The sequence below is a fragment of the Aurantimonas litoralis genome (genome assembly GCF_026153195.1).
In the GTDB taxonomy this organism is placed as follows: Bacteria; Pseudomonadota; Alphaproteobacteria; order Rhizobiales; family Rhizobiaceae; genus Aurantimonas; species Aurantimonas coralicida.
Window position 1 is genome coordinate 226,425 of record NZ_JAPFBM010000002.1, and the last position, 115,343, is coordinate 341,767.

97 protein-coding genes, 1 tRNA gene and 1 pseudogene (1 of these 99 only partly in view) are annotated in these 115,343 nt (G+C 65.7%); 48 read left to right on the top strand and 51 right to left on the bottom strand.

What is annotated here, in order from left to right:
* Positions 1 to 28: 28 nt before the first annotated feature.
* Positions 29 to 2,221, bottom strand: coding sequence for a TonB-dependent siderophore receptor (locus N7I30_RS05965; protein WP_498637418.1), 2,193 nt, complete (start codon positions 2,219 to 2,221; stop codon positions 29 to 31).
* Between the two features lie 286 nt (positions 2,222 to 2,507).
* On the opposite strand from N7I30_RS05965, the gene N7I30_RS05970 reads away from it, so the two are divergent.
* The 7 genes from N7I30_RS05970 to N7I30_RS06000 all read left to right on the top strand — a co-directional run bounded on the left by N7I30_RS05970 (position 2,508) and on the right by N7I30_RS06000 (position 10,852).
* Positions 2,508 to 3,416 (top strand): ABC transporter substrate-binding protein, encoded by a 909-nt coding sequence (locus tag N7I30_RS05970; protein ID WP_187390442.1) that lies wholly within the window; start codon positions 2,508 to 2,510, stop codon positions 3,414 to 3,416.
* Positions 3,413 to 5,398: a Fe(3+)-hydroxamate ABC transporter permease FhuB gene (gene fhuB / locus N7I30_RS05975; protein WP_498637419.1), complete on the top strand. Its 1,986-nt coding sequence runs from the start codon at positions 3,413 to 3,415 to the stop codon at positions 5,396 to 5,398. Before N7I30_RS05970 ends, fhuB begins: the two co-directional genes overlap by 4 nt.
* Positions 5,395 to 6,171 (top strand): ATP-binding cassette domain-containing protein, encoded by a 777-nt coding sequence (locus N7I30_RS05980; protein WP_187390444.1) that lies wholly within the window; start codon positions 5,395 to 5,397, stop codon positions 6,169 to 6,171. Before fhuB ends, N7I30_RS05980 begins: the two co-directional genes overlap by 4 nt.
* A gap of 163 nt (positions 6,172 to 6,334) precedes the next feature.
* Positions 6,335 to 7,561 carry a tonB-system energizer ExbB gene (gene exbB / locus N7I30_RS05985; protein ID WP_498637422.1) on the top strand — a complete coding sequence of 409 codons (1,227 nt, stop codon included), beginning with the start codon at positions 6,335 to 6,337 and terminating at the stop codon, positions 7,559 to 7,561.
* Between the two features lie 4 nt (positions 7,562 to 7,565).
* Entirely contained in the window at positions 7,566 to 8,033 is a 468-nt protein-coding gene (exbD, locus tag N7I30_RS05990; protein ID WP_187390445.1) for a TonB system transport protein ExbD, read from the top strand.
* A 4-nt stretch (positions 8,034 to 8,037) separates the two neighbouring features.
* Positions 8,038 to 8,985 (top strand): TonB family protein, encoded by a 948-nt coding sequence (locus N7I30_RS05995; protein ID WP_498637424.1) that lies wholly within the window; start codon positions 8,038 to 8,040, stop codon positions 8,983 to 8,985.
* 121 nt (positions 8,986 to 9,106) lie between these two features.
* Positions 9,107 to 10,852 carry an ABC transporter ATP-binding protein gene (locus N7I30_RS06000; RefSeq protein ID WP_498637426.1) on the top strand — a complete coding sequence of 582 codons (1,746 nt, stop codon included), beginning with the start codon at positions 9,107 to 9,109 and terminating at the stop codon, positions 10,850 to 10,852.
* A 57-nt stretch (positions 10,853 to 10,909) separates the two neighbouring features.
* Here N7I30_RS06000 and N7I30_RS06005 read toward each other — a convergent pair whose 3' ends face one another.
* A complete protein-coding gene (locus N7I30_RS06005; RefSeq protein ID WP_498637428.1) occupies positions 10,910 to 12,037 on the bottom strand; it encodes a siderophore-interacting protein in 1,128 nt (375 codons plus the stop codon).
* 237 nt (positions 12,038 to 12,274) lie between these two features.
* On the opposite strand from N7I30_RS06005, the gene N7I30_RS06010 reads away from it, so the two are divergent.
* Together N7I30_RS06010 and N7I30_RS06015 are read left to right on the top strand one after the other, a co-directional pair.
* Positions 12,275 to 13,123 carry an SDR family oxidoreductase gene (locus N7I30_RS06010; RefSeq protein ID WP_498637430.1) on the top strand — a complete coding sequence of 283 codons (849 nt, stop codon included), beginning with the start codon at positions 12,275 to 12,277 and terminating at the stop codon, positions 13,121 to 13,123.
* Between the two features lie 64 nt (positions 13,124 to 13,187).
* Positions 13,188 to 14,153 carry a glycosyltransferase family protein gene (locus N7I30_RS06015; protein ID WP_498637432.1) on the top strand — a complete coding sequence of 322 codons (966 nt, stop codon included), beginning with the start codon at positions 13,188 to 13,190 and terminating at the stop codon, positions 14,151 to 14,153.
* Here the strand turns inward: N7I30_RS06015 and N7I30_RS06020 are convergent.
* The gene (locus N7I30_RS06020; RefSeq protein WP_498637434.1) at positions 14,141 to 15,334 is read right to left on the bottom strand and encodes a glycosyltransferase family 4 protein; all 1,194 of its coding nucleotides are present in this window, start codon (positions 15,332 to 15,334) and stop codon (positions 14,141 to 14,143) included. The two genes, N7I30_RS06015 and N7I30_RS06020, sit on opposite strands and share 13 nt — an antisense overlap.
* Positions 15,331 to 16,377 (bottom strand): glycosyltransferase family 4 protein, encoded by a 1,047-nt coding sequence (locus N7I30_RS06025; protein WP_498637436.1) that lies wholly within the window; start codon positions 16,375 to 16,377, stop codon positions 15,331 to 15,333. Before N7I30_RS06025 ends, N7I30_RS06020 begins: the two co-directional genes overlap by 4 nt.
* A 60-nt stretch (positions 16,378 to 16,437) precedes the next feature.
* On the opposite strand from N7I30_RS06025, the gene N7I30_RS06030 reads away from it, so the two are divergent.
* Both N7I30_RS06030 and N7I30_RS06035 read left to right on the top strand, forming a co-directional pair.
* Positions 16,438 to 18,519 carry an HAD-IIB family hydrolase gene (locus N7I30_RS06030; protein WP_498637438.1) on the top strand — a complete coding sequence of 694 codons (2,082 nt, stop codon included), beginning with the start codon at positions 16,438 to 16,440 and terminating at the stop codon, positions 18,517 to 18,519.
* Positions 18,516 to 19,379: a glycosyltransferase family 2 protein gene (locus tag N7I30_RS06035; RefSeq protein WP_498637440.1), complete on the top strand. Its 864-nt coding sequence runs from the start codon at positions 18,516 to 18,518 to the stop codon at positions 19,377 to 19,379. The genes N7I30_RS06030 and N7I30_RS06035 overlap by 4 nt, the downstream gene beginning before the upstream one ends.
* 35 nt (positions 19,380 to 19,414) lie before the next feature.
* Here N7I30_RS06035 and N7I30_RS06040 read toward each other — a convergent pair whose 3' ends face one another.
* The 3 genes from N7I30_RS06040 to N7I30_RS06050 form a co-directional block, all read right to left on the bottom strand.
* On the bottom strand, positions 19,415 to 20,539 hold the full coding sequence (locus tag N7I30_RS06040; protein ID WP_498637442.1) for a glycosyltransferase: 1,125 nt from the start codon (positions 20,537 to 20,539) through the stop codon (positions 19,415 to 19,417).
* A 241-nt stretch (positions 20,540 to 20,780) separates the two neighbouring features.
* Positions 20,781 to 21,395 (bottom strand): glycosyltransferase family 29 protein, encoded by a 615-nt coding sequence (locus N7I30_RS06045; protein ID WP_498637444.1) that lies wholly within the window; start codon positions 21,393 to 21,395, stop codon positions 20,781 to 20,783.
* Between the two features lie 101 nt (positions 21,396 to 21,496).
* Positions 21,497 to 21,793: an HNH endonuclease gene (locus N7I30_RS06050; protein WP_498637446.1), complete on the bottom strand. Its 297-nt coding sequence runs from the start codon at positions 21,791 to 21,793 to the stop codon at positions 21,497 to 21,499.
* Between the two features lie 268 nt (positions 21,794 to 22,061).
* Here N7I30_RS06050 and dinB point away from each other — a divergent pair, with 268 nt between their 5' ends.
* The gene (gene dinB / locus N7I30_RS06055) at positions 22,062 to 23,183 is read left to right on the top strand and encodes a DNA polymerase IV (RefSeq protein ID WP_498637448.1); all 1,122 of its coding nucleotides are present in this window, start codon (positions 22,062 to 22,064) and stop codon (positions 23,181 to 23,183) included.
* 121 nt (positions 23,184 to 23,304) lie between these two features.
* Here dinB and N7I30_RS06060 read toward each other — a convergent pair whose 3' ends face one another.
* From N7I30_RS06060 to N7I30_RS06110, 11 genes are all read right to left on the bottom strand, one after another.
* The gene (locus N7I30_RS06060; RefSeq protein WP_009208421.1) at positions 23,305 to 24,129 is read right to left on the bottom strand and encodes a manganese catalase family protein; all 825 of its coding nucleotides are present in this window, start codon (positions 24,127 to 24,129) and stop codon (positions 23,305 to 23,307) included.
* A gap of 66 nt (positions 24,130 to 24,195) precedes the next feature.
* Entirely contained in the window at positions 24,196 to 24,645 is a 450-nt protein-coding gene (locus N7I30_RS06065) for a DUF2383 domain-containing protein (RefSeq protein ID WP_009208420.1), read from the bottom strand.
* 567 nt (positions 24,646 to 25,212) lie between these two features.
* Positions 25,213 to 26,685, bottom strand: coding sequence for a mannitol dehydrogenase family protein (locus N7I30_RS06070; RefSeq protein ID WP_498637450.1), 1,473 nt, complete (start codon positions 26,683 to 26,685; stop codon positions 25,213 to 25,215).
* Positions 26,686 to 26,807: 122 nt separating this feature from the next.
* Positions 26,808 to 27,812 (bottom strand): ABC transporter ATP-binding protein, encoded by a 1,005-nt coding sequence (locus tag N7I30_RS06075; protein WP_498637452.1) that lies wholly within the window; start codon positions 27,810 to 27,812, stop codon positions 26,808 to 26,810.
* 12 nt (positions 27,813 to 27,824) lie between these two features.
* A complete protein-coding gene (locus N7I30_RS06080; RefSeq protein ID WP_187392642.1) occupies positions 27,825 to 28,655 on the bottom strand; it encodes a carbohydrate ABC transporter permease in 831 nt (276 codons plus the stop codon).
* 13 nt (positions 28,656 to 28,668) lie between these two features.
* Entirely contained in the window at positions 28,669 to 29,541 is an 873-nt protein-coding gene (locus N7I30_RS06085; protein WP_498637455.1) for a carbohydrate ABC transporter permease, read from the bottom strand.
* Between the two features lie 286 nt (positions 29,542 to 29,827).
* A complete protein-coding gene (locus N7I30_RS06090) occupies positions 29,828 to 31,162 on the bottom strand; it encodes an ABC transporter substrate-binding protein (RefSeq protein ID WP_498637457.1) in 1,335 nt (444 codons plus the stop codon).
* Between the two features lie 256 nt (positions 31,163 to 31,418).
* The gene (locus N7I30_RS06095) at positions 31,419 to 31,928 is read right to left on the bottom strand and encodes a 2'-5' RNA ligase family protein (RefSeq protein WP_498637828.1); all 510 of its coding nucleotides are present in this window, start codon (positions 31,926 to 31,928) and stop codon (positions 31,419 to 31,421) included.
* 86 nt (positions 31,929 to 32,014) lie between these two features.
* The gene (locus tag N7I30_RS06100) at positions 32,015 to 32,365 is read right to left on the bottom strand and encodes a hypothetical protein (protein WP_498637459.1); all 351 of its coding nucleotides are present in this window, start codon (positions 32,363 to 32,365) and stop codon (positions 32,015 to 32,017) included.
* Positions 32,366 to 32,449: 84 nt separating this feature from the next.
* Complete coding sequence (locus N7I30_RS06105; RefSeq protein ID WP_024349178.1) at positions 32,450 to 32,992, bottom strand: sterol desaturase family protein; 543 nt, start codon at positions 32,990 to 32,992, stop codon at positions 32,450 to 32,452.
* 128 nt (positions 32,993 to 33,120) lie between these two features.
* On the bottom strand, positions 33,121 to 33,726 hold the full coding sequence (locus N7I30_RS06110) for a DUF2585 family protein (protein ID WP_498637461.1): 606 nt from the start codon (positions 33,724 to 33,726) through the stop codon (positions 33,121 to 33,123).
* 193 nt (positions 33,727 to 33,919) lie between these two features.
* Between N7I30_RS06110 and N7I30_RS06115 the strand changes: the two genes are divergently transcribed.
* On the top strand, positions 33,920 to 34,723 hold the full coding sequence (locus N7I30_RS06115) for a fatty acid desaturase (RefSeq protein ID WP_498637463.1): 804 nt from the start codon (positions 33,920 to 33,922) through the stop codon (positions 34,721 to 34,723).
* Positions 34,724 to 34,781: 58 nt separating this feature from the next.
* Here N7I30_RS06115 and N7I30_RS06120 read toward each other — a convergent pair whose 3' ends face one another.
* The 7 genes from N7I30_RS06120 to N7I30_RS06150 form a co-directional block, all read right to left on the bottom strand.
* A complete protein-coding gene (locus N7I30_RS06120) occupies positions 34,782 to 36,005 on the bottom strand; it encodes an MFS transporter (protein ID WP_498637465.1) in 1,224 nt (407 codons plus the stop codon).
* A 115-nt stretch (positions 36,006 to 36,120) separates the two neighbouring features.
* Positions 36,121 to 39,480 (bottom strand): DEAD/DEAH box helicase, encoded by a 3,360-nt coding sequence (locus N7I30_RS06125; RefSeq protein WP_498637467.1) that lies wholly within the window; start codon positions 39,478 to 39,480, stop codon positions 36,121 to 36,123.
* Between the two features lie 159 nt (positions 39,481 to 39,639).
* Positions 39,640 to 40,686, bottom strand: coding sequence for an Ldh family oxidoreductase (locus N7I30_RS06130; protein WP_498637469.1), 1,047 nt, complete (start codon positions 40,684 to 40,686; stop codon positions 39,640 to 39,642).
* A 3-nt stretch (positions 40,687 to 40,689) separates the two neighbouring features.
* Positions 40,690 to 41,559, bottom strand: coding sequence for an ABC transporter permease (locus N7I30_RS06135; RefSeq protein ID WP_498637471.1), 870 nt, complete (start codon positions 41,557 to 41,559; stop codon positions 40,690 to 40,692).
* On the bottom strand, positions 41,556 to 42,365 hold the full coding sequence (locus N7I30_RS06140) for an ABC transporter ATP-binding protein (protein WP_024349185.1): 810 nt from the start codon (positions 42,363 to 42,365) through the stop codon (positions 41,556 to 41,558). Before N7I30_RS06140 ends, N7I30_RS06135 begins: the two co-directional genes overlap by 4 nt.
* Positions 42,365 to 43,393 (bottom strand): ABC transporter substrate-binding protein, encoded by a 1,029-nt coding sequence (locus N7I30_RS06145; RefSeq protein WP_277025047.1) that lies wholly within the window; start codon positions 43,391 to 43,393, stop codon positions 42,365 to 42,367. The genes N7I30_RS06140 and N7I30_RS06145 overlap by 1 nt, the downstream gene beginning before the upstream one ends.
* A gap of 62 nt (positions 43,394 to 43,455) precedes the next feature.
* Positions 43,456 to 44,388: a fumarylacetoacetate hydrolase family protein gene (locus tag N7I30_RS06150; RefSeq protein ID WP_498637474.1), complete on the bottom strand. Its 933-nt coding sequence runs from the start codon at positions 44,386 to 44,388 to the stop codon at positions 43,456 to 43,458.
* 238 nt (positions 44,389 to 44,626) lie between these two features.
* On the opposite strand from N7I30_RS06150, the gene N7I30_RS06155 reads away from it, so the two are divergent.
* The gene (locus N7I30_RS06155; protein WP_024349188.1) at positions 44,627 to 45,307 is read left to right on the top strand and encodes a FadR/GntR family transcriptional regulator; all 681 of its coding nucleotides are present in this window, start codon (positions 44,627 to 44,629) and stop codon (positions 45,305 to 45,307) included.
* A 7-nt stretch (positions 45,308 to 45,314) separates the two neighbouring features.
* On the opposite strand, the gene N7I30_RS06160 is transcribed toward N7I30_RS06155, so the two are convergent.
* On the bottom strand, positions 45,315 to 46,001 hold the full coding sequence (locus tag N7I30_RS06160) for a fumarylacetoacetate hydrolase family protein (protein ID WP_187392630.1): 687 nt from the start codon (positions 45,999 to 46,001) through the stop codon (positions 45,315 to 45,317).
* Between the two features lie 107 nt (positions 46,002 to 46,108).
* On the opposite strand from N7I30_RS06160, the gene N7I30_RS06165 reads away from it, so the two are divergent.
* Positions 46,109 to 46,825, top strand: coding sequence for a FadR/GntR family transcriptional regulator (locus N7I30_RS06165; RefSeq protein ID WP_188074988.1), 717 nt, complete (start codon positions 46,109 to 46,111; stop codon positions 46,823 to 46,825).
* A gap of 28 nt (positions 46,826 to 46,853) precedes the next feature.
* Here N7I30_RS06165 and N7I30_RS06170 read toward each other — a convergent pair whose 3' ends face one another.
* Positions 46,854 to 47,837 carry an ABC transporter substrate-binding protein gene (locus N7I30_RS06170; RefSeq protein ID WP_498637477.1) on the bottom strand — a complete coding sequence of 328 codons (984 nt, stop codon included), beginning with the start codon at positions 47,835 to 47,837 and terminating at the stop codon, positions 46,854 to 46,856.
* A 116-nt stretch (positions 47,838 to 47,953) separates the two neighbouring features.
* Between N7I30_RS06170 and N7I30_RS06175 the strand changes: the two genes are divergently transcribed.
* Positions 47,954 to 48,655, top strand: a complete 702-nt coding sequence (locus tag N7I30_RS06175; protein ID WP_498637479.1) for a class II aldolase/adducin family protein — start codon at positions 47,954 to 47,956, stop codon at positions 48,653 to 48,655.
* 4 nt (positions 48,656 to 48,659) lie between these two features.
* On the opposite strand, the gene N7I30_RS06180 is transcribed toward N7I30_RS06175, so the two are convergent.
* Positions 48,660 to 49,886, bottom strand: a complete 1,227-nt coding sequence (locus N7I30_RS06180) for a LysR family transcriptional regulator (protein WP_498637480.1) — start codon at positions 49,884 to 49,886, stop codon at positions 48,660 to 48,662.
* Between the two features lie 252 nt (positions 49,887 to 50,138).
* On the opposite strand from N7I30_RS06180, the gene N7I30_RS06185 reads away from it, so the two are divergent.
* The 6 genes from N7I30_RS06185 (at position 50,139) to N7I30_RS06210 (ending at position 57,720) form a co-directional block, all read left to right on the top strand.
* A complete protein-coding gene (locus N7I30_RS06185) occupies positions 50,139 to 51,965 on the top strand; it encodes a thiamine pyrophosphate-binding protein (protein ID WP_498637482.1) in 1,827 nt (608 codons plus the stop codon).
* Between the two features lie 114 nt (positions 51,966 to 52,079).
* Positions 52,080 to 53,066, top strand: a complete 987-nt coding sequence (locus N7I30_RS06190) for a tripartite tricarboxylate transporter substrate binding protein (RefSeq protein ID WP_498637484.1) — start codon at positions 52,080 to 52,082, stop codon at positions 53,064 to 53,066.
* A 40-nt stretch (positions 53,067 to 53,106) separates the two neighbouring features.
* Positions 53,107 to 53,571 (top strand): tripartite tricarboxylate transporter TctB family protein, encoded by a 465-nt coding sequence (locus tag N7I30_RS06195; protein ID WP_498637486.1) that lies wholly within the window; start codon positions 53,107 to 53,109, stop codon positions 53,569 to 53,571.
* A gap of 18 nt (positions 53,572 to 53,589) precedes the next feature.
* Complete coding sequence (locus tag N7I30_RS06200; protein WP_491390749.1) at positions 53,590 to 55,131, top strand: tripartite tricarboxylate transporter permease; 1,542 nt, start codon at positions 53,590 to 53,592, stop codon at positions 55,129 to 55,131.
* Positions 55,132 to 55,160: 29 nt separating this feature from the next.
* The gene (locus N7I30_RS06205) at positions 55,161 to 56,606 is read left to right on the top strand and encodes an aldehyde dehydrogenase family protein (RefSeq protein ID WP_498637488.1); all 1,446 of its coding nucleotides are present in this window, start codon (positions 55,161 to 55,163) and stop codon (positions 56,604 to 56,606) included.
* On the top strand, positions 56,593 to 57,720 hold the full coding sequence (locus N7I30_RS06210) for an AbrB family transcriptional regulator (protein WP_498637490.1): 1,128 nt from the start codon (positions 56,593 to 56,595) through the stop codon (positions 57,718 to 57,720). The genes N7I30_RS06205 and N7I30_RS06210 overlap by 14 nt, the downstream gene beginning before the upstream one ends.
* A gap of 385 nt (positions 57,721 to 58,105) precedes the next feature.
* Here the strand turns inward: N7I30_RS06210 and N7I30_RS06215 are convergent, their stop codons facing one another.
* Complete coding sequence (locus N7I30_RS06215; protein WP_498637492.1) at positions 58,106 to 58,399, bottom strand: FCD domain-containing protein; 294 nt, start codon at positions 58,397 to 58,399, stop codon at positions 58,106 to 58,108.
* 714 nt (positions 58,400 to 59,113) lie between these two features.
* Here N7I30_RS06215 and N7I30_RS06220 point away from each other — a divergent pair.
* The 13 genes from N7I30_RS06220 to N7I30_RS06280 all read left to right on the top strand — a co-directional run bounded on the left by N7I30_RS06220 (position 59,114) and on the right by N7I30_RS06280 (position 72,188).
* Positions 59,114 to 59,863: an SDR family NAD(P)-dependent oxidoreductase gene (locus tag N7I30_RS06220; RefSeq protein WP_475362435.1), complete on the top strand. Its 750-nt coding sequence runs from the start codon at positions 59,114 to 59,116 to the stop codon at positions 59,861 to 59,863.
* Positions 59,864 to 59,932: 69 nt separating this feature from the next.
* Positions 59,933 to 60,784, top strand: a complete 852-nt coding sequence (locus N7I30_RS06225; protein ID WP_498637495.1) for a transketolase — start codon at positions 59,933 to 59,935, stop codon at positions 60,782 to 60,784.
* Positions 60,781 to 61,806, top strand: coding sequence for a transketolase family protein (locus N7I30_RS06230; protein ID WP_475362437.1), 1,026 nt, complete (start codon positions 60,781 to 60,783; stop codon positions 61,804 to 61,806). The genes N7I30_RS06225 and N7I30_RS06230 overlap by 4 nt, the downstream gene beginning before the upstream one ends.
* Positions 61,807 to 61,891: 85 nt before the next feature.
* A complete protein-coding gene (locus N7I30_RS06235) occupies positions 61,892 to 62,860 on the top strand; it encodes a TRAP transporter substrate-binding protein (protein ID WP_475362438.1) in 969 nt (322 codons plus the stop codon).
* The gene (locus N7I30_RS06240) at positions 62,860 to 63,423 is read left to right on the top strand and encodes a TRAP transporter small permease (RefSeq protein WP_498637497.1); all 564 of its coding nucleotides are present in this window, start codon (positions 62,860 to 62,862) and stop codon (positions 63,421 to 63,423) included. The genes N7I30_RS06235 and N7I30_RS06240 overlap by 1 nt, the downstream gene beginning before the upstream one ends.
* On the top strand, positions 63,420 to 64,679 hold the full coding sequence (locus tag N7I30_RS06245; RefSeq protein ID WP_498637499.1) for a TRAP transporter large permease: 1,260 nt from the start codon (positions 63,420 to 63,422) through the stop codon (positions 64,677 to 64,679). Before N7I30_RS06240 ends, N7I30_RS06245 begins: the two co-directional genes overlap by 4 nt.
* 15 nt (positions 64,680 to 64,694) lie before the next feature.
* A complete protein-coding gene (locus N7I30_RS06250) occupies positions 64,695 to 65,579 on the top strand; it encodes an NAD(P)-dependent oxidoreductase (RefSeq protein ID WP_498637832.1) in 885 nt (294 codons plus the stop codon).
* A gap of 73 nt (positions 65,580 to 65,652) precedes the next feature.
* Positions 65,653 to 66,312 carry a GntR family transcriptional regulator gene (locus N7I30_RS06255; RefSeq protein ID WP_475362441.1) on the top strand — a complete coding sequence of 220 codons (660 nt, stop codon included), beginning with the start codon at positions 65,653 to 65,655 and terminating at the stop codon, positions 66,310 to 66,312.
* A complete protein-coding gene (locus N7I30_RS06260) occupies positions 66,309 to 67,517 on the top strand; it encodes a CaiB/BaiF CoA transferase family protein (RefSeq protein ID WP_498637501.1) in 1,209 nt (402 codons plus the stop codon). Before N7I30_RS06255 ends, N7I30_RS06260 begins: the two co-directional genes overlap by 4 nt.
* Positions 67,518 to 67,539: 22 nt before the next feature.
* Positions 67,540 to 68,703 (top strand): iron-containing alcohol dehydrogenase, encoded by a 1,164-nt coding sequence (locus tag N7I30_RS06265; protein WP_498637503.1) that lies wholly within the window; start codon positions 67,540 to 67,542, stop codon positions 68,701 to 68,703.
* A complete protein-coding gene (locus N7I30_RS06270; RefSeq protein ID WP_498637505.1) occupies positions 68,700 to 69,653 on the top strand; it encodes a hydroxymethylglutaryl-CoA lyase in 954 nt (317 codons plus the stop codon). Before N7I30_RS06265 ends, N7I30_RS06270 begins: the two co-directional genes overlap by 4 nt.
* The gene (locus N7I30_RS06275) at positions 69,650 to 71,134 is read left to right on the top strand and encodes an aldehyde dehydrogenase (RefSeq protein ID WP_475362445.1); all 1,485 of its coding nucleotides are present in this window, start codon (positions 69,650 to 69,652) and stop codon (positions 71,132 to 71,134) included. The genes N7I30_RS06270 and N7I30_RS06275 overlap by 4 nt, the downstream gene beginning before the upstream one ends.
* A gap of 259 nt (positions 71,135 to 71,393) precedes the next feature.
* Positions 71,394 to 72,188, top strand: a complete 795-nt coding sequence (locus tag N7I30_RS06280; protein WP_498637507.1) for a sugar phosphate isomerase/epimerase family protein — start codon at positions 71,394 to 71,396, stop codon at positions 72,186 to 72,188.
* 16 nt (positions 72,189 to 72,204) lie between these two features.
* Here N7I30_RS06280 and gcvA read toward each other — a convergent pair whose 3' ends face one another.
* The 4 genes from gcvA to N7I30_RS06300 form a co-directional block, all read right to left on the bottom strand.
* Positions 72,205 to 73,110, bottom strand: coding sequence for a transcriptional regulator GcvA (gene gcvA, locus N7I30_RS06285; RefSeq protein WP_498637509.1), 906 nt, complete (start codon positions 73,108 to 73,110; stop codon positions 72,205 to 72,207).
* A 235-nt stretch (positions 73,111 to 73,345) separates the two neighbouring features.
* Complete coding sequence (locus tag N7I30_RS06290; protein ID WP_498637511.1) at positions 73,346 to 74,122, bottom strand: alpha/beta fold hydrolase; 777 nt, start codon at positions 74,120 to 74,122, stop codon at positions 73,346 to 73,348.
* Complete coding sequence (locus N7I30_RS06295; protein ID WP_498637513.1) at positions 74,077 to 75,009, bottom strand: tyrosine-type recombinase/integrase; 933 nt, start codon at positions 75,007 to 75,009, stop codon at positions 74,077 to 74,079. The genes N7I30_RS06290 and N7I30_RS06295 overlap by 46 nt, the downstream gene beginning before the upstream one ends.
* A gap of 594 nt (positions 75,010 to 75,603) precedes the next feature.
* Positions 75,604 to 79,239, bottom strand: a complete 3,636-nt coding sequence (locus tag N7I30_RS06300) for a YobI family P-loop NTPase (RefSeq protein WP_498637833.1) — start codon at positions 79,237 to 79,239, stop codon at positions 75,604 to 75,606.
* 684 nt (positions 79,240 to 79,923) lie between these two features.
* Here N7I30_RS06300 and N7I30_RS06305 point away from each other — a divergent pair.
* Entirely contained in the window at positions 79,924 to 80,415 is a 492-nt protein-coding gene (locus N7I30_RS06305; RefSeq protein ID WP_498637515.1) for a TIGR02444 family protein, read from the top strand.
* 6 nt (positions 80,416 to 80,421) lie between these two features.
* On the opposite strand, the gene N7I30_RS06310 is transcribed toward N7I30_RS06305, so the two are convergent.
* A complete protein-coding gene (locus tag N7I30_RS06310; RefSeq protein WP_187392697.1) occupies positions 80,422 to 81,012 on the bottom strand; it encodes a UbiX family flavin prenyltransferase in 591 nt (196 codons plus the stop codon).
* 90 nt (positions 81,013 to 81,102) lie between these two features.
* Entirely contained in the window at positions 81,103 to 82,011 is a 909-nt protein-coding gene (locus N7I30_RS06315) for a LysR family transcriptional regulator (protein ID WP_210315459.1), read from the bottom strand.
* A gap of 123 nt (positions 82,012 to 82,134) precedes the next feature.
* On the opposite strand from N7I30_RS06315, the gene N7I30_RS06320 reads away from it, so the two are divergent.
* From N7I30_RS06320 to N7I30_RS06355, 8 genes are all read left to right on the top strand, one after another.
* Entirely contained in the window at positions 82,135 to 83,553 is a 1,419-nt protein-coding gene (locus tag N7I30_RS06320; protein WP_348646344.1) for a UbiD family decarboxylase, read from the top strand.
* A 120-nt stretch (positions 83,554 to 83,673) separates the two neighbouring features.
* The gene (locus tag N7I30_RS06325; protein WP_498637518.1) at positions 83,674 to 85,155 is read left to right on the top strand and encodes an aldehyde dehydrogenase family protein; all 1,482 of its coding nucleotides are present in this window, start codon (positions 83,674 to 83,676) and stop codon (positions 85,153 to 85,155) included.
* A complete protein-coding gene (locus N7I30_RS06330) occupies positions 85,152 to 85,913 on the top strand; it encodes an SDR family NAD(P)-dependent oxidoreductase (RefSeq protein WP_187392701.1) in 762 nt (253 codons plus the stop codon). The genes N7I30_RS06325 and N7I30_RS06330 overlap by 4 nt, the downstream gene beginning before the upstream one ends.
* Before the next feature lie 62 nt (positions 85,914 to 85,975).
* Positions 85,976 to 86,959, top strand: a complete 984-nt coding sequence (locus N7I30_RS06335) for a TRAP transporter substrate-binding protein (protein ID WP_187392702.1) — start codon at positions 85,976 to 85,978, stop codon at positions 86,957 to 86,959.
* 155 nt (positions 86,960 to 87,114) lie between these two features.
* Complete coding sequence (locus N7I30_RS06340) at positions 87,115 to 87,666, top strand: TRAP transporter small permease (RefSeq protein WP_187392703.1); 552 nt, start codon at positions 87,115 to 87,117, stop codon at positions 87,664 to 87,666.
* 15 nt (positions 87,667 to 87,681) lie between these two features.
* Entirely contained in the window at positions 87,682 to 88,944 is a 1,263-nt protein-coding gene (locus N7I30_RS06345; RefSeq protein ID WP_498637521.1) for a TRAP transporter large permease, read from the top strand.
* A 290-nt stretch (positions 88,945 to 89,234) separates the two neighbouring features.
* Entirely contained in the window at positions 89,235 to 90,254 is a 1,020-nt protein-coding gene (locus N7I30_RS06350) for a TAXI family TRAP transporter solute-binding subunit (protein WP_498637523.1), read from the top strand.
* A gap of 21 nt (positions 90,255 to 90,275) precedes the next feature.
* On the top strand, positions 90,276 to 92,183 hold the full coding sequence (locus N7I30_RS06355) for a TRAP transporter permease (protein ID WP_498637525.1): 1,908 nt from the start codon (positions 90,276 to 90,278) through the stop codon (positions 92,181 to 92,183).
* A gap of 38 nt (positions 92,184 to 92,221) precedes the next feature.
* Here N7I30_RS06355 and N7I30_RS06360 read toward each other — a convergent pair whose 3' ends face one another.
* From N7I30_RS06360 to N7I30_RS06395, 8 genes are all read right to left on the bottom strand, one after another.
* Positions 92,222 to 92,710 carry a MaoC family dehydratase gene (locus tag N7I30_RS06360; protein WP_498637526.1) on the bottom strand — a complete coding sequence of 163 codons (489 nt, stop codon included), beginning with the start codon at positions 92,708 to 92,710 and terminating at the stop codon, positions 92,222 to 92,224.
* Positions 92,711 to 92,882: 172 nt separating this feature from the next.
* The gene (locus tag N7I30_RS06365) at positions 92,883 to 94,151 is read right to left on the bottom strand and encodes a benzoate/H(+) symporter BenE family transporter (protein WP_187392708.1); all 1,269 of its coding nucleotides are present in this window, start codon (positions 94,149 to 94,151) and stop codon (positions 92,883 to 92,885) included.
* 43 nt (positions 94,152 to 94,194) lie between these two features.
* Positions 94,195 to 95,001: an enoyl-CoA hydratase/isomerase family protein gene (locus N7I30_RS06370; RefSeq protein WP_498637529.1), complete on the bottom strand. Its 807-nt coding sequence runs from the start codon at positions 94,999 to 95,001 to the stop codon at positions 94,195 to 94,197.
* Positions 95,002 to 95,019: 18 nt separating this feature from the next.
* Positions 95,020 to 96,576 carry an AMP-binding protein gene (locus N7I30_RS06375; protein ID WP_277024379.1) on the bottom strand — a complete coding sequence of 519 codons (1,557 nt, stop codon included), beginning with the start codon at positions 96,574 to 96,576 and terminating at the stop codon, positions 95,020 to 95,022.
* Positions 96,569 to 97,081 (bottom strand): (2Fe-2S)-binding protein, encoded by a 513-nt coding sequence (locus tag N7I30_RS06380; protein WP_187392711.1) that lies wholly within the window; start codon positions 97,079 to 97,081, stop codon positions 96,569 to 96,571. The genes N7I30_RS06375 and N7I30_RS06380 overlap by 8 nt, the downstream gene beginning before the upstream one ends.
* Entirely contained in the window at positions 97,069 to 97,899 is an 831-nt protein-coding gene (locus N7I30_RS06385) for an FAD binding domain-containing protein (protein WP_277024383.1), read from the bottom strand. The genes N7I30_RS06380 and N7I30_RS06385 overlap by 13 nt, the downstream gene beginning before the upstream one ends.
* Positions 97,896 to 100,865, bottom strand: coding sequence for a molybdopterin cofactor-binding domain-containing protein (locus N7I30_RS06390; RefSeq protein WP_187392713.1), 2,970 nt, complete (start codon positions 100,863 to 100,865; stop codon positions 97,896 to 97,898). The genes N7I30_RS06385 and N7I30_RS06390 overlap by 4 nt, the downstream gene beginning before the upstream one ends.
* 88 nt (positions 100,866 to 100,953) lie before the next feature.
* Positions 100,954 to 101,832 (bottom strand): helix-turn-helix transcriptional regulator, encoded by an 879-nt coding sequence (locus N7I30_RS06395; RefSeq protein ID WP_498637532.1) that lies wholly within the window; start codon positions 101,830 to 101,832, stop codon positions 100,954 to 100,956.
* Between the two features lie 381 nt (positions 101,833 to 102,213).
* Here N7I30_RS06395 and N7I30_RS06400 point away from each other — a divergent pair, with 381 nt between their 5' ends.
* Together N7I30_RS06400 and N7I30_RS06405 are read left to right on the top strand one after the other, a co-directional pair.
* A complete protein-coding gene (locus tag N7I30_RS06400) occupies positions 102,214 to 102,390 on the top strand; it encodes a hypothetical protein (protein ID WP_187392715.1) in 177 nt (58 codons plus the stop codon).
* Between the two features lie 24 nt (positions 102,391 to 102,414).
* Positions 102,415 to 102,815, top strand: a pseudogene (locus tag N7I30_RS06405) (ATP-binding protein); the annotation flags it as partial.
* A 128-nt stretch (positions 102,816 to 102,943) separates the two neighbouring features.
* Here N7I30_RS06405 and N7I30_RS06410 read toward each other — a convergent pair.
* The 6 genes from N7I30_RS06410 to N7I30_RS06435 all read right to left on the bottom strand — a co-directional run bounded on the left by N7I30_RS06410 (position 102,944) and on the right by N7I30_RS06435 (position 110,405).
* Complete coding sequence (locus N7I30_RS06410) at positions 102,944 to 104,002, bottom strand: hypothetical protein (RefSeq protein ID WP_498637534.1); 1,059 nt, start codon at positions 104,000 to 104,002, stop codon at positions 102,944 to 102,946.
* A gap of 607 nt (positions 104,003 to 104,609) precedes the next feature.
* Positions 104,610 to 106,583: an AAA family ATPase gene (locus N7I30_RS06415; protein ID WP_498637536.1), complete on the bottom strand. Its 1,974-nt coding sequence runs from the start codon at positions 106,581 to 106,583 to the stop codon at positions 104,610 to 104,612.
* Between the two features lie 374 nt (positions 106,584 to 106,957).
* A complete protein-coding gene (locus N7I30_RS06420; RefSeq protein ID WP_498637538.1) occupies positions 106,958 to 108,046 on the bottom strand; it encodes a hypothetical protein in 1,089 nt (362 codons plus the stop codon).
* 132 nt (positions 108,047 to 108,178) lie between these two features.
* On the bottom strand, positions 108,179 to 108,799 hold the full coding sequence (locus tag N7I30_RS06425) for a hypothetical protein (protein ID WP_498637540.1): 621 nt from the start codon (positions 108,797 to 108,799) through the stop codon (positions 108,179 to 108,181).
* 520 nt (positions 108,800 to 109,319) lie between these two features.
* Positions 109,320 to 109,676: a hypothetical protein gene (locus N7I30_RS06430; RefSeq protein ID WP_498637542.1), complete on the bottom strand. Its 357-nt coding sequence runs from the start codon at positions 109,674 to 109,676 to the stop codon at positions 109,320 to 109,322.
* Positions 109,677 to 109,685: 9 nt separating this feature from the next.
* On the bottom strand, positions 109,686 to 110,405 hold the full coding sequence (locus N7I30_RS06435; RefSeq protein WP_498637544.1) for a ParA family protein: 720 nt from the start codon (positions 110,403 to 110,405) through the stop codon (positions 109,686 to 109,688).
* A 544-nt stretch (positions 110,406 to 110,949) separates the two neighbouring features.
* On the opposite strand from N7I30_RS06435, the gene N7I30_RS06440 reads away from it, so the two are divergent.
* A complete protein-coding gene (locus tag N7I30_RS06440) occupies positions 110,950 to 111,213 on the top strand; it encodes a hypothetical protein (protein ID WP_498637546.1) in 264 nt (87 codons plus the stop codon).
* A 209-nt stretch (positions 111,214 to 111,422) separates the two neighbouring features.
* Here the strand turns inward: N7I30_RS06440 and N7I30_RS06445 are convergent, their stop codons facing one another.
* Positions 111,423 to 113,372 carry a DUF6538 domain-containing protein gene (locus N7I30_RS06445; protein WP_498637548.1) on the bottom strand — a complete coding sequence of 650 codons (1,950 nt, stop codon included), beginning with the start codon at positions 113,370 to 113,372 and terminating at the stop codon, positions 111,423 to 111,425.
* A 142-nt stretch (positions 113,373 to 113,514) separates the two neighbouring features.
* Positions 113,515 to 113,588, bottom strand: a tRNA-Gln gene (locus N7I30_RS06450).
* An 809-nt stretch (positions 113,589 to 114,397) separates the two neighbouring features.
* Here N7I30_RS06450 and N7I30_RS06455 point away from each other — a divergent pair.
* Positions 114,398 to 115,343, top strand: the 5' portion of a protein-coding gene (locus N7I30_RS06455) for a Ppx/GppA phosphatase family protein (RefSeq protein WP_498637835.1). Its footprint extends 380 nt past the window's final position; only the first 946 of its 1,326 coding nucleotides appear in the window; its start codon is at positions 114,398 to 114,400; the stop codon falls past the right edge of the window.

Below are 115,343 nucleotides of genomic sequence, written 5' to 3' on the forward strand. Positions count from 1 at the left end.
CCATATCGTGCTGCGTTTGCCGGAGTTCTCAGAACCGGTAGCGCACGCTGCCGATGACCTGGCGCTCCTGCTCGGCATAGCAGAAGCCTTCGGTGCAGAGCGCCGCATCCTCGTCGAAGATGTTGGTGGCATTGACCTGCACGCGCAGCCCCTCGACCGCCTGCACGTCGTAGTGCAGCGCCGCGTCGACATAGGCCCGGGCATCGTTCTTGAAGCTGTTGCGGTCGTTGCCGAAGCTCTCGCCGACGAAGCGCACGCCGCCGCCGATGCCGAAGCCTTTCGCGAAGCCGTTCTGCACCGTGTAGTCGAGCCAGGCCGCGGCGGTGTGCTGCGGGCGCGAGGACAGCGTGTTGCCCTCGGTGCCGGGCACGCCCTCGATGATCTCCATGTCGAGATAGGCATAGGACAGGGTCAGGTTCAGCCCGTCGGCGAGGCCCGCCGCCGCTTCGATTTCGAAGCCGCGGCTGCGCAGCTTGTCGAGCTGCACCTGCACGCTGGTCGAGAAATCGGCGCTCGGCTGCAGGAAGACGCCCTTCTCCTGCTCGATCTGGTAGATCGCGGCCGACACCAGCAGATTGACGTCCGGCACCTGATACTTGACGCCCAGCTCGTACTGCTCGGCCGTCGTCGGCACGAAGGCAGAGCCGTCCGGGTTCAGGCCGATATTGGGCGAGAAGGACGTCGAGTAGCTGGCATAGGGCGCAATGCCGTTGTCGAAGAGGTAGCTGACGCCGACGCGGCCGGTGAAGGCATCGTCGCTCTGGTCCTCCGCATCGCCGAGATTGCCGGGGGCGCCGGTCGCCGTCTCGGTCTTCACCCAGTCGTGGCGAGCGCCGAGCGCGACGGTCAGGCGGTCGATCTCGATGATGTCCTGCAGATACAGGCCGAGCTGGCGCTGGGTCTGCTCCTCGGCAACCGTGTAGTCCGGGCGGTCGATGCCGCGGCTGTAGTCGAGGCTGGCAAGATTCAGGGACGGCGCGGTGCCGTAGCCTTCCTTGTTGGTGAACTCGGTGTAGTAGCCGTCGATACCGCCGGTCATGGTGTGCCGCAGGATGCCGGTATCGAACTTGGCCTCGAGCTGGGTGTCGGCGACGCCGCCATGCAGCGTCTGCGCCACGACGCCCGAGCCGCGGGCAAGCACCCCGTTCACCGCCGCCCCATGCGGGTAGAGATACTCGCCGTAGATATCCATGCCCTGGTAGCGGGCCTTCTGGCGGAAGGTGAAGATGTCGGACAGGCGCTGCTCGAACTCATAGCCGATGCGGCCCTGGGTCTGGTCGAGATCGTTGAAGTTCGGATCGGCATAGGGCACGTCGGTCACGTCCCGGTTGCCCTGGACATAGGCGGCGGTGCCGCCGGTGTGGACCCGCTGCAACTCGCTGAGAACCGTGAAGCTGGTGTCGGCATCCGGCGCGTAGGTGATCGCCGGTGCGATCAGCAGCTCGTCGTCCGACACGAACGGGTTGTCGGTATCCGAATCGCGGGCGACACCGGTCATCCGGTAGAAGGTCGAGCCGGACCCGCCGAGCGGCCCCGAGGCGTCGAAGGTCGCCTGGTAGCGGTTGTTGGTGCCGTATTCGGCGCCGATCTCGCGGAAGCTCTCCGTGGTCGGCCGCTTCGACGTCAAGTCGATGATGCCGCCGGCATTGGCCGAGCCGTAGAGGCCCGATGAGGGACCCTTGAGAACCGACAGCGACTGCAGGCCGTAAGGCTCGACCTGGCTCAGGAGGAAGCTGTTGGAGAAGTCCCGCAGCCCGTCGCGGAAGACGCCCGTATAGGTCGCGTCGAAGCCGCGAATGTAGAAGGAATCGAAGCGGGGATCGAGGCCGAAGGCGCCCGCCCGCGCCGACGCCGAATAGGTCAGCGCCTCGGTCAGCGACTGGACGTTGCGATCGTCGAGCTGCTCTTCGGTGATCACCGCGACCATCTGCGGCACCCTGACGATCGGCAGGTCGGTCTTGGTGGCCGATGCGGTGGTGCCGGCGACGTAGCCGTCCACGGCGTAGTCGGCGCCTGCCGCCCCGGCAACGGCGCCGCCCAACATGCCGTCCGCCTCACCGCCGGCCGCCTCGATCGTCACCGTGTCCAGCACCACCGGCGCGTCTTGCGCCTGCGCCAGCCCCGGGACGAGGGCGAGACCGGCCGCCGACAGGGACAGGAACCGCGCCAGCCGGCGGGTTGCGTTCGATGAAAAGCCTCGGTCGGCCGGTGAGTTACGCATGTCGCACATCCATTCTGTCGAGGACCCCTTGCCCTCGGAACGGACCGAGCGATAGATAAACATGAATTGAAGAGTCAACATTAGCGAATGCAGGCTCGAACGGGCCGAAACCGCCGTCGCAGGCACGAATGGACTGCGCATCAGGCGGTTGGACGAAGCCGGAAACAGACATGCCGAAGGGCCGGGTCGGCGAACTGTGTCGCGGCTGTGGCGAAAAAGACACTGAATTTGGAATGATTAAAATCTCTGAGGCCAATCAATACGATACACCGAAGGCTGCGGCGCGATGGTGATCGACAGACGTGCGCTTCTGGGTGGAATCGCCGCAACGGCCGCCACCATTCGCACCGCCCGGGCGACGATGCTGCCGGCTGCCGGTCCCCGCATCGCCTCCCTCGATTACGCGCTGACGGAGACCCTGCTGGCGCTCGGCCACCCGCCGATCGCCCAGACCGCCGCAAGCGACTGGGACGAGTGGGTCGTCGAACCGGCGCTGCCGGCGGGGGTCGCCGATCTCGGCTCCAGCCTGCAGGTGAATTTCGAGCGCCTTGCGCTGCTCGAGCCGGACCTGATCCTCACCACCGACTATGTCGCGCGCCAGGAGACGGCGCTTTCCCGCATCGCGCCGGTCGAGCGCCTGACCATCTATCAGGAGGGCACCGATCCCCTGCAGCGCGCCCGCGACGTGACCCGCACCCTCGCCGATCGCACCGGCCGCCAGGACGCGGCCGACGCGTTCCTGGAAGAGATCGACGCGACGTTTGCGACCTGCGCGCGCCGCCTGGCCGGGCTGTCCCTGCCGCCGGTCTATCTCGTCGCCTTCATGGACACGCGTCACGCGCGGATCTTCGGCCGGCATGGCCTCTACCAGTCCGTCCTCGACCGCCTGGGCGTGACCAACGCCTATGAAGGCGAGACCAATTACTGGGGATTTGCAACAGTCGGTGTCGAGACGCTGGCCACCGCCCGCGACGTGCGGCTCTTCGCCTTCGAGCCGCTGCCGCCGACCTTGATGCAGACGCTCGGCGCCAGCCCGCTCTGGCGGCAGCTTCCTTTCGTGAAGGCCGGACAGGTCACCGTGCTGCCGCCCACGCTGATGTTCGGCGCACTGCCCTCGGCGCTGCGCTTCGCCGAACTTCTTACCGAGGCGCTCGCCGGTCCGGCGGGCCAGGCCGGGGATGGCGCCCCCGCATGATCCTGTCGCAGAGCCTGACCGGCCCGGCCCGCTTCGGCGCAGCGCTGGCCCTCGTTGCCGCCGTGCTGACGGTCGCCGTCGTCGCCGCCCCGATCGCGGATTTGTGGGCGGGCGCACCGACCGGCGGCTACGACCCCGCCCGCATCCTGTTCCTTCATGCCGAATTGCCGCGGCTTGCGATGGCGGTGCTGTGCGGCGGCGCCCTGTCGGCATCCGGCGCGATCCTGCAGCAGGTGCTGCGCAATCCCCTCGCCGCCCCGACGACGCTCGGCATCGATGCCGGTGCCCGGCTGGCGCTGGCCCTCGCGACACTGTTCGCGCCGGCCCTCTTCGGCTTTGGACGCGACCTCGTGGCGATCACCGGGAGTGCCGCCTCGACGCTGATCGTCTTCATGTTGGTGCGGCGCAATTTCTCGGCGGTCTCGCTGATTCTCGCCGGCCTGGTCGTCAGCCTGTATTGCGGCGCGCTGTCGGCGATCCTGATCATGATCAAGGACCGCTATCTGGTCAGCCTGTTCATCTGGGGCGCCGGCTCGCTGGCGCAGCAGAGCTGGCAGCCGACCATCGACCTGGCGATGCGGCTCGCCGTTCTCGTCGTCCCGGCGTGGCTGCTGGTGCGGCCGCTGTCGCTTCTGGAACTCGGTGATGCCAGCGTCGCCTCGCTCGGCCTGAACGTCACCCGGATCAGGATCGGCGCGATCGGCCTCGCCGTACTCCTCGCCGGCTTCGTGACCAGCGCCGTCGGCGTCATCGGCTTCATCGGCCTCGTCGCGCCGATCCTGGCGCGGCTGGCCGGCGCCCGGCAGTTCGGCGAGCGACTCGTCTGGTCGAGCATCATCGGCGCACTGCTTCTGCTGGCGACCGACTGCGCGGTCACGCTGCTGTCGGGCGTCTCGGCGGAATTCCTGCCGACCGGCGCGGTGACCGCGATCTTCGGCTCGCCGCTGCTGCTCTTCCTCCTGCCGCGCCTGCGCGCCAGCGTCCGCCCGCCCTTCGAAGCCTCCGTCCCGCAGGCGACCGCCCGCTTCTCCCCGGCCCTCAGGCTCGCCCTCTGCGTGACCCTCGCCCTTTCTCTCGTCGCAGTCCTCTTTCTCGGACGCGATGCGACCGGTGCCTGGCAGATCCTGCCCGCGGACGCCTGGGCGGAGATCCTGCCCTGGCGCGCGCCGCGCCTCATCGCCGCCGCCGCCGCCGGTGCCATGGTCGCGGTCGCGGGCTTCATCCTGCAGCGGCTGACCGGCAACGAGATGGCGAGCCCCGAGGTTCTGGGCGTCAGCGCCGGCGCCGCCTTCGCCTTCGCGCTGTCGCTGTTCGTCTTCGATGATCTCGGCCTTCTCGGCGAAAGCCTGGTAACCAGCCTCGGCGGCCTCGCCGTCCTCGTCGCGATCATATTCTATGCCCGGCGGACCGGTTTTTCGCCGGAGACAATCCTTCTCGCCGGCATCGCGCTCAATGCCCTTCTCGACGCCTTTGTCGGGGTGCTGGCGGCGGGCGGCGACCCGCGCGCCTTCATCCTCGTGGACTGGATGGGCGGCTCGACGCAGGGCCTGACCATGGCCGACGCGATTCCCGTCGCCATCGCCGCGCTCGTTCTTGTGGCAGCAAGTCTGCCGGTGCTGCGCTGGCTGGCGATTCTCCCCCTCGGCGACCGGCAGGCGGCCGCGCTCGGCGTGCCGCTGACTTATGCCCGGCCCTGCCTTCTGGTGCTGGCCGCGCTGCTGACCGCCGCCGCCACGCCGATCATCGGACCGTTGACCTTCGTCGGCCTGATGGCCCCGCATGTCGTCCGCATGCTGGGGATTCGCCGCCCCCTGCCGACGCTGCTCGTCGCGGCGCTGGCCGGTGCCGCGATCATGGCGATCGCCGACTTCCTCGGGCGCACCATCGCCTTTCCCTACCAATTGCCGACCGGGCTGGTCGCCGCCCTGGTCGGCGCCCCCGTCCTGCTGATCCTTCTCGGCCGAAGAGGTTCGACATCATGACCGCCGCCTTCACCCTGGATGCTGCCAGCCTCAGCGTGCCGGCGCGCACGCTGCTGGCGCCACTGTCGCTCGAACTCGGCCAGGGCACCGTGACCGGGCTCGTCGGTCACAACGGCTCGGGTAAGTCGACGCTCCTGAAACTTCTCGCCCGCCAGCTTCGGCCTACGACCGGCGGCATCGGCTTCGACGGCCGCCCGCTCGACGCATGGGGCGACCGCGAACTTGCCCGCCGGATCGCCTATCTGCCGCAACACACGCCGCTCGCGCCGGGCATGCTGGCGCGCGAACTCGTCGCGCTCGGCCGCTACCCCTGGCACGGCGCCCTCGGCCGATTCGGCCCCGCCGACCGGGACAAGGTCGAAGAGGCGATGGCGCTGACCGACACAACGGCCTTCGCCGACCGCTTCGTGGAGAGCCTGTCCGGCGGCGAGCGCCAGCGCGTCTGGCTGGCCATGCTGGTCGCCCAGGATGCCGGCTATCTGCTCCTCGACGAGCCCATCTCGGCCCTCGACGTCGCCCACCAGATCGAGGTCCTGTCGCTGGTGCGCGACCTCTGCGATCGCCGCGGCGTCGGCGTCATCGTCGTCCTGCACGAGATCAACATGGCGGCGCGCTTCTGCGACGAGATCATCGCGCTGAAGCAGGGGCATCTCGTTGCCCGCGGCGACCCGGCCCAGATCATGACGCCGGCCTGCCTCGAGGCGATCTACGGCATCCCGATGGACGTCCTGCCGGAGCCTTCGGGCACGCGCAAACTGGCCTTCGCACGGTGAGTGGGAGACCCGTGGACAACCACCGGGCGCAAAGTTGACTATTACTATCAGATTATATTAAGCGCTGCGCAACGCGCCCATTTCCGTGCCCGGCAGCCGACCGCGTCCGGCCGGTCCTGGCGGGACAGTGACCGGGCAATGCCCGAAAGACGAACGGCCGATCATGACCCATCTTTCTGCCCGCAGGTCTGCCCTGCCCCGGCTTTCCCTCGCAATCGCCTTGGCCCTCGCCGTCGTGGCGACGCCGCAAGTGGCGGATCGGGCCATGGCGCAGGACGCCCTCGACAAGTCGCCCGCGGCGGCCGAGCCGACCCAGCCGGCGCCGACCGCAACGCCTGAAGCAGCACCCGGGGCCGCGTCCGAAGCCACCTCCGAAGCCGAAGCCCCGACCCGCGTCCCGGCGGCGGAGACAGAGGCCACCCAAACCGTACCGGCAGCCCCGGCGACACCCGCAACGCCGGCAGACCCCGCAGAAGCACAGCCGGCCGCCCCCGCCGCTGCCGAACCGGACACCACGGTGACCGACGAGGCCACGACGCCTGCCCCGTCCACCGCCACCGCGCCGTCAGTTCCCGCCGCCGGCACGGAGCCGGTCGTGCTGGACGAGCCGGCCGCAGACGCCACGGCGGCGGAGCCGGCCCTCGCCCCCGCCTCGCCGGTCGCTCCCGACGAACGCAACGCGGCGCTGCCCCACGATCTGTCGCCCATGGGCATGTTCATGGCCGCCGACTGGGTGGTGAAGGCCGTGATGATCGGCCTCGCCTTCGCCTCGCTGGTCACCTGGACCATCGGCCTGTCCAAGGCGATGGAACTGGCGCTGGCCAAGCGCCGCGCACGGGTCGGCGTGCGCCGTCTCGCCCGCGCCGAGACGCTGACGGAGGCCCTGACCGCGAACCGCCGCCGCTGGCGCGGCCCGGTGGCAGCCCTTGCCCAGAGTGCGGAGGCCGAACGGGCGCGGTCCGCCGACCTCTCCGACGAGGGCATCAAGGAGCGCGTCTCGGTCGCGCTGTCGCGCATCGAGGCCGGTGCCGGCCGCTCGATCTCCCGTGGCACCGGCATTCTCGCCACCATCGGCTCGACCGCCCCCTTCGTCGGCCTGTTCGGGACCGTCTGGGGCATCATGAATTCCTTCATCGGCATCAGTCAGGCCAACACCACCAATCTCGCCGTCGTCGCGCCGGGCATCGCCGAGGCCCTCCTGGCCACCGCCATCGGCCTCGTCGCCGCCATTCCGGCGGTCATCGTCTACAACGTCTTCGCCCGCTCCATCGCCGGCTATCGCGCCGTCCTGTCCGACGGCTCGGCGCTGGTCCTGCAGCACCTGTCGCGCGACCTCGACCGTCGCCACACGACCCGGGAGGCGGCGCCGTTGATGGCCGCCGCGGAGTAGGCCGATGGGGATCAACCTCAACCAGGGGGGCGGCGACGATCTGGGCGGCGCCGGCGAAGTCTCCGAGATCAACGTCACGCCCTTCATCGACGTGGTGCTGGTGCTGCTGATCATCTTCATGGTCGCCGCGCCGCTCTCCACGGTCGATGCGCCCGTCGACCTGCCGCTGTCCAACGCCGAGCCGCAGGACCGGCCGGACGAGCCGATCTATCTGACGGTCCAGGCCGACAACACGCTGCTGATCGGCGACGACGAGGTCGATCCCGCAGCGCTGGCCGAAGGGCTGGATGCCGCCACGGGCGGCAATCGCGACGAGCGCATTCTCCTGCGCGCCGACGGCGCCATCGCCTATGGCGACCTGATGGAGGTGATGAACCAGCTGCGGACCGCCGGCTATCTGAAGATCGGTCTCGTCGGCCTCGAGGATGCAGGCGCCGGCGCCGCCGGGGCGGCAGCCGCGGGACGGACCTGAGCCCATGGCCCGCCACGGCGATCGCATCCCCTTCGGCGACGGCACCCGGCCACTGCGCGCCGGCCTCGTGCGCTGGCCGCTGGCGGCGCTGCTCGTGGTCGCGGCCCATGGCGCCGTCGCCTATGCGGTGCTCGCACGGGTTCCCGACGAGCCGCCGGCCGGCAACGAGCAGGCGCCGATCCTGATCGAGCTCGCCGCGCCCGCGGCAACGCCCGACATCGCCTCCACCGAAGCCGTCGCCGAGCCGGAAGCCACCGAGCCGCCGCCCGAGGTCGAGACGCCCGAGCCGGAGCCGGAGCCCGAAATCGAGCCTGAGCCTGAGCCTGAGCCGGTCCCCGAACCGGAGCCGGAAGAGCAGGTCGAGCCCGAGCCGACCCCCGACCCTGTCCCTCCCGAAGTCGAGGAACCGGAGCCCGAGCCTGAGCCGACGCCTGAGCCTGCGCCCGAACCGGAGCCCGTCGTCGAGGCGGCGCCCGATGTCGTGCCGGTGCCCACCTTCCGCCCGACACCGCCGCCCAAGGTCCGGCAGGCCGTGCGCGAGAAGAAGCAGGAGATCAAGCCGCGCAAGCCACGCCAGAAGGTCGAGCGCAAGAAGCAGCGCCGGCAGGTGAAGAAGGCCGCGCCGCCGCCCTCGACCGCCACCAAGGGGCGCAAGCAGCGGCAGGTCTCGCAAGGGGCGACGGTCTCGCGCTCGGCCCTGACAAGCTGGCGCAACGCGGTGCAGGCCCGGCTCAACCGCTACAAGCGCAGTCCGCGCGGCGGCGGGTCCGGCACCGTGACGGTTTCCTTCCGCATGGATGGCAATGGTCGCGTCACCTCGGTGCGGGTCGCCCGTTCGGCCGGCCGTATCCTCGACGATGCGGCGGTCTCGCTGCTGCGACGGGCCAGCCCGTTCCCCGCGCCGCCCGGCGGCAAGGGGGTTTCGCTGACGGTGCCGATCCGCTTCCGGTAAGCTCGCTTGGCCACGCGGACCGGCGTGCCCGCCCCAATCGAAGAAACGCGCGACCGGACGGGCGCCGCGGCATAAGCCGTGTCGTCCGTCACGGCGCTCCAGAGATGAAGACGAGGCCCCGATGCTTGCGCGGTTCTTTTCCTATTATGCCCCGTGGCGCGGCCTGTTCGTTCTCGATTTCGGCTGCGCGGTGCTGGCCGGCCTCCTGGAGCTCGCCTTCCCCATCGCGGTGAAGGTGTTCATCGACACGCTGCTGCCCAGCGGCGAATGGAACCTGATCATCGCCGCGGCGGTCGGGCTCCTGGCGATCTACCTGCTCAATACGGGCCTGATGGCGGTGGTCACCTATTGGGGCCACATGCTCGGCATCAATATCGAGACGGAGATGCGCCGCCGCGCCTTCGACCATCTCCAGAAGCTCTCCTTCGGCTATTTCGACAACCAGAAGACCGGACATCTCGTCGGCCGCCTGACCAAGGATCTGGAGGAGATCGGCGAGATCGCCCATCACGGGCCCGAGGATCTGTTCATCGCGGTGATGACCTTCCTGGGCGCCTTCGTCCTGATGCTGTTCGTCCATGTCGAGCTGGCGCTGATCACCGCCATCGTCGTGCCGGTCGGCACCATCCTGACCGTGCGCTACGGCGCCCGCATGACCGACACCTGGCGGGCGATCTACAGCAGCGTCGGCGCCTTCAACGCCCGTATCGAGGAGAATGTCGGCGGCATCCGCGTCGTCCAGGCCTTCGCCAACGAGGACCACGAGCGCGCGCTGTTTGCCCGCGACAACGCGCAATATCGCGGCCGCAAGCTCGACGCCTATCGCATCATGTCGGTCAGCCAGTCGCTGAACTATCTGTCGATGCGGCTGACCCAGGTGATCGTCATGGTCGCCGGCACCTATTACGTCATCGAGGGCGACCTGACGAATGGCGGCTTCGTCGGCTTCCTGCTCCTGGTCGGCGTGTTCTTCCGCCCCGTCGAGAAGATCGCCGCCGTGCTGGAGAGCTATCCGAAGGGCATTGCCGGCTTCCGCCGCTATTGCGACTTTCTCGACACCGAGCCCGACATCGTCGACCGGCCCGGCGCCCGCGCCGTCGACAGGCTCGCCGGCGACATCCGCTTCTCGAACGTCCACTTCACCTATTCGACGGGCCACCCGGTGCTGAACGGCATCGACCTGTCGGTGAAGGCCGGCGAGACGATCGCCTTCGTCGGCCCCTCCGGCGCCGGCAAGACGACGATCTGCGCGCTGGTGCCGCGCTTCTACGATCTGGTCGAGGGCGCCATCACCATCGACGGCATCGACATTCGCGACATGCGGCTTGCCGCGCTGCGCAGCCATATCGGCGTCGTGCAGCAGGACGTCTTCCTGTTCGGCGGCACCATCCGCGACAACGTCGCCTATGGGCGGCTCGATGCCGGCGACGCCCAGATCTGGGAAGCGCTGGAACGCGCCCATCTCGCCGACACCGTGAAGCGCCTGCCGGACGGCCTCGACACCATCGTCGGCGAGCGCGGCCTGAAGCTGTCGGGCGGCCAGAAGCAGCGGCTGTCCATCGCCCGCATGTTCCTCAAGGATCCGGCGATCCTGATCCTCGACGAGGCGACCTCGGCGCTCGACACCGCGACGGAGCGCGCCATCCAGACGGCGCTGGCCGAGCTCGCCAGGGGCCGCACCACGCTGGTCGTCGCCCACCGCCTGTCGACCATCCGCCACGCCGATCGCATCGTCGTCGTCGAGGCCGGCCGGATCGTCGAGGAGGGCGCGCATGCCGCCTTGCTGCAAAAAGACGGAGCGTATCGCCGGCTGGTGCTGGCGCAGGAACAGGACGTCGTGCGTCCGGCGATCCTCGCGGCGGAATGACAGTTCAGGGCGGGCTCCGGCCCGCCCAGTCAGGCAGTTCTTGGAAGGCTATTGCGGCTAGCGATGCACGCCGCCTGCCGCCGGTTCGGCCTCGCCGCGCCAGTAGGCGACGACCAGATGGTCGCGCGCCTTCAGCCCCCAATGGCGGCGGCAATGGTGGCGCAGCCGCTTGAATGCCTTGAACTCGCAGCCGATCCACACCGACGTGCCGGCCTCCGACGGCCAGTCGAGCGCCACGACGGCCTCTTCCAGGAGCGTCGTCGTTCCGGCAGCCCGGCCTTCGCGGTTCAGCCAGACCAGTTCGAAGCCCGCCGGATGGGCGAGCGACTGGATCTCGCCGGCATCCTCGACCTCGATGATGGCCGTACCGACGGCATCGGCCGGCATTTCTTCCAGCATCCGGGCGATCGCCGGCAGGGCGGTCTCGTCGCCGGCCAGCAGCATGCGCCGGGCCGGGACAACGCCGCCGCCGCCCGGACCGATCATCCCCACCGGATCGCCGGGCCGGACGGTGCGGGCCCAGTCCGAGCCCGGGCTTTCGCCGTCATGCAGCACGATATCGATGTCGACAAAGCCGGCACCGGGGTCGATGTGCCGGATCGTGTAGGTCCGCAGCACCAGCTTGTCCTCGCCTTCCGGCCAGGCTGGAATGCCCGACGGCACGGCACTCGGCCACACCGGCTTGCGCCCCTTCGGCGGAATCAGGATCTGGATGTGCAGCCCGCCGCTTTGGAACCGGGCCAGATCATGGCCGGTCAGGCGCACCCGGCGCAGCTTCGGCGTCACCTGCCACGCATCGACCACCCGCATCTCGCGGAACTGCGGCAGCTCGGACGTGCCCTCGCCGTCGCCCGACCATGCGATCTCGACATCGGGGCCGAAGAATTCGCGCATGTTCCAGGCGATGAGATATTTCATGTTGGCAAGCGCGCCGCGGTCGCTGGCATCGGCGCAGGCGGCCAGCGCCTCGCCGCGGCCCTCGATCCGCGCCCGCGCGCCATAGAGGTCGAGCGCTAGGCCGTCGCCGGGCTTGCGGGACGGCGGCATGTGATCGGCGAGAATGCCGGCGAGATGATCGAGGAAGCCGGCGGGGGTCTGGGTGGCGATCTCCACGGCGGCGCAGAACTTCGTTTCCGCGTCGCGTGCGGGATCGTCGTCACCGTCGGGCGCGCAGGACGTCACCATGTGTCGCCCCGAAACCGGACCGCCGCACAGGACCGGACGCGGATGCTGCAAGGCCGTTTCGGCCAGCCGATGCCGCTCCGATGAATGTCGGTCATGTCCGTTCCCCGTGTTTGCCCCCGTCAGGGCGGGTATAATAACATGACTTTCATAGTCAAGTTCGAGCGTCCGGCGAGGGAACGGACCGCCGGCCTTCTGCGTCTTTCCCCAAAAGCGGACGTCGAACAGAAGGATAGCCAGATGACGAGTTCCATTCCCGCCCAGCACCAGGACGCGACGCCGGGCCGCGAGAGCGAGATGACGCCGGCGCCGGACTACATGCCCCGCTACCCAGGCTCCGGGCGGCTCGACGGCAAGGTGGCCCTGATCACCGGCGGCGACAGCGGCATCGGGCGCGCCTCGGCGGTGCTGTTTGCCCGCGAGAAGGCCAAGGTCGCGATCCTCTATCTCGAGGAGGACGAGGATGCCGAGGAGACGAAGAACGCCATCGAGGCGGAGGGCGCCGAGTGCCTGCTGATCCGCGGCGACGTGCGTGACAAGGCGTTCTGCACCGACGCCGTGAAGCGGACGCTCGAGGCGTTCGGCGGGCTGGACGTGCTGGTCAACAACGCCGCCCACCAGATGGAGGAGAACGACCTGCAGAACCTCTCGCAGGCCGAACTCGCCAAGCATTTCGAGACCAATGTCTACGGCTATGTCTACATGATGCAGGCGGCGCTGGATCACCTGCCGGACGGCGCGGCCATCGTGAACGTGACCTCGGTGAACAGCTACAAGGGGAACGATACCCTGATCGCCTATTCCTCCACCAAGGGTGCGATCACCGCCCTCACCCGTTCGATGGCCAGCAACCTCCTCGACCGCAAGATCCGCGTGAACGGTGTTGCGCCGGGACCGGTCTGGACGCCGTTCATTCCCATGTCGATGCCGGCCGACAAGGTCGAGGGGTTCGGCGAGCAGGCCCCGATGAAGCGGGCCGGGCAGCCCAACGAGATCGCCCCGTCCGTGCTGTTCCTCGCCTGCCAGGACTCCTCCTACATGACCGGCCAGGTCCTTCACCCGAATGGTGGCTACATCGTCGGGGCCTGACGGCGTGACGCTCCCGGACGGGACACGAGGCACGGTTCCGATGGCCGCTGCGCCAGAGAAACGGTTGCCGCGTTGTCCCGTCTGCCGCGCCCGCGACATGCGGGTCACCGAACGCGCCGCCCGCCATGATGCGGCCTGGCGCGAATGCGGCCATTGCGGTCTTCTCGCAGACGTGGACGCCCTCGCATCGGGGCGGTTGCCGGCCCTGATCGATTCCCGCCTGGGCGGCGAGCGCTTCATCCTTGCGCCGAACGATCCGTTCTTCGTCGAAAGCTACAGCGCACGGACACTGGCGCTGTCACGTGGGTTCGTCGCCAGTCCCGTAGGCGACGAACAGCGGGCGGCCCTGCGCAATCCCTATACGGACTGCCCGGCCGTCGCCGACCTCCGTCCGCTCGTCGCGTCTCCGGCGGTCCCGGTGTCGCTCGTGGTCATCTGCCGCCCCGGCGACTTGAGCAATCTTCGCGATCGGCTCGGCCCGGTCGCCAGCGTCCTCGACGATCTCTGCCTCGTCGTCGACGAACCGGCCGCGGCCGACCTCATGCCGCCGGTCGGCTGGCCTGAGACGATCCGCATCCTGCAACGACCCCTCGCCGGCGATTTCGCGGCCCAGCGCAATGCCGGACAGGAGATGGCCCGGCACGACTGGGTGTTGCAGCTCGACGCCGACGAAACCGTCGATGCGGAAACCCTCGCCGCCCTCGGTCATGTCGCGGCCCTTGCCGACGCAGGCGGCAGTCTCTCCGTCGGGCTGGCGCGCCGCAACCGCGTGAACGGGGTCCTCTCCGATCTCTTCCCCGACATCCAGTACCGCCTGAACCGTCGTTCCGTGCGCTATGCGGGCAAGGTGCATGAACGACCGGCCCTCGCCCGCGGCTGGCGCGACAGCTTCATCGCCCCGAACCTCGTCATCGAGCACCATCTGTCCCGGGCCCATGTCGAACGACGCTCCGAGCGCTACGAGGCATTGCAGCCCGGCAAGGGCCGCCTGTTCGAGCGCGACGCGCTGCTGACGCCCTATGCCGACTGACGCCGGAACGCCCTCGCCGCTTCGTAGAGCGCCAGCGTCTCCTTGCCGAGCGTCTGGCGGGTAAAGCGCCCTGCCGCCGCCACGGCCCGGCGATGGAGTTGCAGGCGCAGATCGGCATCGCCCAGCGCCGGGCGCAAGACATCGGCAAGGGCCGCGCCTGAGGCGTCGGCGGCCAGAAGACCGGCCCCACTGTCGCCGACGACCTGACGGGCGGACGGGTCCACGGACAGGCCGATCACCGGTCGCCCGAAGGCCAGCGCCTCCTGGTAGACGAGGCCGAAGGATTCGTAGCGCGATGGCGCGACGACCAGATCGGCCTCCCGGTAGGCGGCATCGAGCGCCGCGTCGTCGAGCCGGCCGTGCAGCATGAGGCAGGACCGGGCGCGATCACCGAGCGGCGGCAGGTCTTCCGCACCGATCCCCACGAGATCGAGCCGGAAGCGCGGCAACGCTCCCCTGGCCATCTCGTCGGCAAGGATCGCCAGCGCCCCCATCAGGCAATCGAAGCCCTTGCGCGCCTCGGCGCGGCCGACAAAGAGCAGACGCAGCTCCTCTCCCGCCGGCGGATAGGACGCCCCGGCCGCGCGCGCCAGACGCTCCGGCGGCAGCGACAGGCCGATGACCGCCTGCGGAGCCGCCTCGTCGAGCCCGTAGAGGGCCCGCACCTTCTCGCCATGGCTCTGCGTGTTGAAGATATGGCCGGCCGAGCGCCGCGCCGTCGTCGCCTCCAGACGGCAGGCATAGCGCCCGTCGAGCCGGTCGCGCAGGCCGCCGGAGATGGCGCCGGTCGAGATCGCCGGGGTGGAATGGCGGGTGACGAAGGGCAGGTCCGGGATCCGGCTGGCGAACGCCGCCGGCGCGTACCAGTTCGTCGCTTCCAGACAGTCGAAGGGCCTTCGCCGATGATCCGCCGCGATGCGCGCCGAAAACCAGCGCGGCGCCACCAGATGGCCGATCGCCGCTCGTCGCCGCAGCCAGGGGCCGGCCCCGCCTTCGGGCGGCTGGCAGCCGATCACCCGCACGCCCTCGATCACGTCGCTGCCCTGCCGATCCAGCGTGTAGACATGGGCCTCGGCGCCGGCCGCCGCGAGGCTTTCGGCGATCTCGCGGGCGGCGACGGCAAGGCCGCTGGCACTTGGCGGATAGTCCCAGGCGATCAGCGCAGTGCGAAGCCGGCTCATCGGGCCAGAAGCTCGCGATAGAGCCGCAGGTAATCCTCAGCCATCCGTCTGGCGGTGAACCGCGCCTCGAAGCGCGCACGGATCGCATCGCGGTCGAGAGTGCCGATTTTCGGCAGCGCCGCCACCGCCTCCGCCTCGTCGCGCACCACGAAGCCGGTGACGCCGTCCTCGACGATCTCGGGCACCGAGCCCCGGTCGAAGGCGATCACCGGCGTGCCGCAGGCCATCGCCTCGATCATCACGAGGCCGAAGGGTTCAGGCCAGTCGATGGGAAACAGCAGCGCCGTCGCCGCGCCGAGCAAGGCCTGCTTGCCCGCATCGTCCACCGGACCGACGAACCGGGCGTCCTCGCCGAGCAGCGGCGCGACCTTCTCGTCGAAATAGGTGGGATTGCCGACATCGACGGCCCCGGCCAGCCGGATCGGCATGCCCGCAGCCTGTGCGATGCGGATGGCGGCATCCGGCTGTTTCTGGTCGGTCATCCGGCCGACGAAGGCGGCATAGCCCCCGTTGCCGGGCCCTACGCGGTAGCGGCTCTCGTCGAGGCCGTGATGCACGACCCCCGCCCGGTTGGCGGCCGGAATCTGGTCGAGCTGGCTTTGCGAGATGCCGGCCACCGGCAGGTCGGGGAAGGCCGCAAAGAACAGCTCCCGGTCGAGTTCGTCGACGCGCCAGTGGATGGTGGTCAGCGAATGCCGCCGCCGCTCGCCCAGCAGCGCCGCATGGAAGAACTCGCCATGGCAGTGGACGATATCGAAATCGCTTAGCCGTCTGCGCAATTCTTCCATCTGGACCGCTTCGAGAACCTGCGGGATCGAGGGCGGCACCGACCCATGGCGCTCTTCCAGCCCCTTCAGGCTCGGCAACGTGCCGATGCGCGGAATGTCGCACCTGCTGTCGGAGGGGGCGAAGAGGGTGACGGAGACCCCCAGTGAATCCAACGCCTTGGACAGATCGTGAACGATCCGTTCCGTCCCGCCGGACAGATCCGGGGGCGTAGGAAAAATGTTAGGGGCGACCTGAGCGACTCGAAGCGGTTTCATCGCCGGCCATATGGGCGGTCAGACCAATTCGTCAGTATCCAAACGGAAGAGGTAGGCGCCTTGTTCGTCGTACACGTCGCTCTTCAGGGCTGCCTCCGGGCAACCGATGTCAGCTATGGCCTGACCCCCGACACGGGCGGCCACATCAAATATCTGCTCGAGCTGGTGGCGGCCCAGGCCAGGACGCCCGGCATCGACCGTATCGTCATCGCCACGCGCGGCTTCGACAGCGAGTATGGCGACGAGTACCGGCCGGGCTGGGAGCGGATCGACGACAAGGTCGAGATCCTCCGGCTGCCGACCGATCGTCCTGAATATCTGGCGAAGGAAGAACTCTTCACCGAGACCGCCAGCTTCGCCGAGCATCTGCTGGAATGGCTCGGCGACCAGCCCGAGGCGCCGACCTGCCTGCACGCCCATTACGCCGATGCCGGGACCGTCGCCGAACTGGTGCGCACGAAGACCGGCATTCCGTTCCTGTTCACCGGCCATTCGCTCGGCCGCGTCAAGCGCGCGGCCATGAGCACCGGCACGATCCCGGCGGAAACCGCTGCCGTCCTCGACCGGCGCATCGCCATCGAGGAACGGACCTTCGCCGCCGCCGACCTCGTCATCGCCTCGTCGCGCGACGAGGCCGAGGTCCAGTACGCCGCCTATGACAGCTACGAGCCGGGCAAGATCCGGATCATCGAGCCCGGCAGCGATCTCGATGCCTATCGCGGCGCGACCACCACCGATGCGGTCGACGCGATGATCGCGCCCTTCCTGCGCGAACCGGACAAGCCGGTCGTCCTGGCGATCGCCCGGCCGGTCGCCAAGAAGAACCTGCCGATGCTCGTCGAAGCCTTCGGCCGCGATCCCTGGCTGCGCGAGAACGCCAATCTGGTGATCGTCGCCGGCACCCGCGGCGATCTTTGCGAACTCGGCGAGGAAGCCGCCGGCCAGATGCGGGCAATCCTGGAGGCCATCGATCGCCACGACCTCTATGGCCGCGTCGCGGTGCCCAAGACCCATCGCCCGGCGGATATCCCGGCCCTCTACGCCCATGCCCGCGCCCGCGGCGGCATCTTCGTCAATCCGGCACTGAACGAGCCCTTCGGCCTGACGCTGCTGGAAGCGGCGGCAAGCGGGCTGCCGCTCGTGGCGACCGACAGCGGCGGGCCGAACGACATCATCGAGCGCTGCAACAACGGCCGCCTCGTCAACCCCCACGAACCCGAGGCCATCGCCGGCGCATGCCGCGCCATTCTCGAGGCCCCGGCGCTTCACGCGACCTACGCTGCCAACGGCGCCAGGGCCGTGGATGCCTATGACTGGACGCGCCATGCCGAGCGCTGCCGGCATCTGGTCGAACGGCTGGTCGCCGGTGCGAAGCCGGCGCAGATCATCCACCAGCCGCAACTCCTCGTCTGTGACATCGACAACACTCTGACCGGCTCGGACGCCTGCATCCAGGCCTTCACACGCTGGCATGCCCGCGAGACCGCGCTCGACTTCGCGGTCGCGACCGGACGCTCGCTGCACAGCGCGCTCTCGATCCTCGAACAGCAGGCCGCGCCGAACCCGAAGATCATCATCTCCTCGGTCGGCACCGAGATCTATTTTCTCGAGCCGAACGGCGTGACCTACCGGCGCGACCGCGACTGGAGCCGGCGCATCGCCACCGGCTGGCAGCGCCGGCGGATCGCCGCGGCGCTGGCGGACTATCCGGGCATCGCCCCGCAGGCGCCACTGGAACAGCGCGCCTTCAAGCTGAGCTATCTGGCCGAGGGCGACCGCAGCATCGTCGCCGGCATCCGGGCGCATCTCCAGCGCCGCGGACTGGCCGCCGCCGTCATCCACAGCCATGGCCGCTATCTCGACATCCTGCCGGTCGCCGCGTCGAAGGGCGCGGCGATCACCTATCTGCGCCAGCGCCTGTCCCTGCCCGACGAGGCGGTCTTTGCGGCCGGCGACAGCGGCAACGATATCGAGATGCTGCGCTCGGTGCCGCAGTCGATCATCGTGGCGAACTATTCCGACAGTCTCGCCAGCCGGTCCGACCTGTCCCATTCCTATGTCGCGCGGCAGAGCCACGCCCGCGGCATCATCGAGGGCGTGACGCATTTCCGGAGCCGCGCCGGACGGGCACCGATCCAGTGACGGTCAGCCTCCTCACCCTGACGCGCAACCGGCGGCCGCATCTTCTGAACCTGATGGAGAGCCTGCGCCGGCAGAGCCGCAAGCCGGACGAACTCGTCATTGCCTGCATGCAGCCGGCCATCGAGCCGGAGCTGCCGGAGATCGGCATCCCGGTGCGCCAGTTCACGGTGCCGGGCGACGACCTGCCTTTGGCCGCCGCGCGCAATCGCGCCGCCGAGGCGGCGACGGGCGAGACGCTGATCTTCCTCGATGTCGACTGCGTCGCCGCACCCGGCCTCGTCGACCGCTTCACCGAGGCCTGCGCTGAGACCGACGGCTTCTTTCTCGGCGAGGTCCTGTATCTGCCGGGCGGCGCCATCGACGGCGCGCTGGATTTCGACGCGCTCGACGCCGTCGGCATCGTGCATCCGTCCAAGCCCGACATGCCCCGCACCGGCCTGCGGCGCGAGGCGAATACGGGCGAGTTCTGGGGCCTGTCCTTTGCGGTGCGCAAGGCCACATGGGCGCGGCTCGGCGGCATGGACGAACGCTTCGTCGGCTATGGCGGCGAGGAAACCGACCTTGCCGCGCGTCTCGATCCGGCCGGCGTGCCGCTCTACTGGACGGCCGGGGCCCGCGCCTATCATCAGCACCACACGGTCCATGTGCCGCCGCTGCCGCATTTCGACGCCATTCTGGCCAATGCCCGCCGCTTCCACGCCAAGCATCGGCGCTGGTGCATGGATTACTGGCTCGGCCAGTTCGCCGAACGGGGCCTGATCGACTGGGATCCGGCCGGCGACGAGATCGTCGCACGGCGCCGGCCGACGCCTGCGGAAATGGCGGCCGCCCGCCAGCCGGACAGCGTCCGCTTCAGCTAGGCGCGAAGCGGACACTGGTCGCGGCTTCGCGCACCCTAGCCGGTGGCCGCCAGCGGCTGCTGGCCCTCGCCCCACAATTCGTCCGTCAGGCTCTCCAGCCAGTTCGCCGCTCTCTGCGCGGCATCCTTGCGGTAGAGCGGTGCGATCCGCGCCGGGTCGAGCTGCCGCGCCTCCTCCATCAGGCCCTGCCAGCCGGCGAGATCGCCGGGCCAGCGCTGTGCGTGGACGGCGGCGCCCACCGCCGCCATCGCCTCGGCCTTGCGGGTCTGCTCGTTGAAATAGCGCCATTCCGGGGCGATCACGAGCGGCCGGCCGACCCGCGCGATCTCGGTGACCGTATTGTCGCCCGCCGACGCCACGACGATGTCGGCCGCCGCCAGATAGTCGGTGACGTTCGACACCCAGCCGAGTTCGCGCAGATTGGAAAAGTCGGTCTCGTGGCCCTCCTTGAGCGTCGGTCCGAGCACCAGCCAGTCGGCCTCCGGCAGGGCGCGCGCGCCGACGGTGAGCGGCGCATAGGGCGTGCCGGCGCCGCCGCCGCCGGTCAGGACGACGATGGTTTCGCGCGTCGGATCGAGGCCCAGCTTGCGCCGCGCCGCCTCGCGCGTCGGCACCGGATCGCGGGTCGTGCAGAGCCCGCCCGAATAGAAGGTCTTGGCGCGCAGATGCGCCGGATAATCGTCCTGTTCGAGGCTTTCGTCGAAGGGCGCCAGCATGCCGACGCTGGATTCGTAGCTGGCGATATGGCCGGTGTCCGAGCGGTCGCCATGCATGCGGATCTGCACCGCCGGGACCGAGGCGATCCGCGACAGGAGCGCGATCTCCGACGAGACGTCCACGACGAACAGCCCGACGTCACGCGCATCGAGATGGTCGATGATGGCGCGCATCGTGCCGCGCATTTCCTTCAGACCCAGCGGCACGCAATGCAGCGCCGGCGGTGTCGGCTCGGCATAGAGCCGCTCCGTCGGCACGCCGGCGCCGATCATGTTCGGCAGCGTGATCAGCTCGATGTCGCGCGAGAAGCCCTCGAACAGATGCGGCCCCGCCGTCAGCACCGACACCGGGCGCGTGCGTGAAAACGCCTCGACCAGCGCCATCGTCCGGTTGGCATGCCCGCGCCCCTGATGATGCACGAAAAAAGCGATCGGCCTCGTCATGCCCGGCCCTCCCGGTGGATGAGGGACCGCGGGCCGGTGCCGCTCGCGAAATGGATGTCGAACGCTGCCATGTCGTGCTTTCGATCGATGGGAAACAGGAGATGGCAGGTAGCGCGGCGGCCCGGCACGGCTGCCGATTCATGGTCGCGGCAAACGAAAATCTCTCACCGCGGGAGCGGCCAGCACGCGAATATGCCGCCGCAACGGCAGGACGCTCCGCAAAAGCGACGATGCGTCGCGGTCAGGAAAGCGGATGCAGCCGCACTCGGTCTTCGTCCTGAATCGTCTCGAAGAACGCCCGTTCGCGGTTCCAGCGATGTCCGTCCCAGCCGTCGAAGCCGAAACCGTAGACGTCGATCGGGCCGCCGAACGTGTCGAGCGCCCAGAGGAACGCGATGAGACCGGTGGACGGCGCGCTCATGTTGCGCTGCGGCCGCGCATAGCCGATGACGCCGCAGGCCCGCAGGAAAATGTCGACGCCGACCCGGGTCACGGTCCGGCCATCGGCACGCAGCATCGCTTCGGCCTCCGGCGCCCAGTTGCGTGCATCGGGGACTTTGCGTTCGGCCTCGTCGAGGGGCGGTTCGATCAGATCGTCCTTTTGCGGATGGATCGGCAGCAGGATTTCGCCGGCCTGCGCCAACGCCGCACGTGCGAGAAAGTCCGGATCGTCCAGCCATTCCCGCATCTGCCCGCCGCAATTGATCAGGAAGAGATGGGTCGTACGACTGCCGTTGACCCCGCCGAGGCCGAAGCAATTGTTGATGCGGATGACGCTGTCGCTGGCATCGATCGCGGCGGAGCGGTCCCGCTCGTGCGGGGCGTTGCCAACAAGGCTGATGCTGGGCTGGGTCATGACAGGCCGGATTTTCCGATTGCAGGCGAAAGCGCGTGGCAACAGCGATGCAGCGCGCGCAAGGTTCCAACGCGGATATGCGCCCGCCACTTTTGCCGTGGTCAGCTCTTCTTGCGGGTGGGCGCGTGGAAATCCGGCGGCTTGCCGGCGATCCAGCCGAGGAACCGCGCAATGCCGGGATGCTGCGACAGGGCAATCCCGTCCGCCGTCATCCGGTCGAGCTCCGCATTGGTGAAGCTGGCGTGGATGGTGCGATGGCAGATCGGATGAACCGGAACGACCTGTCGTCCGCCGCGGCTCTTGGGCTGCGGATGATGCCATTCGATGCGGCGGCCCAGCGGCCGGCCGCACAGCCAGCACTCCTGCGCCTCGTCACGCCTGCCCTTCTGCCCCGCCATGCGCGCTATCTAGGTGCGGCGTGCCATGGCGCCAATCGCCGGAAGCGAGGCGTACGGCAGGACATGATGTCACGGTTTTGCTGCAGCCAGTCCGGCGTGTTTCTGCTAGGTCGAACAAACGCCGAACCGCCACGCCCCGGTGCGCGCCGCGCGGAGCCTTAGCCCGCCAGCGTGACCCGCGCAGGGCGGAATGTCGGACGGATGTGGTGACGACGGCAGGCGGATGGACGAGGCGCCCCCAGACAACGCGATCGTGCGGGAGACGCACATGCCGGCGGTGGACGACGCGCCGGACGCGCTGCCCGTCGCGCCCGCCAGGCAGCGCAAGATCATCCATATCGACATGGACGCCTTCTACGCCTCGGTCGAGCAGCGGGACGATCCGTCCCTGCGCGGACGCCCCGTCGCGGTCGGCGGCTCGCGCGAACGCGGCGTCGTGGCGGCGGCGAGCTACGAGGCGCGGGTGTACGGCGTGCGTTCGGCCATGCCCTCGGTCACCGCGCGGCGGCGCTGCCCCGATCTGATCTTCGTCAAGCCGCGCTTCGAGGTCTACAAGGCGATCTCGGCCGAGATCCGGGCGATCTTCGCCGAGCACACGCCGATCATCGAGCCGCTGTCGCTGGACGAAGCCTATCTCGACGTCACCGAGAACCTCCACGACATCCCCTCCGCCACGCAGATCGCGGAGATGATCCGCCAGCGCATCCGGGACGTGACCGGGCTGACCGCCTCGGCCGGGGTGTCCTACAACAAGTTCCTCGCCAAGCTGGCGTCCGACTACCGCAAGCCGGACGGGATCTTCGTCGTCACGCCGGCCATGGGGCCAGGCTTCGTGGAGGATCTCCCGGTTGGCCGCTTCCATGGCGTCGGTCCGGCAACGGCCGCCAAGATGCAGCGCTTCGGCATTCACACAGGGCGCGATCTTCGCGACAAATCGCTGCCCTTCCTGCAGGAGCATTTCGGCAAGACCGGCCCCTATTACTATTCCATCTCTCGCGGCGTCGACGAACGCCCGGTGCGCGCCAACCGCATCCGCAAGTCGGTGGGCGCGGAAAACACCTTCGGCACCGATCTCTTCGCCTTTGACGAGATGCGCGAGGCGCTGCAGCCGATCCTCGACAAGGTCTGGCGCTATTGCGAGACCAGCACCATTCGCGGCCGCACGGTCACGCTGAAGGTCAAGTTTGCCGACTTCCAGCAGATCACCCGCGCCCGGTCCGCGGTCCAGCCGGTTGCCTCGCGCGATGATCTCGAAAGCATCGCACTCTCCCTGCTGGGCGCAGCGATGCCCTTCGACAAGGGGGTGCGGCTCCTGGGCGTCGCCCTCTCCTCGCTCATACGCGAGGGTATGCCGGACGACACGCCGACGCAGTTCAGCCTGCCGCTCTGAAGCAGGGCGCCAACGACAACGCCGGCCCCGTCGCCGCCAAGGGCGGGACGAGACCGGCGCGTGCCGCATCGGATATCAAGGAGTGCCGGGCGGGATTTGTCCCGCCCGGCACGTTTCAGGCTCAGATCTGCTCGGTCTGGGCGCCGGAATTCGGCTTGGCCTTGCCGAGCGTCGGCTTCTGGCCGAGCGGCTCCGGCTGCGCCTTGACGGAGAACTCGCCGCGGCCGTCGAGGGACGGACCGGAGGCCCAGCGACCCTGCGGGGCGTCCTCGTCGAGATGCGTGTTGAGGTAGTAGTAGGAGTGCTCGGTCGCCTCATGGCTCTCCGGCGTGGAGTTCGGCACCGGCAGCGACGCCGTCAGGCCACCCATCTCTTCCAGCACGGCCAGCCACTGCTGCTGGTGCATGGTGTCGCGGGCGATCAGGAAGGACAGCATGTCCTTCATGCCGGCATCCTCGGTCCAGTTGTAGAGCCGCGACGCCAGCACGCGACCGCCGGCCTCGGCGGTGACATTCGCCATCATGTCGGCGGCGACGTTGCCGGTGGCATAGACATGGCTGAGGTCGAAGGGCACGCCGTTCGCGTTCACCGGCATGGCCGACAGGCCCGAGGACAGGAGATGGCGCGGATTGGCGCCGCCCAGAATGGCGTGGACCACCGGGTCCTTGGCCGCTTCCTCCTGCGCGCTCACCGGGGCGCCCTCGAGGTTCAGCGCGACCGCATGACCAAGGAACTCGATATGGGACAGCTCTTCCGTCGCGGTCGACATCAAGAGGTTGCGGATGCGGTCGTCACCGCGCGCGCCCATGGCCTGGAAGAAATACTGCATGGCGACGCGGATCTCGCCCTCGATGCCGCCGATCGCCTGCTGCAGGAGCTTGGCGAACTGCGGATCGGGCTTGTCGACGCGGACGGTGTACTGGAGCTTGGACGAATGGTGAAACATGATCTGTCCCTTCAGTTTCAGTGAATCTGGTTCAGTGCGGCCGGCGGATGCCGGGATATCCGGAGGTCAGAGGCTGGCCGCCGTGCTGTCCATCCAGGCGCGGTGACGCTCCTCGTCGGCCAGCGCGCTGGCGAAGAAGGCCTTGGATTTCGGCACCGCATCGCCATGGTCGGCGGCGCGCCGATAGGCCGCGACGGTGTCGTCCTCGTTGGTCTTCATGGCCTTGAGGATCGTGGCGTCGCCCATGAGCCCGGCCAGCGCGACCTTGCCCGTCGTCAGGACCTGCTTCATGTCGCCGGAGGTCGGCGGATCGAAGGAGAGTTCGCGCGCCATCTCATGCAGCACGTCGAGATGCTGCTGGTGATCCTTGCGGAAGGCCGCAACCTGCGTCGCAAGGCTCTTGTCGCTCAGATTCTCGATGCAGGTCTCATATGCCGCGATGGCGTCGTGCTCGAGAATGATGAGATCGCGAACCAGCGACTTGATGTCGGTCTCTGTTCCAACTGTCGTAACCATGATCGTCTCCTTTGTCGGCGCATGCGCGGTTCACCCTGCGAACTGGCGGGGGAATGCGCGGATCGCTCAGCCGAGCGTTCCTCGTTGCCTGACCCGAGAAAGGCGGTGACCGCGTCGAACGTTTCATCCGAGTTGCTTGTGCGGCTAAAGGAAAGGGCGACCGCAGGACGGATAGGTGCCTACGGATCCGGCGCGCATGCGCAACAATACTTTCCGGCTTGGCCTGTAGGCGAGTATTTCTGATGAATTTATTCGCACAGACTGCGGCTATAACGGCAGCGCCGCGCGCGGAGCACCATCAATCGCGGTCGGCGATGGACCATCGCCGGCTGCGGATCATAACATGACAAATTTTATCATGATTAATCACCCAGCGCGCTCTCGGCGCCCTACCATGGCGATCCGTAATCCTTGCGAAACCTTACGAGCCGACAGCGTATGCGACCTGCTCCGGAGACGCGGAAATCGTGATGAAGAAGCGATCCGCCGGCTACGGGAACGACCTGATCGACCTGCGTGGGAAGCTCGACGGGTGCGTCCGTGTCCGCGTCCGGAAGCCAGGACGCGTCAGGCCGAACCGAGATAAGTCCGGAGCGTGTCGGCGGTGCCTTTCGCCGCCAGCATGCGCAGCCAGTCCGCGAAGGGCTCGGCGAAGCGCGGCTCGTCCTTCAGCCCGCCATAGACGGAGTCCATCGACAGCCAGGCCATCGGGTCGGTTTCGGCGGCCCGGGCCCGTTCGGTCAGGTGATCCCAATCGGGATCGTTGGGCGCGATCGCCGCGCCGGAATCGGTCACGCCCCGGCAGTAGCGGCACCACAGCGCGCTTTCGAGCGCCAGGCCCGTGGGGCTGCGCCCCGCCTGCAGATTGTCGAGCACCGACGGCACGATGAATTTCGGCTGGCGGTTCGACCCGTCGAGGCACAGGCGACGGATCGTGTCGCCGATCTTCGGATTGCCGAACCGGCGCTTGATCAGGGCGTAATAGGCGCCGAGATCGGTGTCGGGCACCGGCGGCAGGATCGGCAGGATCTCCTCGGTTTCGACCTTGTCGAGGAAGCGCGCGACGAGATCGGTCTGCATCGCCTCATGGACGAAATGCACGTCCAGCAGCCCCGCCGGATAGGCGATGATCGCATGGCCGCCATTGAGGATGCGGATCTTCATGTGCTCGTAGGGAGTGACGTCGGGCACGAACTGCACACCGACCTTCTCCAGCGCCGGGCGCCCCGCGGGGAAGTCGTCCTCCAGCACCCATTGCTTGAATTCCTCGCAATAGACCGGCCAGGCATCGTCGATGCCCAATGTCTCGCGGCAATGGTCGATCTCGCGCTGGCTGGTCGCCGGGGTGATACGGTCCACCATGCCGTTCGGAAAGGCGACATTCGCCGCGATCCATTCGGCCAGCGCGCCATCCACCAGCCGCGCCATGCCGATGACGGCGGCCGCGCAGACCTTGCCGTTATGGGGAATGTTGTCGCAGGACATCACCGTGAAGGGCGGAACGCCGCGCGCATGCCGCGTCCTCAGCCCGGCGCATATCAGCCCGAACACCGTCGTCGGCGCCTCGGGGTTCTGCGCGTCGGCGACAATCGCCGGGTGGGCCGGATCGAACTTGCCGTCCGGGTCGATGAAATAGCCGCCCTCGGTCACCGTCAGGGAGACGATCCGGATCGCCGGATCGGCGAGCTTTTCGACGATCGCCGGCGTGTCGCCCACCGGCAGCATGTCGATCATCGCGCCGGTCACACGAGCGCTGGTGCTGGCATTGTCCTGCTCGACGACAGTGGTCAGGTAATCCTGCCCCGCCAGCCTGTCGCGCATGGCCTGGTCGGAGGGCATGACGCCCGCGCCGAGGATCGCGAAATCGTGCCCCTCCCCCATCTCGAACAAGGCGTCGAGATAGACCGCCTGGTGGGACCGATGGAAATTGCCGATGCCGAAATGCACGATGCCGGCACGCAAGCCCGAGCGGTCGTAGCTCGGCACCGCGGCCTTGCCGGCGATGTCGGGAAGATTGGCGGCGCAAAGCCGGACGCTCATGGCAGGTCTCCTCGGGCTGATCGTCGCGGCTGCCAGACGCTCGGCATGCGCAGGAACGGCGGGACGCTGTTCGGGCAAGAACGGTTGCAAGGCGGCGGAGGTCCCGCCGGCCCGCCCTCGTCCTAGCGGACGGCCAGACCTTGGCCGTCGAAGCGGTGCAGCTTGTCTTCCTGCGGCGTCAGATAGACCGTGTCGCCGTGATGGACAGGGAACTCGCCGCCGGCGCGAACGGTCAGCGGCTCGTGGTGGATGGGCGATTCCACATGCAGGAAGGTGTCGGAGCCCAGATGTTCGGCGACCTTCACGGTGCCCGTCCAGGTCCCTTCCGTGGTCGACAGCGTGACGTGCTCGGGCCGAATGCCGATCGTCTCGACGCCGTAGCGCTGCGCCTCCGCCCCCGTCACGAGATTCATCTTCGGCGAGCCGATGAAGCCGGCGACGAAGGTGTTCTGCGGCGCCGTGTAGAGATCCAGCGGCGAGCCCACCTGCTCGACCTTGCCGGCGCGCAGGACAACGATCTTGTCGGCCATGGTCATCGCCTCGACCTGGTCGTGGGTCACGTAGACCATCGTCGTCTTCAGCCGCTGGTGCAGCTCGGAGATCTCCAGCCGCATGCCGACCCGCAGCGCCGCGTCGAGATTGGAGAGCGGCTCGTCGAAGAGGAACGCCGCCGGTTCGCGCACGATCGCCCGGCCGATGGCGACGCGCTGCCGCTGACCGCCGGACAATTGTCCCGGCCGCCGGTCGATATAGGCGTCGAGATTGAGGGTCTTCGCCGCGTAGTCCACCCGCCGGTCGATCTCGGCCTTGTCCATATTGGCCATCTTCAGCGGGAAGGCGATGTTCTTGCGCACGCTCATATGCGGGTAGAGCGCATAGGACTGGAACACCATGGCGAGGCCGCGCCTGGCCGGCGGCAGCTCGGTGGCGTTCCGGCCGTCGATCATGATCTGCCCGGCGGTGACATCCTCCAGCCCGGCGATCAGCCGCAGAAGGGTGGACTTGCCGCAGCCGGACGGGCCGACGAAGACCACGAACTCGCCGTCCTCGATCTTCAGGTCGAGCTCGGGAATGATGACGACGTCGCCGAAGGTCTTGCGAACCTTTTCGAGGTGGATCTGTCCCATGGCGGAAGCTCCTTACTTGACGGCGCCGAAGGTGAGGCCACGCACAAGCTGTTTTTGCGAGAACCATCCGACGATGAGGATTGGCGCGATGGCAAGCATCGAGGCCGCGGAGAGCTTGGCGTAGAAATTGCCCTGCGGGCTGGAGAACGAGGCGATGAAGGCGGTCAGCGGCGCCGCGTTCGAGGTCGTCAGGTTCAGCGTCCAGAACGCTTCGTTCCACGACAGGATGATGTTCAGGAGCACCGTCGAGGCGATGCCCGGCACCGCCATCGGCGCCAGCACCTGGGTGATCTCCTTGCGCAGATTGGCGCCGTCCATGCGGGCCGCCTCGAGGATCTCGCCGGGGATCTCCTTGAAGTAGGTGTAGAGCATCCAGACGATGATCGGCAGGTTGATCAGGAACAGGACGACGATCAGGCCGAGGCGGGAATCCAGAAGGCCGAAGCGCACGAACAGCAGGTAGATCGGGATCAGCACGCCGACGGCCGGCAGCATCTTGGTGGACAGCATCCACAGGAGGATGTCCTTGGTCCGCTTGGTCGGCGAGAAGGCCATCGCCCAGGCCGCGGGAATGGCGAAGATCAGCCCCAGCGCCGTCGAGCCGAGCGACAAATAGATCGAGTTCATCATGTAGTGGAGGTAGTTCGACTGGGTCTGGATGGTCCGGTAGTTCTCCAGCGTCCATTCGAAGCCGACGAAGACCGCCGGGGTGGAGATCGCCTGCAGCTCGGTCTTGAACGAGGTCAGGAAGGTCCACAGGATCGGGAAGAAGATCACCAGTCCGACGAACCATGCGAGTACCGTCATCGAGATCTTGCGGCTCGTGGTCATGCGACGTGACATCTGGCAGCCCTCCTCAGGCGTCGAGATTCTTGCCGATCAGGCGGACGAGGAAGATCGCGACGATATTGGCAAGGATCACCGCCACGATGCCGCCGGCCGAGGCCGCGCCGATATCGCCGTAGGAGGTCGCCTGCTGCGCCACGAGGTAGGTGATGTTGGTCGATTGCGATCCCGGCCCGCCCTGCGTCGTCACCAGGATCTCGGCATAGATCGACAGGAGGAAGATCGTCTGGATGAGGATCACCACGGTGATCGCCCGGCTCATATGCGGCAGGGTGATGTAGAAGAAGATCGACAGCGCCCCCGCCCCGTCCATCTCGGCCGCCTCCTTCTGGTCGGTCGACAGGGACTGCAGGGCGGTCAGGAAGATCAGCGTGGCGAAGGGCAGCCACTGCCAGGCGACGATAATGATGATCGACAGAAGCGGCACGTCGGTCATCCAGTCGATCGGCGTGAAGCCGAGGCCGGTCAGGAACTGGCCGATCACCCCGTAGACCGGGTTCATCATCATGTTCTTCCAGACCAGCGCCGCCACGGTCGGCATGACGAAGAACGGCGCGATCACCAGAAGCCGGACGAAATTCACCCCGTAGACGTCATGGTCGAGCAGCAGAGCGACGAGGATGCCGCCGCCCACCGTGATGGCGAGAACGCCGAGCACCAGCACCAGCGTGTTGCCGAGAGCGGCGAGAAAGGTCGGGTCGGAGAGGAAGTAGCTGTAATTCTCGAAGCCGACGAAGGGCTGGGAGAGCGGATTGTAGAGCGTGTAGTTCAGCGTCGAGAAATACAGCGTCATCGCCAGCGGCACGATCATCCAGATCAGGAGGACGATCACCGCCGGCGCCATCATCGCGCGGGCCGCGGCTTTGGTGTGCAAGGTGGCCATGACACTCCCCCCTCTGCCGCACCGGGTGATGCGGAGCCTGAAGTTCGAACCCGGTCGCCGGCCACGCGGACAACGTCACGGCTTTCCTGGCGGGTCGCACGGGCCCGGCGATGGTGCCGGGCCGCGCGCATATTGCAGGGGGGGCCAACGGAGAAATCTGCGGATGCAGTCGGGGTGGTTTCGCGCACCCGTCATCGCCCCCGAACCGGCGGCCCTGTCGGCAGGGCGGCTCGTTCGGCGGCCGCCCTTGCCCATGATCGTCCGCCGGGCGTCGCGCGCCCCGGGATCAGTTCTTGATGTAGCCGCCGCGGGTCATCTCGCGGACCGCGATCGCCTGCGACTGCTGCAGTGCCTGCTCGACGGTCGATGCCCCCGACAGAGCCGCGGCCATCTGCTGGCCGACCGCCGTGCCGAGCCCCTGGAATTCGGGGATCGCCGCGAACTGCAGACCGACATAGGGCTTGTCGTCCGTCATCGACGGATCGGCATTGTTGATCGCCGTCAGGGTCGCGTCGGCGAAGGGCGCAGCCTCGGTGTATTCCGAGTTCTCATAGAGCGAGGTGCGGGTGCCGGGAGGCACGTTGGCCCAGCCTTCCTTCTCGGCGACGAGGGCGAGATATTCCTTGGAGGTCGCCCAGCCGATGAAGGTCTGCGCGGCCTCGGCCTCTTCAGACGATGCCGGGACCGCCAGCGACCAGGCCCACAGCCAGTTGTAGCCGTTGTTCGGGCAGTTCTCGATGCCGCAGGGCGCCGGCGCGAAACCGACCTGATCGGGCACCTGGCTCTGCTTGGGATCGGTCACGAAGGACGCGGCGACCGAGGCGTCCATCCACATGCCGCATTTGCCCTGGCCGAACAGCGAGAGATTCTCGTTGAAGCCGTTGGAGGCGGCGCCCGGAGGACCGTATTTGTTCATCAGGTCGACATAGAGGGTGATGGCCTTCGTCCAGCCTTCGCCCTCGAATTGCGGCTGCCAGTCGGCATCGAAATAATTCGCGCCGAACGAGCGGGCCATGTTGCCGAGGAAGCCCATATTCTCGCCCCAGCCCGGCTTGCCGCGCAGGCAGAGGCCGTAGACGCCGGCATCCTGATCGGTGATCTTCTCGGCCGCCTCGGCGATGAAGTCCCAGGTCGGCTGCTCGGGCATTTCCAGCCCGGCCTTCTCGAACAAATCGGTGCGATAGAGCGTCAGCACGCTCTCGGCATAGAAGGGCGCCGCGTAGAGCGTGCCGTCGACCGACAGGGCGTTGCGGATCGCCGGGATCAGATCGTCCGCGTCGTAATCGTCTCCGAGACCGTCCAGCGGCTTCAGCCAGTCCTGCTTGGCCCAGATCGGAACCTCGTAGGTGCCGATGGTCATGACGTCGAACTGGCCACCATTGGTGGCGATGTCGGTCGTCACGCGCTGGCGCAGGATGTTCTCCTCCAGCGTCACCCAGTCGAGCTTGATATCGGGATGGGCCGCCTCGAATTCCGACGACAGCCCCTGCATGCGGACCATGTCGCTGTTGTTGACGGTACCAATCGTCAGGGTTGTCTGGGCATGGGCCGGCGCCTGCCAGGCGAAGGCCGCCAAGGCAGTTGCAGCTGCAAGTACCGTCCTGGTCGTCGAATAGTTCATCTCGGTCCTCCCGGTTCACTCGACTGGCCGTTGACCGGCTCTCTTCCGATTTGCGAACCAGTCTGCCTTGGGAATCCCCCAACGGCAATACGTCCATCGGCGATGAGTTGGCCGCCGCGGACGGCGCGGTTTGGCGCAACCGCAAGATGGTATCGTTTGAAACGGCATCGTCCGTCAGCCTTGCGGCTGGCATCGGCCTCGGCCGGAACGCCTGCGAGGCGACGGTGACGTCGTGGGACGCAGACCCGGTTCGCGGTCAGCCCGCAAAGGCGAACTCCCCGGCGGCCTCCCACGGGCCTCCCCGATAGTGCCACAGCAACAGACCCGTGGCCGTCACCTGGAACGGCACGAATGCGGCCGACATCGCGTCATGAAGCGCCCTGGCTTCGGCAGCCCGGACCTTGTTCTGGATGGTCACGTGCGGGCGAAAGCCCTGCGCGTCCTGCCGCGTCAGATGCCCGGACCAGAGCCGCGCGAGATCCTGCCTAAGCGCGGCCAGGGCGGGGCTCTCGATGGCATAGGCCGTGCCCTGCCCCAGGAACCGCAGCGACGTCACCGGCATCGCAAAGGCCGGTCGCGCCGCCGCCCGCGCCGCGAGCGCGTCGCAGATCTCCCGGTAGCGCTCGCCCGGCAGATGATGGAACAGGGTGAGATGCGCCGGGATCAGATTGCGCTCCGGCGGAAAATGCTGCCGCCGCTCCCGGTCGAAACGCGCAAAGCTCGTCGCATCGAAGCGCAGTGTCAGGATCAGCGGGTCGTCATCCATGGCGTCGATCGTCACAGCGCATGGCGGGTCGTGCCGCGAAAGGCCCGCAGCCCTGCCCACCAGGACGGTGACGGCACCCGGCTTCGCTACCCGTCGCCAAGGCTCTCATACCATTCGGCATAAGCGGTCCCCGCCACCATCCGCCGATTGAGGTCGGGCGCGCCGTCCGTCCACCAGACGGGCCCCCGCTCGCCGAGGCTCGTCTTTGCCGCGTCCACGCGTTGCCGCGCCTCCGCCTTCAGTGCGGCATCGTCCTTGGCGTCACGAACCGCGCGCCGGGCGGACATCAGTTCGTTGACGAGATGCTGGCGCCGTTCGGGATCGAGCGACGGGTCGCTCGTTCGCCAGAGCCGGCCCCGCACGACGAAATAGCGTCCGTCCGGCGTCGTCGGATACGCCTTGCCTGGTGCCGTGGCGGCCTTGCCGTTCTGCGTCATTACGACACCACGGGCCGGTGCCGAAGACCACGCCGGCTGCCGATGGCAGTCCCGCCCGTCTCGCGATCCGGCATGGTCGGGTGCCTAGTTGCGCACGGGTGCATGGGCCGAGCCCTGCGCCGTCACCGAGCGGTCGATCCGCTCGCGATCCAGCACGCCCGAGGCGCGCAGCTCCGCCTTCAGCTTGTCGATCGGCGGGGCATAGAGAAACCCGAAGGAGACGCAATGGTCGCGCCCCTCCACCGCGTGGTGAAGCCTGTGCGCCTGCACGAGGCGCTTGGCATAGCCGCGATGCGGCACGTAGCGGAACGGCCAGCGCTGGTGCACCAGCCCGTCATGGGCGACGAAATAGAGAAGCCCGTAGAGCGTGATGCCCCATGCGATCGCCAGGAGAACGGGCGAAAGCGCCTGTCCGACGAAGAACAGGGCGACGGCCATGAGGCTGAAGACGACGGCGTAGAGATCGTTCTTCTCGAAAAAGCCTTCGGTCTCCTCGTGATGGGATTTGTGCCAGCCCCATCCGCTGCGCCCGTGCATGACGAATTTGTGCATCGCCCAGGCAAACGCTTCCATCGCGGCCACGGTGGCGATCACGATCAGGGCGTAGAGGAGAATCTCGAAAAACATGGCGGCTCTGCAGGTTGCGGGCTCGCGCTCTGGCGCGCGCCCATTCTTTCAATATGGCGAGGAGGTCCCGTGCTGCCAAGCACCGGCCGGACGCGTAAAAACCGCGCAAGGAGGACGGCGCGAGCGGCTCAGACTGCGCCCAGCACTCTCAGCGTGCCGAGCACCAGACCGTCATGGATCGACACGACCAGCGCGATCTCGACCATTACGGCCGCAAGCAGCGTGGCGCGCCAGCCCAAGAGCCGGGCGATGAAGAAGCCGAGGGTCACGCAGGCCGTGTCGCTCAGCGAATTGACGATACTGTCGCCGGCATAAGCTCCCGGCTGGCTCGTCTCGTTGAACAGCCGCACCACCGGCGGCGTGTTCTCGACGATCTCCCAGACTACGCTTCCCAGAACGACGACCACTAGCTTGGAGCGCGCCGGCCATCCGGGCTTCAGCCCGTTGACGAAGACATAGAGACCCGCCCCGAACAGGACATGCATGAAGGAATAGGGGTCGCTCAGATGCTGGGAATTCGCCACCAGCTCGAAGCTCGATGACCAGAGGCGCAAGGGCTCCTGCACCGGCACCAGCGGACGCCCGAACAGCCAGAGTGACAGCGCCGCGAGGGCGTTGGCGGCAAGGCAGAGCAGCACGCAGAGCGCGAGCGACGGCCGGCCCGCACCTCCGGGTCCGGTGGTGGCGAGCGCATCGAGCGAACTGTCTCTGGCATTCGGATAGGCGAGTTTCATGCCTGCCTGGATATGGGAGGTTCGGCGCAATGGTCACGCCCGATGTGACAGTGTTGCATTCAACGACGCGTCATTCTCCGGATCTCGGCTGCGAGGCCGCCTTGTACCTCCCGTGATCGGCTGGGAGGCGCACCCCGGCCCGAGTCCCGCAGCAAGGGCGAAACGCCGCACTCCGCTTTTCAAGGACGTCCGGATGTTTAGCTTTGCCCCGATGAACGACGTCGCTATCCCGGCCGGACAGGCCCCGGCCTCCGCGCGCACGCACAAACCGGTGCTGCGGCCGTTTCAGGCGGCGATCGGCCTGACGCTGGCGGGCTGCGTTCTAGCGGCATGGATCGCGATCCATGTCGGCGCGGTGTTCTTTCTCGATGTCGGATGGCGGACGCTGCCCCTCGTGCCCGTCCTCATCGCCGTGCAGTGCTGGCTGACCGTCGGGCTCTTCATCGTCGCGCATGACGCCATGCACGGCTCGCTCGCTCCCGGCTGGCCGCGGCTGAACGCCGGCATCGGCGCCTTCATCCTGACGATCTATGCCGGCTTTGCCTGGCGCCGGGTCCGGGGCGCGCATATGGCCCATCACGACGCGCCGGGCACGGCCGACGATCCGGATTTCTTCGTCGACGAGCCCGACCGCTTCTGGCCCTGGTTCCGCGCCTTCTTCCTGCGCTATTTCGGTCGGCGCTCGATCCTGTTCGTTTGCACGGTGGTCGCCGTCTACATCCTGGTGCTGGGCGCGCCGGTGCTCAACGTCGTCCTGTTCTACGGGCTTCCGTCCCTGCTCTCGTCGCTGCAGCTCTTCTATTTCGGCACGTTCAGGCCGCATCGACACGAAGAGGACGGCTTCGTCGACGCGCACAACGCGCGCTCCAACGAGTTCGGCTACGTTGCCTCGCTGCTCTCCTGCTTCCATTTCGGCTACCACCACGAACACCATGCCGAGCCATGGGTGCCGTGGTGGGGGCTGCCCAGCCAATGGCGGCAGCGTCAGACGTCCTGAGGTCGCCAGGCGCCCGGCGCCCGGCAGACGTGCCCTGCCGATGCGGTGATGGCCAGCGTCACCCCGCGGGTCGGTACCGGTCGGTGTCGAGCCTTGGCAGGAACCAGGCCAGAAGCCCCGCTAGCGGCAGGAACGAGCAGATGCGATAGACGGTCTCGATGCCGTAGCTGTCGGCAAGGCCGCCGAGGATCGCCGCGGCGATGCCGCCCAGGCCGAAGTTCAATCCGTAGAACAGGCCGCCGATGAGGCCGATCCGGTTGGGCAGCAACTCCATGGCGTAGATCAGGATCGAGGCGAAGGCGCTGGCCATGACGAGGTTGATCGCGATCGTCAGGACGCCCGTCCAGAACAGATCGGCATAGGGCAACAGCAGGGTCAGCGGCAGCGGCCCGAGCACCGAGATCCAGATGATCCGGTAGCGGCCGATGCGGTCGCCGACGATCCCCCCGATCAGCGCGCCCGCGGCGGCCGAGATCAGGAAGATGAACAGCATCATCTGCGACTGCGGGATCGACAGCCCGAAGCGCTCGATCAGGTAGAAGGTGTAGAACGACCGGAAACTCTCGGCATAGGCGTTCTTGGAGAACATCAGCAGCGTCAGCACCGTCAGGCCGATGGCGATCGTCGCCGTGCCATGCCGCGGCAGGTCGGCATGCTGGCCGGCGAGCGACGCGCGCAGTTCGGAGAAATGCCGGCTGATCGTCGCCTGCTGCCGGCCGATCCAGGTCAGGAGCAGCATGGCCGCCAGTGCCGCGGCGGTGAACCAGGCAAGGCTCGGCTGGCCCAGGGGCACGATGATCAGCGCGGCGAAGACCGGGCCGAGCGCGCCGCCCGCCTGACCGCCGACCTGGAAGATGCCCTGCGCCAGCCCCTGCCGACCCCCGGCCGCATAACGCGCCATGCGCGTGGCTTCCGGATGGAAGATCGAGGAGCCGATGCCGATCAGCGCCACCGCGAAGAGAATGGCTTCGTAGCTCGTCGCGAAGGCGAGACCGAGCAGGCCCGACAGGGTGAACATCATCCCCATGACCGGCGAATAGGGAGCCGGGCGGCGGTCGGTATAGAAGCCGACCAGCGGCTGCAGCAGCGAGCCGGCGATCTGGAAGGTCAGCGTGATCATGCCGATCTGCCAGAAATCGAGCCCGTAGCTGCGCTGGATGATCGGGTAGATGGCCGGGATCAGCGACTGCATGAGGTCGTTGAGGAGATGCGCGACACCCAGAACGACCAGAACGCCCGTGTAGGTCCGGGGCTTCAGAGACATGGCAGGAGCGGTGTTCATCTCGGGCAATCCGTCATTCGCCGGTGCAGGCCGCAACGATTACAGCAAACGGCGGCGGCAGACAGTATCAGATCGTATGCTCCCCTGAATATCACGGATGGCGATCCCGACCCGCTTACCCTTCGTCCGATCCTTCGCCCGCCGGCGTCACCGCCGCCAGCCGATCCAGCAGGTCGTTCGCATGCGCCATCGGGTCCGCCTCGCTCTCCTCGAGTGCCGGGAAGATCAGTCGGTTCTTCGACCATCTGGCATCGTCGAGCCGGTCTTCGATCCCGGCCTCCTGCAGCGCCGCTGACATCGCCGGCGTGAAGCTCAAGGCCGTCGCCTTCGGGCCGTGATCGAGCTTCGCGACCCCGGCCGCGCGACAGCGAAGCCGGAGTTCGGCGAGCCCGAAATGGGTCAGGAGCGTTGCCGGCATCGGGCCGAACCGGTCCTCGATTTCCACCCGCAATGCGTCGAGCGTCGCCGCGTCCGAGACCCGTTCGAGCAGCAGCGCAAGCTCGATCCGCATATCCGGTTCGGGAACGTAGTCGGCGGGGATCGTCGCCGGCAGCCCAAGGGCGATCACCGGGCGAACCTCGTCCGGCTCCGGCTGGCCCTGCGCCAGCGCGACGGCGCGTTCCAGGATCTTGCGATAAAGCCCGATACCGATCGTCTGGACATGACCGGCCTGTTCGTCGCCCAGGAGTTCACCCGTTCCGCGCAGATCGAGATCGCGCGCGGCGATGTCGAAGCCTGCACCGAGCGTGCTGAATTCCTCCAGCGCCTCGAGCCGGCCTCGGGCATGCTCGCCGAGTTCCCTGTCCGCCTCGGTGGTCAAAAGCACGTGGCCCCGGCGCGCGCCCCGGCCGACCCGCCCACGCAACTGGTGCAGCTCGGCGAGACCGAAGCGGTCGGCATGGCACACGACCATGGTGTTGGCGTTGGCGACATCGAGCCCGCTTTCCACGATGGCGGTCGCCAGGAGAACGTCGTGCTCGCCATGGGCGAAGGCCAGCATCGCGTCCTCGACCTCGTCGGGCTTCATCTTGCCATGCAGCGTGACCGTGGTCTGCTCCGGCACCAGTTCCTGCAGCTTCGCCGCCATCGGCTCGAGATCCTCGATGCGCGGGCACACGACGAAGCTCTGCCCACCGCGGACGCGCTCCGCCGCCAGGGCGTCGCGAACGGCGGCGCCGTCGAACGGCCCGACCCGGGTCTTCACCGGGCTGCGCCGGTTGGGCGGTGTCGCGATGATGCTGAGATCGCTCAGCCCGACGAAACCGGATTGAAGGGTGCGCGGAATGGGCGTCGCCGTCATCGTGAGGATGTGCACGCCTTCGGCCAGCGTGCGCATCGCGGTCTTCTGCTCGCTGCCGAAGCGCTGCTCCTCGTCGATGATCACCAGCGCCAGATCGTCGAAGGCCAGATCGCCTGAGAGGATGGCGTGGGTCCCGACGATGATCTTCGCGGTCCCGTCCCGCATGGCGGCCTTGGCGGCATCCGCTTCGTCCTTGCCGACGAGGCGCGACAGCCGGACGATCTCGACGCCCTGAGCGGCGAAGCGGGCCGAAAACTCGCGAAAATGCTGCTGGGCCAGAACCGTCGTCGGCGCGATCACCGCAACCTGCCTGCCGGAAAACACCGCGGCGGCGGCCGAGCGCAGCGCCACCTCGGTCTTGCCGTAGCCGACATCGCCGCAGACCAGACGGTCCATCGGACGGCCGGACGCCAGATCGTCGAGCACGTCCAGGCACGCATTGTTCTGGTCCGCCGTCAGCTCGTAGGCGAAGCGCGCGCAGAACCGCTCGAAGGAGACGCGGTCGGGCACGATCTTCGGCGCCCTGGCCTCGGCCTTTTCCGTCAGCCGTTCGACCATCCGGTCGGCGGTCACCGAGATCGCCCCGAAGATCTCGTCGCGGCGCTTCTGCCACGTCCGGCCCTTCAGATCGTCGAGCGTGACGTCGGTGGAGGCACCGCCATAGCGCCAGACCGCGCCGATGTCGGACATCGGCACAAGCAGCGTCTCGTCATTGCGGTAGCGCAGGCTCAGGGCCTCGCCTTCGAGATCACCGCCATTGCCGTTCGGATCGATGGGCACGAGGCCGTCGAGAACTGCGACCCCGTGTTCGATATGGACGACCCGGTCGCCGGTCAGGAAGGTATCGACCTGCGGCGCGAACCCGTCCGCCGGGCCGGCAACCGCGGCAGCCGCCTTCTGGCCTTCGAGGTTGCGGAGGCTGATGACGGCGACACCGCTTTCGGCCGCGACGAAGCCTTCCGTGATCGGAGCATCGAAGAGCAGCAACGACGACGGCGCGGCGTTGCAGATCGCATCCCAGTCCGCGGCCGGCTCGAAGGCGCCGTCGAGCGCCGTGCCGGCCTTGCGGGCTGCAGATCGCATGACGCGGCCGTCGGGCCCCGCCAGAACGATGCGGTAGCCGTCGTCACGCAGCGGCGCCACGAAGGCGGCGAGCGCCTTGTAGGGCTGCCGCTCCGTCGCGAAGACCGGCACGGAATAATCCGCCTCCAAATCGTCGACGAGCGCAGTCACCCGCTCGCTGACGAGCTTGTCCCATGTCTCGCGATCCAGATGATCGGACTGGACGGCGTGCCGGTGCGGATCGTCCACATTGATCCGCTGCAGCGCATCGAAGACCTCGTCGGCGCGGATCTCGGCGCCGGTCTCCAGCACCATGTCGGCATCCTGCAGATAGTCGAAGACGGTCTCGGGCCGTTCGTATTGCCGGCAGAGGAACCGTTCGCTGTCGGGCGCGCCGGTCTGAAGCGTTTCGCCATCGATCTCCTGCCGTCCCGTGGCGCCATCGTCCGCCCCGACGATCTCGCTCGCCGGATCGACGATGAGGCAGTCGGTTTCGGTCACCGAGCGCTGGCTGACCGGATCATAGGAGCGGATCGCGGTCACCACCCCGTCCTCATGCTCGATCCGGCAGGGCCGCGGCGCAGCGGCGGGAAAGATTTCCAGCACTTTACCGCGAAACGCCGCCTCGCCCGGCTCGTCGACCCGGTCGTCGAGCCAGTAGCCGAGATGCTGCAGCTTCACCTGCAGGGCGGTCTGGTCGAGCGTCTCGCCGACCCGGATTTCCAGATGCAGCCCCTCCCAGACCGATTTCGGCGGCACCTTGCGGATCAGCGCCGCCGGGGTGGTGATCAGGACCGAGGGACGCTTCTCCGCGTCGAGAAGCCAGCGCAGCATCGCCATCCTGTTGCCGGCGGTCGCTACCGTCACCGGCAGGCCGTCGCCGGGAAACCCGTCCGGAGCATCGAGCTCGCAGACCGAGCCGGGGGCCGCGAGAATGCTGGCAAGGGCGAAGATGTCGTGCCGGCGCCGGCCGGTCTCGGCAATGTAGATCAGCGGGCGCCGGTCGTCCGAGACCCGCCTTGCGATCATGGCGGCGACGACCCCGATGGGATGCAGCGGGAAGACCCGTTTGTTCCCGCTCCTGCGATCCTGGCTCGTCGTCGAATGATGCATGTCCTGCCCTTTGAAAAATCCGCACCATCGAACGGGCGGGAGGGCAAAACGATCCGCGACATATTGCACCGGATCGCGCGACACGCCGGCGCTTGGTCAATCAATTTCCTGTCGGAGCAGCAGTTGGGTTGCGGGTTGCGAAAACCGGACCGACCGTCCTCAGAGCGGAGCGATGGCCAGATCCTGGGCGATGCGGTCGAGTTCGGCCCGCAGCGCGGGGTGCAGGGCGATGCCGTCGGCAATGCGCTGCGTGCGCGCCGCCTCGCGTCCGTCGCCGGGCACGCGGACCGCCGGATAGCCCGGCAGCGGCGTCGAGGCGCGCATCTCGGCAAAGACGCGGTTCGCCGTCGCGGTGAAGTCGCCGAGATCGCCGAAGGCCGCGATGTCGATGGCGGCGACGAACTGGCCCGTATTGGTCGGGCTCCTGGTGTCCCTGGTGAAATCCACCACGTCGGCCCCGAAGGCGGCACCGTTCAGGACGCCCGCCAGAAGCCCGATGACCATGGCGAGACCGTAGCCCTTGGGCCCGCCGATCGGCAGGAGGAACCCCTCGTCCTTCCGGTTCGGGTCGGTCAGGGGCTTGCCGTCGCGGCCGACCATCCAGCCCTCGGGCATCGGCTCGCCCTTCTGGGCAAGGGTCTTGATCTTGCCCATCGCGGCGACGGTGGTCGCCATGTCCAGAACGAAGGGATCCGCCCCGCCCGGCGTGGCGAAGGCGATGGGGTTGGTGCCGAGAAGCAGGTCGGTGCCGCCATAGGGCGCGACGTGATTGGCGCTGCCGACGGCGGCGCAGATGCCGATCATTCCCGCCTTGGCCTGGGGCCGCACATAGAGAGCGGCGGGCCCGGCATGGTTACCGCCGTGCACGCCCACCCAGCCGATCCCCGCCTGTTGTGCCTTGGCGATCGCCATGTCGCAGGCCTGCGCCATCGCCAGCTGGCCGAGGCCGTTGTCACCATCGATCAGCGCCGTGGCGACGGTCTCGCGCAGGACATGCGGCGTGGCGGCCGGGTTGCAGCCGCCGTCCCGCAGGCGGTTCACATACTGGCGCAGGCGAAACAGGCCATGGGTGTCGTAGCCGAGAAGATCCGCCTCGACCATCAGCTCGGCCACCGCCCGCGCATCCCCTTCGGGAACCCGGAGGCTGGTGAAGGCACGGGCGGCGAAATCCGCCAACGCCGCCCCCGAAACTGGATCCCCGGTCACGCCCTAGCCCTCCGTGACGGTCGAGACCCGTTCCTTGTGCCAGAACACGAAGCGGCGCTGGACCCAGCTCACGAAGGCGAAGAGGCCGAGACCCACGAAGGACAGGTAGAAGATCAGCGAGAACACCCGGGGCGTGTTCAACTGACTGGCCGCGATGCGGATCAGCTCGCCGAACCCCTTGCCGCCGCCGAGAAACTCGGCGGTGATCGCCCCCGCCATGACGCCCACCGAGCCGATCTTCAGGCCGGTGAAGATCTGCGGCAGCGCCATCGGCAGTTTCATCTTGGTCAGCGCCTGCCAGCGTGTGGCGCCCATCGTCTTGAACAGGTTGCGGCTGTTGGTGTCGGCGGCATGCAGCCCGGCCGCGGTTCCCACCACGATGGGGAAGGTCGCGATGAAGGCGCCCAGCGCCACCTTGCTGTCGATGTCGAAGCCGAGCCAGGCCACGAAGAGTGGCGCGAAGGCGACCTTCGGCATGGTGTCGATGGCCACGAGATAGGGCATGATCGCCCGCTCCCCGAAAGCCGTCTCGCCGACGATCACCCCGAGGCTGAAGCCGATCGCGATGGCGAGGAGGAAGCCGTAGAACACCTCCTTCAGCGTGATCCAGAGCGCCGGCATCATGTAGCCGCCGGTCAGGATGTTCTTGCCGACGAAGATCATGTCGGCCAGCGTCTCGCCGGGCGTCGGCAGGATGATCGGACTGACGAAACCGAAGCGGGTGATGAGGTCCCAGACCAGCACGAAGACGCCGAACACGAACAGCATCTGGATGCTGCGCGGCACGCTGTCCAGCCAGCCGACATGGACCGTCCAGACCGTATCGTCCTCCGCCGTCGGCGCCCGGTCGGCGATCCGTTCGAGACCCGTCATATGAATGCCTCCTTGTCCAGACGGCTCCGGATATGTTCGACGATCTCGCCGAATTTCGGCGTCGTCATCATGTCGAGGGTGCGGGGACGGGGCAGGTCGATCTCGACCACTTCGGCAATCCGGCCGGGGCGCGGCTTCATCACATAGACCACGTCCGACAGGATCACCGCTTCCTGGATCGAGTGGGTGACCAGGAAGGCGGTCGCGTTGCGCGACATGCAGATGCGCTGCAGCTCCATGTTCATGAAGTCGCGGGTCAGTTCGTCCAGCGCGCTGAACGGCTCGTCGAGCAGCAAGACGGCCGGCTCGGTGATCAGCATCCGGCAGATCGAGGCGCGCTGCGCCATGCCGCCGGACAAATCGCCGGGATAGGAATTCTCGAAGCCCTTCAGGCCGACCAGTTCCAAGAGTTCACGGGCCGGCTCCTGCGCGGCCTTGGCCGCCGCCCGTCCGTCGCGGATCTCGATCGGCAGCACGATGTTCTGCAGCGTGGTGCGCCAGGGAAACAGCGTCGCCTGCTGGAACATCATGCCGATGTCGCGGCGCGGGCCGGTCACGGGGCGGTCCTGGAGAACCACCCGCCCCGTGGATGGCGGGATCAGTCCCGACATGATCTTCAGCAAGGTCGACTTGCCGCAACCACTGGACCCGATCACGGCCGAGAAACTGCCCCGGGTCAGGGTCAGATTGACCCCTTCCAATGCCGTGATCGCATTACGGGCGTAGGTCTTGCCCACGTTTCGGAGCTGATAGACGAGCTCGCTATGGCTCTCCGTCGGCTCGATCAGGGTTGCGGCAGCCTGCATTACTGTGCGCTCCCGTTGACCTTCATCGTGAAGTCATTGGTGTACGCTTCGGTCAGGTCGGCCAGCGGCTCGGCCATTTCACCACCGGTGACCTGGACCTCCTGCCATTCTTCCCAGACTTCGGGCGGCTGGTAACCGAGGCCCTTGGACTGGTCGACCGGGACGGTCTTGCTGCGCACCGCATCGAACAGGGCCGCGGCGAAGTCGCGATCCTCGCTCTCCTGCGGATTGCCGGCCGCCATGTGCTCCAGCACCTTGTCGCGATTGGCGTCGTCCAGCGCGAAGACATGCCCCTTGTGGATCGCCCGCACGAACTTCTCGACCAGCTCCGGATCGTCGCGGATCAGCTCGCCAGTGGTCGCGAAGCCGTTGCCGAAGAAGCGGGCATATTCCGGCGGGGTGATGTCGCGCACCGCCTGGCCGCGCTGGTTCAGGATCGCGGCATCCGCGGTCGAGGACGAATAGGCGGCGATGGCATCCTGCGAAAAGGCTGCGACGGCCGGGCCGCCATCGCCGACGGTCAGGAAGGTGTAGTCGGTGCCTTCGGTCAGGCCCGAGCCTGACAGCACGTTGCGGGCAAATCCGACCTCGGCCCCGTCCGCCGTGCCGGTGCCGACGACCTTGCCCTTCAGCTCTTCCGGCGCCTGGATTTCGCTGGCCTCCGGCACGACGATGCCGAAATTGGACCGGGCGGCGAAATTGTAGATGAACACCACGTCGACGCCGCGGCTGCGGGCGGCGAGGACCGGTCCGGGACCGGGTCGGCCGAACTGGGCCTGGCCCGAGGACAGGGCCTGCAGGACGGCGCCGGAGCCGTTGATCGCCTCGACCGAGACGTCGAGGCCCTCTTCCGCGAAATATCCCTCGCCGATGGCGACGAACACGTTGAACGAGTTGATGGCGGAGGGGCTGGGCTGGACGAAGGTGACCTTCGTCATGTCCTGTGCGGATGCGGGCCCTGCCATGGCCAGCGGTGTCGCCGCCATGGCCCCGGCCAAGAGCGCTGTGAAGATTCGTCTGTTCAGCATGTCATTCCTCCCAGAATGTTAGATGCGCAGTCTCCTACCTCCAGCTCTGTCGGCCGGTTGGTTCATGCAGGGCGGACCGTGTTGGTCAGACGCCCGATTCCATCGATTTCGCAGACCACCTCGTCGCCATCCGTCAGGAAGCGGGGCGGCTCCATGGCATAGCCGACGCCCGACGGCGTGCCGGTCGCCAGGACATCGCCCGGCTCCAGCGTCAGCCCTTCCGAGAGCGACGCGATCAGCGTGGGAATGTCGAAGATCATCTGCGCCGTCGTGCTGTTCTGGCGGCGCTCGCCATTCACGAACAGCCGCAGGCCGGTGTTCTGCGGGTCGGGAAATTCGTCCTTCGTCACCACCACCGGCCCCATCGGGCAGGACCCGTCGAGCCCCTTGCCTTTGAAGTACTGCCCGCCATGGCGGCGCTGCACGTCGCGCGCGGTGACGTCGTTGAGGATGGTGTAGCCGAAGACATGCGCATAGGCGTCGTCCCTGGCGATGTCGCGGCCCGCCTTGCCGATGATGACCGCAAGCTCGACCTCGTAGTCGATATGGGTCGAGACATGGGGAAACAGCGGGATGGTGGCGCCCTCCCCGATCACCGCCGTCCTCGGCTTGGTGAAGAAGACCGGCACTTCGGTGACGTTCACGACGGCGTTCTGCGCCCGCGCGCCCTCGGCGATGTGCTCGGCGTAATTGCGCCCGACACAGAAGACGTTCTTTTCCGGACGCGGCAGCGGCGCGAGGAGGTCCGCATCGCCCGGCGCAACGATCAGGGCGCCAAGCGCCGCCTCGCCGGCCTCGGCCGCGGAAACGAGCCTCGCCAATGCCGCCAGCGCTGCATCGCCGCCCTCAATCAGCGCCTGGAGGCGCCCGTCCAATAGCGCCGGCTCGCTCGATCCCGCCGCCGCGGCGGCCGCCGCCACCGGCAGATACCCTCCGGCAGGCATCTCCACCGCGCAGGCCGGTCCCGAAGAGAGCTTGATCGTAGCAAGGCGCATTGGTTCAGATGTCCATCGTTTTGAAGGCGTACAGGCAGTTGGCGATGTCACGTTGCCGGACAGGCGACCACCGGACGAAAAGGCGCCATGTCACGGCGAATACACAGCAATTACAGTATGTCGGGTCCTGTTGACCGGCCCGGCGGGGGTCTGACTTGACGAAGCGATGCTAGCAGGTTTTCTGGCGCCGGATAGTTTTCGCATTTAACCAATGCGACAATTGGTCTAGCATCGCGCCATGATCACCGTGTCCCTGGCCGAGCAGATCAAGCAGTACATCGCCGAGCGGCGCTTCCGTCACAACGAACGGCTGCCACCGGAGCGCGAGCTGAGCCGGGAGTTCGGCGTCACGCGCGGCGAGTTGCGCAAGGCCCTGGCCGAGTTGGAAAGTGATGGCCTGATCTGGCGGCATGTCGGCCGCGGCACCTTCATCGGCGCGCGCTCCGTCCTGAACCTCGCCGACATGGCCTATCTCGGCGAACTGGCGAGCCCGGCCCAGGTGATCGCCGCACGCCTTGCGGTCGAGCCGGAACTGGCGCGGCTCGCGGCGGTCCACGGAACGCGGTCGGATTTCGAGGAAATCGATGCCTGCCGGGTCCGCTGTCGTACAGCTTCGGACTGGCGCAGCTACGAGGCGTGGGACAACAAGCTCCACCACGCCGTCGCCAAGGCGACCCACAACAAGCTGCTGATCCACCTGTTCGACATGTTGAACGTGGTGCGGCGGTCGACGGTCTGGGGGCAGCCGCGCACCACCAGCCTGCCGTCGCGCGACCACAAGAGTTTCCCGGAACACGATGCGATCTGCGCGGCCATCGAGGCCCGGGATGCCAATGGCGCCGCGCAGTGCATGCGCGCCCATCTCGATTCGGTGCGCGACCGGGTGCTGCCGGCCATTTCGGGCCGACAGCCGGTCTGAGACATGATCAGACGACGGTGACTTTCAGGTCGCCAACGCCGGCGACATGGCATTCCATGACGTCGCCCTTGACCACGGCGCCGACGCCCGAGGGCGTGCCGGTCATGATGACGTCGCCGGCCGCGAGCTCGAAATAGTCCGACAGGTAGGAGATCATCTCGGGCACCTTCCAGATCATCTGGTTGAGGTCGCCGGTCTGCTTCGCCTCGCCATTCACCTTGAGCTCGACCAGGCCGGACGCGGGGTGCCCGACCTCCGACACCGGACGCAGGGCGCTGACCGGGGCCGATGCCTCGAACGCCTTGCCGATTTCCCACGGGCGGCCCATCTTCTTGGCCTCGCCCTGCAGGTCGCGCCGCGTCATGTCGAGGCCCACGCCATAACCCCAGACGTGATCGAGCGCGGCATCCACCGGGATGTTCACGCCGCCCGATTTCAGCGCCACGACCATTTCGATCTCGTGGTGCACGTCCTCGGACTTGGGCGGATACGGGAAACTGTCGCCGACCGTCAGATTGTTCGGGTTCTTCTGGAAGAAGAACGGCGGCTCCCGGTCCGGATCATGCCCCATCTCGATGGCATGGGCGGCGTAGTTGCGGCCGATGCAATAGACGCGGCGCACGGGGAACTCCGCGTCCGATCCTTCGATCGGAAGGGTGACGACCGGAGGCGGATTGATCGCGTAGTTCGGCATGAAGACGGCTCTCCTTGAAGCAACGATGTCCTTGCATCCCAGATTCCACCCAGCTAATCAATCGAAATCAATCCGCGTTTAGCGAACCAATAGAGACCGTTTTGGCCATGCTCGACGATTCCAGCCCGCCGGCACAGCGTGCGGATGCCCCGGATGCGCAATTGTCGGGCCAGTCGGCACTGGCGCAATTGCGCGCCTTCATCGCCGACCGCGGGCTGCAGCCCGGCCAGCGCCTGCCGCCGGAACGCGTCCTGTGCGTCGAACTCGGACTGAAGCGCAGCGACCTGCGCCAGGCGCTGGGCGTGCTGGAGCAGGAAAACCGGCTGTGGCGGCATGTCGGCAAGGGCACCTTCCTGACCGATCAGGAGCCCGATGATGCGGCCGGCCCCTTCGACCAGCTGGCCCGCAAGGTCAGCCCCGCCGACGTGATGCGCGCCCGGGCGGCGTTGGAGCCGGCGATCGCCCGCGACGCGGCGCTGCACGCCTCGGCCTCGGCGATCGGCCGGCTGCAACTGACGACGGACCGTACGCGGCAGGCCGCGACATGGCGGGAATACGAGGCGCTGGACAACGAGTTCCACCGCCAGATCGCCGAGGCCAGCGGCTCGACCACGCTTCTGGCGCTGTTCGACCAGCTGAACACGCTGCGGCGCATGGTCTCGTGGGGCCGCGTGGTGCGCGAAGGCCCGCGCCCGCCGGCCGAGCACGGCAGCTTCGCCGAACACGACCGCGTTGTCGACGCCATCGCCCAGCGCAGCCCCGACGCCGCCCAGAACGCCATGCGCACCCATCTGCGCTCCGTCGAAGACCGCCTGCTGCGCTAGCCGATCGGGGCCGGCGCAGCCCAGGCCCTCAGATCAGGAATGCCTCATGCGTGGAGGGGTGGAACAGCTCTTCCGCCGTCAGCCGGCGGCTCGAGAGGCCCTGGGCATGGTGCTGCTGCAGGAAGGCATCGAGCGTCGGGCGGTTGGCGGTGATGCCGTAGGACCAGAAATCCTCCCCCATCAGGTCGCGCGCCCGCGCCAGTTGCTCCTCCACGAAGGGCAGCGTCACCTTGGTGGCCGAGGTGTCGGCCAGCTGCGCCAGCGCCAACGTCTTCGCCTCGGTCATCGCCTTGAGCACCGCACCCGGCAGCCAGGGATGCGCATCGGCAAGTTCCTTGCGGACCCCGACAATGTGCATGATAGGGAAGATCTGCGTGCGCTCGTACCAGTCCATCGCCGCGGCGGTGGGATCAGGGAACAGCCAGCCGACATTGTTCTCGGCCCCATGGCATGACGGCATGCGCGGCGTGATGATCGCCTCGATCTCGCCATCGAGCAGCAGCTGGGACAGCGACTTGTCCTCCGGCGCGGTTTCGATGCGGATCGCGTCCGGCAGCTTCAGCGCGATCTTTTCCGGCCGCCCCGGCTGCTCCAGCCCGCCGCGCACCCAGGTCACGTCCTCCGGCTCGACGCCATGTTCCTGCAGAATGGCGCGCACCCAGACATTGGCGGTGAGCTGATATTCGGCGACGCCGATGCGCTTGCCCTTGAGGTCGGCGGGGGACTTGATCCGGTCGGTGCGGACATAGAGCGAAGTGTGGCGGAAGGCGCGGGAGAGGAACGCCGGCACGCCGACATAGGGGCAGTCGTCATTCGCCGTCTTCACGGTGAAGCTCGACAGCGACAATTCGCAGATGTCGAATTCGGCGTGGCGGAAGGCGCGGAAGAAGATCTCTTCGGGCGACAGCACCATGCAGGTCGGCTCGACGCCGTCGATCTGGACGCGGCCGTCGACGATGGGTCGGGCGCGGTCGTAGTCGCCGACGGCGACGGACAGGTTCAGCTTGGACATGCGGGGGTTCCTCCTGTGGTTTCCGGATTGTGCTGGGGGATGGCGCAGGTGCGGCCGCTTGCGTTCGCGCGTCGCATCGGCTCCCCTGCCGCGCCACGGGACGGAGAGGCGGGCAGATGAACAAGGCAGTGCTGATCGACGAGCTGGTTCTGGCGAACCGCATCCTGGCGCATGAAGGCGTGCTCGACGCGTTCGGCCATGTCAGCGTGCGCGACCCCGACGACGCGAACGCCTTCTACCTCTCCTGCTCGCGCAGCCCGGGCCTCGTCGCGGCCGCCGACATCATGCGCTTTGATCTCGACGGCAACGTCCTGGAGGGTGACGGCAAGCCCTATCTGGAGCGGGTGATCCACGGCGCGGCCCTGAAGGCCCGGCCCGATGTCGCCTCGGTCGTGCACCACCACGCACCATCGGTGCTGCCCTTCGCGCTGGTGGAGACAAGGCTCAGACCGGTCTTCCATCTCGGCGCCGTCGCCGGCGAGACGGTGCCGGTGTGGGACAGCCAGGACGCGTTCGGCGACACGAGCCTTCTGGTCTCCGACACGCCGATGGCCGCCTCCCTCGCGGCCGCGCTCGGCAATCGGCCGGCGGTGCTGCTCAAGCGCCACGGCGCCGTCTGCGTCGGGCGCGATATCGCCCAGGCGGTCTTCGTGTCGATCTGCATGCGCGACAATGCTGAGCTTCTCGCCAAGGCGCTGGCGCTTGGGGAGCCGTCCTATCTGACGCCCGGCGAGATCGCGCAGGCTGCAGCCAAGCACGATGGCGGCGCGCCCGTCGCCCGCGCCTGGGAGTACTGGGCGTCGCGCGTGCGAGGGTGACACCTCAGGCCGGGGCATGGGGCCGCGCCTCGCTGATCTCGGCGGCGACCCCGCGCAATTCGTCGAGCAACGCCGCGGCCAGCGGGGTCGGCACATAGTCGGCCCGCATGGTCAGGCCGACCTGCCGGTTCGTGCACTCGATCCTGACCGGCAGTATTGTCAGCGTGCCGGCCTCGACCTCGTGATGCACCTGATGGCGCGACAGGATTGCGACCCGCTCGCCATTCATCAGCAGTGTGCGCACGGCAACGACGGAATCGGTCTCGATCACCCGCTTGGGCGCGTCCAGCCCGAAGGCGCGCAGCGCCGCCTCGAACTGCAGGCGCAGCGGCACGCCCTTGAAGGGCAGCACCCACGGAAACTCCAAGCAGTCGGCGAGGCCCACACTGCCGCGTCCGGCAAGTGGGTGGCGGGCGCCGACGACCATCACGACGTCGTCCTCGAACAGTTCTTCCGACACGATGCCTTCGACCGGCGCCGGACGCCGGATCGTGCCGACCAGCACGTCGATATCGCCCTGGCGCAGTGCCATCAGCAGTGAGCCATAGGTCCCGTCGACGATCGCGATCTCGGCCTCCGGGTAACGCATCAGCAGGCGCTCGACCGCGACGGGCGCAAGGCGGACCCGGGTCAGCGGCAGCGCGCCGATGCGGATCAGCCCGCCGGTCGCGCCTTTCAGGATCTCCACTTCCTCCAGCCCCTGGCGGATCTCGGAGAAGCACAGTTTCACCCGGCGCAGCAGCGCCTCGCCGGACGGGGTCAGCCGCATGCCGGCGGTCGTGCGATGAAAGAGCGGCAGGCCGGCGCGGTTCTCCAGCGCCCGGAGTGATCGGTTGAGAGCCGGCTGGGACAGGCCGGCATGACGCGCGCCGGCGCTGACGGTGCCATGCGCGGCGACCGCCAGCAGGGCGGCGAATTCGTGGTCGGCGGCATGGATTGTCAGCGACGGCCGGGAGCGGGCCGCCTCGCCGGACATCGCCGGCAGTTCGAGTTCGGCGATCCGCAATTGCTCCTGCGCCCGGCCGATGCGCCTGACCAGCAGGAGGCCGGCCTCGCTGGCGGCCAGGCGGCGCGACGAGCGATGAAACAGCGTGATGCCGAGCTCGGCTTCCAGCGACTGGAGCGCGCGCGAAACGGCCGGCTGCGACAGCCCAAGCTGCCGCGCCGCATTGGCGATGGCCCCGCCCGCTGCGATTGCGAGCGCCACCCGAAGCTTGCGCAGCTTCGCCAAAAGATCCTCCCCTCAAGCCGAAAGTGCATCCGATAGATGCCGATCCGCCATTGTTTTCAGAACGATGTAGCATCGCGGAAATCGTCAGCACATCTGGCTATAACTGTTTCGCATGGATCAAATGCAGAAGGCATTATCCCTGAGCCGGCTGCGGCCGCACAGTGTCGACAGAAGACAACGACAAGCGAGCGTCGCGGGGCCCTGTCAAACCCGTTTCGACAGCGCGCGGCTCTCGGGGGGAATGCGGACTTCATGGACGACGCCGGCCGACACACGCCTGCAACCCGGCACGCGAGCGACCTCATCGAGCGGCCGGCGGGACACGAGGATCGCCCTGCCGAATGGGGCAGCGACGTCGTGGCCGCGACGGTGCGGGCGCTCGGCCTGCCCTACGTCGCCATGGTGCCGGGCTCGAGCTTCCGCGGCCTGCAGGATTCCATCGTCAACTATCTCGGCAACAGCGACCCGCAGATCGTGCTCTGCCTGCACGAGGAGCATGCCGTGGCGATCGCCGACGGCTATGGCCGCGCAACCGACAGGCCGATGGCGGTGGCGCTGCATGCCAATGTCGGGTTGATGCATGCGGCCATGTCGGTCTTCAACGCCTGGTGCGACCGTGTGCCGATGGTGATCCTCGGGGCCACCGGCCCGGTCGATGCCCACAAGCGTCGACCGTGGATCGATTGGGTCCACACCGCCGCCGACCAGGGCGCCCTGGTGCGCTCCTACGTCAAATGGGACAACCAGCCGGGTTCCGCCGAGGCCGCCGTGGAGGCGGTGCTGCGCGCGCACCAGATCGCCACAACGGCCCCCTTCGGCCCGACCTATGTCTGCCTCGACGTGTCGATGCAGGAGGAACGGCTGGATCGCAAAGTGCAGGTGCCGGCGCCGGGCCGCTTCGCACCGCCGGACCTGCCGTCGGCCTCGCGCGCCACGCTGCGTTCGGTCGTCGCGGCGCTGGCGGGCGCGAAGAAGCCCCTCTTCCTGTTCGGCCGCATGTCCCGGTCGCAGGCCGACTGGGACGCCCGCATCGCGCTGGCCGAAGCGACCGGCGCGGCGGTGATGACGAGCATCCACAACCCGTCCTGCTTTCCCACCGACCACCGGCAGCATCTTCTCGCACCGTGCGGCGAGCAACGTTCGGCGCGCGAGCGCGCCCTTGTCGCCGAAGCCGATCTGATCGTCAGCTTCGACTGGCTCGATCTCGCCGGCTATCTGCGCAGTTGCACCGACACCGCCCAGACCCAGGCACCGATCGAAACGATCATTGTCGGCTGCTCGCTCGATGCCACGATGACCAATGGCTGGAGCATGGACCACCAGGCGCTCGCCGCGGTCGACATCTCGGTGATGGCGCATCCGGACGCCTTTGCCGCCGACCTTCTCGACATGCTGCAGGAGGCGCAACCACCCGCCACGGACTGGGATTTTTCCGGCCCGCACTGGACGTCGCGCCTGCCCACCGCGCCGCTCGGCGACAGGGACGGCTGCATCTCGCTCGGCGACTTCGCCATGGCGATCCGCCGGCACGGGATCGACAACGACGTCACCTTCGTCCGCCTGCCGCTCGGCTGGCCGCGCGCTGCCAGCCATTTCACCCATCCCCTCTCCTATCTCGGCAAGGATGGCGGCGCGGCGGTCGGCGTCGGCCCGGGCCATGCGGTCGGCGCCGCCCTCGCCCTGCGCGACACCGGCCGCATCGTCACCGCGGTGCTGGGCGACGGCGACACGCTGATGGGCATCAACGCCCTGTGGACAGCGAGCCATTTCGGCCTGCCGCTGCTGATCGTGGTCGCCAACAACGCCTCATACTTCAACGACGAACTGCATCAGGAGCGCGTCGCCAACAGCCGCGAACGGCCGGCGGAAAACCGCTGGATCGGACAGCGCCTGACCGATCCTGAGATCGACGTCCTGGCGATGGCGAGCGCGCAGGGCTTCGAGACCCTCGGCCCCGTGCGCACGCGCGCCGCACTCGACGACGCGCTGCAGGCCGGCGCGAAGACGGTCGCATCCGGCGGCCGCGTCATCATCGATGCCCGCATCGAGCCCGGCTATGCCGGCGACTTCGGCGAATGATCCGGGCCCGGCACCGAAGACGGAGGAATTGCTGCCGGCCTTGAGCACGCAGCGAACGCAGAAGCCGGCGAACCAGAAGACCGGCATCGACAACAACATCCAGGGGAGGTGACCATGAACGGCAGACACATCACGAAGCGGCTTGCAGCCGCGGCGCTGACGGCGACCATCGTCGCTGCGGCAAGCCCGGCATTCGCGGAATTCCCGGACAAGCCGATCACCATGTATATCGGCTTCAACCCCGGCGGCGCCGTCGATACGACCGCCCGGCTCCTGCAGAAGAACCTCGAGGCAGCGCTCGGCGTCCCGGTGATCGCGGTGCAGAAACCCGGCGGCGGCGGCACCGTCATGGCGACCACGCTGATGCATCAGAAGGCCGACGGCTACACCATCGGCATGGGCGCGAGCGCCGCCTATGCGCTGGCCCCGCTGCTCAACACCGACATCCAGTACGACATGATCGACGACTTCGCCCATATCGCGACCGTCTCGATCCCGCAGGACGCCCTCGTCGTGAAGAAGGACGCGCCCTGGGACACCTACGAGGACCTGGTGAAGGACGCCAAGGACAACGGCAAGGCCCTGTCGCTGTCGTCCCAGGTCTCCGTCTCGCGCCTCATGGCCATCGCCATCGAGGAGAAGGAAGGCATCGAGATCGAGGTGGTCCCGGTCAAGGGCGGTTCGGCCGGCATCCAGCAGGTTCTCGGCGGCCACACCGACATGACCTGGGGCGCATCCGGCTGGCACGCGCAGGTCGAGGCCGGCGAGATGAAGCCGATCCTCTCGCTCGGCTACGAGCGCAATGCCGACTTCCAGGACATCCCGACCGCCAAGGAACTCGGCATCGACTATGCCTTCGTCGACACCTTCATGCTGTCGGCGCCCAAGGGCCTGCCGGAAGACGTCGAGAAGAAACTCGCCGATGCCGTGAAGACCGCGCTGTCGCCGGATCTCGTCAAGGAACTGCGCGAGAAGATGTATCTGTCGGCCGACTATCGCGGGCCGCAGGAAACCGACGACTATCTCACCATGCAGCGCGACGAGGTGAAACCCTTCGTCGACAAGATGATGGCCGAGGGCGGCGAGAAGCCGGCCGAGTGACCGGCCAGGCCTGACGAACGAAGAGACGGGAGGGGAGTCCGTGCGCAAGGCCGACATGTTCGCCGGCGTGTTCCTGGTCGTCGCCGGGCTGATCGCGATCTACGTGGTCATTCCGGCGGAGATCGGCGGTCGTTCAGCCTACGGCCTCGGGCCGGACTTCTTCCCCCGCCTCCTGATGTGGCTCTTCGTCCTGTTCGCCGTCCTCCTGGTCGGCCACAGGACGTGGACCGCCTGGCGCGGCAGGCCCGAGACCGAGGGCCCCGCACCGATGAAGCGTGCGGACTGGATGTTCATCACCGGCATCTCGGTCTTCCTCGCCGTGACCTGGCAGCTGATGGTGCATTTCGGCTTCGTCGTGGCCGGCATCTTCGTTCTGGGCGTCGTCGGCGTGCTGATGGGCAGCCTGCGGTCAAACCCGGTGCGCCTCGTCCTGGTCACGCTCGCCGCACCGCCGGTCATCTTCTACGGCTTCAAGCACCTCTTCCTCGTCTATCTGCCCAGCTGATCTCGAAGGCGAACGACAATGGACACGATCCTCGCTGGCATCGGCGACGCCTTCACCCTGATGAACTTCGCCTACATCGCCTTCGGCGTGTTCATGGGCATCATGGTGGGCGCCATTCCCGGTCTCAACGGGCCGATGGCGATCGCCGTCGCCGTGCCGCTGACCTACTACATGGACCCGCTCGCCGCCGTCGCCTTCCTGATCGGCATCAACAAGGGCGGCACCTTCGGCGGCTCGATCTCCGCGATCCTCCTCAATACGCCGGGCTCGCCCGAATCCACCTCGACCGCCTTCGACGGCTACCCGCTCGTCAAGAAGGGCAAGGGCATGAAGGCGCTGAAGATGGCGCTCTATTCGTCGGTCACCGGCGACATCTTCTCCGACCTCGTGCTGTTCACCGTCGCCGCGCCGCTCGCTCTCGTCGCGCTTCGCATGGGCCCGCCCGAAATGGCGGCCGTCTTCGCCTTTTCGCTGACGATCATCGCCGGCCTGTCGGGCAAGTCGATGCTCCGCGGCCTCCTCGCCGCGATCCTCGGCGCCTTCGTCGCCTGTGTCGGCCTCGACATCGAGACCGCCCAGCCGCGCCTGACCTTCGGCATGGGCGAACTGATCGAGGGCGTGCCGATCATCCCGCTGACGATCGGCCTTCTCGCCCTGTCCGAGATCATCATCCAGGTCGAAGCCCGCGTCCTCGGCCGCGAGAAGAATGTCGGCACCTACAACGTGTTCGGCAAGGACATCCCGCCGGAGGACAAGCGCGTCAGCTGGGCCGAATATCGCAGTTGCCTGCGCACCATTATCCGCTCTGCCGTGATCGGCACCGGCGTCGGCGCCATGCCCGGCATCGGCGCCATCGTGGCGGGCTTCCTCGGCTACGGCGCGGCGCGTCGCGCTTCCAGCAATCCCGAGGAATTCGGCACCGGCAAGCTCGAGGGCGTCGCCGCGACGGAAGCGGCCAACAGCGCGGTGGTCGGCGCCAACCTGATCCCGCTGCTCGCCCTCGGCATTCCCGGCAGCCTGTCGGCGGCGATCCTCATCGGCGCCTTCCTGATGCACGGCGTCGATCCCGGACCGCTGATCTTCCGCGAGCATGGCCGCCTCGTCTACGGCATCTTCGCGGCGATGTTCATGGCGAACTGGATCAATTTCGTCATCGGCAATCTCGGCCTGCGGCTCTTCGCGCTGATCGTCAGCGTGCCGAAATCCGTCATCCATCCGGTCGTCGTTCTGCTCTGCATCGCCGGCGCCTATGCCAATGGCAACTCGATGTTCGCGGTCGCGGTGATGATGGTGGCCGCCGTCTTCGGCTATCTGATGCGCAAGTTCGACTTCTCCTTCGCCACCTTCATCATCGGCTTCGCCCTCGGCGAAACCTTCGAACAGTCGGTGCGCCAGTCGGTCATCCTGTTCAAGGATCAGCCGCTCGACCTCTTCACCCGGCCGATCGTGGTGTTCTTCGTGGCGCTCACGATCTTCTCGGTCTGGCGCATCCTGCGATCCAATCTGAGCCGGCCCCTGCGGCCACAAGCGGCCGGCGCCCCCAGGGAAGCCACCTCATGACCGTCGCAACGACCCCTTCGAGACGGACCGTGACACTGCCGGAGCATCGCGATCTCTATTACGGCGGGCGCTGGATGCCGGCGCTGTCGGGCGAAACGCGCGACACGATCAACCCCGCGACAGGCGAGAGTTTCTGCACTGTCGCCTATGGGGGAGCTGCCGACATGGACGCGGCGATCGAGGCCGCGCACGCCGCCTTCCCCGCCTGGCGCGACACCGCCCCGCTCGAACGCGCACGGTGTCTGCGGAAGATCGCCGACATCATGCGGGCGAACCGCGACGCGCTTGCCCTCATCGACGCGGCCGACAGCGGCAATCCGGTCTCGGCCATGGCGAGGGACATCGACATTGCGACGGCGCAGCTCGACTTCTTCGCTGGCCTCGTCACGGAGATGAAGGGCGACACGATCCCGATGGGGCCGGAAATCCTGAACCTGACCGTCCGCGAACCGGTCGGCGTGGTGGGGCGCATCGTCGCCTACAACCACCCGCTGATGTTCTGCGCGGCGAAGATGGCCGCGCCGCTCGCCGCTGGCAACACGGTCGTCATCAAGCCGGCCGAGCTCGCGCCGCTCTCCGTCCTGCGCTTCGTCGAGCTGATCGAAGGCGTGCTGCCGCCGGGCGTGTTCAATATGGTGCATGGCGGCGTCGCGGCCGGCCAGTGCCTCGCGAGCCACGGCAGGATCGCCAAGGTCGGGCTGATCGGCAGCGTCGCCACGGGCCGCGCCGTCATGCGCGCCGCCTCGGACACGCTGAAGGGCGTGATGCTCGAACTCGGCGGCAAGAACGCGTTGATCGGATGCCCGGATGCCGATGTCGAGCGCACCGCGCGCGGCGTCGTCGCCGGCATGAACTTCGCCTGGTGCGGCCAATCCTGCGGCTCGACCAGCCGCGCCTTCCTGCACGAGGACATCCACAACGCCGTGCTCGCCCGTGTTGCGGAATTGTGCGCCGATTTCGCGCCCGGCGACCCGACTGATCCCGCCACCAATATGGGTACCCTCGCCTCGAAGGCGGCGCAGGAAAAGACGCTGCGCTATATCGAGATCGCCAGACGCGAAGGCGCACGCCTCGTCTGCGGCGGCAGGGTACCGGACGTGCCGGGCCTTCGGAGCGGCTTTTTCGTCGAGCCCACCGTCTTCGCCGACGTCACGCCCGACATGACCATCGCCCGCGAGGAGATCTTCGGCCCGGTCCTCTCCGTCCTGAAATGGCGCGACGAGGCGGCGATGATGGAAGCGGTCAACGCCGTCGAGTTCGGCCTGACCTGCGCGATCTTCACGAAGGATCTTGCCCGGGCGCATCGTCTGGCACGGCAGGCGGAAGCCGGCTTCGTCTGGGTCAACAAGGCCGGTCCGCATTTCCTCGGCGCACCCTTCGGCGGCGTGAAGCAGTCGGGCATTGGCCGCGAGGAATGCATCGGCGAAATGCTCGATTTCACCCGCGAGAAGAACATCCACATTGCGCTCGACTGACAGTGTCGAAGCTTCGGGCGGCTCGGCGCCGACGGAATCCGACCTGAAGCCGGACGCGCCGAAGGGCGGCGTGAAGACAGCGCTCGCAACGCTCGCCATCGCGGCATTCGGCGGCTGGCTGGCGAGCCTTGCCGGGCTGCCGCTGCCGTGGCTGATCGGCGCGCAGCTCGCGCTCTGCATCGTCGCGCTGATGCGCATCGAGCTGTTCGGCGCGCCGCCCCACTGGCCGCGCGCCAGCCGCGACATCTTCCTGCCCGTCCTCGGCGTGATGATCGGCAGCGCCTTCACCATGGAGATCCTCGCCCAGGTGCCGGAATGGTGGCTGAGCCTGCTGGTACTGTCGGTTTTCCTGGTGGTGGCGCACGCGCTGGTCTTTGCGATGTTTCGGCGGATCGGCGGCTACGATCTGCCGACTGCCTTCTTCGCCTCCTTCCCCGGCGGCTTCGTCGAGGCGACGCTGATGGGCGCGGAAGCCGGCGGCAACCAGCGCATCATCCTGGTGCAGCATTTCCTGCGCATGTCGCTGATCGTGCTATTGGTGCCGCTGCTGTTCTGGTGGGCCAGCGGCCAAGCGGTCGGCAGCGCGTCGGGCACGGCGATGGGGACACGCGGCGGTATTGCGCCCGTCGAACTCCTGATCCTGATCGTCGCCGGCCTGGCGGGAACGCTGATCGGGCGCAGGCTGAGATTCCCGGCCCCCGACATATCCGGCGCGATCGCCGCCAGCGCCATCGTCCATCTCGCCGGCTGGTCGGACGGCCAGCTGCCGCAGATCCTGATTGCGCTGACGCAGCTCATGGTCGGCACGTCGCTCGGTGTCGGCTTCGTCGGCATCGGGCGCGGCGAGATTGCGCGGGCCATCGGCCTGGCGCTCGGCGCCTTCGCACTGGTCTTCGCCATGGCCTTCGCGGTCGCCGTCGCCATCCACGCTTATGTCGACCGCGACGTTCAAACGCTGATTCTCGCCTTCGCGCCGGGCGGCCTCGCCGAGATGAGCCTCGTCGCCCTGTCGCTGCATCTCAGCGTGCCCTTCGTCACCCTGCACCACATCTACCGCATCTTCTTCGCCGTCGCCGTACTGCCCCGAGCCTACCGATGGCTCAGCCGCGATTGAGCATCATGACGCGCGCTCCGAAATGCCATGGCACAACAGCAAAGCGCGGGCGGGACATTCCGCATCGAAGCTGAGTGGCCGCGTCGTTCGAGATTGCTGATGTCATGCCGTCGAGCCACTGCCCGGATCCCTTGAGCTTGGAGCCCGGGATCGGCCGCATGGGCATCACCTCTGGGCTACAGGTTTGGGCTCAGAGCACGCAGATGGCACCGAGAGGATTCTCAGTGGCCGAAAACAATAGCGATTACAATGACTTGGGATAAATTTGGCTGGGGAACCTGGATCCCCAGCTGGATCAACGCAGCTCGGCCAACCTGACTTCTGATGTCATTTTCGCAGCCAGCGCAGCAGTTTGTGCATCACAAATGTGGCTCGCTTCGGTGCATCAGTCAAGGCGCTGGAGCCGCCGGAGAGCTGGCCGAAGACTATCTGGCCTTGTGCGTCGGCGCTCGCAATGCTCCGCCACCAGTTCGCTGGCGCGGTCGGCGTCGCGTTCCGCCACGGCGTTGGCGATCTGCCGGTGCTCCTCGGTCACGTCACGTTCGTGGCGCTTCAGGTCGACTGAGGCGCAGCAATAGTGCTCGAACTGGTCATGCAGTATGCCGCGCACATTGAGCAACGATTCCGACCCACAAGACGATACCGTGGCGAAGTGGAAATCGCGGTTGGCCGTTTCCATTCCGACAGAGTTTCGTGGTCGTCGGATGGGATCCGGGCATCAAGCTTGCCGAGCCGGTAGGCCGCAGCAACGATGCGGGACTCCCACATCGCGTCGCCCTTCTCGATCGTCATCCGCAGCATCTGCAGTTCGATGGCGGTGCGTGCGGTTCTCAGATCCTCGAAATTTGCCGCTTCGAGCGGCGCCACGGCAAAGCCGCGATTGTCGGTGGCGATGACAAGGCCCTCGGCTGCCAGACGCTAGAGCGCTTCGCGCAGAGGCATCGGCCCCGACGGCGTAGATCAAGCTCAGCCGTTCGATCCGCGGACGTTTCGCGGGTGGTCGCACTCCCGGCGATGATTTAGGTGGGCAGCTGACGATAGGCCGCGTAGGTCAGCGGCATGCCGGTGTCCGGCTTCAAAGGCCGTCTCCAGCGTACATCCGTGGCGGCCTCCTCATCGACCATTCGCGTCCTGTTTTCGCCCCGGTACCCGTGGCGTGGCACGCCGCCATTCGCATGCTTTTCTTCCGGCTGGCGGCGACCTTGTCGCAGCTTCGCTCAGCCGTGACCTCCAGAATGACGAACTAGGCAACTGTTTTCTCGGCGCCTTTCCTAATCTGACATGAGATGGATTCATGTACACGGCCACGGAATGCATTTGTTCCTCGCCCAACATGCCGACAAGCTTAAGGGAGCGACACGCCCCGCAGAGGGTGACGAGGGAGAACGAATTCATGCTTCTGGCCGGCAAATGCGCGATGATATCGGGAGCGGCAAGCGAACGCGGGATTGGGCTTGCAACGGCGCGTCGCATGGCTGCCGAAGGCGCCCGCATCGTCATCCTCGACCTTGATGGCGAAGCGGCCGTGCGGGCCGCGGCATCGCTCGGGGCAGACCATCTTGGCTTGCGCTGCGATGTCACCAAAGCCGACGAGTGCGCGGCGGCCGTGGCCGAGGCTGTCGCCGCCTGCGGCCGTATCGATATCCTGATCAACAATGCCGGCATCACCCAGAAGATCAAGCTGCTCGACATCGATCTTGCCGACTGGTCCCGGATCACCGACGTCAACCTGACCGGTGTTTTCCTGCTCAGTCAGGCCGTCATTCCGCACATGCAGTCGTCGGGCGGCGGCTCCATCGCCTGCATGTCATCGGTCTCCGCCCAGCGCGGCGGCGGCATCTTCGGCGGCCCGCACTATTCCGCCGCCAAGGCCGGCGTCCTTGGGCTGGCGAAGGCCATGGCCCGGGAGTTCGGACCGGACGGCATCCGCGTCAATTGCGTCACGCCCGGACTGATCGAGACGGACATCACCGGCGGCATGCTGACCGACGAGATGCGCACCGAGATCCGCAAGACCATTCCCCTCGATCGTCTCGGCACGGCCGACGACGTAGCCGGCATCTTCCTGTTCCTGGCGTCCGACCTGTCGGGCTACGTCACCGGCGCGACCATCGACGTGAACGGCGGCATGCTCATTCACTAGCAGGCGTCGGCAGCGGGCCGCACGGCTCGGCCACGACGCTCATCCACCCTTCCGGAGAGTTCCGCTCGGATGACGACCCCAGACACTGCCAAACTGTCGAACGTCACGCTCGCCGAACGCGCCTATCGCATCCGCCGTCATGCGGTGCGGATGGGCGAGGTGCAGGGCCAGGGCTATGTCGGTCAGGCCCTCGGCATCGCCGACGTTCTCGCCGTCGCCTATTTTCATGCGCTCACCTATCGGGCGGACGACCCGGAATGGGAGGAGCGCGACCGCTTCCTCCTGTCAATCGGCCACTACGCGATCGCCCTCTACGCCGCCCTGATCGAGGCCGGGATCGTGCCGGAGGACGAGCTCGAGACCTATGGCAGCGACGATTCCCGTCTGCCGATGTCCGGCATGGCACTCTACACGCCCGGCATGGAGATCACCGGTGGCTCGCTCGGCCAAGGTCTGGGAATTGCCGTCGGCATGTGTCTCGGCCTCAAGCGCAAGCGATCCCGGTCCTTTGTCTACAACCTTCTGTCGGACGGTGAACTCGACGAAGGCGCGACCTGGGAGGCGGCGCTGTCTGCGCCGCATCACCGCCTCGACAACCTGATCGCGATCGTGGACGTCAACAACCAGCAGGCGGACGGCCCCTCTACGCGCATGCTCGGCTTCGAACCGCTGGCGGACAAGTTCGCCGCCTTCGGCTGGTTCGTTCTGCGCGTCGACGGAAACGACCTGGAAGCCGTGCGCGATGCCTTCGACGCGGCACGGACCCATGTGGGTGCGCAGCCCCGGATCATCATCTGCGACACCAAGATGGGCCGCGGCGTGCCGTTCCTGGAAGCCCGCGAAAGCGCCCATTTCATCCGCGTCGACCCCGACGAATGGCAGCTTGCGCTCGACGCTCTGGACGAAGGACGCGCGCAATGACCGTTAAGAACCGCGACGCAGGGGCCAATGCTGGCAAGGCGCCGGCCAAGCGCCTGACGACATCTGCGATGATTGCATCGCTGGCAGCCGAGGGACAGGCGACCGTATCGGCGCCCTTCGGCCATGCGTTGAATGCGCTTGCCGCAGAACGGGACGACATTGTCGGCCTTACTGCGGATCTCGCCAAATATACCGATCTGCATGTCTTCGCCGAGGCGTATCCGGACCGCTTCTACCAGATGGGAATGGCTGAGCAGTTGCTGATGAGCGCGGCGGCCGGGCTGGCGCGCGAGGGTTTCATGCCCTTCGCGACCACCTATGCGGTCTTCGCGTCCCGCCGGGCCTACGATTTCATCTGCATGGCGATCGCCGAGGAGAAGCTTGACGTCAAGATCTGCTGCGCGCTGCCGGGCCTGACGACCGGTTACGGTCCAAGCCATCAGGCGACGGACGACGTGGCGATCTTCCGGGCCATGCCGAACATGGCGATCGTCGATCCCTGCGACGCGCGCGACGTGGAGACGGCCGTGCCGGCGATCGCCGCCCATAAGGGCCCGGTCTACATGCGCCTGCTGCGCGGCAAGGTGCCGATGGTCCTCGACGAGTACGGATACGAGTTCGAGTTCGGCAAGGCCAAGCTGCTGCATGGCGGCGATGACGTCCTGTTCATCTCCACCGGCATCCTGACCATGCGGGTCCTGGAGGCCGCGAAAATGCTGCGGGCCGACAAGATCGACGCGGCCGTACTGCATGTCGCGACGATCAAGCCGCTCGATCTGGACACCATCGTGCGGGAGGCACGGAGGTCCGGACGGCTGGTGGTGGTGGCAGAGAACCATTCGATCATCGGGGGGCTCGGCGAGGCGGTCGCGACCGGCCTTCTTCGGGCCGGTGTCGCCCCGACGTTCCGCCAGATCGGTCTGCCGGACGAATTCCTTGACGCAGGCGCGTTGCCGACGCTTCACGACCGCTACGGTATTTCAGCAACGGCCATCGTGGAAGCCGTGAAACGCTGGATTTGACTGCGTATCCCAACCGGTATACCAGTTCGAAAGCTGACCTTCGGGTCGGTGCAAGTGCAGTCGCAACACTTCATGGGAGGAAAACATGAAAAAGTATCTGGTGGCGTTGGCCGCGGTCATGGCGCTCAGCGCCGGACCCGTCGCCGCGCAGCACAAGCTCGCTCACAATGCGGCGCCGGGTAATCCCAAATGGGACGCCTCGGAACGGTTCGCCGAGTTGGTGGAGGAGAAGACCGAAGGCCGTGTCACCATCGATGTCGGCGGCAACGCTCAGTTCGCGGAAGATGCCGAGGCCCTGACGAACATGCGTCTCGGGACGCTTGCCTTCAGCGCGAACTCGCAGGGCCCGATGTCGGCTATCGTCCCGCAGTTCTCGCTGCTCGGGCTCCCCTTCCTGTTCGAAGACCTGCCGCAGGCATGGGAGGTGGTGGACGGCCCCTTCGGTGACAGCCTGAAGGGCCTCGCGGAAGAGCAGGGCCTCCTCGTTCTGGCCTTCTGGGACAATGGCATCCGCCAGACCAGCAACAACGTCCGGCCGATCGCGGCGCCGGCCGATCTCGCCGGCCTGAAGATCCGCACGCCGCCGGACCCGATCACCGTCGACATTTTCAATGCCCTCGGTGCCAGCCCGACACCGCTCGCCTTTTCGGAGCTGTACATCGCGCTGGAACAGGGTGTGGTCGACGGCCAGGAGAACCCGCTGATCAACATCTGGTCGTCCAAGCTCTACGAAGTCCAGAAGTACATTTCGCTGACCGGGCACAAGTACGAGGCGACGCTGCTTCTGGCCAGCAAGACCGTCTTCGACAGCTTCTCCGAGGAGGATCAGGCCGCGATCCGCGAGGCCGCGAAGGAAGCCGGCGAGTACAATCGGCAACGCTCGCTGAACGATGAGAAGGAGCTTCGCGCCAAGCTCGAGGAAGCCGGCGTGGCGTTCAACGAAGTCGACAAGCAGCCTTTCGTCGACGCCACCCAGGCCGTCTACGACCAGTGGCGTGAGAAGTATCCCGAAATGGTCGACCAGGTCGTGGAAGCAACGGCTGCGGCGAAGTAATGACCAACGGTCGCATTGACCAGCATGGCAAGGCGGGATCTCCCGCCTTGCGCCTTGCGGGCTGGGTGGACCGGATCGTGACGGTCGCCGCGGCCACCGTCGCCCTCAGCTCGATCATCGCGATCTTCCTCGCGCTGCTCGCTGAGGTGCTCATCCGCTACCTGACGACCCGCGGCCTCGGCTGGCCGACGGAGGTTCCCAATATCCTGTTTCCCTGGCTGGTGATGGGCGGGATCGTTCTGGCGGCCCATCGCGGCGCCCACATCGCCGTCTCGATCCTGTTGTATGCGCTGACACCTGCTGCCGCGAAGATCCTTCTCGCCGCCATGCAGATCCTGGTCGCGGCGACCTTCATCTTCCTGTCCTATGCCTCGATCGCGGTCGTGCAGATCACCGGCAATCAGCTGTTCCCGGTCACCGGCATTCCGCAACTCTACGCCTATTCGTCGATGTTCTTCGGCTTTGGCGGAATTGCGATCATTTCCCTGGTGACGCTCGTCAGGGTTCTCCACGCGACAGATCCGCGTTCGGTGCTCGATGAAAGTGCGGAGGCTTCCGTATGACCGTCTTCATGGTGGCGGTCTTCGCCGTCCTTCTGATCCTCTCCTTTCCGGTCGGCTACGCCCTGATCATTGCCTCGGGCTCTGCGGTGCTGTTCCTCGGCGGCGTCCCGTCCGTCATCGCGGTCGTCAAGCTGTTCCAGCCGACCCAGAGCTTCCCGCTCCTGGCGATCCCGTTCTTCATCCTGTCGGGCTCGCTGATGATGTCCGGCACGCTCGGTCGCAAGCTGGTCGAGTTCGCCGCTGCCCTGGTTGGGCGCTTCCATGGCGGGCTCGGACAGGTCAGCGTCGTCGGCTCGACCATCTTCGGCGGCGTCTCGGGCTCCGCCGTCGCCGAAGCGTCGGCGCTCGGCTCGATGCTGATCCCCTGGCAAAAGCGCGAAGGCTATCCCCCCGCCTTCGCCGCCGCGGTGACCTCATCCTCCTCCGTCATTGCCGGGCTGATCCCGCCCTCGATCCCGCTGATCATCTATGCTGCGGTATCAAACGCCTCGATCGCCTCGCTGTTCGTTGCGGCGATCCTGCCGGGCCTGATGCTGGCCTCGGGCATGATGATCGTCTGCTACGCCAGCGGCCGCCTGCGCGGCTTCCCACGGCTGCTTCCCGAGGAAGGCCGGCCGACGATCCTGCGGGTCATCCTCGCCTCGGCACCAGCCCTGTTGATGCCCGTCTTCATCGTCGCACTGCTGCGCCTCGGCGTCGCGACGCCGACCGAGGTCAGCGTCATCGCAGTCGCCTATGCGCTCGTCGTCAGCAGTGTGCTCTATCGCGACCTTACGATCGCACGGATCAGGACAGCGCTCATCGAAACGGTGGTCACCACCGGCGTCGTCATGCTGGTGATCACCGCGTCCAATCTCGTCGCCCACGTGCTGATCACCGAGCGCGTGCCCAGCACCGTCGCGACATGGGCAATGGAAACGCTGAAGGAGCCTTGGCTGATCATCCTCGCGATGAACCTGATCATGCTCGTGGTCGGCATGTTCCTGGACCTGCCGGCGGCAATCCTGCTTCTCGGCCCCACCTTCGTCGCCATTGGCCAGGCGATCGGCATCGATCCGATCCAGCTCGGCATCATGGTGGCGGTCAATCTGTCGATCGGCCTGTTCACACCGCCGATCGGAACGACCCTGTTCATCGGTGCGGCAATCGCCAGGGTGCCGATCCAGACCGTCGCGCGTGAACTCTGGCCCTTCTACCTCGTCGCCCTGACGGTGCTGGCGCTGATTTCCTACGTCCCCGCATTCACCCTCTACTGATGACCGGAAGTGGATATACCGTTGCGTGAGATCGCATTCATCGGCCTGGGTTCCATGGGGCTGCCCATGGCCATCAATCTCGCCAAGGCCGGCTACGCGGTGCGTGGCTTCGACATGCGCCGGGCGGCCATGGATGCGCTGGTCGACCATGGAGGCAGTGCCTGCGATGATATCGGCGCTGCCTGTTCAGGCCTCGACACGCTGTTCCTGATGGTCGTCAATGCCGACCAGGCGGTCGAGATCCTGTTCGACGGCGGGGCCTTGGACGCGCTTGCGCCGAGCAGCACCGTCTGCCTGATGTCGACCTGCCCCCCCAGCGCGGTCGAAAGCCTTGCGGAACGGGTCGGCAATGCCGGGCACGCCTTCGTCGACTGCCCCGTCTCGGGCGGCGTCGCAGGCGCGAAAGGCGCAACCCTGACGATGATGGCGGCCTGCCCGGCCGATCTCTTTGCCGCAATACGGCCGGCACTGACCGTCATGGGGTCGAAGCTATACCATGTCGGCGAGAAGCCCGGTCAGGGCGCGGTGGTGAAGTCGATCAACCAGTTGCTGTGCGGCGTCCATCTTGCGGCCGCCGCCGAGGCGATGGCGCTCGGCGGGAAGGTCGGACTCGACCGGGACGTCCTGTTGGAGATCGTCGGCGGATCGGCCGCGTCCAGCTGGATGCTGCGCGATCGCGGGCCACGCCTGCTTCAGGCAGATCCTAGCATAACCAGCACGGTCGACATCTTCGTCAAGGACCTCGGTATCGTGATGGAGGCCGGCCGCGATGCGAAGGCTGCGGTCCCGCTGGCCGCTCTCGCTCATCAGTTGTTCCTGGCGGCATCCGGCGCAGGTGATGGCGCCGCCGACGATAGCCAGGTGATCCGTTCGTACCAGAGGCTCAACGCGATGGGATAGCAATTGACCCGCCCGCAATACGTGGTATACCAATCGGTATTCCATCTCGAACCAGGGTGTGTCCTTGTCCCAGATGCATCAGCTCTACGAGCAGATCCGCAATGATATCATGTCGCTGGCCTTCCCCCCAGGCGAGCGGTTCAGCGAACGCGTTCTAGAGACGCGTTACAGCGGCTCGCGAACGCCGATCCGCGCAGCGCTGGCGCGGCTCGAAGTCGACGGCCTCGTGCAACGCGATGACCGCGGCTGGACCGTCACGCCTCTCTCTTTCCAGGAAATCGAACTCGCATCGGAGTTTCGGGGGGCCGTCGAACGGGAAGCCGTCGCGCTGGCCTGCAAGCGGGCGAGCGCGTCCGAAATCGATGCGATCGAAGAAATGGTCGTGTCCATCGACATGGACATGTCGTTCGACGAATGGCATCGCGCAGGCCGTGACTTCCACGTCGAACTGGCGCGCCTGTCCGGCAATGGCTTCTTCGTGCGCGCCATCGAGGACGTCATGACCCGACTTGGCCGGGCGCGCTGGCTGGAGATCCGCACCGAGATCGGTCGCGAACGCACGGTGACGGAACACTGCAGAATTCTGGATCTCGTCCGTCGGGGCGATGTCGAGGCTGCGGCGCGGGCTGTTTCGCTGCATGCCGAAAGCGCACAGGCCCGTCACGTGGAGGCGCTGATGGACGTCGCCCGGCGCAATGGCGGATTGGTCGTGGTCGGCGGAGGCCAGGCATGACCGGGTCCGCACGGTCCGGCTCTCTCGCCGGCCTGAAGGTCGTCGAAATGGGATCCTTCATCGCCGGGCCGTTCTGCGGGCAGTTGCTTGCGGATCAAGGCGCCGACGTCATCAAGATCGAACCGCCGACCCGTGGCGATGCGATGCGCCAGTGGGGCGCCGTCCAGCACGAGGGCAAGTCCCTCTGGTGGCCCGTCATCGCCCGCAACAAGCGCTCGCTCACGCTCGATCTGCGCAAACCGGCGGGTGCCGAGATCGCCGCGCAACTGCTGGCGCAGGCCGACATTCTGGTCGAGAACTTTCGCCCCGGCACTTTGGAAAAATGGGGTATGGCGCCGGCGCTCCTGCAAGAGCGGAATCCCGGGCTGATCATCGCCAGGGTGTCGGGCTTCGGGCAAACCGGGCCCTATGCCAAGCGCGTCGGCTTCGGCGCCATCGCCGAAGCGATGGCGGGGATGCGCGCCATCGGCGGTTTTCCCGATCGCCCTCCGCCCCGTACCGGCCTTTCGATCGGCGACAGTCTCGCAGGCATGTTCACCACGATCGGCATCCTGTCGGCGCTGAATGCGCGGCGGGAAACGGGTCGCGGCCAGATTGTCGATGTCGGCATCACCGATGCCGTGTTGGGGGTCATGGAAAGCGTGGTGTCCGAGCATTCGGCAACCGGCGCAATTCGCCAGCGCGTGGGGACCGGCCTGCCGGGGATTGCTCCGTCCAATCTCTATCCGACCCTGGACGACGCATGGATCCTGATTGCTGGAAACGGCGACGCCATCTTCCGCCGGCTGGCGGCGGTCATGGGCGAGCCGCAACTCAGCGACGATCCCCGCTTTGCCAGCCATCGCGCCCGCGGCGAGCACCAGCAGGAACTGGACGGCATTGTCGCCGGCTGGACCCGGACCCGGTCGCTGGCCGACCTGTTGGTGCTGCTCGAAGAGAACGGCATCCCCGCCGGCCCGGTGGCCGATGCCGCCGAACTGTCTCAAAATGCGCACTTCAGGGAGCGTGGGGCGCTCGTCGAGATCGACACCCCGGACTATGGCGCCCTCACCATGCAGGGTGTCGTGCCACGCCTGTCGGAAACGCCGGGCGCGATCCGTTGGGTCGGCCCGACCCTCGGTGAACACACCGACCAGGTGCTTGCCGGCGACCTGGGGCTTGAGCCCGAAGCCATCGCTAACCTGCGCAATCTGGGCATTGTCTGACAACTCAGCAGTAGGAACGATCATGAGTATGGCGAGTGCCACGGCCTTCGGTGCCATCGAACGCATCGTGCATGGCCGCGGCCAGATCGCGGCTGTGGCCGCGGAAGTGGACAGGCTGCGCGGGACGAAAATCCTGCTGGTGACCGATCCGGGGCTGGTTCGGGTTGGTATCGCCGGTACGGTGCAGCAATTGCTGAGCGCCTATGCTGTCGAGACCTTCACCGACGTCGAGCCGGATCCGAGCATCGAGACCGTGACCGCCTGCGCCGATTACGCACGGCGTTCGGGCTGCGACCTCGTCATCGGACTTGGCGGCGGCAGTGCCCTCGACGTCGCCAAATGCGCGGCGGCAATGGTGAACAATCCGGGAGAGGTGCGGGACTATCTGGGGATCGACAAGGTGCCCAACCCGGGCGTCGCCAAGATCCTGATCCCCACCACGGCCGGCACCGGAAGCGAGGTGACGAATGTCGCTGTTCTCAGCCTGAAGGCCGAGCAGACCAAGAAGGGTATCGTCAGCCGTCATCTGCTCGCAGATGTCGCCATCCTCGATCCGGAACTGACCGTGGGTCTGCCTTCCGCCGTGACCGCGGCCACGGGCATGGATGCCCTGACCCATGCGATCGAGGCCTATGTCTCCCGCTTCGCCCAGCCGCTGACGGATCATTTCGCCCTGTCCGCAATCGCGATGATCGCCGGATCCCTGAGAACCGCCGTGCACAACGGCGCCGACCTCGCGGCCCGCGAAACGATGCTGACCGCCAGCCTCTACGCCGGCCTCGCCTTCGGCAGCGCGGCCACCGGCATGGTGCATGGCCTCGCCATGCCGCTCGGCGGCCAGTTCAACATTCCGCACGGCGTCGCCAATTCGGTGCTGCTGCCGCATGTCATGCGCTGGAATCTGGTCAGCGCGGTGTCGCGCTACCGGGAGATCGCCGTGGCCATGGGCGAGAGGGTCGACCACCTCTCGCATCGCGAAGGGGCCGAGCGCGCCGTTGTTGCCGTCGAGGCGCTGTCCAGGGATATCGGCATTCCGGCCCATCTCGACGATCTCGCCATCCCTCGCGACGCGATCGCCGCCTTGGCACGCGATGGGATGACCAACGAACGACAGATCCGGCCCAATCCGCGGGATGTCACCCAGGATGGTCTCGTCAGCATTCTCCAAGGAGCGTTTCGCCCATGAATATGAACCTGTCCGCGAAGGTGCGCATCGTCGAGGTGGGTCCGCGTGACGGCCTCCAGAACGAGCCGAAATACCTGCCGACCGACCAGAAGATCGAACTCGTGCGCCGCCTCGCCGCAGCGGGACTGACCGAGATCGAGGTCACCTCCTTCACCCATCCCAAATGGATCCCGAACCTCGCAGATGCGGAAGAGGTGACGCGCGCCGTCGCCGACCTGCCGATCACGCCCTTCGCGCTGATCCCCAACCGCCGCGGTCTCGACCGGGCGATGGCCGCCGGGGCCAAGGGTGTGACGCTGGTGGTCTCGGTGACCGATGCCCACAACACCGCCAATCTCAACCGCACCACCGAAGCCTCGGTCACCGAATTGCTGGAGCTGGAGGCCGAGGCCCGGCAGGCCGGCCTGAAGACCCGCGTCTCCCTGTCGGTGGTGTTCGGCTGCCCCTTCGACGGCGCCGTCGCGCCGGAGCATGTGGCCGAGATCGCCAGCCGCTTCGTCGAGGCCGGAGCGCCACGCATCGGCCTTTGCGACACGATCGGCGTTGCCAATCCCAAGCAGGTCCATGCCCTGTCGACGCTGATGCTGAACCGGTTCCCGGACACCGAGTTCGAGCTGCATCTGCACGACACGCGCGGCCAGGCGCTGGCCAACACGCTGGCCGGACTGCAGGCCGGCATCCGGTCCTTCGACGCGGCGGTCGGGGGCCTCGGCGGTTGTCCCTACGCGCCGGGCGCGACCGGCAATTCGGCCACAGAGGACGTGGTGGCGATGCTGCATGCGATGGATGTCGCCACCGGCGTCGACCCAGCCGGCCTCCTCGACGCTGCCGGGCTCCTCGCCGACTGGCGGGACAAGCCTCTCGACAGCGCCGCCTGGCGGACGGCCACAGCCGGCTGCGTCAAGGACAGCAAGCAGCCGAACACCACAGAGCGCAGGGCAACGGCATGACGCAGACATATCAGCTCTTCATCGACGGTCAGTATTGCGACCCGGCTGGCGGCGAATGGTTCGACACCATCAATCCCTATACCGGCGAGACATGGGCCCGGATTCCGCGGGGCGGCGCAGATGACGTCGACCGTGCGGTGAAGGCAGCAAAACGGGCTCTGGAGGACGGCCCCTGGGCGACGATGTCCGCCTCGCACCGCGGCAAGCTGATGCGGCGGCTGGGCGATCTTGTCGCCGCCAATGCCGACCGGCTCGCCGAAACCGAGGTGCGCGACAACGGCAAGCTCCTTGCCGAAATGGCTGGCCAGGTCCGTTATCACCCTGAGTGGTGGTACTATTTCGGCGGCCTCGCCGACAAGATCGAGGGCTCGGTGATCCCGGTCGACAAGCCCGATCTCCTGACCTACACGACGCAGGAACCCGTGGGTGTGGTTGCCGCGCTGACGGCCTGGAACTCGCCGCTGCTCTTCATCGCCTGGAAATGCGCACCGGCGATCGCCGCCGGCTGCACGGTGGTCATCAAGCCGTCCGAATTCACCTCCGCCAGCACCCTCGAATTCATGGAACTGACGAGGCAGGCCGGCTTCCCCGATGGCGTCTTCAACGTCGTCACGGGCTTCGGCGCGGAAACCGGGGCGCGACTGGTCGAGCATCCCGACGTCGCCAAGATCACCTTCACCGGCTCCGACACCACGGGACGGGCAGTCTATCAGTCCGCCGCCAAGGGGCTGAAGCGGGTGTCGCTGGAACTTGGCGGCAAGTCGCCGAACATCGTCTTCGACGATGCGGATCTCGACGCGGCGGCTGCGGGCGTGGTCTCGGGCATCTTCGCGGCGACCGGCCAGACCTGCATCGCCGGATCGCGGTTGCTGGTGCAGAATTCGATCCGCGACCAGCTGGTGGACAAGCTGGTCGCCATGGGCCGGACCGCCGTGATCGGCAACCCGATGCTGCCGGACGTCAACATCGGTCCGGTGACCACACCGCCCCAGTACCAGAAGATCATGGACTACATCGACGTGGCGCGGGCCGAAGGCGCGCGTTGCGTGCTGGGCGGCCAGCGGGCTTGCGGTCCGGATCTCGACCAGGGGCTCTTCGTGGAGCCGACGATCTTCGTTGACGTGACCAACGACATGCGGATCGCGCAGGAAGAGGTCTTCGGCCCGGTGCTCTCGGTGATCGGCTTCGACGACGAGGCCGATGCGGTCCGGATCGGAAACGACGTGATCTACGGTCTGGCCGCCGGCGTCTGGACGAAGGACATCGGTCGTGCGGTCCGGATGACCAAGGCCCTGAAGGCTGGCATGGTCTGGGTGAACACCTATCGCGCCGTCAGCTACATGGTGCCGTTCGGCGGCATCAAGAGCTCCGGTCTCGGGCGCGAAAGCGGCCTGCACGCGATCGACGAGTTCCTGGAGACCAAGAGCGTCTGGATTTCGACGTCCGACACACCCCCGGCCAATCCCTTCATCCAGCGATGAGCGAGCCCTGGATTCATCCGGACAGATGAGCTGACATCATCTAAGGTCGGCGCCAATACATTTGTCGCCGGCCGGCTGGATGGGCATGGAGGAATTCTGTTCAGGCGAAAGGTGATTCCATGGTCCATCCAGCAACATTCCATGAGAGATCGAGGCGCGCCGGTCTCGCAGTCGTGGCCGGCAGCTCCGGGGGCCACGCATGAGCGCCCGCACTGTCTCGGTGTCCACCGCACCCTATGACGGCCACCCGCTACCGGTCGTGCTCGACAGCCTTGCGGCATGTGGAGCGACCCATGTGGAACCGGCTTTCATCGTCGGTTACACCGAACCCTTCGACGAAACCGCCTTTGCTCCGGCCGAAGCCGACAGATATCGTCGCGCCATCGAGGCCAGCGGGCTGGGTTGCCTTGTCATGTCCTCGCATATCGATCTTGGCAACACCGATGCCGTCGATGTCTTCGCTGGCCGGATGGGGTTCGCCCGGGACATTGGCGCCTCGATCATCCTCACCAATGCCGCCCGGCGGCAACATTCGGCCGCCTTCGAGGAAAATCTCGCAGCATTGCTGCCATTGGCCGAAGAGCGCGACCTGATCATCGCGCTCGAGAATCCCGGCGACGGAAGCGACAATCTGTTCAACCTGGCCGCCGACGGCGTGGCCATGGTCGAGCGCTTCGCCTCGCCCCGTCTCCGACTGAACTACGATGCGGCCAACACCGCCTCGCACCGCCCGACCGTGAACGCCACCACCGATGCCATCGCCGCGCTGCCCGCCAGCGCGCATATGCACCTGAAGGATGTCCGACGCACCGCCGAAGGCTGGTTCTTTCAGCCGCTCGGTCGGGGAGACATCGACATGCCGCGCCTGTTCGCCGCGCTCGCACGCCATCGTCACCTGCCGGTCAGCCTGGAACTTCCCCTGCGGCTGCACCGCGGACCCGACGCCCAGCCGATACGGCAGGCCGCACCCGTGGCGCTGGAGACGATCGAACAGGCCATCGCCACGTCGCTGGCCCTGATCCATCAGAGCCTGCCGACATCCGCCGTTCGATGACGATGCCTGTGGTTCCCTACCCCGCCCCCACTTCGGCGAAGAGCCATTTGCGGAACGCCGCGATCTTTTCGATGCGGGCTCGCGAACGCAGATAGACGAGGCTATGGCACGTCAGACGGGGGCCGGCATCACCGAAGGGCAGCACCAGTCGGCCTGCGGCAATCTCGCGGTCAACGAGGAGGCGGCTCTCGAGGCAGACGCCGAGGCCATCCAGGGCAGCACTGATCGAAAGAAACGAGCGGTCGAACCGCGATCCGCGCTCGAGATCGAGGTCGACGTCATTGTCGCGGGCCCAATCATTCCAGCGATAGAGATTGACCTCCGAATGGATCAACGAATGACGGACAAGATCTGCCGGTTCGCGGATGCCGTTCGGCCCCTCCAGCAGTGATGGCGCACAGACCGCGACGATGGGTTCGCGCGGCAGCGGTTCGATCGCCAGGCCTGCCGCCGGCACCACGGTGCCGTAGCGAATGTCCAGATCGACGGCGCCGTGCGACAGGTCCACAGGCTCGCTGGACGCGTTCAGCCGAACGTCGAGGACCGGTGCCTGCGCATTGAACCGCATGATCCGCGGCATCAGCCACTGGGTGGCAAGGCTTGGCACCGAATGGATGGTCAGGATATCCCGTTTGCCGCGACGGGTAAGGTCCCGTGTAGCAGCTTCGAGCTGTCCGAAGGCTTCCCCCACTTCGGCGGCGTATCGCCGGCCGACATCGGTCAGGACGATACGACGGTTGGTGCGGTGGAAGAGATCGTCGCCGACCTCCTTCTCGAGTGCGCGGATCTGGTGACTGATCGCCGAGGGTGTCACCCGCAGTTCCTCGGCCGCACCCTGGAACGAGCCGAGACGGGCTGCTGATTCAAACGCCTGGATGGCCCGCAAGGGAGGAATTTCGCGCATCAGCGCATTTCGCCCCAATTCGCCCCAAGAGCAAGGGATGCGGTTCCACGAAAACTGATCCCAAAAAAGGGCAGAAGCGCCCAGTCGAGGAAAGGCCGAAGGGCGCCGAAAGCGGACCGGCAACTTTCTGGACGGTATGGCCGATAGCTGTCGTGCCGCTCACGACCCAATTGTCGCCGTTCGGAATGCTTCTGTCCCCGCCCGAAACCTGTCGTTCGTTCAACTCTCACACCGGCGGCATTGCGGTGAGACATCATTGAGTCGCGGCAATAATGACGGCGACAGTTTCTTCCGGCATGTCCCACATGGGAAAGTGGCCGCTGGATTCGAACCAATGCAGATCGGCGGAAGGAAAAGCGGCTTTTGCCCGCGCCGCCTGCCTTGACAGACATAAACGATCATGCCGGCCCCACCCAATCACGATCCGACCGGTGGCATCGGCGGCAGGACCGGTCTGCTCGGGACCGCTCGCAAGGTCACGGACCAGTGAGTGGAATGTCGATGTGGTGCTGAAACTCGCCAATTCCGTCGCAACTACCTCCGGATCGAGCGCCCAAGGATGCGCGGATAGTTGTGCTAGCAGCGCAGTGCGTGACGCCGCATTCTTGCTCAGCATTGGCAGGCCGGGCCGGAATGCCCGGAGCAATCGCCCGGAAACTCCTATGGTGATCTTGAAGAAGGTTCGTTCCCACCCCCGCCAGAAGCCGCCCGGATCGAGCGCAACCACGTTGCCGACATTGCCGCGTCGAGCGAGTTCGAGCACGATCCGCGCGCCCATCGAGCTGCCGACAACGTCGATCCCTGCCAGTCCGTTGTCCGCAATATAGCGCTCGACGCTGCTGACAAGACCGTCGAAAGTCCCGCTGTCGTGCTCCGCAGGGGTGGCCCCATGCCCCGGGAGGTCAATCGCGATCACCGTTCGATTGACGCTAAGTGCATCCAGGATCGTGCTCCACGATTGCCAACTTCCGCCGAGGCCGTGGACTAGTAGCAGCTTGCGGCCCGTGCCCCGTTCAATCTGGTTAAGCATGTTGCTTCCCTTGTTACCTTAGATCGCTGAACGATCGCTATCCGCATTCGGGGCCAGTGATCACCACGTCTCCGCGCGGCCGTCACCTTGCTGCAGGTGTTCCGACAGCCGGCTTCCCGCACAAGCCAGGTAAGACCGTTAATGTTCCTGGTCCGCTTCCGGGCACGGTCAGTGTGCGGCCCGACGCGCTTGGGGATATCGGCCGCCCGCGCCGCCTCGACCACGACACGATGGATCTGGCGGGTCGAGATCGGCTGATCCCAGCTCTGGCCGGGAAACAGCCAGCCCTCACGGTGAAGGATGCCCTGCCGGTGCCCCTCGACCCACCACTCGCGTAGCAAGGCCAGGAGATCGGCCGAGAGGATGGCGTTGCGATCGCGCCCGCCCTTGCCACGCTCGACGCGCAGCAGCATCCGGGTGGAGTCGACGTCGCCGACCTTCAGGCTCGCCACCTCGGAGGCGCGCAAGCCCGCGCCGTAAGCGACCGAGAGCGCCGCCAGATGCTTCAGGCAGACGGTGGCGCCGAGCAGACGGCGCACCTCGTCGGGGCTGAAAACATTGGGTAGGCTGCGGGGATAGCGCAGGTGCACCAGCTTGCGGGCGAGATCGGGACGGTCGATCGTCTGGATAAAGAAGAAGCGCAGCGCCGAAACGATGGCGTTCATCGTCGGCACACCGAGACCAGCCTTTTGGAGAGCAATCTGGAAGCGGCGCAGATCCTCGGCGCTAGCCGTATCGGGCGAGCGCCCGAGAAACGAGGCAAGGCGCCCGACGTCGCGCAGATAGTTGCGCTGCGTCTCCATCGAGAAGCGGCGCATCGACATCTCGGCGATCAGGCGCTGGCGCAGCGGGCTGACCGACGCTGCGGGAACAGGCAGGGTGTTCATGGGAAGGCTCCGTTCGGGTGAAGGAGCCAGGATCGTCCGCCCGCACCGGGCAACGCTCAATCAGCGCAAGGCGCTCGCGTCAGTCCCAACAACGAAGCCGCCGCCCATCCCGCGGAAGCGGGTTCGTTCTTCCACCCAAACCAGAAAGAATTTCCAGCGGCGTCGATGGGCCGAAAGCGGACAGGCAGCCCTTGGACATACAAAAACGATCGCTGCCATTCCGCTCATAGACCGAACGGCAGCAAATCGCCTGACTGCCCGGCGGTCCGCTTTGAGTATATCTCAAGCGGACCAAGCGATTACACGCAGGAAAGTGGGACGCGGCAGCTTCGCGCCTTAATCTCGGTCATTCAGTCAATCGCGCGCCGATGCCGAAAGCTGACGTCTGGTTGTGCATCGCGATTAACACGATTGGGGGATTACGGCTCAGCCGCTTCCGAGCAATTCTCTTCGTAATCAGCCGTTCGTCCAGAAATTCCTGCGGCACTATGTCCGCTAAAAATCACAGCCTCGTCGCTGCGGGATTGATCGGGCATGGCGGGGAGATTGAAGCGATGGCGGGCACGGCCGAGCCAACCCAACCAATCTGCGAAGCTACTTCCGGAACATGTTAAGGCGTATGTCGTCGTCGAAAAAGCCGCCCTGCTTCCAAGATGAGATGAACTTTCGATCCTGCAGCCACGAAGCGAATGCGCGATTGACCTCGCTATCCTCAATCCTGGGTGTCGCCCAGCCCGGTCGGATTTCGGGCATCGGATCTGGAAGCAATGCCAACAAGTCCCTTACCTTCGCATCCTCCAGACGATCCTGAAGCATGTTGAAGAGCGAGATCTGCGTCTCGAGGGGGCGGGAATGCAGTATGACCGCGTGCATTTCCTCCGCGTCCAGGTTCTCAACGACGACGCCCGTGCGGGCGAGGATGCGGCCGACGAGAGCGGCCCGCGAGGGCATGTCGTGCAGCACGGATAGATCCATCGAGCGAATGATCCTCAGGAAGCTGTCATCCGCGATGTCGGCGCCGAGGAGCCGCTCCTTCAGTTCCTCGCTTACATCCAACTCGTCCTCGAGCCTGAACAACTCGTCGATGTTGCCGGTCACAAAGGCGGCCGCCAGCGAGACGTCGTCTTCAAGCTGCGCTAGGGCACCAGCCGAGAAGGTTACGCGGTTGAACTTGACCAAAGACTGGCGCTTTTCCTCGTCGAGGCTTTCCGGGAACGACTTGAAGCGGGTTGGCAGGACCTCCAAGTAGGCTTCGTAAGCTCTATCGCTCAGCGCATTGTTCTCGACGATGAACTTGCGCAGAGGGAACGCGGCGTCTCCGCCGGGAAGCCCATGGCGGCCAAGCGCCGCTACCGTATGCGGCCGGTCGAGGAAGTCCGTTAGGATGTCCGCGTCGAATGTCTCCTGTCCGATGAAGAAGACGCAGTTGTCCCACGTCGGCTCGATCTTCCCCATCTCGACCAGCGCGGCGTGATAGTTCGATGGGACCTGCTCCATCTCGGGGAGAAGGATCGTCTGACGTTCGAGGAAGCGGAGGATGAGGTCGCGATCTACATCCGTACGGGCTAGAATGCGCAGTATCGCGGGGACGCCTTCAGATCGGTTATCCGGCAACTGGAGCAGCACGTGCTTCAGATATTCGCCGAACTGGCGCTCGACCTTCGACAGCAGCGGTTCGCCTCCCGCTTCGAGGACGAGGGTGTAGTTCCGTTCACGCAACCGTCCGTCGCCCTTGATGCCGAGAACGGCCTCGAACACGAACTCTAAGTTGCTGACGGAAAGCTCGTAGAGCCTCCGTTCGTAGAGCATTCGGACGAACCCGGGATGGGATTCCAGCGTGGACAGGTCGGCGACCTCAAAGTTGAGCGACCGTAGACGCTCGGGAGCGATGTCGATTCCGAGCGCGAGGATCGCGGATAGGTCCGACGCCAAGAAGTCTTTGAGCTCGGGATGACCTTCGGCGAGTGTCTCCAACTGCCTTACTGGCAGGTGGCTCAGAATCCTGGCCACGTGGGTCTGAGCGGCCGAACTGGCTAAAACGCCCTGCACAAAACCTTGCCAGCCAGACGCCAGCCTGGACAGCAGCGTCGTGACCTCCTTGCCGCTCGCGTAGTAGGCGGCGAGGAACTCCTCGCACTCGTCGAAGTCGGACGCGATGAAGCCGATGAGGCGTGACGTTTGGGAAGCGTAGGAGGGCGGATCGGCGAGCAGGGAATCCACGATCCTGACGTTGAGGGCGTAGGTCCGCCCGAAGTCCTCGTCGCGCATCGCGAGGATTACCTCTCGGGCGTTATCGATCTGGAAGTTCGGATCGGGATTGCTGAAGCCGCGTATCCGGATCAGGAACTTGTTGTCGCTCGGCGAGAGCCGGCCAGAGTGGAAAAGCGAGGTGTATTGGTAGTAGGTGTCGTCGAGGTAGCCCTCAAGCACCAGAAAGCGCGCTAGATCGGCATTGTCTCCGAACGCTCCGAACATATCGACGAGCAGTTCCGAGCTCTCCCGGAGGATCTCGTTGAACTTCATCATCCGCACGCGCGATAGCTTCGCTCTGAGCTCGGCGATCGTCCTGGTGATGCTCTCCCTGGCGGCGGCGGACCTGCCCTCGACTAGAGACGCGCGCTGCGCGAACGTTGCCCCACTTTTCAGCTTCTCCGAAAGACCGCTAAGCGATATGCGCTGACGCCCATAATGGGGACCGCTGACGAAAACATAATCCGAGGCCAGAAGCGCATCCAGGCTCTCGCTCTTCAGCAGCCCCGTCACCGGAATCTGGCTGTTCTGATTGGCTCCGACGTGGGTGGTGCCTTCAGGGATGATTCCGATAAGCGCCATCGCGTAGATGGCGCGTAGCTCAGCCATATCCTCGGGCAGCTGGCTATCGTTGGCCTCCACGATCGCCTCAAGACGGACGATCTCGGCGATTAGGCTGGCCTCGCTACTCGCGATATACCTCTCGTGACCATGCAGGATCTCCGCCAGGTCGCCCCGTCCACGGTGGAGCTTCTCGAAGTCGCTCGGGAACACGTTCTTATAGATCAGGACGGCAAGCAGCCTAGTCGCGTCGAGGTTGGTTTCGCCCTCCGGCTCGAGGTTCGCGACGTATATGGCGTACTCGTTGAAGATGTTCTGGATGAGCCTGAGGTCGTTGAGATACCTGGACACTTCCCGCACAAACTGCTTGTCCAACCTGCCGTCGATAGAGAGGCGCTTCCCCTGCTCGAGCACCTTATCGATCGAGTTAGAGCTGTTGATGATCGGGATGACTGGGATGATGAACTCGAAGAACTTGGTCCGGTCGGTGCTGACGAAGATGTCGTCCCGAATGGCGTAGAGGAAGCGAACCTTCCGTCTCACCCCGATGTTCGCGTTCACGAGACTGTTTATCTCACGCAACGTCACGAAGATTTCCGAATTGTTGAACCTATCCAGGTCCTCGATCACGACTAGGTCGTATCTCGTCGATTGGAAGAAGTAGATGATCTCGTCGAGGTGACGGTTGAGTATCGACTCCTCGGTCACCGCGTTGGGTGAGATCTCGATGTCCTTAAGCGAGATGCTCTTCAGCGAGATGCCGAAGCTGGCGATGTAGATCTGGTGGAAGATCAGCCAGAGAAAGCCCCCTCCGAACGCGAAGACGAGCAGGTTGAACAGATTATCCAGTCCGAAGGGCTGGAAATACGCGCCCGACAAAATCGCGTCGCGCTTCTGGATCAGCTGCCAGCATGCGACGAGACCCAGGACGGTGAACAGCGAGACGACGGACGCCCACCGGCCCGGCGACTGGATCCGCTTGAACCGCGAGAGTGGCAGCCTGTTCGCGTCGGCACCGTACAGCATCTGCTGGAGGATGCTCCGCTCGATCTCCTGTCTGCTCACCGTCAGGGTGCGCCGCTCGATCTCCTGCCGGCCCTCCTCGCCCATGGAGGGGGCGGCATCGGACAAAAAAGCGGCCAAGGAGATCTGTAGGACATCCTTATCATAGCTCTTCAGGAACGACTTGATGATGCTACTTTTACCAGACCCGTAGGGACCGGTAAGGGCGATGTTCAGGACGCGCGGGTTGTCGGTGGCCTCGATCAAAGCGCCAGAATAAACGCCCGCCTCATCCGCCTGATCAGTGGGAGCCAGATCGACGAACCTCGATTTGCGCCCTTCCTCGTCCGGTCGTTTCTTCAGCCATTTCGCCGACGAGATGAGCCACTCCGCTAGCTTGGTCCGAAGGTGCGACAAGATCGCGAGCTCCTTGCATCGATTAAGGACGTTCGGTTCAGCTGACGGTCCGTTGTCGCCTCCCTCGGATTCGTCAATCACATTTTCGCCGGTACGTTTTGAGTGTGCTTTTCGCAGACTGGGTAATTCGCCGTCTTCTGAGTATGCGTAGACCACGTAAAAAGGACCGACGGCAAGGAGACTACCCAAAGCGGACCGAGCGAAAAACGTTCATTAGCATGACAGGAGGTCACCTTCACCGTTACGCAAAATTTCGCGTGGCTGGCTTGGTGTCCGCTTCCGGAAACTAGAAGGTGCGCCGTGAATGACCGGGATGGGCGCTTAGCTGCCGCCCCCAGCCGCAATCGAGCCTTTGCCGATCCCATAACCGAGCGCGGAACTGCGACGTTCACGCACAAAATTTTCCATCCGACTGGCGGACGGAACGGGGCGGCTGCCGTACGAGTGCGAGGAGCCCCGGTACAGGGGATGCGCAGTTTATATGCGCAGCAAACCCCGTTCGGTGTCGGGCGTAATGCGTCATAGCGGTACGATCGGACGCATGACCTGCCAGTGCGGCGACCCTAACTGGCACCATGATCTGCTTTGCGGTTGCGAGCGCGATATGCCGCGTCGTGTAGAGGGCGATCCGCTATATCGCGGGGAAGCGCCTAAGCCGCGCATTGCAAACAGGATTGCCGCCCGATGAGCGCTTCGAAAGACGTCTTGCCGCTTTGGGAGTGGACATTGAAGCGCTACCGCCGCAACGGTGTCGCACAGCTTTGCCTGGCTCAGCAGGAGCGTTACGGCGCCGACGTCAATCTTCTCTTCCTAGCCCTTTGGCTCGGGGCCCGCGGACAGAAATTAGGCTCGCAGGACGATCCCGCCGCGATAGTCGCGGCATGGCACGAAACCGTCGTCATGCCACTTCGCAGTGCGCGTCGCGCAATGAAAGGCTGGCCAATGCCGCAGGAGGGCCCGACGCATAAGGACCGCGACAGCGTCCGGGCAAAGATTCAGGCGGCAGAGATAGAGACAGAGCGGCTGGAACTCGCTCTCCTGGCAAGCTGGGCGGCTAGCGCCGTGTTGGCCGAGGCCGAGGCCGGTGTCGACACAGCCCTCAACAATCTTCGCCGCGTCCTGCCCATGGCGGCCGACGACCCCGACCTGGCGCGGCTGGCGGAACTTTGCCGCTGAGCTACGTCAATTTCCCGTATCTTTCCAGCGCCGTACCGTGCCAAGATCGATGTCGAAAAGATCGAGAACCCTGCCGATCGTATGGTCGACCATGTCCATTAACGACAGAGGCTTGGAATAGAAGGCGGGAACCGGGGGGGCGATGATCGCGCCCATCTCCGACAACTGCGTCATCGTCCTCAGGTGGCCGGTATGAAGCGGTGTCTCCCGCACCATCAGGACCAGGCGTCGCCTCTCCTTCAGCATAACGTCAGCCGCACGGGTCAAAAGCGTCGACGTCACTCCACTGGAGATTTCCGACATCGAACGGATCGAGCAGGGCGCGACGATCATCCCCATTGTCCTAAAGGAACCCGACGAGATCGAGGCTGCGATGTCTTCCTGCCGCCATGCCACGTCGGCAAGGGCTCGAATAGCCGCAATCTTCATGTCGGTCTCGTAGGCTGCGGTAACCTCCGCCGAGCGCGACATGACGAGATGCGTCTCGATGGGCGTCTTGCGCAAGAGTTCGAGCAGTCGGATGCCGTAGATCGTCCCCGATGCGCCGGAAATGCCGATAACAAGCCTTCGGGTTGGCACTTTTGCGCTGTCGGTCATCGTCATTTCCCATGATAGTCGAAATCGAGGTGACCACGCGGGCGTCATCACGGTCCAACGGTTTCCCGCAATCGCCTTGATAGCGTAGCGCTATGGGCTCGACGCGATGGCCTGCGCGAGTTTGGCGCTGACCTCGATCATCCGTTCCCGCAACTCCTCTACGAACAGCTGAGCCGCCGGCCCTAGCGGCCGCGCCGTGTTCGAAAGGCAGACAAGCCGCCGGGGGACGGAGGGCACGATCGGGTGCATGCGAAGCCGGCCGGTCATTAGCGCGCGGTGCACGGCGATCGGCGGTAGGATCGTGGCAAAGCCGCTGTCGGGCAGAAACTCTTCGATGGTCTTCAGTTCGTCGAATTCGATATGCGGGACGAGCGTGATGTCATGAGCGGCGAAAGCGGCATCGATGATCAGCCGCAACCCGTGACGATGCGAGGGAATGACGAGATCGCGCTCGCCCACCTCCCGAGGGTGAAGCGTCGGAGGCAGTAGGGGATAGGCGTTGTCGCAGATCAGCGCCAGATCCTCATTGATGATCGGCAACGTGTCGTACCCCCGGCCGCCGCGGGATGGCGTATTGACGATCACCAGGTCGAGTTGAGCGGTTCGCAGCATCTCGATCAGGTCGGTGGTGTAGCCGCCGGTCGCGTAAAGCGTCACTTCGGGATAGCGCCTGTGAAAGATCCGCAAGGTTTCGGACAAGGCGTTGTTGGCGACCGAGGAGACGGCCCCAACCGCGACATGGCCTTTCACCACTTCCCCGCTGATCGTCAGGGCGCGACGCGCCTGCTCGACTTCGCGCAATATCGGCAGAAAGCGGCGATAGGCGCTCTCGCCGGCATGGGTCGGCACCATGCCTTTGGGCGTACGGTAGAATAGCTTTTGTCCAATCGCTTCCTCGAGACGTGCCAACTGCACGCTGACGGCGGGCTGCACGATGTTCAGCCTCTGCGCGGCGCGGGTGACCGAGCCTTCCTCGTACATCGCGACGAAATAGCTCATCTGTCGCAGGTCCATCGGCGCGCCCTCCCATAGCGCATCGATATCGATGCCATCATATCAAATTGTTGGCAATGATACCTCCCACCGCTTTAACCTCCGAAGATGGCAAGGGAGGAAGCCAGGGTGAACCAGACGGCCAACGGGTCACGGCCCGATCAACGACAGGCTCGGCAAGCCTATCTCGACCTGCGCAGCTGGCTGAAGCGGCTGGAGGAGACGGGGCGGCTCGCTATCGCGCGGCGGGAAACCAACCTGCAGTTTGCGCTGGCCGGCATCGCCAATCGCAATGACGGCGAACGCGCGACGGTCTTCCCCCACCCCTCCGGCCATTCCGGATCCGTCGTATCCGGGCTCCTGTCGCAGCGCGCCTGGATGGCCGAGGCGCTCGGCATCGCCGAGGACGAACTTCTCGACCGCTTCCACGATGCCGAGAAGCACCCGCTCACGCCGATCGAGATCGCGGATGCGCGGTGCCAGGAAGTCGTCCACGAAAACGATTTCGATCTCACCGACATCCTGCCGATACCGGTCCACAACGAGCATGACAGCGGCGCCTATATCACCGCCGGGCTCCTCATCTCCGCCAATCCGCGCACCGGGGCCCAGAACGTCGCCATCCACCGGCTGCAGCTTTCCGGCCCGCGCGAGCTCGGCGCGCTGCTCCTGCCGCGCCACACGCTTAGCTTCACCGACGCCGCCGAGGCCGAGGGCGAAGATCTTCCCGTCGCGATCGTTATCGGCGCTAGTCCGGCTTGTCTTCTGGCGAGCCAGGCGATCGTGCCCATCGATTTTGACGAATTGGGCATCGCCGGTGCTCTCTGTGGCGCCCCGCTCGAAGTCGTCCGCTGTAAAGGATCCGAGCTTCTGGTTCCCGCCCGTTCGGAGATCGTCATCGAAGGACGTCTCATGGCGAACAGGCGAGCGCCGGAAGGACCGTTCGGCGAGTTTCCTCAATATTACGGCGAGCGCGACGACCGTCACGTCATCGAAGTCGATCGGGTGACGACCCGCGAGAAACCGCTGTTTCACACGATCGTCGGCGGAGGCCTTGAGCATCTGCTCCTCGGCGGGATCCCGCGCGAAGCGACGATCCTCGCGGCGATGCGGCGCAGCCATCCCGGCGTCGTCGACGTTCATCTGTCCCGCGGCGGCGTGTGCCGCTACCACCTCTACGCCAAACTCAGACGCCGCGAGGCCGGCGAGGCGAAGAACGTCATCCTGGCGGCGCTGGCGGCGCATTACGACATCAAGCATGTGGTCGTGGTCGACGAGGATGTCGACATCCATGATCCGACCGAGGTCGAATGGGCCGTCGCGACCCGCTTCCAGGCCGATCGCGACCTGGTGCTGATCCCCGGCAGCCAGGGCTCGAAGCTCGACCCCTCGACCGACAACGGCCTCGGCTGCAAGACCGGTTTCGACGCGACGGTGCCCGCCTCGGCACCGGAATTCAGGTTCCGCCGCATCCGGGTGCCGGGCGAAGAAGAGATCGATCTCGACGCGGCGCTCGATGCATCGGTCGCCCTTGGCGACATCATGTAGTGACCGGCCGGCCCCGTACCCCAGCCCCATGCGCCGGGCCGAGCTCGACGCTTCGGCGCTCTCCCGCCCCTACCCTCCCCGCGCACACGGGCCGTGCTGCCCTTCAGGAGATCCCGCGCCATGCCCACTGACCTGCTCGCTCACGCCTGGATCGGTCGACGCATGCTCGCCGGCTCGCGCACGTTTGCCACCGTCAACCCTGCGACCGGCGAACTCCTGGGCCGGGTCTCAGATACCGGGGCCGAGCAGACACAAGCGGCGATCGAGGCGGCGCGCCGGTGTTTTGACCAGTCAGAGTGGGCGCAGTCGCCGCGCCTGCGCCAGGATGTTCTCCTCGCCTGGGCCGCGGGGCTCGAGACTGCCGCCGAGGACGCCGCCCGCTGGCTGACCCTGACGAACGGCAAGCCGCTTGCCGCGGCGCGGGGCGAAATCGCCGCGGCCGTCAGCGAGATCCGCTACTATGCCGGGCTCGCCCGCCACAATCCCGGCCACGCGATGGAGGTTGCACCGGGCGAAGTGTCGGTGATGCTGCGTGAGCCGGCCGGTGTCGCAGGCATAATCGTCCCGTGGAACGCGCCCGCCGTGCTGCTCATCCGATCGCTGGCACCGGCAATCGCGGCGGGCTGTACGTCGGTCGTCAAGCCTGCCCCCCAGACCGCCGCCTTCACCGAGCACTGCCTGCGCCCGCTGCTCGAGCTACCGCAACTTCCCGAGGGAGCCGTCTCGGTTCTGCCGGAAAGCGGTCATGCGGTGGCTCAGGCGCTGGTCGAAAGTCCAGATGTCGACGTCATCTCCTTCACCGGATCGAACGAGGTCGGCCAGGCCATCATGGCTGCCGCCGCGCCGACGATGAAGAAGCTTTCCCTCGAACTCGGCGGAAAGAACTGCTGCCTCGTCCTCGAAGACGCCGACGTCGCGGCGATCGCGCCACGTCTGGCCGCGGCTGCGACGATCATATCCGGGCAGCAATGCACCGCAGCGCGACGCGTCCTCGTCCACGAAAGCCGCTTCGAGGAAGCCAAGGCCGCTTTGGCCGCCGCTCTGGTCGCCATCAGGGTCGGCAACGGTCTCGACCCGGCCACCCAAATGGGCCCGCTGATTGGCGCTGACGCGCGCGACCGCGTCAAGCAGCGCATCGACGCGGTGTTCGACACGGCCGACGAAGTCGTTCTGCGCCACGAGGTTCCGGACGCGGCTCCCCAAGGTTCGGCGTTCCTGACGCCGTCCCTCGTTGCCCATCACGATCCGAAGGCCGACTTCTGCCAGGAAGAGATCTTCGGGCCGATGCTGGTGATCGAGCCCTTCGCCGACGAGCCCGAGGCGGTCGCCAAGGCCAATGACACGGTCTACGGACTGTCGGCTTCGGTCTGGACCAATCGCGGCGACGCCGCCTGGCGGGTCGCGCGGGCGCTCCGCGACGGCACCGTGTGGATCAACGACCACAACAAGCTCTTTGCAGAGGCCGAGACCGGCGGATACCGGCGCTCCGGCCTCGGCCGATTGCACGGTTTCGACGCGCTCCTCGATTTCTGCGAGCTCAAGCACGTCTATCAGAATGTCGGCGTCGTCGGCGCCGGAACCAGCGGAGACAATCCTCGATGAACCAACGATTGGCCGGACGGGTGGCGCTTGTCACGGGCGCCGCCCAGGGAATCGGCGCGACCTATGCTAAGGCCCTGGCCGAAGAAGGCGCCAGGGTCATGATCAGCGACATCGTCGACGGCGAGCGGACGGCGGCGGGACTGCGCCAGAAGGGGCTGGACGTTCGCTTCGTGAAGGCGGATGTCAGCGACGAAGCATCCGTCGGCCAGATGGTCGATGCGACGGTCGACGCTTTCGGCACTGTTGACATTCTCGTCGCCAATGCGGCGATCTACGCCTCGCTGAAGATGAAACCCTTCGACGAGATCCCGGTCGAGGAATGGGATCGCGTGATGGCGGTCAACGTCCGGGGCGCCTTCCTGTGCGCCAAGGCCGTCTCGCCCGTCATGAAGAAGAACGGCTACGGACGCATCATCACGATCGCCTCGGGAACCGTGTTCAAGGGGACCAGCGGGTTTCTGCACTATGTCGCTTCCAAGGGCGCGATCGTGGCGTTTTCCCGCGCCCTCGCCCGGGAGCTCGGCGACACCGGAATTTGCGTGAACGTGCTCGCACCTGGTCTCGTGCTGAGCGAACAGGTGGTCGCTAACACCGAGCTGCGCGAAACGCTGAGCGGTCCGGTCATCGCCAGCCGCGCAATCAAGCGGGACCAGCAGAACGACGATCTGATCGGGCCTCTGCTTTTCCTGGCCTCAGACGACTGCGCCTTCATGACCGGGCAGACGGTCGTCGTGGACGGCGGCTCGGTCATGCACTGACGGGAGGAATTGCGCCCAGGCCGCCGGGCGCTGGAGCACAATCAATCAACAGGGAGGAAAGCATGAAACGTTCAATCGGAAAGTTCTTGGTGGGAACCGTCACTGCCTTGACGGTCCTCGCGCATACCGCGCCCACCGAGGCGCGGGACTACCGCCTCGGGACGATCGTTCCCGCGGGCCATCTATGGAATCAGGCTGCGCAGCGGATGAACGACGCGCTGTCCGAACGCTCCGGCGGCGAGGACGGTGTCTCAGTCTTTCCGGCCGGCCAGCTGGGCGACGAGAGCCAGATGGTCCAGCAGCTGCAGACGGGTGCCCTCGACATGGCATTCCTGACCATCGCCGACGTCACCAACCGTGTTCCCGACTTCGGGGCGCTCTATGCGCCCTTCCTGGTCGAGGACGTCGCCGGCGCGAACAAGGTGCTCGCCAGCGAACCGGCGCAGGCCCTTCTCGGCCGGCTGCCCAAGGAGATGGGCGTCGTTGGAATCGACTACGGCATCGCCACCATGCGTCAGATCATGACCAACTTCCCGGTCGACGATATCTCCGACCTCGCCGGCCGCAAGATGCGCATCACGCCGTTCAAGCCGTTCCGCGACTTCTACAATATCCTCGGGATCGCACCGACGCCGATGCCGCTGCCGGAAGTCTACGACGCTCTGGCCAACGGTCAGGTCGACGCGATGGACATCGATCCGGAGCTGATCCTGAACTTCAAGTTCTACGAACGCGCCGACCATCTGCTCCTGACCAACCATTCGATGTTCCCGATGGTCGGCCTGGTCTCGGGCCGCGTCTGGGCGAGCCTGTCAGACGACGAGAAGCAGCGCCTGCGCGAGACGATGCGCGAACAGCTTGCCTGGGTCCGCCAGCAATATGAGGAGCAGGAGCCCCAGATGATCGAGAAGATCCGCGCGACGGGCATTGAGGTGAAGCCCGTGGACCAGAGCTTCTTCCCGGGCGTCGTTGCGAAGTGGGAAGAGATCTGGGCGGATCAGAAGCCCCTTACCGACGAACTGCGCGCCGTCGCCGCCAGCGAATAAAGGCCGTCATCGCCAGCCGGCGCGGCTGCATGGGCGCCGCGTCGGCGAGCGAGCAACGGGGCGATCGTGTAACACCGTCAGGGCCATACGGGCACCCGAGGGCGGTTCACGACGCCGGCGCTCGCCTGTCCCGGTCCCTGTCGGAGGAGAGATGCATGGAACGTGTCCGCTCGTTCAGCGCGCGGGTGGCGCAGGTGGAAATGGCGGTGGCCGCCGTTCTCGCCCTGGCTATCGCCGCCCTGATCCTCGTCAACGTGATCACCCGTAGTATCGGACAGTCGGTCTACTGGGTCGACGAAGCGGCGATCGCAGCGATGGTCTGGATGAGTTTCCTTGGCTCTTCCGCGGCGATCCACTACCGAACCAGCGTCGCGGTCACCATCCTGCCGGACATGCTCGGCAACGCCGGGCGCGCCGGCATGCAACGCTTCGCCGACCTCGTGATCCTCGGTTTCGCGATCTTCCTCGCCTGGGTGACCATCCAATGGTTCGACCCGATCAACCTCGTCGCAGCGGACTTCTCGCTGTCCGACTTCTCCGCATCGACCTTCAATTTCATCTACGAGGAACAGACGACCACGCTCGGGATCCGCAAATTCTGGCTCTGGCTGATCGTGCCGATCTTCTGCCTGACGGTCTCGCTTCATGCGGTCGTCAATCTTCTGACCCCGCCAGGCAACGACCCGGCGGCCCTTCCCTCAGACTAGCCGGACATTGCCGAGATGGTTCCCGCCGCCTTCTTCCTATTGCTTCTGGCCGGTGTGCCGATCGCGCTTGTCCTGGCCCTGACCGCCGCCATCTATATTGGCTGGAGCGGCAATACCCTGCTCTTCCAGTCCTTCCCCCAGCAGCTTTACGGAGGATTGGAAAAATACGGCCTGCTCGCCATTCCCCTCTTCATGCTCGTCGGTGAGCTGATGAACGAAGGCGGCATCACGAAGCGGCTGATTGCCCTGGCCGGCATCTTCGTCGGCTCGCTGAAGGGTGGGCTCGCCTACATCAATCTCGTCGCGAACATGTTCATGGCGTCGATCATCGGATCGACCAACGCGCAGATCGCGGTGATGGGCCATGTGATGGTCCCGGAGATGGAACGGCGCGGATACAACCGGGAATTTGCTGCCGCGGTGACCGCGGCGGGCGGGCTGATGGCTCCGATCATTCCCCCTTCCATGCTTTTCGTGATTTACGGCGTCCTGGCGCAGATCAGCATCGGCGACATGTTCATCGCCGGCATCCTCCCGGGTCTCCTCATGGGTGCGCTCTTCATCGGCGTCGTGGCGCTGATGGGGTTCTTCTACGAATATCCCCGCGGCGATCAGATGTCGCGCCATGAGGCCTGGCGAGCGCTGCTCGGTGCGTTGCCTTCCCTGTCCATTCCCGTGGTCATCATCGGCGGGATCGCGGCGGGGATTGCGACGCCTACTGAATCGGCCGCCCTTGCCGCCGTCGCCGCGATCGTCGTCGGCGCCAGCGTCCACCGCGAATTCCGCCTCTCCCAGGTACCGGCGATGATGACCCGTCTCGTCGCCAACAGCGCGACCGTGCTGTTTCTCGTCGCCACGGCGAACGTGTTCGGCTGGATCGTCGTCTACGAGAAGGTTCCGCAGACCATCGCAGCCTACATGCAGTCGCTGACGAACGACCCGTTCGTCTTCCTGCTGCTGCTCAACCTCCTGCTGCTCGTCGTCGGCTGCGTCATCGATGCGATCGCCGCGCTGATCCTGATCGTTCCGATCGTCCTGCCGATTGCGGTAGCAGCCTACGGCATCGATCCGTTTCATTTCGGCGTCGTCATCTGCCTCAACCTCGTCCTGGGGCTTCTGACGCCACCCGTCGGCACCGGCCTTTTCGTCGCGGCGAGTGTTTCCGGGTGCAAGGCGACCGACATCGTCAAGCCGCTGGCGCCGTTTCTCCTGGCGACGATCCTGGTGATCGTTCTCCTGGCCTGGCAGCCGGTCTTGACGACTCTGTTCATCCAGTGACGGCAACGGCGAACGTGCCCGGAGCACTTGCTTCCATAGCGCCCGGTTATCAGAACCATCATCCGTTATTATTATGAACACTGGCCTTCCCGGCTTAGCCTTGGGGGCACCAGCATGACACGAGGCGCAGACGCGCAGGGCGAACAGAGGCGTATCGCAGAGCTCTGAGCGCCGCCGGACTGGGCTTGTCACCATAGGGTTCCGCAATGCGCTTCGACCTGGTGAACGATGCATCACCGCATGCTGGCAACAAGCGGTTTCCGAACCGCCAAACCGGGTTGGGAGGCCCCATGACGACTGTTTTCGAACGCTATTCCACGAAATTCCTGACGCCCCTGCTGGTCGGCGCGGCACTCGTAGCCGCAAACGTCCCCACTCATGGGCAAGACGCTCCGGTCAATTTAACGATCGGATCCTTCCAGCAGGGATCCAGCTGGTACGTCTACGCGGTCAATCTCGCGGAACTGCTGCAGGACGAGCTTCCCTCTGGATCGACCATTGACTCCCCGCCGATCGCCGGTGGCGTCGGCAATCCCGCATTGGTCTCCAAAGGCCGCGCCGATCTGGCGTTCGGCATGGCGGTCGTCGGAAGCTGGGCACTTGAGGGCAAGCATGCATATGAAGAGCCACTCGGCAATCTGCGTGCCCTCGTCGGCGGCTGGGATCAATACTACCTCGTCCCCCTGGCCCGTGGCGGCGACGTCGATTCTGAACTCGGCGGCTATCTGAAAACCCATACCGAAGCGAACGTGACGCTCCTGCGCCGCGGCAGCATCGGCTCTTTCGGCGGCGAGCAGCTTCTGAATATCGCCGGCGCCGGCGAGGACGAGCTCACGTCGAGTGGCGGCAGCTACGAATTCGGGTCCTTCGACATGGTCAAGTCGCGCTTCGCCTCCGGTTCGGGCGACGTATTTGTCCAGGTCGGTACTCGGGGTCATCCGGGGATCACCGAGATTGCCCAGACGACACCGTCGACCTTCCTCGAGCCCTCTCAGGAGATTCTCGCCTCGATGCGCGAGAACTATGGCTGGCAGGTCGCAACCCTGCCCTCCGGAACATTTCCTGGCCAGGACGAAGACGTTGATCTGCCGGGCACGACGACGACCCTCTTCACCAGCACCGAGATGTCGGACGATCTTGCCTACAAGATCGTCAAGACGATCTGCGAGAACACCGAGCGCCTGAAGCAGGCTCATAAGGCTTTGAGCGACTTTAGCTGCGAGAACGGCGCCTGGAAGATGGAGAATAACGGCTTGCCGCTCCATGCGGGCGCCGAGCGGTATTATCGCGAGCAAGGCTGGCTGAACTGATTGGCGGCGGATAGCGGACCGATGTCGACGATGGAATCGACGCAGGTGAATCAGCGCGCCTTCGGATGGAACGATCTCCTTAGCCCCGCCGCGTTCATCGCGCTCGCCTGGACCCTCAGTCAGATCGCATTCGCGATCTGGCCGCAGATCGACACGCTCGCGCAGCGCGGCCTCCATGTCGCCTTCGCCGCGTCCCTGGCCTTTGCGATGCTGGCGCGGCAGACGCCTTCGCGAGCCAGCCATGCGTTCTGGCTGACCCTTGCGCTCATGGCGATCGCGCCGGGCATCTACATCGCCTGGAACGCCGCATTTTTCATGAGCGAGCGCATTCCGGGCCTGGACCCGGTTGCGGTGCCCGACTACGTCCTCGGCCTTCTCTTGATCGCGCTCCTGGTTGTCGTGGGCAAGGCGTATCTCGGCTGGGGCCTGACGATCTTCGCCGCCGCCTTCATCGTGTATTTCTTTGCCGGTCCTTACCTTCCCGGCGTCTTCGCGCACCGCTATTCTGGACTCGAGAGCTTCATCGATTCGCAGTTTCTGTCGCAGCAGGGGCTCTTCGGCGTCCCGGTCGGAGTATCGGTCTCGACGGTCTTCTACTTCATCCTGTTCGCCGCGATCTACGACGTCTATGGCGGGGGACGGCTTATCATTGACGTGGCGCTGACCCTGACCGGCCGGCGCATCGGCGGCCCGGCCAAGGCCGCCGTCGCCTCCTCGGGTCTGCTCGGGAGCGTGTCCGGGAGTGCTGTCGCAAACGTCATGTCGACCGGCATCTTCACCATCCCGCTGATGCGCAGAAGCGGCTACGATCCGCGCTTCGCCGGAGCCGTCGAGGCTGCCGCCTCGACTGGCGCTCAGCTCGTGCCCCCGGTGATGGGCGCGGCCGCCTTCATCATGGCGGACTTCCTGCAGCTTCCCTATCAGACCATCGTCTTTGCCGCGATCCTGCCGGCCGGCGCCTATTTCATCGCACTCCTGATCATGGTCGATCTCGAAGCGCGACGTCGCGGCGCCCGTCCGGAACAGGGGGCGGTGCAAGCCGGAATCGGCAAAGTGGTGATCGAACGCGGCCATCTGCTGGTTCCGCTTCTATGGCTCGCATACCGCATCGTCGCCGGCTATCCGGTCGAGGGCGCGGCGATCGAAGCCTGCGCCGTTACCGTCGTGGTCGGAACGCTGCGGGGAGCGACCCGCCAGACCCCGATCGCCATTGTCGAAGGACTGGTGGTCTCAGCGCAGCGGGCGGTGACGGTCGCCCTGCCTTGCGCTCTCGCCGGCATCGCCGTCGCGGTCATCAGCTTCACCGGGCTCGGCACAAAATTCACCAGCTTCATGGTCACCGTCGCGGCCGGCCAGATCCCGCTGCTCCTCGTCCTGACCATGCTGTCGAGCCTGGTTCTGGGCGCCGGCATGCCGACGACGTCAGCCTATATCATGGCCGCCATCCTGCTCGCGCCGAGCCTTGCAAGTCTCGGAATCGAGCCGCTGGTGGCCCACTTCTTCATCTTCTATTTCGCCATCCTGTCGATGGTGACGCCGCCGGTCGCGCTCGCGGCCTATGCGGCGGCGTCGATCACCGGCGCATCCGCCTCCGAGACCGGGTGGCGAGCCTTTTGCCTCTCGCTTCCGGGCTTCGTCATCCCGTTCGCGGCGGTCGTCCATCCCGGACTTCTTCTGATCGGATCGCCGCTCGACGCCGTATGGGCGATGACGAACGTCGTCATGGGCTTTCTGGCGATCGCCGCCGCGACGATAGGCTGGCTGTTTCGTCCACTCCCGGCCTCTGCCCGGGGGACCTTTCTGGCAGCAGGCATCTGCAGCGTTCTGCCGGGCCTTGTCTCGACGCTCGTGTGTTTCGCGATCATTGCAGGGCTTTGCGCCTGGGCACTTCAGACGCGAGAGCCACGGATCGGGAAAGCGGCTGGATGACTACGTGTCATGCTCTCGCGACCTCCGGCAGCCGCCCGTCAGGCAGGAGCCGGACCAGTCGACGCTTGCCCCTCCGCGGCCGATGGCCGGCGCGGTACGACGATGCGCGTGGTCATGATCTGCACGGCCTCGCCGTTCTGATTGCGCGTCTCACTGCGAATGGTCACAGTTCCACGGGTGGGGCGGGACCGCGAGGGGCGGCACTCGACGATTTCGCTGAACAGATGAAGCACATCGCCCGGACGGGTCGCCCGAACCCATGCGAGTTCCGCTCCGGCACCGATGAGCCCCCCTTTGACGGGAAGCCCCTCCAGAACGAAATGGCGCATCGTCAGAGCGGCCACATACCAGCCGCTGGCGACCAGGCCCCCGAAAAAGCTCTCGGCAGCTGCGACTTCGTCCAGGTGGAATGGCTGCGGATCGAAGGCGGCAGCAAATTCCTTGATGGCCTCTGCCTCCACCGCGAACTGTTCGCTTTCAAAGCGATACCCCACCTCAAGATCGTCCCAGTACAGTTCGTCGGCCAAGAGTTCTCCTTTCATCGACAAAGCAACGGGGCGCCAATCTGGCGCCCCGCTCGCTCGAGCATATATCCGAAGCAGGAACCAGCTTCAGTAAGAAGCTGGGGATCAAGGATCGAGCGTGCTCTTGTTCGCTCGTTCTGACGCATCACCTCCGAAGGCCCCGGCTGCGCGAGCATCAGCGGGTCGCGGGAGCCGAAGGGCTTGCTCCCGCCTCGGGCGATACCGGCCATTCCACGAGAGCCGACACCACCGCGCCGGCGAACAGGGCCCAGAACGGCGCACTGATGCCGAGGATCGAGATGCCGGACATCGCGACGACGAGAGCAACGAAGGCGCCGATCTGGAAACCCGCCGGCTTCGAGAAGGCCAACTGGAACGCCATGACCAGGACGTTGATCATCGCGAGCCCTGCGACGGCGCCGATCAAGGGTCCGGGCAGCATCAGGATCAGCGGCACGACTGCGCCCGCGAAGATGCCGAAGGAGGCGAAGAGCACGCCGTTGACGACGCTCGCCACATAGCGCCCCTGTTTGTCCTCGCCGGCCTGATCGGACGAGCAGATCGCCGTCATCGGCCCGGCAATGTTGGCGTTGTGGCCTCCGAGGAAACCGGCGAGGATGCCGCCAATGCCGGAAATGATCGTCATGGCGTTGACCGGTGCGCGATAGTCTTCAGCGATGAGAACACCCGTCGCCTGGGCGTTTTCGGCGCCCACCACCAGGATGGCGAGCGGCACCGCGATCGCCAGGAAGGCGTCGAGGGTGAAGCTGGGCGCGGTGAATTCCGGCGCGACGAAGCTGATGCCGGCCTCACTCGCCCCGAACGTCCCCGTCAATGCGACCGCGATGAGACCGACCACCAGGGCGGAAAGCACCGGCGGAACGACCTTAGTCAGGCGCATGGACAGGAAGAAGGCGATGATCGCGGCGCCGACGACGATCGGCAGCTTGTCGATCGCCGTGACGGCACCGATGCCGAAGCGAATGAGCGCCCCGGCGATCATCGCCATGACGATCGGCATCGGCAGCCAGCGCATCACCTTGCCGATCAGCCCTGTGACGCCGAGCACCAGCACGATGACACCGGCCATGACGAAGGCGCCGACCGCTTGGTCAAACGGAAAGGTCGCCAACGATCCCGCCACCAGAGCCGCCCCGGGGATCGAATAGGCGCCGGTGATGGGCATCTTGTAGTAAAGCGCCATGACGAAGCTGATCAGACCGCCGAGCCCGTAAATGGCCAGCAGCCAGGCCACCGTCTGGCCATTCGTCAGATTGCCGCTTCCGGCCGCGCCGATCACGATGAGCGCCGGTCCCGAGCAGCCGAAGATTGCCGCGACGAGCCCGGCGCTGCCGGTCTTCAGATTGAGATTTGCCGGCAGGCTCCGCAGTCCGGCGCCGATCCCGGGTCCCGGCTCAATGAAGCGGCCCTTGGTGCTGTCCATGTTTTCTCCTCCCCTGAATCGAATAAACCGGTCGACGGCTGGCTCAGCGTCCCTTGAACGTGGGCTTTCGCTTCGCGTGGAAGGCTTCCACGCCCTCCCTGAAGTCTTCCGACTGGCGCAGACGGCTGTAGTTCAGCCCTTCGAGTTCGATCGCCGTGGTCAGGAAGGCGTCGTCGGTCTCGTTCAGCATCTTTTTCGCCGTGCGCTGGGCGATCGGCGAGAACTCCAGAAGCTCGTCGACCAGTGCGCTCACCGCCGTCTCGAGTTCGCCGTCAGGGACGCATTCCGTGGCGATGCCCCATTCGACCGCCGTCTTGCCGGGGATGCGCTTCGAGCGCATTACAATGTCCTTCGTCCGCGTGACGCCGACGATCTTCTGCAGCCGCGCCGAACCGCCCGAGCCGGGGATCTGGCCGAGCTTTTGCTCAGGCAGCGCATAGCGGCAGGTCTCCGAGACGATGCGAAAATCACAGGCGAGCGAAATCTCGAAGCCGACGCCGAAGGTGTAGCCGCGGTTGGCAACGATGACCGGCTTGGAGCATCGGGCCGGAGCGGCGATGTTCCAGGCGAGCTTGGAGACGTGTTCGGGGCTGGCCTCGAGAAAGCCCTTGATGTTGCCGCCGGAGGAGAAATGCTCGCCCTCCCCGGACAGAACGATGATCCGCACGCGCGCGTCATCGTCCAGTATCTCGAAGACGAGCCGAAGCTGGTCCCGCTCCGGCATCGAGATGATGTTGTAGGGTGGGCGCGCGAGAACGATGTCGGCACGCTGTTTGGCCGGGTCGATCGTGACCTTGAAGCCGTCGAGTTCGGCAAGGCGCGGGTCGCTGAAGCTGTAGGTTTCGCTCATGGACGTTCCTCAATTGTTTCAGGAGAGTTGGGTGTCGCCGCTCGCAGGGGCGGCTGTTTCCGCGTCGTATTCGCCGGCGACGAGCTTGCGGCGCAGAAGCTTGCCGACCGGGGACTTCGGAATCTGGTCGACGAAGACGTAGGCACGCGGACGGCGAAAATTCGCCAGGCCGGAGCTCTTGCAATGGGCGTCGAGATCGGCCTCGTCGACGGCGCCCGATCGCTTGACAAAGGCCGTGACGATCTTGCCCCAGCGCTCATCCGGAAGGCCGACGACGGCGACCTCGGCGACGGCGTGATGCAACGAGAGACAGCTTTCGACTTCGACCGGCGAGACATTTTCGCCGCCGGTTATGATCATGTCGTCGGCACGCCCGGTGACGAACAGGTCGCCTTCCTCGTCGAAATAGCCGGTGTCCCCGGTGAAGTACCAACCGTCGCGGATCGCCTTGGCGGTCGCCTCGGGGCGTTTCCAATAGCCCTCGAAGGCCTCGTCGCCCTTGAGCAGCGCGACGATCTCGCCCTCGACGCCGGGCTTTGCCTTCGTCTCGGCGTCAATGGCGCCGAGCGTTACCACGCGGATCATCTGGTTGAGCCCGGACCGCCCTGCCGAGCCGGGTTTCAACGGCGCCTTCTGGTCGATCGTGCAGGTGTAGACCTCCGAGGAGCCGTAGTGATTGACGAAGAGTTCCGGCTCGAAGGCGGAATTCAGCTTCTTCATCAACCCGTCGGTCATCGAGGCGCCGGCAAAGCCGAGCTTGGTGACGGAGGCGACCCGCGCTTTCGAGAACGCCTCGTGGTGGATGATGTCGTGGTAGAGCGTCGGAACCAGATAAAGGTTGGTGACCTTCTTCGCCTCGATCGTCTTCAGTGCGCTCGCGACGTCGAAGCGCGGCAGGCAGACGAAGGCGCCGCCGATCAGTGAGGACGCGAGCAGCGATCTGACGCCCATCGTATGGTAGAGTGGCATGACGCCGAGGGTCCGTTCGCCATGCCGATAGAGGTTTTGCGCGACATGGGCGAGCGCCGCGGCACGCTCGGCGCGGTGGCGGCGCGGCACGCCCTTCGGCCGCGACGTGGTGCCGGACGTGTAGAGCATCAGCGACCAGTCGTCGGCGGAAGCCTGCGGCGAGGCGTCGGGGGCGCTGCCCGACAACATGTCGCCCAGCGAGTCGGCGCCGTCCTCCGCCTCACCCGCCATGATCCTCGGCACGTTCCGCGACTTCTGCGACGCCGCGACCGCTGCAACCGCGACGTCCTGATAGAAGATCGCCCTGGCTTCGCTGTCCTCCAGCGCATGGTCGATCTCGTCCGGCTTGGCCCGCCAGTTGAGCGGCGTGACGATCAGCCCCGCCAGCTGGCCGGCCCAGTGGAGCGACGCGTTTTCCCAGCGGTTCTGCATGATCGTCAGAACATGGTCGCCGGGCTTCAGGCCCATCGCCCGCAGGCCATCGACCAGAGCCGAGATCTTCGCGAACCAGTCGGCATAGGTCAGATCAAGATCGCCGTCTGAGATCGCGAGCGCGTTCGGATCGCGTTCGACACTGGCGATGAGACTGGTCCCAAGGTCAAGCATTGGCGGCCTCCTCCTCCTTCATTTGCGCTTGCGCGGCGAGCGCCGCTTTGACGATCGGCGCGTAGCCGGTGCACCGGCACAGGTGCCCGGAGAGATGTTCGCGAATGACCGCCTCCGAAGCGTCCGGCGCGCGCTTCAAGAGTGCGTCGAGGCTCATCAGGATACCGGCGGTGCAGAACCCGCATTGCAGCGCGAAATGCTCGCGGAACGCCGCCTGGAGCGGCGAGAGTTCGCCGGCCGCCGGCTCCAGCCCCTCGACGGTGCGGATGTCCGCGCCCTCGGCCTGCGCCGCCAGCATCAGGCAGGCGCGTACGGGCTCGCCGTCCACCTGCACGGTGCAGGCGCCGCAGACGCCGTGCTCGCAGCCGACATGGGTGCCGGTTTCGCCCAGGACGTGGCGCAACAGATCCGTCAGCAACATCCGTCCGGGCGCATGCGCGGTGACCTCCCGCCCGTTGAGGCGGAAGCCGATGGCGTGGCGTCCCTCTCGGCTCAGCTTCGGCATGAGATGGCCTCCTTGACGGTCTGGCGCCCGAGCGAGCGCACGAGGTCGCGGCGGTAGCGAGCGCTGGCATGCAGGTCGTCGCGGGCACCGAGGCTCCAGGCGAATTCGTTGAGGGCGTCTTCGAACCCGTCGTCGGACGGGTCCGGCAGATCGATCGCCTGGGGCGTGTCGGCGACGCCGCCGACGGCAAGACGGTTCGTGCCGTCCGGCCGTGCGATTGCCGCACAGGCGACGATGGCAAAATCGCCATGCCGGCGTGCGATTTCGCGAAACGCGGTTCCCGTTCCCATCGGATGGGCCGGAAAGGCGACGGCCTCGATCATCTCGCCGGGCTCGACGGCGGTCGCCATCATGCCCATGAAGAACGCCGACGCAGCCAGGACGCGCTTCTTCCTGCGATTGCGCAGATGCATCTCGCCGCCGAGGGCCAGGAGAGCAAGCGGCAGTTCGGCGCTCGGATCGGCATGGGCCAGCGACCCGCAGACCGTGCCCCTGGACCGGGTCTGGGCGTGGCCGACCCATGGCATCATCGCCGCGATCATCGGCAGGAGGCCGGCGAGCGGCGCCCAACGTTCCAGCTCGACCTGCCGGACCGCGGCCCCGACGAAGACCTGCCCCTTTCGCTGCTCGATCCGTTGCAGCTCGCAAACCCGCGTGATGTCGACCAGGACTGATGGCCGGGCGAGCCGCATATTGAGCATCGGCACCAGCGACTGGCCGCCGGCGATCACTCGGGCCTCGTCGCCGGCCTCGTGCAGTGCATCGAGCGCTTCACCGAGAGCATCGGCGCGCACATAGTCGAAGGGAGCCGGCTTCATCGGCCACCTCCGATCAGTGCCTTGAGCCGGGCGAACACCCCTGCCCCCGGCACTTTTCCGCCGCCGGCATGATTGGCCAGCGCCTTGAAGAACTGGCCGATGACGACGCGCGCCGCGCCGTCGAGAAGCCGGCCGCCGACCGAGGCGACCTTGCCGCCGATCCCGGCCTCGTAGGAATAGGAGATGCGGGTCCGCCCGCCGCCGAGATCCTCCAGCGTGACCCGGCCCGACCCTTCGCCAGAACCCAGCGCCCCGACGGTCTTGCCGCTCAGCGTCACGGCATTCGGCGCGTCGAGGTCCGACAGCTCGATATCGGCCTTGTAGCGTCCCTTGACGGGCCCGACGCCCAAGGTCACGTCGGCGGTAAAATGGGTCTCGGAGACTTTTGTGACGCCGTGCGAGCCGGGAATGATCGCTTCGAGCGTTGCCGGATCGAGCAGCATGCGCCAGACCTCTTCGCGCGAAGCCGCGACCTCCGCCGAGCCCCCACCGGTCAGTTTGCGCTGGCCGCCGGGCGCGGTGTCCTCCACTTGCGTCGGCTTGACCTTCGGCTGGGGTTCGTCGCCGGCCAGAAGCGCTGCAATGCGGCTCGGTGAGACGGGCAGCACGATGTCGTCGGCGCCGATCGCGTCAGCGACGGCATTGGCGATGCAAGCCGGCGTCGACATGCAATTGCCTTCGCCCACTCCCTTGGCGCCAAGCGGCGTGAAGGGCGACGGGCTTTCGTAATGCAGGATGATCGGCTCCGGGACTTCCATCACCGTTGGGATCAGATAGTCGGCGAGCGTTCCCGACAGGAAGCTTCCGTCCGCGCCATAGGCGAACTCTTCGAGGAGTGCTGCGCCCAGCGCCTGGGCGAAACCGCCGCGCACCTGGCCATCGACCATCGCCGGATGCAGAATCGTCCCGCAGTCGTGCATCGTCACATAACGGTCGATCCGGACAGCGCCGGTGTCCCGGTCGATCTCGACGCCGCAGAAATCGAAGATGAAACCGTGGCAGAGCGAGGAATTCACCTCGTCCGCGGCATTCGGCGCCTGCAATTGCTCGGGCGTCCAGAACACCGTCTCGCGGATGGTCTGGTCGACCGAGTCAGGCAAGGTTCCCGGCGCCCAATGGGCGGCCGCGGCAACGCGCGCGAAGGACACCGAGTTGTCAGGATTGGATCTGGCGAACGCCCGGCCTTTACCAAACTCCACTTCCCCTGACTGAATGTTCAGCTGCCCGGCGGCGACCTCGCCGAGCTTTGCCCGCAATCGGTCAGCCGCAAGCTTGGCGGCACCCGCCACGGCGGGTGCGAAGCGGCTGGAATAGTTGCCTGACGCGATCGACCAGGCGTCCCGCCCCGTATCGACATCGGCGACGACCGTGATCGCCGTCGGATCGAGGCCGAGCGTGTCGGCGACGACTTGGGACAAGACCGTTCGATGCCCTTGCCCCTGCGGCACGGAGGCGACCTTGACCGAAACCGCGCCGAGCGGATCGATGGAGATGGTCGCCGTTGCCTGGGCGCCGTTCTTTGGCCCAGCTTTCTCGCGCTGTCCGGGCGTCAGAACGGTAGTGATGTAGCCCATATTGGAGACGCTCGGCTCGACCACGGCGGCAAGACCGATACCGTAGAGCCGGCCCTCGGCGCGGGCCTCGTCGCGGCGCCGCTTCAGCTCGTTGAGACCGCCTTGCGAAACCGCTCGATCGAGAGCGGACTGGTAGTCGCCGGAATCCAACAGCGCGCCGCTCGCAGTGCGATAGGGAAAGCCCGCTGCGGGAACGAGATTGCGGCGGATGACGTCGAGCGGATCGAGATCGAGCTCTTTTGCGATGCGCTGCATCAGTCGTTCGAGCGGAAAGTAGATCTGAGGACCACCGAAGCCGCGATTGAGACCGGTCGGAGTCTTGTTGGTCAGCACCACACGGTTGCGGATCGAAAGATTGTCGATCGCATAGGCGCCGGTCATGTTGCCATGCATGCGGTAAAGCGTCGCCGGCTCGGGCGCGCGCAGGTGTGCGCCGCAGTCCTCGATCTGATCCCAGTCGAGCGCCGTGATCCGGCCGTCCGGATCGACGGCCGCCTCTAGCCGCGTCACACGGTTGGTCGCGGAGACAGAGGCGGCGAGATGCTCAAGCCGATCCTCGATCCACTTGACCGGCCGGCCGGCGATACGCGCCGCGACGCCCATCAGGATCATGTAGGGAAAGACGCCCTGCTTGATCCCGTAGCTGCCACCGGAAGATGGCGGCGTTCTGAGCCGAATCCTGTTACCGGGGACCTTCAGCGCACGGGCCACCACCGCGTGGATCGAAAACGGCCCTTGGAAATTGGCGAGAATGTCGTAGGCGTCCTCGCCCGGCTCGTAGCTGGCAACGACACCGTAGGTCTCGATGGGCGTGCAGGAATTACGGGGATAGGCAACGTCGATGCTGATCCGGTGCGCCGCCGATGCGAAGGCACCTTCCGGATCGCCGTAGGAAAAACGACGCTCGTTGATGAGATTTGAGCCGAGCGAAGGATGCAGAACCGGCGCATCGTTCTCAAGCGCTGCAACCGGTTCCACCACCGCCGGCAGAACCTCGTAGTCAACCGCAACTTCGTCCGCTGCGTCCTCCGCAAGATAGCGATCGGCGGCAATGACGATAGCGACAGGCTCGCCGACATAGCGCACGCGATCCGTCGCGATCGGCCAGCATTGGACATCCGCCTTGACGCCGACGGTCATCGAGCGCGTCAAACGCTTGACGTCCTCTCCCGTGACGACAGCGGCGACGCCTTCGCTCTTAAGCGCCTGCGACACGTCGATCGAGCGGATCGTTGCGTGCCCATGCGGCGAGCGGACGATGACCGCTTCCATTGTGCCGACCGCCGTTGGCATGTCATCCACGAAACGGGCACGTCCCGTCAGGAGCGCCGGATCCTCGACACGCGGAACCGATCGGCCGATCCAACGATCGGCGGATGGATTGATCGTCAATTGAACCTCCCCGACGCCTCAGCGGGCGCCTCTCATGGGAGGTTACGGCTTTCGGGTTCGCCGCCGCGATCCCGAAGCGTCACATGACTTACCGAGGAGTCCCAAAATCGCCGCTGTCTGGACCGCTCGAGCGAAAAGCCGCGACCTGACGAAACGTGCTCGGAGAGGAGCCGGCATGGTCATGAAAGAAGCGGGAAAAATGCGCCGGCGCGGAAAAACCGAGGCTCTCGGAGAGGGCCGCGAAGGAGGCCGTCCCTTCCGACACTGCCTTAACCGCACGCTCCATTCGCACGACGTTGAGGTAGACGCGCGGGCTGACACAGAGCGAGGTTTCGAACAGCCGGAAGAAATGCGCCCGTGACAGGCCGACGTCGCTGGCCAGCCGGTCCATGTTGCCGACGCCGCCCGGATCGGTGGCGATCATCCGTGTGGCCCTGCGAACTCGCGGATCGACGACCGCCGCGGCCGCCAGGCGCAGCGAGACCGGCGTGTCCCGCCACGCGGCGAAGCGCTCGATGATGGCGATCATCAATTCGGCGAGAAGGCGCTCATGGCCGTCCGCATCTGCGGGATCGTGCACCATCGCCTCGGCAAGGCTCCGCGACAGGCGGCGTATGCAGGGCGTCGTCGCGCCGACAGTCTTTGCGAAGAAATCCGGCGCGCCGCTCGCCTTCCAGTTCGAGCGAAACCCGCCAAGCCAGCCCGGCTCGATGTAAAGGGCGAGGATGATCGTCGCCGGCTGCCCGTCGTAATGAGCGTAGGCATGCGGCTCCCAGGCGTTGATCAGGATGGCGCTTTCGTCGGTCAGCGGCGCGATGCGATCGCCGACCGAGAATTGCGTATCCGCGCCCTCGACCTTCAACAGAACATGGCAGTGGGGATGAGCGTGACGCACGAGCGGGCGGTCCATGTCGAGCAGCGCGACACGACCGAACGTTCCCCTAGCTACTCTGAGCGCATTCGACATTTTCGATCCTTACCACAGCGCAGGTTCGAAAGCAGCAGGCTTGGCCAGCGCGGCGGAGTCGTAACAAGGGCGGGGGGAACGCAACGCGACGGCTGGTGGGCGACAATCGCCGCGACGCTCGTCGAAACAGATGGACGGTGCGCTTTGCACGGAAGGTCTCGTCGTCGTGAGGGCGACGAGCCATATCGACGCAGTCGACGCGGCTCCACTCCGGTCGGGCGTCTTGACCGCTCTTTTGAGATCGGCCTCCTGGGCCAGCCCTGGGCGGCATGGCTGACATCCCCAGTGGCTGAACGCAATCTTCACCCTGCTTACACCGCCGCTGCTGCTGGCCGGCCATGCCACCTTCCGGGAGGTCTTCGCAAAGGACAGGCTGCGGGTTTGGATGTTTCTTTCACTATCCCTTGGTTCGACATGATCCCCTCGGCGGTGGCCTTCGCCATTTGGTCGCTGGCCGTACCCGGCCTTTCCGCCGATGCCTCAACCATGCAAGTCATCGACGCCTTGTTGGTGTCCTCGCTGCTTTCCCAGACCCGCCGCAGCGTGGGCGTTCAGTGAGAACCGATGATTGCTTCGTTGCGGCTCATGGAAGCCCGCGACAAGCGCCGTCTTCTGAAGCAGGAACGCGATCTTCAGGCGGTGCAACTCCTCATCTTCGACGAACTCGGCTACGTGCCGCTGTCGCCGACGGGCGCCGAGCTTCTGTTCGAGGTGTTCTCGCAGCGCTACGAGCGCGGCTCCACCATATCGTCACGTCGAACCTGCCGTTCGAGGACTGGACGAGCGCCCTGGTGTCGGAGCGGCTCACCGGTGCGCTGCTCGATCGCCTGACGCACCACGTCCATATCCTGACGATGAACGGCGACAGCTACCGCCTCAGGCAGTCCGCCGGACGACGTCGGGCTGCCGCGGCAAGGGCGGAGCAAAACCATGCCACCGCCAAGACCGTGGATCCCGATACCGGCGACATCACTGACCCCTGATCCTCAGGATAAACGGTGGGCCTGGTTTTGCTCCGACGTTGACACGTCTTCCCGGAAACGCGGGCGACATCATTCGGAATTCGCATTTGGGACCTTGTCGCGGCTCGCCATCTTGGTAGATGCCGAATTCATCGTGGGACGAGAGCAAGAGCGAACTCGTCCAAATCGTCGACGAGATCGCGAGCCGCGATATTCTCGACGCTCATCCGATTCCTTGCTTCAGGATCGGCGCGGGCGGGGCGAACGGATATCGTCAAGGAATGATCAATGCCCGGGAGTTTGATTCCTCGGCGTCCTTTCGCATCGCGTCCATAAGCATGCTGCGACGCTGCGGACCGGTGATTCATCGCGACCGCGATCTGGGCCGAATTCCACCCTGCGGACTGCGCGTTTTTCCGAAACTGATGCCGAAGGGACCGCAGTGTCATGAGTGGATCGGTACGATGGATCTGGAGCAGTTTCGCGCAGCGAGCCACGACCTTTTCCTCACTCCCATAGTGCCTCAGGTTCTTCTGCAAATCGTCGCAGATCAACTTGATCGTTTCGATGCACTTTCGGCCGAGAGGCCTTAGATTGAGTTCGCGAACTGGCACGAGGCCCCGCATCATGCGATCGCTCATCTTTGCAGACGAGATGAAAAGCACGTCGTTTTGAACCCAAGAGTTGGCCCATTCTGACGGTCGTAATCCGACCATATCGCCAATCGCTAAGATTCTGGCCAGCGTTTTTGCCATGGGCTTTCGGGATTCTGCCAAACACAGGACGGTTTCTCGGCGCAACTTCTGCGACAGACCGCGACGCCGGCCGGCGCCACATCGGATCGGCAGATTGCGACTTCCATGTGCCAAGGGAGCAGCATCAAGGAGGCCTAGTCTACGCAAATACTGAGCCGCTCTCGTGATCACCAACTTGCCGCCGTCGTAAAGGTCGCGAAGCGTTTGCAGCAGCGCCGCACGATATTGCCGACACGTGGAATGGCGCAGTGTTGGGGCCATCGCGACAAGCAGATCTATAGCGTCCCCAATCGTGCCTGGAGTCTCTGTCGTTCCTGCACGACGCATCAGGCATTTGGCTTGATATCGATAGCGTTCGACAGTCTGCAAGCTGCGTCGATTTGAGCTGTCTGCGTCGTCACCCCAATCGATCTGCAAGGCCTCGCAGATTGCGATCTCATCCGACCATGACATGGCACCCCCTCCCGTTACACGACAGCTTGAGGCTACGGGACAGTGTCGAAAGCTCCGAGGGGAAAACGGCAGATCGGTCGACCCGGCGATCGCATGCGGAGATTTGTTGCGATCACGGACGGGACGGTGTCCAGCTGGGCAGTCGTCAGTGACGGATTTGCGATGAGCATTACGCCATTCGACGTTATTCACCATCTTGGCGGGGGCCAAGCCCGGCGAATCTTTTTGATGCGCGCCATGCCGTGCTCCTCGGTGCGGAGGTGGAGGCCAGCGTAGCAGGGTCGCAGGTCTGGCGATATCCGCAGCTAGCCTTCCGGTTGGCCTGCCCTATGCGGTATAGGGACCCTCGGTCAGTCGGTTAATCGACAGGACCAATGTCGTCCCGTATCTACGCCGCCAATAAACTCCTAGGCTGTAGTAATCCTGCCGCCCGTCGAAATCGGAGACGACGACGATCATGTCGTCGTCTCCACCGGGAAGCTGAATTGGTACAAGCTGTTCTGGAGACCGGACGGCGCCTGCATCAACACCCTCGATCGATGCCAGCACGATCGGGTGATCGATCCACTCCTGGTGGGAACCGTTCGGACTAGTCTTACGACCGCGCTCATCTCCCTCCTTTCATATTGATAATCGGCAATTTCGTTGGCTTGAACGAGTGCCAGAATTCCGCCAGGGCCGCCTTCCCTAGAACCCGCTTCTCAAGCGCCAAGTCGGCGAGCGCTTCGATTGCATGCCGATGTTGAATCGCGGCGAGCAGCGCGTCTGCATAAGCCATGCGCAGCCGACGTTCGACCGCCGCTTCATCGGCAGATTCGACGACGCCGATCCTAGAGCCCAATCCGAGCCGCCCTTCAATCATCTCGGCAAGACCTGTGGCCTTGCCGAGATCCGATTGCGCGGGACCGCCCGCTCCCGCGGACACCGAACCGAGCACTACTTCTTCGGCAGCTCTGCCGGCCAGCTGAATAGAAAGCTGCGCCGAGAAATCCGGCAATAGCAACTCCGTTTGGTGCCGATCATACGTAACTCTTCCACCGGAGGCCGCCGCAACCGACAGACTGGTCGGCACGCTGCCCCGAGACAAGATCGCGACCGCGTGCCCGGCTTCGTGGACTGCAATTCGGCGCCGGATGATCTGCGGCCGATCATCCGCAGGTAGGGCCACAGCAAGAAGATCCGACCCAGTCACAGACCGGCCCTCAGTCCGAGCACGCTGACGGGCATCGCGAGCAATACGAGCAGCATCCGCACCCGAAGCTGAACCAGCTAGTGTGACCGCGATTGGCTGGATATCGACTTCGGAAACGGACGGAAGGTGGTGCACCAGAATCTTGGAAAGATCGGCCTCATCCGGCAAACCGACCACGAATTTCCGATCGAGACGGCCCGACCGAACGAGCGCCGGATCCAGGTTGGCATCGTCATTGCATGCCGCGATTACAATGACGCCTTCACGACGCGCTGTGCCATCCAGCGCTTCGAGGAGGGCATTGTTGATCGTCCTCCACCAATCGTCGTTTCGCTGACTTGCGCCGCGCGCCAACAGGGTGTCGATCTCGTCAATGAAGATCAGCGCTGGCGTGGCGGCCGATGCTTCGGAGAAGACGCGGCGCATCGTTTTCAAGACCGAACCGAGATGACCTTCTCCGGCGCTTTGCCATGCTGCATATGAGGTCGGGAAGAAAGAGAGACCTGACGAACGGGCAAGTGCGCTTGCAAAAAGCGTCTTCCCGGTTCCCGGCGGCCCAACCAACAGCGCGCCCGCATCCACGTCGTCCCAAGTCAGTTGGCCGGCCCGGTAATCCCTGAGGGCTGCGACGAGCCTTTCGCCCCATTCTCTAGCCAGACCATATCCGTGCAGGTCCTCCAAGCCCGGACCTTCGGAATTCTCAGGTGGCCGGTCATGGATTGCGGCGATCATCTGAACCGCATCGTTCGCGGTGGTCGATCGTGCAATAGCAAGGTCGATCCAGCGCGGTTCGACCGTCGACATCACAAATTCGCTGGACCAAGTGTAAGATGAGCCTGGAAACGCATGTGCCATAATGGCGTCGAAGTCGGCCACGTCGATAGTCGTGAGATCGCATTCCATATCTGCGATCGCCAGCGCTGCCGTATCTAGGTCCTCCCCCGGCGAGAGAGCGACGATCGTGATGCCGCTCGCAAGCGTGGAAAGTACCTGTTGCGTCCGCTCGCGTTGAGTCTTCCGCTGCGATGCCCTAGCCGCGATCTCATCCGCCGGGATATGGTGATGCTCGACACCGAACAGCATGAAGCCGGTCCGTACGGCGTGGTCTAGCGCCATCCATACAGCGTACAGTGCAGCGTCGCGCCACTCGTTGGACGCCACACGGACGATAACGAAGGTCGGTTTCCGTTCCCGCAGCCGACTAACCACAACTCCAGGCACCGCCCTGCAGACCCGATCGAACAGCATGCGGGTCGAAGGCGGCATGGCCTTCAGGCGATCTGCAATCTCGTTGTCGATACGGGCCTCTTCTGCTGCCGCATCAACGTCTGAGGAGACGGCTTTCGCCTTGGGCTTAAGGCTGGAGAGCTTGCCCCGCTTCACGGTCATCGGATCACCTCTGTCCGGGCGGTCCGAACAGCAAGCCACCGCAATGCCATGCGCGCGGCCTGGTCTCCGCTGGCCGCCCTCCAATTCAGGTTCTCCTTGAGCTGCCGAAGCTCCTTGCTTTCCAACGGTCGCTTTCCGAGCCTCAAGGTTGCTCCGACCAGAGTAGCGGTATCGATGTGAAGCACGGTAGCCGTCGATGGAGGCTGGGGGCGCCTGCCGGACGAGTCGAAGTTATCAGGGACGCAAGACATGAGTCGGTCCTTTCTCGGAACTGAGAGAATTGGTGCGTTTAATGTCGAACCATTGAGAGCGCTCGGCAGATCGACTGCCAACAGGGGCGGCGTGACGGCGCCTCGAACCAGGCCGGAGTTTGCTCAGAAGCGCGGCCGCCCCGGCTCCACAGGCGGGCGATCGCAAATGGTCCCACTAACAGAGACACAACTCGGCGCTGCACTGCCGGCGGGTCTGTTAGCGGCAGTCCTGCGTTCGACGGGGCCAATCATTCGCGACAAGTCGAGACGAACCGGCTCGCGGCCACCCGCCCGGAAACCGAGAATGCTGTCCCCGTCGGTGCCGTATTGGTCGTCCGGAACGTGCCTTCGCCCGTGCGGATTGTTGCTCTCTTCGATGCTCGCCGGCACGAAACCGGCCGCCAAAGCGGACAAGGCCGGCATCAGAGAGTGGATCAGCTTTTGACGAATCTGCTCATCAAGCCTGTCGAGATAAGCGACGATCGGTACGCCAAAAAAGTCGTCGAGCCTATCTGGCCCCACTGTCATCAGCGTGGCGTAGCCGCCGTTGCCATATCGATCGATAATGCCACACGAGACGGTCGAAATGCGGTAACTGTCAGCTTCCAGCGCTCGCCTCGCGGTGAGCCCGGCGATGCGCAAGAGCCGGACGGTTGCTCCACATTTTGGGGTCGAGAGCGCGACGCTTCCGCGCCGGCATTCGATGACAGTTGCATGCTGCGTCTCATTATCGATCACGACGAGATCTGCGCGATAAGAGCCCATTGGATATCGATCATGTGCAAGCTCGACGCCCGAGGAGCTTCTGTTGTTGTCGACAATTTCGGCTGCGGGGCGGGTTAGCGGCAGCTGGTACTCGCGCAGCACAATCAGACGATCGTCGTGCGCGAGTGCCTGCGCGATAACATCGGGAATAGACTGGCCGACTCGAATAATCGTCGATCGAAGTGCACTGCCAAGACGCGACAGATCGCCCAACGTCGCATCCATTTCCGTTGCGTCTGCCGCCGCCAGCGCATTCGCGACGATGGTATCAGCAAGACGGTCAATGTAGGTCGCGATCGGATCCACGTCCCCCGCCGCACCAGGACGATGACGATGATGCTCGGTCAAGTGGACGGAATTCAAACCGGGAAACCCCGCGTTGGTCGCGGAGGCGTTGCGCGTGCGGTTCTGCGAAGGCCGCGGGGCCCCGCTGCTTAGTGAAGGCATGCAATTCTCCTGCCAGCGACGAGCCAGCCCAAATTTGTAGGGAAAACAGGAATAGAAGACGTGGACAGCGAAGTTCGAGCGGCACTCATGGCCGCCCGAAATTCTGAGGTTTGCCCCGCTTCCGTGTAGGCGTCAGCCGCGCGGACCGGTCAGGCGGACAACCAGGCCGCCCCGCCATTCCGTGACATCGATCATGCCGACGGCCGAAAGCTTTCTGCAGAGCTCGGAACGAACGGTCACACCGGCCGCCATCCGAAGCCCCTCCGGTCGAACCAAGATGAAGCGGCGCTTCTTCAAGCGCTCGAGAAGCTTGCGTGCCGCAGTCACCTCGGCAGTGCAGAAAACCGGCCCGGCCGTGTACGACTCGTTGGCCTGTTCAGTCTCCGGCTTGCCGGCGGTCGAATTGGGGAAGGCGAAGGTGGGAAGGTCAGCATCGTCGGGGTGCGCTGCTGCGGCCTTACGGCTTTCCTCGGCGGACGCACTACGACGCTCCGCAGCGGCCCTGAACCGATCCCTGAGATCTTCCGGGAGATCGGGGATATTGGCGATCGGCACTGCGGGCGCGAGGCCCGCGATGTACATCGAACCGCCGATGACCAGCGCGTGGGGGCGCGTCGGACCGAACGCGGCCGGCGGCAGTCCGCCCTGCGCGGGGCTGTCGGTGGGCCGCCGAGGGCCGGTAACGATGTCGTCGGTGTTGGTGGAATTTTTCTTGCACGACTGCGCCGTGCACGCGAGAAACGCGTCAGCCATTCTGAACTCTCCTACGAGCATCAGGGTGGTCAGGCTGCTGGGGGAGCGCCAACTCCCCTGGCGGCCGCCTCTGCGGTCACCACACAGTAGACCACTGTGGTCGACGACAGGATTGCCGTCGATAGCCAAAACGTATGGCAGGAAAATGAAGAATCATAGGTGTTAGGCCTGAGAAATCGCTCAGGGTGCTTAATGGTGCTAATATAAAGCAATTTTTATTTAAATTGTTTGAGATCCTAGGTCGAAAACGTTGCTCTATTCGATAACATAACTCTCATGCACCCACACCGGAACCCAGGCTAGGCGGAAGCTTGGATCGCGGATTTCGAAGGGCATGTGAGGTTCCAAAGAGTGGCGGCGTCCGTCTTCTTGGGCGCGTTGCAGCCAAAGACAACTCAACGGTGTCGCGGAGATGGTCTTTGAGTGTCGCGCCATAAGAGACTGGCCGATTTCAAAGTTTCATTCCCTTGTAGGCCTCCGGCAGCTTATAGGCCGAGCATCTCAAACGGCCGGCAGCCTCTCAACGATCGCCAGATGACTTCTTTGTCCCGTGCGAATCTCGGATCACACGTTCGATGGCATCCTCCACGACTTCCGTCAGCGTCAGATTGCGGCTTTCGCAGAAGCGATAAAGCCGCTGAAAGAGCGTTACATCGATACGCATGTTGAATTGCTGAGTCGGCGGCCGTCGCTTCGGCGAACGACGCTTGGGTATCCTGTCATCCTCGGCAGGAGGCTCCATCTTCCGCTCCGGCTCGTTGTCGAGCACAAAACCGTGGCGGCGGGAGAAGCTCCTGGACCGGTCAGAGTCCTTCGACCCGACCCGACCACCCCCATCCTTCGAAGACCCGATCGGCCGGTCATGGTAATCATTCATGTGATAGCCTCATCGTGTTGCCTTCCCTCGATCGATTCCGAAAATTTCCTGATGCCGCCGTCGCAAATCGTCGATGTGCGACACGAGAAGAGCAATCTGCGCGCGCGAAGATGCAATATTCGTAACAGTGTCAGGCAAGGTATAGAGCGTCGCACCTCCTGTTTCGGGGTTAAATAGTTGTCGATAGGCGGTGCGATCGGTCGTTCCGCTCGTCGCGACGAGATCGGGATCGGAATGGAGCAGTTCGACTGCCTCTCTCGTAATTCGCTCGCGAAGATGCAGTCCAGTCAAGGCCATAGGCACGCAGACGACAAATGCCGGTGCTTTTCGGAACTCCCGCGATATGTCGAAACAAACATGGCGCGTCGCGATCGCTTCTTTGACATCGAGAAACGCCGCTCGGAACGGGACGCAGACGACGTCCGAATGGGCGACAGCGTTGACCATCAGCTGGGAACCGCCCGCCGGCAGATCGACGAGAATCTCGTCGAACTCCTGTTTACCGAGCGCGATCGCGCGAAGCAGGTCGCGTGAATTGGAAATCGGTGCGATGTCGATCTCGCGGGGTACGAATTCGGAATTCTGCCAGAGCTGGAAGGGCAAATTCGCGTCGCAGTCGAGGATGAGTACCCTCTTCCCCCGCTCCGCGAGTTCGCCGGCCATTGCAGCAGTGAGGGTGGTCTTCCCTACCCCTCCCTTCAACGAAGCAATGGTCCTGACAATTGGCATATTCGAACTCCTCCAACGACAAATCGTCGCGAGGAAAGGATCGAATTGCAGCTCGAAAGCTCCGATGCGAAAAGATCTCCTAGGTGCCAAACTCCTTCGGGTGTTACGATTGAGCAACACACACGCCACGCGGCGGTTGCTCCACCTCTTGCCGACAGGCGGTGAACGCCGCGCCCCCAATGCGCGTGAGTGGCGCTGGATAGCGATATCCGCAGCGGAAAGGCAGCCGTTCCGAATCTGGACATCAGAGCGCATAGGGAGTCACTAACCCCATTTAGCTATACACTGTATAACGTCTATCTATCTGCTAGCACTGTTGTAGACTAGAAAGCGAAAACGGATGGCTTGGTCCCGCTTGGGCGACGCGTCTTTGGATGGGGCGAAGCTGTTGCTGCGGAAGCCGGTTTCTCGTTGGCACCACATGGATAGCTCTCTTATTGCTATATGTCGTATAGCAGGTATCTATATTATCGTTACAGGATAAAAACAAAAGCTCCTCTTGACTTGCCTCCGCCGGGTCGAGGCGCCCCTTCGGCAGTTCCGGATGCCGATGCTCGACAGGACTGGCTGGGCGATGGAGGGCCGAGAGGACGGCATTCATCGTCGGCAGGCCGCCACCATCCTCCTGCAAGGCGACCTGGAAGCGGCAAAGATCGTCGGCGCTCGCCGTGTTGGGCGCCAGGCGGCCGATATCGCGGATGTAGTTGCGCTGCGTCTCGCGGGAGAAACGCCGCAGGTCCATCTCATCGATCAGGCGCTGGCGCAGCGGGCCGGCCGGCGCTGCGGGAACGGGCAAAGTCGTCAATGAAAGGCTCCATTCGGTTGAAGTGAGCCAAATCGTCCGCCCATGCCAGGCGACGCTCCGTCAGACCATGACGCTCGTATCGCGCGGCATACGGCCAAGCCGCCGCCGATCCCGCGCGCGCGGGATTGTTCTCCGCCCCGTTGCCCCCTGATAGGTCGCCTGTCGTTTGCTACCCTCTTGGCAGCTCAGTCGACGAAGCGTTTCGGGATTTCCTACTCAGCCCAAGGAGGGAGGCGCTTTTCCTTCACCCAAGGCAGGAGATTCAACGACCGCCGCGACAGGTGACCCGTGAGAATCGGATAGGAGCGCAGCTTTTCTCGCAGAAGCGATAGTCCTGCCGGATTCGTGTAGCGCGTCGCTGTCTCGCCTTCCCCGAAGCGCCCCGCGATATCGTCGATGACAAGACTGTCGACGCCCGCCTGCTTCAACGTGTCTGCATGACCATGGCGGATTGCATGCAGCAACCGGGCCCAGAGAACCTCGTCCTGGGACTTGAAATGCTTCTGCGCCAGGGGTGCGAAATCCTTGTAGAAGCGATCGCCCGGATCCTGCTCGCTGAGCGGATCTCGCGGATCATAAAGCTCCGGAAACAGAGCCTGATATTTCAGATCCTTGATCGCACTGACATAATCGATGAAGCCCAAGCGCTCGAGTTCGTCAGGCACGGGGAGCATCCGGATCGAGGAAACGTTCTTGATCCGCCGCAGGCAATTCGTGTCGATGTTGATGCCGTGGCCGTTCTCTGTTGCAACAATATCCTCGACCGTCAGACCAGCAATTTCAAACCGACGTGGTCCCAGATACGTGAGAAGCAACGGCACATAATAATTGGCAGAATGGTAGATGATACCCCCCGGCCGATCCTGCTCGAGAGATGAGCGACATCCGTTGAAGATCGGCATCCGGAAGATCGTGCTGACCCGACTGGGTCCGGGTTTCTGGGTCAGGTTCCTTACGCTCGTTTTCTTCGCCTTCTTCGGCCGCAAACCGGTCAGCTCGTAAGCCGCAACCCGATACCCCTGTGCTTTTACGTGCTTCAAAAATCCGTCCAGGTTACCGAGGTGCTTGCGAATGGTCTGCGGCGACAGGCCGAGGACCGGGGGTGGGGTGCCCGCCGAGATCGCATCCGCAACACGCTGCGCCGAGGCCGATCGAAGGTCCTTCGCCCCAAGACGGGCGAGCTGGCTGCTCTGACCGTAGCTCGGGAGGATCTCGTCGAAATGCCTCCGCAGGGCGCCGAGGTGAAACTGCTGCATTTCCCCGAGTGTCGGTACTCCGTGCTCAGACAAGACGTCGACGAACGTCGCCACGACCACGTCGATGTCGCGCCGGGTCCGCGGCTCGATCTCCTTCTCACGCCCATTCAGGTAAGATCGGCAACACTCGATCAGGTCGCTTACCGGCATCTGCCGTGCGCCGGCTTCGGCTGATCTCTCTTGCCCCGCCGGAGTTTCAGCCAATCCGATCGTCTCCGAAGTGACGTCGGTTCCGGGTCCGTCGTCGAGAACAGCGAGATCGGGATAGAAGGAGCGACTATTGAGGAGAACGTCGGCATGCGCCCTCGCCAATTCCGTCGCGGCTCGCTCGCGCATCAATGGACCGTCGTCGAGGCCAGCGTTCCGCAGACGGTCCCTCGTCTGATTGTCGAAGCTCAGGGAGCGGCGATACCGCTGCTCTTGTCGAAACGTATCGATGACGAAGGGAAACCGGTCCGGCGGAACACCAAGCCGGTGGAGATAGCGCAGGCCGGGACAATCACCGATGAAGTCGAGGCTGCGACGCGCTCCGAACACCGAAATCAACCGGTAGGCCCATCCCACGTCCTCATCCGCTACGAGCTGATCCTCCGATCGCGATCCGACGCGACGCCCGGCGACTGCGAAGCTCTCGAGTTCGGCCGACGCCCGCGAGATCTCGTCCCGAAACAGGATTGCAAGTTGCTCGGTGTTCCACGCTTCCGTCATGCCCATCGACCGAATGCCTTCCAATCGCGCGTTCAACTGCATGGCCAAGGACTTGGCCCGCGCATGGTCGGTGATTCTCAGACTTAGCGATAGGTGCTTCCTGCGGCCGCAATTGTCCGTGCCGGCCGGAAGTCTCGGTCGCCAGTAATAAACGTTGCCCCGCAGGACGAGATTGGAAACATGATGTCGTACGGCCATTGCCTACGTGCGCCCTACCGGGGACCGGGCGACTTGTGCCCCAGTCCTGTGCCTCAGTTTGGTGCATCAAACCGGACATTGGCAGCGAAAGGATTCCCAGTGAGAGGGAATCTGGCAATGAAATCAGTGATCGGGAGAGCGTTGGCTGGGGAACCTGGATTCGAACCAGGACTAACGGAGTCAGAGTCCGTGGGTCTACCGTTAACCTATTCCCCAACGGTCAGCCGAGCGTCGCCGCGGCGTGACGGCCTCCATATACTCATGTGAGGGGCGGCTGTGAACCCTTTGCCGGGGAAAATTTCGCATCCGGTGTCATGCGCGCGTTCAGCGGCCTTCCAGATGCCGGGCTCCGGGGCTTCCGGCGGCAATCGTTGCCCCGTTTTTCGCCTGCCCTTGCACCTCACCCCCGGCTTGGTACACTCGCCTTAACCAAGCAACCTGAGGCGTTGCCCGTTCGAGCGCGGCGCCGGAGAGACAGTGTGAGTGACCATGAAATCGGTGGGAGAAACCGTCCATCGTTGATTCCAGCCGGAAGGCCCAGAGCCCCGGCCTATCGTCCGCATGCCGAGACGCCCTCGCCCGACGCCGCGACGGGTCCGGAACGCCGCACGGCCGTGCATTCGTCGGCGCAGGCGCCCGGCAGCGCCGACAGTCCTGCGCGGAACGCGGCCGAGCCAGCTTCGGCACCGGACGCCGGAACCCGGCTCGGGCATGAGCGCGGGACGGCGGACACCCTGAACGACCGCCATGCCCCTGAACCCGGCAACGCAGCCGGGTCGGACGACAAGGATCCGCGCGGCCCGTCCGGCTCCGGACGGCAGGATCAGCGACAGGAAGGGACCCGCCCCGGCCAACGGGCCGCGTCCGGGCAGCGCGCATCTGCGTCCGAGACATCCGGGCCGAGCGAGCCGGCGACGTCGCACGCCCGCAAGAATGAAGCCGCACCGCGCGGAGCATCCGCCGATGCGCCGCCGACGGACGCACGAGCTGATTCTGCGACGCCGGCAACGGTCGACGGTGCGCCGCTGACCAAGCGCAAGCGGCGGCGACGGCGCAAGGCTGGCAAGAACGCCGCGGCCCCACCAGCGGCGCGCGTCGACGCGCCTGAAGACACCGCCGCGAACGAGGCGCCGGCGGATGCACCGGCTCGGCCGAAGCCGGGGCGGAAACCGCGCCGGCGCCGGTCGCGGCGCTTTGCCGGGGCCAGCGGACCGGCCGCGCCGGGCCATGCGGATGCCGGCTCGCCAGCCGCGCCGCTCAGTCAGCCCACCCCCCGTCCCGCAGCGAACGACCATGCGGCGCCCGCGATTCCTGCCGCGCCGATGCCGCCGCCCGTGCGGCGGGCGCCGGTCTATGCGGCCCTCGATCTCGGCACCAACAATTGCCGGCTCCTGATCGCCATTCCGACCCGGCCCGGGCAGTTCCGGGTGATCGACGCCTTCTCGCGCATCGTGCGGCTCGGCGAAGGTCTCAGCCGCACCGGCAGCCTGTCGCGCGGCGCCATGGACCGGGCGATCGCGGCGCTGGCGATCTGCGCCCAGAAGCTGTCGGCGCGCGATGTCGTGCGCTGCCGCCTGATCGCGACGGAAGCCTGCCGCGCCGCGGCCAACGGTGCCGAATTCATCGAGCAGGTGGCGCGCGAGACCGGGCTGGAACTGGAGATCGTCTCCCGCGAGACCGAGGCGCGGCTGGCCGTGTCGGGCTGCGGATCGCTGATCGAGCGCTCGGCCCGCGGCGCGGTGCTGTTCGACATCGGCGGCGGCTCGTCGGAGATCGCACTTCTCGACCTGCGCGGCCGCGACACCCGCCGGCTGTCGAAGCAGATCGTCGCCTGGACCTCGCTGCCGGTCGGCGTGGTGACCCTGGCCGAGCGCCATGGCGGCCGCGACGTGACGCCCGAGATCTTCGAGGCGATGATCCAGGAAACCGTCGAGATGATCCGCGGCTTCAAGGGCCGCGACAAGCTCGGCG

Excerpts from the sequence above, each read along its gene's own strand:
- N7I30_RS05965 (WP_498637418.1), bottom strand. The coding sequence starts at position 2,221 with ATGCGTAACTCACCGGCCGACCGAGGCTTTTCATCGAACGCAACCCGC.
- N7I30_RS05970 (WP_187390442.1), top strand. The coding sequence starts at position 2,508 with ATGGTGATCGACAGACGTGCGCTTCTGGGTGGAATCGCCGCAACGGCC.
- fhuB (WP_498637419.1), top strand. The coding sequence starts at position 3,413 with ATGATCCTGTCGCAGAGCCTGACCGGCCCGGCCCGCTTCGGCGCAGCG.
- N7I30_RS05980 (WP_187390444.1), top strand. The coding sequence starts at position 5,395 with ATGACCGCCGCCTTCACCCTGGATGCTGCCAGCCTCAGCGTGCCGGCG.
- exbB (WP_498637422.1), top strand. The coding sequence starts at position 6,335 with ATGACCCATCTTTCTGCCCGCAGGTCTGCCCTGCCCCGGCTTTCCCTC.
- exbD (WP_187390445.1), top strand. The coding sequence starts at position 7,566 with ATGGGGATCAACCTCAACCAGGGGGGCGGCGACGATCTGGGCGGCGCC.
- N7I30_RS05995 (WP_498637424.1), top strand. The coding sequence starts at position 8,038 with ATGGCCCGCCACGGCGATCGCATCCCCTTCGGCGACGGCACCCGGCCA.
- N7I30_RS06000 (WP_498637426.1), top strand. The coding sequence starts at position 9,107 with ATGCTTGCGCGGTTCTTTTCCTATTATGCCCCGTGGCGCGGCCTGTTC.
- N7I30_RS06005 (WP_498637428.1), bottom strand. The coding sequence starts at position 12,037 with ATGGTGACGTCCTGCGCGCCCGACGGTGACGACGATCCCGCACGCGAC.
- N7I30_RS06010 (WP_498637430.1), top strand. The coding sequence starts at position 12,275 with ATGACGAGTTCCATTCCCGCCCAGCACCAGGACGCGACGCCGGGCCGC.
- N7I30_RS06020 (WP_498637434.1), bottom strand. The coding sequence starts at position 15,334 with ATGAGCCGGCTTCGCACTGCGCTGATCGCCTGGGACTATCCGCCAAGT.
- N7I30_RS06025 (WP_498637436.1), bottom strand. The coding sequence starts at position 16,377 with ATGAAACCGCTTCGAGTCGCTCAGGTCGCCCCTAACATTTTTCCTACG.
- N7I30_RS06040 (WP_498637442.1), bottom strand. The coding sequence starts at position 20,539 with ATGACGAGGCCGATCGCTTTTTTCGTGCATCATCAGGGGCGCGGGCAT.
- N7I30_RS06045 (WP_498637444.1), bottom strand. The coding sequence starts at position 21,395 with ATGACCCAGCCCAGCATCAGCCTTGTTGGCAACGCCCCGCACGAGCGG.
- N7I30_RS06050 (WP_498637446.1), bottom strand. The coding sequence starts at position 21,793 with ATGGCGGGGCAGAAGGGCAGGCGTGACGAGGCGCAGGAGTGCTGGCTG.
- dinB (WP_498637448.1), top strand. The coding sequence starts at position 22,062 with ATGCCGGCGGTGGACGACGCGCCGGACGCGCTGCCCGTCGCGCCCGCC.
- N7I30_RS06060 (WP_009208421.1), bottom strand. The coding sequence starts at position 24,129 with ATGTTTCACCATTCGTCCAAGCTCCAGTACACCGTCCGCGTCGACAAG.
- N7I30_RS06065 (WP_009208420.1), bottom strand. The coding sequence starts at position 24,645 with ATGGTTACGACAGTTGGAACAGAGACCGACATCAAGTCGCTGGTTCGC.
- N7I30_RS06070 (WP_498637450.1), bottom strand. The coding sequence starts at position 26,685 with ATGAGCGTCCGGCTTTGCGCCGCCAATCTTCCCGACATCGCCGGCAAG.
- N7I30_RS06075 (WP_498637452.1), bottom strand. The coding sequence starts at position 27,812 with ATGGGACAGATCCACCTCGAAAAGGTTCGCAAGACCTTCGGCGACGTC.
- N7I30_RS06080 (WP_187392642.1), bottom strand. The coding sequence starts at position 28,655 with ATGTCACGTCGCATGACCACGAGCCGCAAGATCTCGATGACGGTACTC.
- N7I30_RS06085 (WP_498637455.1), bottom strand. The coding sequence starts at position 29,541 with ATGGCCACCTTGCACACCAAAGCCGCGGCCCGCGCGATGATGGCGCCG.
- N7I30_RS06090 (WP_498637457.1), bottom strand. The coding sequence starts at position 31,162 with ATGAACTATTCGACGACCAGGACGGTACTTGCAGCTGCAACTGCCTTG.
- N7I30_RS06095 (WP_498637828.1), bottom strand. The coding sequence starts at position 31,928 with ATGGATGACGACCCGCTGATCCTGACACTGCGCTTCGATGCGACGAGC.
- N7I30_RS06100 (WP_498637459.1), bottom strand. The coding sequence starts at position 32,365 with ATGACGCAGAACGGCAAGGCCGCCACGGCACCAGGCAAGGCGTATCCG.
- N7I30_RS06105 (WP_024349178.1), bottom strand. The coding sequence starts at position 32,992 with ATGTTTTTCGAGATTCTCCTCTACGCCCTGATCGTGATCGCCACCGTG.
- N7I30_RS06110 (WP_498637461.1), bottom strand. The coding sequence starts at position 33,726 with ATGAAACTCGCCTATCCGAATGCCAGAGACAGTTCGCTCGATGCGCTC.
- N7I30_RS06115 (WP_498637463.1), top strand. The coding sequence starts at position 33,920 with ATGTTTAGCTTTGCCCCGATGAACGACGTCGCTATCCCGGCCGGACAG.
- N7I30_RS06120 (WP_498637465.1), bottom strand. The coding sequence starts at position 36,005 with ATGAACACCGCTCCTGCCATGTCTCTGAAGCCCCGGACCTACACGGGC.
- N7I30_RS06125 (WP_498637467.1), bottom strand. The coding sequence starts at position 39,480 with ATGCATCATTCGACGACGAGCCAGGATCGCAGGAGCGGGAACAAACGG.
- N7I30_RS06135 (WP_498637471.1), bottom strand. The coding sequence starts at position 41,559 with ATGACGGGTCTCGAACGGATCGCCGACCGGGCGCCGACGGCGGAGGAC.
- N7I30_RS06140 (WP_024349185.1), bottom strand. The coding sequence starts at position 42,365 with ATGCAGGCTGCCGCAACCCTGATCGAGCCGACGGAGAGCCATAGCGAG.
- N7I30_RS06145 (WP_277025047.1), bottom strand. The coding sequence starts at position 43,393 with ATGCTGAACAGACGAATCTTCACAGCGCTCTTGGCCGGGGCCATGGCG.
- N7I30_RS06150 (WP_498637474.1), bottom strand. The coding sequence starts at position 44,388 with ATGCGCCTTGCTACGATCAAGCTCTCTTCGGGACCGGCCTGCGCGGTG.
- N7I30_RS06155 (WP_024349188.1), top strand. The coding sequence starts at position 44,627 with ATGATCACCGTGTCCCTGGCCGAGCAGATCAAGCAGTACATCGCCGAG.
- N7I30_RS06160 (WP_187392630.1), bottom strand. The coding sequence starts at position 46,001 with ATGCCGAACTACGCGATCAATCCGCCTCCGGTCGTCACCCTTCCGATC.
- N7I30_RS06165 (WP_188074988.1), top strand. The coding sequence starts at position 46,109 with ATGCTCGACGATTCCAGCCCGCCGGCACAGCGTGCGGATGCCCCGGAT.
- N7I30_RS06170 (WP_498637477.1), bottom strand. The coding sequence starts at position 47,837 with ATGTCCAAGCTGAACCTGTCCGTCGCCGTCGGCGACTACGACCGCGCC.
- N7I30_RS06175 (WP_498637479.1), top strand. The coding sequence starts at position 47,954 with ATGAACAAGGCAGTGCTGATCGACGAGCTGGTTCTGGCGAACCGCATC.
- N7I30_RS06185 (WP_498637482.1), top strand. The coding sequence starts at position 50,139 with ATGGACGACGCCGGCCGACACACGCCTGCAACCCGGCACGCGAGCGAC.
- N7I30_RS06190 (WP_498637484.1), top strand. The coding sequence starts at position 52,080 with ATGAACGGCAGACACATCACGAAGCGGCTTGCAGCCGCGGCGCTGACG.
- N7I30_RS06200 (WP_491390749.1), top strand. The coding sequence starts at position 53,590 with ATGGACACGATCCTCGCTGGCATCGGCGACGCCTTCACCCTGATGAAC.
- N7I30_RS06215 (WP_498637492.1), bottom strand. The coding sequence starts at position 58,399 with ATGGAAACGGCCAACCGCGATTTCCACTTCGCCACGGTATCGTCTTGT.
- N7I30_RS06220 (WP_475362435.1), top strand. The coding sequence starts at position 59,114 with ATGCTTCTGGCCGGCAAATGCGCGATGATATCGGGAGCGGCAAGCGAA.
- N7I30_RS06225 (WP_498637495.1), top strand. The coding sequence starts at position 59,933 with ATGACGACCCCAGACACTGCCAAACTGTCGAACGTCACGCTCGCCGAA.
- N7I30_RS06230 (WP_475362437.1), top strand. The coding sequence starts at position 60,781 with ATGACCGTTAAGAACCGCGACGCAGGGGCCAATGCTGGCAAGGCGCCG.
- N7I30_RS06235 (WP_475362438.1), top strand. The coding sequence starts at position 61,892 with ATGAAAAAGTATCTGGTGGCGTTGGCCGCGGTCATGGCGCTCAGCGCC.
- N7I30_RS06240 (WP_498637497.1), top strand. The coding sequence starts at position 62,860 with ATGACCAACGGTCGCATTGACCAGCATGGCAAGGCGGGATCTCCCGCC.
- N7I30_RS06245 (WP_498637499.1), top strand. The coding sequence starts at position 63,420 with ATGACCGTCTTCATGGTGGCGGTCTTCGCCGTCCTTCTGATCCTCTCC.
- N7I30_RS06255 (WP_475362441.1), top strand. The coding sequence starts at position 65,653 with ATGCATCAGCTCTACGAGCAGATCCGCAATGATATCATGTCGCTGGCC.
- N7I30_RS06260 (WP_498637501.1), top strand. The coding sequence starts at position 66,309 with ATGACCGGGTCCGCACGGTCCGGCTCTCTCGCCGGCCTGAAGGTCGTC.
- N7I30_RS06265 (WP_498637503.1), top strand. The coding sequence starts at position 67,540 with ATGAGTATGGCGAGTGCCACGGCCTTCGGTGCCATCGAACGCATCGTG.
- N7I30_RS06270 (WP_498637505.1), top strand. The coding sequence starts at position 68,700 with ATGAATATGAACCTGTCCGCGAAGGTGCGCATCGTCGAGGTGGGTCCG.
- N7I30_RS06275 (WP_475362445.1), top strand. The coding sequence starts at position 69,650 with ATGACGCAGACATATCAGCTCTTCATCGACGGTCAGTATTGCGACCCG.
- N7I30_RS06290 (WP_498637511.1), bottom strand. The coding sequence starts at position 74,122 with ATGCTTAACCAGATTGAACGGGGCACGGGCCGCAAGCTGCTACTAGTC.
- N7I30_RS06295 (WP_498637513.1), bottom strand. The coding sequence starts at position 75,009 with ATGAACACCCTGCCTGTTCCCGCAGCGTCGGTCAGCCCGCTGCGCCAG.
- N7I30_RS06305 (WP_498637515.1), top strand. The coding sequence starts at position 79,924 with ATGAGCGCTTCGAAAGACGTCTTGCCGCTTTGGGAGTGGACATTGAAG.
- N7I30_RS06310 (WP_187392697.1), bottom strand. The coding sequence starts at position 81,012 with ATGACCGACAGCGCAAAAGTGCCAACCCGAAGGCTTGTTATCGGCATT.
- N7I30_RS06315 (WP_210315459.1), bottom strand. The coding sequence starts at position 82,011 with ATGAGCTATTTCGTCGCGATGTACGAGGAAGGCTCGGTCACCCGCGCC.
- N7I30_RS06325 (WP_498637518.1), top strand. The coding sequence starts at position 83,674 with ATGCCCACTGACCTGCTCGCTCACGCCTGGATCGGTCGACGCATGCTC.
- N7I30_RS06330 (WP_187392701.1), top strand. The coding sequence starts at position 85,152 with ATGAACCAACGATTGGCCGGACGGGTGGCGCTTGTCACGGGCGCCGCC.
- N7I30_RS06335 (WP_187392702.1), top strand. The coding sequence starts at position 85,976 with ATGAAACGTTCAATCGGAAAGTTCTTGGTGGGAACCGTCACTGCCTTG.
- N7I30_RS06340 (WP_187392703.1), top strand. The coding sequence starts at position 87,115 with ATGGAACGTGTCCGCTCGTTCAGCGCGCGGGTGGCGCAGGTGGAAATG.
- N7I30_RS06345 (WP_498637521.1), top strand. The coding sequence starts at position 87,682 with ATGGTTCCCGCCGCCTTCTTCCTATTGCTTCTGGCCGGTGTGCCGATC.
- N7I30_RS06350 (WP_498637523.1), top strand. The coding sequence starts at position 89,235 with ATGACGACTGTTTTCGAACGCTATTCCACGAAATTCCTGACGCCCCTG.
- N7I30_RS06355 (WP_498637525.1), top strand. The coding sequence starts at position 90,276 with ATGTCGACGATGGAATCGACGCAGGTGAATCAGCGCGCCTTCGGATGG.
- N7I30_RS06365 (WP_187392708.1), bottom strand. The coding sequence starts at position 94,151 with ATGGACAGCACCAAGGGCCGCTTCATTGAGCCGGGACCCGGGATCGGC.
- N7I30_RS06370 (WP_498637529.1), bottom strand. The coding sequence starts at position 95,001 with ATGAGCGAAACCTACAGCTTCAGCGACCCGCGCCTTGCCGAACTCGAC.
- N7I30_RS06375 (WP_277024379.1), bottom strand. The coding sequence starts at position 96,576 with ATGCTTGACCTTGGGACCAGTCTCATCGCCAGTGTCGAACGCGATCCG.
- N7I30_RS06380 (WP_187392711.1), bottom strand. The coding sequence starts at position 97,081 with ATGCCGAAGCTGAGCCGAGAGGGACGCCACGCCATCGGCTTCCGCCTC.
- N7I30_RS06385 (WP_277024383.1), bottom strand. The coding sequence starts at position 97,899 with ATGAAGCCGGCTCCCTTCGACTATGTGCGCGCCGATGCTCTCGGTGAA.
- N7I30_RS06395 (WP_498637532.1), bottom strand. The coding sequence starts at position 101,832 with ATGTCGAATGCGCTCAGAGTAGCTAGGGGAACGTTCGGTCGTGTCGCG.
- N7I30_RS06410 (WP_498637534.1), bottom strand. The coding sequence starts at position 104,002 with ATGTCATGGTCGGATGAGATCGCAATCTGCGAGGCCTTGCAGATCGAT.
- N7I30_RS06415 (WP_498637536.1), bottom strand. The coding sequence starts at position 106,583 with ATGACCGTGAAGCGGGGCAAGCTCTCCAGCCTTAAGCCCAAGGCGAAA.
- N7I30_RS06420 (WP_498637538.1), bottom strand. The coding sequence starts at position 108,046 with ATGCCTTCACTAAGCAGCGGGGCCCCGCGGCCTTCGCAGAACCGCACG.
- N7I30_RS06425 (WP_498637540.1), bottom strand. The coding sequence starts at position 108,799 with ATGGCTGACGCGTTTCTCGCGTGCACGGCGCAGTCGTGCAAGAAAAAT.
- N7I30_RS06430 (WP_498637542.1), bottom strand. The coding sequence starts at position 109,676 with ATGAATGATTACCATGACCGGCCGATCGGGTCTTCGAAGGATGGGGGT.
- N7I30_RS06435 (WP_498637544.1), bottom strand. The coding sequence starts at position 110,405 with ATGCCAATTGTCAGGACCATTGCTTCGTTGAAGGGAGGGGTAGGGAAG.
- N7I30_RS06440 (WP_498637546.1), top strand. The coding sequence starts at position 110,950 with ATGCCGATGCTCGACAGGACTGGCTGGGCGATGGAGGGCCGAGAGGAC.
- N7I30_RS06445 (WP_498637548.1), bottom strand. The coding sequence starts at position 113,372 with ATGGCCGTACGACATCATGTTTCCAATCTCGTCCTGCGGGGCAACGTT.